General features: G+C 74.3%; 25 protein-coding genes, 2 tRNA genes and 4 pseudogenes (2 of these 31 running past the window's edge). 9 read left to right on the plus strand and 22 right to left on the minus strand.

The window, feature by feature from the left end; genetic code table 11:
* The 3 genes from AB5J73_RS46725 to AB5J73_RS46735 form a co-directional block, all read right to left on the minus strand.
* A protein-coding gene (locus tag AB5J73_RS46725; protein ID WP_370966448.1) for an SAM-dependent methyltransferase crosses the window boundary here: on the minus strand, window positions 1–4 show its 5' end (the start). 836 nt of this gene lie to the left of the window's left edge; the window shows 4 of its 840 coding nt (coding positions 1–4); the start codon lies at window positions 2–4; its stop codon lies beyond the left edge, outside the window.
* Between the two features lie 138 nt (window positions 5–142).
* Window positions 143–1,240 carry a hypothetical protein gene (locus AB5J73_RS46730; protein WP_370966450.1) on the minus strand — a complete coding sequence of 366 codons (1,098 nt, stop codon included), beginning with the start codon at window positions 1,238–1,240 and terminating at the stop codon, window positions 143–145.
* 170 nt (window positions 1,241–1,410) lie between these two features.
* Complete coding sequence (locus tag AB5J73_RS46735) at window positions 1,411–1,839, minus strand: helix-turn-helix domain-containing protein (RefSeq protein ID WP_370966452.1); 429 nt, start codon at window positions 1,837–1,839, stop codon at window positions 1,411–1,413.
* Between the two features lie 151 nt (window positions 1,840–1,990).
* On the opposite strand from AB5J73_RS46735, the gene AB5J73_RS46740 reads away from it, so the two are divergent.
* A complete protein-coding gene (locus AB5J73_RS46740; RefSeq protein ID WP_370966454.1) occupies window positions 1,991–2,401 on the plus strand; it encodes a hypothetical protein in 411 nt (136 codons plus the stop codon).
* A gap of 60 nt (window positions 2,402–2,461) precedes the next feature.
* On the opposite strand, the gene AB5J73_RS46745 is transcribed toward AB5J73_RS46740, so the two are convergent.
* The 3 genes from AB5J73_RS46745 to AB5J73_RS46755 form a co-directional block, all read right to left on the minus strand.
* The gene (locus AB5J73_RS46745; RefSeq protein WP_370966456.1) at window positions 2,462–2,626 is read right to left on the minus strand and encodes a hypothetical protein; all 165 of its coding nucleotides are present in this window, start codon (window positions 2,624–2,626) and stop codon (window positions 2,462–2,464) included.
* A 125-nt stretch (window positions 2,627–2,751) separates the two neighbouring features.
* Window positions 2,752–3,294 carry a type 1 glutamine amidotransferase domain-containing protein gene (locus tag AB5J73_RS46750; RefSeq protein WP_370966458.1) on the minus strand — a complete coding sequence of 181 codons (543 nt, stop codon included), beginning with the start codon at window positions 3,292–3,294 and terminating at the stop codon, window positions 2,752–2,754.
* A gap of 82 nt (window positions 3,295–3,376) precedes the next feature.
* Window positions 3,377–4,993, minus strand: a complete 1,617-nt coding sequence (locus AB5J73_RS46755) for a SpoIIE family protein phosphatase (protein ID WP_370966460.1) — start codon at window positions 4,991–4,993, stop codon at window positions 3,377–3,379.
* Between the two features lie 138 nt (window positions 4,994–5,131).
* Between AB5J73_RS46755 and AB5J73_RS46760 the strand changes: the two genes are divergently transcribed.
* Complete coding sequence (locus AB5J73_RS46760) at window positions 5,132–9,817, plus strand: HAMP domain-containing protein (protein ID WP_370973554.1); 4,686 nt, start codon at window positions 5,132–5,134, stop codon at window positions 9,815–9,817.
* Here AB5J73_RS46760 and AB5J73_RS46765 read toward each other — a convergent pair.
* Window positions 9,769–9,842, minus strand: a tRNA-Gly gene (locus AB5J73_RS46765). The genes AB5J73_RS46760 and AB5J73_RS46765 overlap by 49 nt on opposite strands.
* A gap of 79 nt (window positions 9,843–9,921) precedes the next feature.
* On the opposite strand from AB5J73_RS46765, the gene AB5J73_RS46770 reads away from it, so the two are divergent.
* Window positions 9,922–9,998, plus strand: a tRNA-Pro gene (locus AB5J73_RS46770).
* Between the two features lie 31 nt (window positions 9,999–10,029).
* Here AB5J73_RS46770 and AB5J73_RS46775 read toward each other — a convergent pair.
* The gene (locus AB5J73_RS46775) at window positions 10,030–10,587 is read right to left on the minus strand and encodes a response regulator transcription factor (protein WP_370966462.1); all 558 of its coding nucleotides are present in this window, start codon (window positions 10,585–10,587) and stop codon (window positions 10,030–10,032) included.
* Window positions 10,588–10,755: 168 nt separating this feature from the next.
* On the opposite strand from AB5J73_RS46775, the gene AB5J73_RS46780 reads away from it, so the two are divergent.
* The 5 genes from AB5J73_RS46780 to AB5J73_RS46800 are packed head-to-tail and all read left to right on the plus strand — an operon-like array spanning window position 10,756 to window position 15,817.
* Window positions 10,756–11,556, plus strand: a complete 801-nt coding sequence (locus AB5J73_RS46780; protein WP_370966464.1) for a hypothetical protein — start codon at window positions 10,756–10,758, stop codon at window positions 11,554–11,556.
* Complete coding sequence (locus AB5J73_RS46785) at window positions 11,540–12,865, plus strand: hypothetical protein (protein ID WP_370966466.1); 1,326 nt, start codon at window positions 11,540–11,542, stop codon at window positions 12,863–12,865. Before AB5J73_RS46780 ends, AB5J73_RS46785 begins: the two co-directional genes overlap by 17 nt.
* The gene (locus AB5J73_RS46790; protein ID WP_370966468.1) at window positions 12,862–13,317 is read left to right on the plus strand and encodes a hypothetical protein; all 456 of its coding nucleotides are present in this window, start codon (window positions 12,862–12,864) and stop codon (window positions 13,315–13,317) included. Before AB5J73_RS46785 ends, AB5J73_RS46790 begins: the two co-directional genes overlap by 4 nt.
* Window positions 13,314–14,609, plus strand: coding sequence for a hypothetical protein (locus tag AB5J73_RS46795; RefSeq protein ID WP_370966469.1), 1,296 nt, complete (start codon window positions 13,314–13,316; stop codon window positions 14,607–14,609). Before AB5J73_RS46790 ends, AB5J73_RS46795 begins: the two co-directional genes overlap by 4 nt.
* A 23-nt stretch (window positions 14,610–14,632) precedes the next feature.
* A complete protein-coding gene (locus AB5J73_RS46800) occupies window positions 14,633–15,817 on the plus strand; it encodes a hypothetical protein (RefSeq protein WP_370966471.1) in 1,185 nt (394 codons plus the stop codon).
* Window positions 15,818–15,884: 67 nt separating this feature from the next.
* Here the strand turns inward: AB5J73_RS46800 and AB5J73_RS46805 are convergent, their stop codons facing one another.
* On the minus strand, window positions 15,885–16,664 hold the full coding sequence (locus tag AB5J73_RS46805; protein ID WP_370966473.1) for a haloalkane dehalogenase: 780 nt from the start codon (window positions 16,662–16,664) through the stop codon (window positions 15,885–15,887).
* Window positions 16,661–17,440: an NAD(P)H-binding protein gene (locus AB5J73_RS46810; RefSeq protein ID WP_370966475.1), complete on the minus strand. Its 780-nt coding sequence runs from the start codon at window positions 17,438–17,440 to the stop codon at window positions 16,661–16,663. Before AB5J73_RS46810 ends, AB5J73_RS46805 begins: the two co-directional genes overlap by 4 nt.
* 67 nt (window positions 17,441–17,507) lie before the next feature.
* Here AB5J73_RS46810 and AB5J73_RS46815 point away from each other — a divergent pair, with 67 nt between their 5' ends.
* Window positions 17,508–17,873, plus strand: coding sequence for a winged helix-turn-helix transcriptional regulator (locus tag AB5J73_RS46815; RefSeq protein WP_370966477.1), 366 nt, complete (start codon window positions 17,508–17,510; stop codon window positions 17,871–17,873).
* Between the two features lie 36 nt (window positions 17,874–17,909).
* On the opposite strand, the gene AB5J73_RS46820 is transcribed toward AB5J73_RS46815, so the two are convergent.
* The 12 genes and pseudogenes from AB5J73_RS46820 to AB5J73_RS46875 form a co-directional block, all read right to left on the minus strand.
* Complete coding sequence (locus AB5J73_RS46820) at window positions 17,910–19,472, minus strand: carbohydrate-binding protein (protein ID WP_370966479.1); 1,563 nt, start codon at window positions 19,470–19,472, stop codon at window positions 17,910–17,912.
* 710 nt (window positions 19,473–20,182) lie between these two features.
* Window positions 20,183–28,102 (minus strand): annotated as a pseudogene (locus AB5J73_RS46825) (SDR family NAD(P)-dependent oxidoreductase); the annotation flags it as partial.
* Window positions 28,103–28,135: 33 nt separating this feature from the next.
* Window positions 28,136–39,805 carry a type I polyketide synthase gene (locus tag AB5J73_RS46830; RefSeq protein ID WP_370973556.1) on the minus strand — a complete coding sequence of 3,890 codons (11,670 nt, stop codon included), beginning with the start codon at window positions 39,803–39,805 and terminating at the stop codon, window positions 28,136–28,138.
* Window positions 39,806–39,934: 129 nt separating this feature from the next.
* Window positions 39,935–43,189 (minus strand): annotated as a pseudogene (locus AB5J73_RS46835) (type I polyketide synthase); the annotation flags it as partial.
* Window positions 43,190–43,260: 71 nt separating this feature from the next.
* Window positions 43,261–52,443 carry a type I polyketide synthase gene (locus AB5J73_RS46840; RefSeq protein ID WP_370973558.1) on the minus strand — a complete coding sequence of 3,061 codons (9,183 nt, stop codon included), beginning with the start codon at window positions 52,441–52,443 and terminating at the stop codon, window positions 43,261–43,263.
* A gap of 29 nt (window positions 52,444–52,472) precedes the next feature.
* Window positions 52,473–57,446 (minus strand): SDR family NAD(P)-dependent oxidoreductase, encoded by a 4,974-nt coding sequence (locus AB5J73_RS46845; protein ID WP_370966481.1) that lies wholly within the window; start codon window positions 57,444–57,446, stop codon window positions 52,473–52,475.
* 305 nt (window positions 57,447–57,751) lie between these two features.
* Window positions 57,752–67,681: pseudogene (locus AB5J73_RS46850) on the minus strand (type I polyketide synthase); the annotation flags it as partial.
* Window positions 67,682–67,693: 12 nt separating this feature from the next.
* Window positions 67,694–80,506, minus strand: coding sequence for an SDR family NAD(P)-dependent oxidoreductase (locus tag AB5J73_RS46855; protein ID WP_370966483.1), 12,813 nt, complete (start codon window positions 80,504–80,506; stop codon window positions 67,694–67,696).
* Window positions 80,507–80,655: 149 nt separating this feature from the next.
* A pseudogene (locus AB5J73_RS46860) lies at window positions 80,656–82,161 on the minus strand (type I polyketide synthase); the annotation flags it as partial.
* A gap of 215 nt (window positions 82,162–82,376) precedes the next feature.
* Complete coding sequence (locus AB5J73_RS46865) at window positions 82,377–91,547, minus strand: type I polyketide synthase (RefSeq protein ID WP_370966485.1); 9,171 nt, start codon at window positions 91,545–91,547, stop codon at window positions 82,377–82,379.
* Complete coding sequence (locus AB5J73_RS46870) at window positions 91,544–106,327, minus strand: type I polyketide synthase (protein ID WP_370966487.1); 14,784 nt, start codon at window positions 106,325–106,327, stop codon at window positions 91,544–91,546. Before AB5J73_RS46870 ends, AB5J73_RS46865 begins: the two co-directional genes overlap by 4 nt.
* Window positions 106,328–106,348: 21 nt before the next feature.
* Window positions 106,349–115,343 carry the end of a type I polyketide synthase gene (locus AB5J73_RS46875; protein ID WP_370966489.1) on the minus strand. It continues 10,415 nt past the right edge of the window, so the window shows 8,995 of its 19,410 coding nt (coding positions 10,416–19,410); its start codon lies beyond the right edge, outside the window; it ends in the stop codon at window positions 106,349–106,351.

Raw genomic sequence — 115,343 nt, forward strand, 5'->3', positions numbered from 1 at the left:
TCATCGGCTGATCTCCCACTCTGCACGCGGCGGACGGCACCCTGTGCGGGCTTCGCTCACCGTGTCCGGCAACGGACAGTGCTCAGCCTACGACATGGGGTGCACCAAGTGAACCAGGCCGAAGGGCCTTGGCTGCCAGGGACTATTGCCCGAAACGCAGCTCGCGCCAGGACATTCCGCCGTCCGTGGTGCGGTACACGGCGGAACCGCCTGCGGCATCCGGCTGACCGTCCACGACGACCCCGGTGCCGCGGCCGGGGAAGTCGAGATCGGCCAGCCCGAGCCCTCGTTCGGACAGCGCCGTCGTCGTCCACGTGCGACCGCCGTCGGCCGTGCGGTGCAGGAACCCGGTGCCACCGCCCACCGCCGCGACCGTGACGGACGTCGGCGAAGCGGCGCCGAACCCCTGCGTGATCCCGGTGTACGGCGCCGCGTCGCTCCCGCTGAACACGCCGCCGAGCTGCGGGGCGTGCCGCAGCCGCCGTTCGGTCGAGCCGGGCTGCGGCGACCCGGGGCTGCTGCTGCACAACGCCACGACCTGCCGTTCCCGCACGTTGGCGAGCGAGGCGACCAACCCGGCCGGGCACGGCGGATCGGCCCGGGTGAAGCGGACGCCGTCGCGGGAGGTCCAGTACTCCTCGGTGCCGTAGTCCGCGCCGAGCGCGACCTGCACACCGCCGCCGACGGAGAGATCGCCGTAGGTGAGGGAGCCGGTGACCGCGAACCCGGGCACCGGGGCCAGCACCGGCGACCCGGCGGCCGCGGAGTACAGCCGCGTCGAGCCGCGGCCCTCGCCGTAGCTGGTGAGCACCGCGAACACGCGACCGCCCGTTTCGGCGATCTTCGAGAGGTAGTACGGCTCGCGCGCGCCGATCAGCCCGACCGGGTGCCAGGTCGCACCGCCGTCCCGGGTCGTGCGCACGTGCACGCCATCGCTGACGTACGCGACGCGGTCGCTGACCCACGTCAGCGCGACGTGGTTGTGGTTGTCCGGCAACGGGACCGGAGGCGCACCCAGCCGCCGCCAGTGCGCACCGCCGTCCGTCGTGCCGAGCAGCGCCGGGCACCACGTCTTCGCGCACGGTGCATAGCCGAGGACGTAGCCGGTGTCCGGCCCGGTCCAGCTCGTCGACGCGGGCCGGAATCCCGCTGGTACCGAGGTTTCCGCCGACGCGGGGAGCACGGACACGGCCAGGAGGGCGAGGACGGACGCCAGCAGCGCCGGGATTCTCATGATCACGTGGACGTCCCGCGCGGGACCGGGTTGCCCGCCCCGGCCGGGATTCCGTCGCGCGGCCCAGCGGGCGCCGGGCCGCCTGGTCCCCCACCGAGGCGGGGAGCCGGTGCGCGACCGCGACCCGCAACCCCGGCGCAACGCACCAGGCAGCGGCCGGCACCCGGCGCCGCAGGTCACGTCAGGTTCTCGGCCACCGAAGCCACCCAGCGCAGCAGGTCGGCGCCCGCGGCGAGGTCGCCGAGCACGATGATCTTCATCGTGGCGCGCTCCTTGTCGTAGATGGTCTCCACGCGCAGGGGCCGCTCAGCGCCGTCCCGCGGGCCGTTGACCGAGGCCACGACCATGGTCGAGATCCGGTCCGCCCCGGCCCGGTCGACGCCGCCGAGCTCGACGACACCCGACAGCTCCGCCGTCCGCGCCACCGCGGCCCGCTCGGTGACCGGGAGCCCGGTGAAGGCCTCGAGGTCCTCGGCGGTGATCCGGTACTGCTTGCCGATCCGGACCGCCTTCAGCCGCCCGTCCCGCACGTAGTTGCGGACCGTCCGGACGTGCAGGCCGAGCTTCGCGGCGACCTGTTCGACGGAGAAGACGTCCTGCGCCATAACCCTCCTCATGTTCCGAAAAAGACCCTATCATCTCAACGTTTTCGGAAGTTTGAGGAACTCGCGGTTCGCTCACCCGGGTGACGGGTATTCCCGGTTGCCACCGTACGCCCAGATCCGTCCACATCGGACAGTCGAAAGGACGGCGACGATGCCGTATCCCCCGCCCCAGGAGCCGTACGAACCGCGCTACGAACCGGCCGCGACGGAAGAAGTCGTGGAGCGGACCCACCCGCGCATCCGGGTCGTCCGCACGATCAACGCCCTGATCCACCTCGTCTGCGCGGTGTTCGCGCTGGTCCTGGCCGTGCACATCGTGCTGGTCATCGGCGAGGCGAACTCGGCGAACGGCTTCGCGCACCTGATCAGCGAGTGGTCGTCCGGCGTCTCACTGGGCCTGCGCAACCTGTTCACGCCGGACTCGGAGAAGCTCGCGACGTTCCTCAACGACGGCCTCGCGGCGGTGATCTGGCTGGTCATCGGGGCGATCCTGACCGACGTGATCGCGCGCATCGGCGTTCCCGGTCCGCGGCGGGTCTGGTACCGGCGCAGCTACCGCTGACCCGGCCGCGCGAAAAGGCCTCCCCGGCCGCAGCCGGGGAGGCCTTCTTCACGTTCGTGGTCAGCCCTGCGGCTGTTCGGCCACCGGCGGCACCGGCTCCGGTTCGTGCTCCGGCCGGGCCTGGTCGGCGGGTTCGGCGCCGCGGGGTACCGGAACGCCCACGGGGGCGATCGCGTCGAAGTGCTCGCGGCACCAGCGGCCGTAGCGCCTTGCCTGCACCGTCATCGCGTCCACCTCCTCTCGCCGGGCGATCCTCGTCACACCCTCAGCGTCCTCCGCCCGGGTGCCGAATGCCAACAAATTTAAGCGGGACTTAACACGCACGTCCGGGTGAACGTCTACAAAGGACCTCAGCCCGCGAACGAGCGCACGACCTCGCGGCAGAACGCCGGGAGGTCGTCCGGGTTCCGGCTGGAAACCAGGCCGTTGTCGACCACTACCTCTTGGTCGAGCACGGTGGCGCCGGCGTTACGCAGGTCGGTGCGGATGCTCGGGTACGACGTCAGCCGCCGCCCTCGTACGACATCCGCTTCGACGAGCGTCCACGGACCGTGGCAGATCACCCCGACCGGCTTGCCCGCCCGGACGAAGTCGCCCACGAACCGGACCGCGTCCGGGTCGATTCGGAGGTTGTCCGGGTTCATCGTGCCGCCGGGCAGCAGCAGCGCGTCGAAGTCGCCGACTCCGACGTCGGCCACCTTGCGGTCGACCGGGAAGCGGTCGCCCTTGTCGATGTCGCCGTTCATCGCCTGGATCTCGCCGGTGTCGAGGGATACCAGCTCGACCGTCGCGCCTTCGTCGAGGACGGCCTGGCGCGGCTGCTCGAGTTCGACCTGTTCGACGCCGTCCGCGGCCAGGATCGCGACGCGGCGCCCGTTCAGTGCGTTCGCCATGAGACTCCTGTCATCGGGATCGATGCCCGGAGAATTACCCCATCCGCGGGCGGTCAAACCCCGGTCTACAAAGGACAGGAGATCACTCGGGGCACTCCACCGCGAGCACCGCGATGTCGTCGTGGGCCGAACTTCCGAGCCAATCGCGGACGGCCTGCCGCAGCCGCCGCACCACCTCGCGGGCCGGCTCGCCCGCCGCGGCCGTGAGCACCGCGCGCAGGCGGTCGTCGCCGAAGAGCTCCGTCTGGTCGTGGCGGTTGCGGGCCTCGGTGATGCCGTCGGTGTAGAGCAGGCACATGTCGCCGCGCTCGAGCCGCACCCCGGCCTCGGCGAACCGGGCCTGCGGCGAGATGCCGACCAGCGTGCCCGGGACGGTGACCTCCTCGACCACGCCCGACCGGCGCACGATCAGCGGCGCCGGGTGCCCGCCGGAGGCCAGCGTCAGGTCGACGCCGCCGTCCGACGGCTGGGCCGTGCCGAGCACGAGCGTGGCGAAACGGCTGCTGCCGCCGGCGATGAGCAGCTCGTTGAGCAGCCGCAGCAGCGTGCGGCCGTCGCGTTCGACCATGGCCAGCGCGGTCAGCGCGTGCCGGACCCGGCCGGTCAGCGCCGCGGCCTCCGGCCCCTTGCCGCAGACGTCGCCGAGCACCAGGAACGCGCTGCCGTCGTCGTGCGGGAGGACGTCGTAGAAGTCGCCGCCGACCGCGAGCACCCCGCCCGCCGGCTCGTACCAGGTCTCGAACCGGGTGCCCTCGAGCTCGGGCGGGTCGATCGGCCGCAGCGTCGTTTCCAGGCCGCGGGTGGCCTCCTCCTGGCGGGCGTAGCGCTGGGCGTTGGCCAGCGCCGTCCCGGCCGCCTTGGCGAACTCGACCACCGCACGCGTCTGCTCCGCGCCGAACTCGGGGTCGGCGCGCCGGCCCAGCAGCAGGGCGCCGGTGACGCCGGAGCCCGCGCCCGGCCCGAGCGAGACCACCGAGACCTCGGCGTGCCCGGCGAACCGGTCGGCGACGACCGACGGGAGCGTCGCCACCTCCGGCGCGGGCACGGGCGCGAGCTGGGGGCGGCCGGTGGCGCCGAACGTCGCCGCCAGCACCGGCGCGACCTGGGCCGGGACCCGCCGGATGCGGCCGTGGCCCTGCGCCGCCGGGCCTTCGCAGCTCCACCACTCCCACCGGCCGCGGGTGGTCGGGAGCAGCACGAAGACGGTCTCGGCCAGCGCGGACGCGGCCAGCTCGGCGATCACCCGCGCGGTGCCGTGGCGCCCGCGCGCACCGGCCAGCCGGGGCCCGGCCTCGGCCAGGAAGTCGCCGACGTGCCGCTGCGGGACCTCCTCCGCGGGGACGGTCCAGGCGTGCCAGCCGCCCGGGAGGGCCCGGATGCGGGCCGGACGCCGGTGACCTGCCGCCTCGACGTGACCCACCGTCGGGTTCGCGGGGATCCGGGTGGCGGAGCCCCCGGCCAGGGACGAAGCCGCCGGTGCCGCCGTCTCGGCGGCCGGGTGCAGCCGCGGCTCGGCGCCGCCGGTCAGCGTGCGCGCCGCCGGGTTCGCCCAGCGCACCGACCCTTCGGCGTCCTGGAGGAACACCGCGTCGCGCACGTCTTCGAGGACGGCCCGCCCGAAGGCGTCGAAGCCCGGCGGCCCGTCCTCACCGGTGATCGGCGGCAGGGCCGCCGACGCCGGGGCCGGACGTGACACCATGCACGGACCTCCTGCCTCCGGACTGCTGTCGCACGGCTACCGCGTGGTGGGCGGACTGGCTCGAAGTGTAGGGCGAATCATGGCACGCTGGGTCGACGACCATGGCTGGCGCATGCGTGGTGGAGAGGGTCGGCACACATGACAACGGAATCCCAGAGCGAAGCGGCCGCGCTGGAACGGCTGCTCGTGGCGGTCCGGGATCTCGGGGACGGCAACTTCCGCCGGCGGCTCGTCCCGCACGGCGACGGCATCTCGGCGCAGCTCGCGGTGGCGTTCAACGACATCGCCGAGCGCAACCAGCGGCTGGTCAGCGAGCTGCTGCGGGTGCGGACCGCGGTCGGCCAGGAAGGCAGGCTGCTCGAACGCCTGGAGGGCGAGGTCGGCCCCGGCGGCTGGAGCACCGCCGTCGACGCCGTCAACGGCCTGGTCGAGGACCTCACCCGGCCGGCGATCGAGCTCGAGCGCGTGCTCGGCGGCGTCGCCGACGGTGACCTGTCCCAGCCGATGACCCTCACGCTGGACGGCCGCCCGCTGCAGGGCGCGTACGCCACGCTGGCCAAGACGGTCAACGGCCTCATCGCGCAGCTGTCCCGCTTCGCCGCCGAAGTGACGAGGCTCTCCCGCGAGATCGCGGGTGAGGGACGTCTCGGTGGCCAGGCGGTCGTCCCGGGCGTGTCCGGCACCTGGCGCGACCTGACCGACTCGGTCAACTTCATGGCCGACAACCTCACCGAGCAGGTCCGCAACATCGCCCAGGTCACCACCGCCGTCGCGCGCGGCGACCTGACCCAGAAGATCAACGTCGACGCCCGCGGCGAGATCCTCGAGCTCAAGAACACCATCAACACCATGGTCGACCAGCTCTCGTCGTTCGCCGACGAGGTCACCCGCGTCTCCCGCGAGGTCGGCTCGGACGGCAAGCTCGGCGGCCAGGCCCAGGTGGCGGGCGTCGCCGGGACGTGGCGCGACCTCACCGACTCGGTCAACCAGATGGCCGACAACCTGACCGACCAGGTCCGCGGGATTTCCCAGGTGGCGACCGCGGTGGCCAACGGCGACCTGACGAAGAAGATCGACGTCGACGCCCGCGGCGAGATCCTGCAGCTGAAGAACACGCTGAACACGATGGTCGACCAGCTCTCGGCGTTCGCCGGCGAAGTCACCCGCGTGGCGCGCGAAGTCGGTTCCGAGGGCAAGCTCGGCGGCCAGGCCGAGGTGGCGGGCGCGGCCGGGACGTGGCGCAGCCTCACCGACTCGGTCAACGGGATGGCCGACAACCTCACCGACCAGGTCCGCAACATCTCGCACGTGACCACGGCCGTGGCGAAGGGCGACCTGACCCAGAAGATCACCGTCGACGCGCGCGGTGAGATCCTCGAGCTCAAGACGACCATGAACACGATGGTCGACCAGCTGTCCGCCTTCGCCGACGAAGTCACCCGAGTCGCCCGCGAAGTGGGTACCGAAGGACAGCTGGGCGGGCAGGCGCAGGTCCCGGGGGTCGCCGGCACCTGGCGCGACCTCACCGGCTCGGTGAACTTCATGGCGAACAACCTGACCACCCAGGTGCGCAACATCGCCCAGGTCGCCACCGCCGTCGCGCGCGGCGACCTGACCCAGAAGATCGCGGTCGACGCCCGGGGCGAGATCCTCGAACTCAAGACCACGCTCAACACGATGGTCGACCAGCTCTCGGCGTTCGCGGACGAAGTCACCCGCGTCGCCCGCGAAGTCGGCACCGAAGGCAAGCTCGGCGGCCAGGCCACCGTGCCCGGCGTCGCGGGGACCTGGAAGGACCTCACCGACAACGTCAACTTCATGGCGAACAACCTGACCGACCAGGTCCGGAACATCGCCACGGTGACGTCGGCGGTCGCGAAGGGCGATCTGACGCAGAAGATCACCGTCGACGCGCGCGGCGAGATCCTCGAACTCAAGACCACGCTGAACACGATGGTCGACCAGTTGTCCGCCTTCGCCGACGAAGTCACCCGGGTGGCGCGCGAAGTCGGCACCGAAGGCATCCTCGGCGGCCAGGCCACCGTGCGCGGTGTCGCCGGGACCTGGAAGGACCTCACCGACAACGTCAACGTCATGGCGACCAACCTGACCGACCAGGTGCGCAGCATCGCCACGGTCGCGACCGGCGTGGCCAACGGCGACCTGTCGAAGAAGATCTCGATCGTCGCCCAGGGCGAGGTCGCGGCGCTGGCCGAGACGCTGAACGGGATGGTCGAGACGCTGCGCGCGTTCGCCGACGAAGTCACCCGCGTCTCCCGCGAGGTCGGCACCGAAGGCATCCTCGGCGGTCAGGCGCGGGTGCCCGGCGTGGCCGGCACCTGGAAGGACCTGACCGAGAACGTCAACTTCATGGCGCACAACCTGACCAGCCAGGTGCGCAACATCTCGCAGGTGACCACCGCGGTCGCGAAGGGCGACCTGACGAAGAAGATCGACGTCGACGCCCGCGGCGAGATCCTGGAACTCAAGACCACGATGAACACGATGGTCGACCAGCTCTCGGCGTTCGCCTCCGAGGTGACGCGCGTGGCGCGCGAGGTCGGCACCGAGGGCAAGCTGGGCGGCCAGGCCGAGGTCGACGGCGTGTCCGGCACCTGGCAGCGGCTCACCGAGAGCGTCAACCAGCTGGCCGGCAACCTGACCACGCAGGTCCGCGCGATCGCGCAGGTGGCGACCGCGGTGACGGCCGGCGACCTGACCCGGCACATCACGGTCGACGCGTCCGGTGAGGTCGCGGACCTCAAGGACAACATCAACCAGATGATCGCGAACCTCAAGGAGACGACGAGGACCAACCGCGAGCAGGACTGGCTGAAGACGAACCTCGCGCAGCTGTCGGGGCGGATGCAGGGGCACCGCGACCTGGCGTCGGTCGCGGCGCTGATCCTGTCCGAGCTGGCCCCGCTGGTCCGGGCCCAGCAGGGCGCGTTCTTCCTGGCCCGCGACGACGACCGCGACGGCACGGTGCTGGAGTGCATCGCGGCCTACGGGCTCGCGCAGTCCCGCGCCGGCCTGCGGTTCGGGATGGGCGAGTCGCTGATCGGCCAGGCCGCGGTCGACCAGCGCACGATCCTGGTCCACAACGCACCGCCGGAGTACGCGCTGATCTCGTCCGGCCTCGGCTCGGCGGCGCCGGTGAACCTGATCGTGCTGCCGGTGCTGTTCCAGGGCGAGGTGCTCGGCGTGCTGGAACTGGCGTCGGTCAACGAGTTCAGCACGGTCCACCAGGACCTGCTGGAGCAGCTGCGGCACACCATCGGCGTCAACGTGAACACGATCCTGTCGAACTCGCGCACGGAAGCGCTGCTCACCGAGTCGCAGCGGCTGGCGCAGGAGCTGCGGGCGCGCTCGGAGCAGCTGCAGGCCCAGCAGGGCGAGCTGCGGCGGTCCAACACGGAGCTGGCCGAGAAGGCGGCGCTGCTGGCCCAGCAGAACCGCGACATCGAGGTCAAGAACAGCGAGATCGAGCAGGCGCGCCAGGAACTGGAGGAGCGCGCCGGGCAGCTGACGGTGGCGTCGCAGTACAAGACCGAGTTCATGGCGAACATGTCGCACGAGCTGCGGACGCCGTTGAACAGCGCGTTGATCCTGGCGAAGCTGCTGTCGGAGAACCCCGAAGGGAACCTGACGGAGAAGCAGATCCAGTTCGCGAAGACGATCTACGCGGCGGGCTCGGACCTGCAGCAGCTGATCAACGACATCCTGGACCTGGCCAAGGTCGAGGCGGGCCGGCTGGACATGCAGATGTCCGACATCACGCTGCCGGAGCTGGTGGACTACGTCGAGTCCCTGTGCCGCCCGCTGACCGCGGACAAGGGCCTGGAGTTCGCCGTCCACATCGACCCGCCGGTGCCGGGCAGCGTCCACACGGACGAGCACCGCCTCCAGCAGATCCTGCGGAACCTGCTCTCGAACGCGGCGAAGTTCACCGACGAGGGCGGCGTCCGCCTCCACATCCGCGCGGCCGACCCGGCGGAGGTGGAGCAGGAGGCGCTGCGGAACGCGCCGGGCATCATCGCGTTCGCGGTCGAGGACACCGGGATCGGGATCCCGGAGGAGAAGCTGGCGGTCATCTTCGAGGCGTTCCGCCAGGCGGACGGCACGACGAGCCGCAAGTACGGCGGCACGGGCCTCGGCCTGAACATCAGCCAGCAGCTGACCGAGCTCCTGGGCGGCGAGCTGCGCGTGGTGAGCGAACCGGGAGTGGGTTCGACGTTCACCCTGTACCTCCCGGTGGCGGCGGCCAACCTGGTCGACCCGGCGGTGACGGCGCTGTCCTCGCCGAGGCTCCCGCCGGTCCCGAGCACGGTCCTGGTGGCCGCCCCGGACGTCACCCCGAAGCGCTTCCACGGCGAGAAGGTCCTGATCGTCGACGACGACCTGCGGAACGTGTTCGCCCTGGCCGCGGTCCTGGAGCAGGCGGGCCTGGAGGTCATCTACGCCGAGACGGGCGTCGACGGCATCCGAGCCCTGGAGCGCAACGAGGACACGGCACTGGTCCTGATGGACGTCATGATGCCCGAGCTGGACGGCAACGCAACGATCGCGGCGATCCGCGCGGAGGCGGCCAACGCGGACCTGCCGGTGATCGCGGTGACCGCGAAGGCAACGGCGGAGGACCGGGCCCGAACGCTGGCCAGCGGGGCGGACGACTACATCACGAAGCCGGTGGACACGGACAAGCTCCTGGACGTGATCGCGGCTTCCCTGGAGGCAGACGCCGCTTCGGCTCGCGACGCCGCCTCTTACGAGAGTGGAGCGGGTGACGGGAATCGAACCCGCGTAGCTAGTTTGGAAGACTAGGGCTCTACCATTGAGCTACACCCGCGTGCCCCCGGAGGTACCCGGGTGCGTGGCCAGCTTAGCGTGACGCGCTAGGCTGATCGCACACCCCCCTGGGGGTGTGCCGGGATGTGGCGCAGCTTGGTAGCGCATCCGCTTTGGGAGCGGAGGGTCGCAGGTTCAAATCCTGTCATCCCGACCAGATGTTCGAGGCTTCGCTTCGCGGACGCCTCCTACCCTTCCCCCACCCCGGGGGCCGAGTCCCCGCGCCTGCTCAGGTGCGATCCGAGTCGTCTTCGGTAGCGGAACCCGCAGTGCCGCAATCGCGGGCAGCGGCGATGGTGACGGCCCGCCTCAGACCGCGTCGAAGCCGCCGGGTGCGTCCTGGCCCGACAGGGCCGCCACCATCGCCGCGCGGTGCCCACTCCGAGTTTCGTGAAGATCCGCCGCATGTGGGCCGAAACTGTGTACAGGCTGATGTCGAGCACCCGGGCGATCGCGCGGTTCGTGCAGCCCTGCGCCACCATCCGGGCGACCTCGTGCTCCCGGGGGCTCAGCAGGTCGTGCGCCGCCGGCACCACCGGCACGAGCAGGCAGCGGACACCCATCTCCGTCACGTCCAGCAGCGGCCTCCGCCCCGCCGAGTCCGGGTCCGCCAGTTCGGCGGCCCGCCTGACCAACGCTCTCGCCAGGCCTCGGACGGTCTCGTCGTCCCCCACCGCCGGCCTCCTGGCCTCGCGGTGCCGCACCGGCGTGTGCATGGCTGCCACGGCCGACAAACTCGTCGTCATCGACGTTCCCCCCGCTCCTCCGCTCCAAGCAAACCCGGAAAACGGCTGCCGCGCATCGTCGATTCGTGTGACAACGACCGACTAGCCGGATCGGGCCCGCCACGGACGTGCGACTACTCGTCCCGGCCCGGACAGCGTGCACTGGGTGCTCGACGAGAGGGGAACGCAATGAGCCGTCGTTACCCGGCCGTGGATGGCGAGCTGGAAGACGAACTGATCCGGGAGGTGGAGGCGGAGCTCGAAGACGAACTGGAGACCGGCCTCGGCGAGTTGGAGAGCGAGTTCGAAGACGAAGGCGGATACGGCGAGCTGGCCGGGGAGCTGGAAGACGAGCTCGAGTACGAGGACGAAGACGAGTACGAAGAGGAGTACGAGGCGGAAGCCGAGTTCGAAGCGGTCGTCCGCGAGCTGGAGGCGGAGTTCGAGCTCGAGGACGAGGGCTTCAGCAATCCCGCCCGGCGCGTCTACTCCGATGCGGAAATGCTGGCGCAGCTGGCTTTCCAGGCCGAAAACGCGGAGAGCGAGCAGGAAGCCGAAGCTTTTCTCGCCGCGCTCGCGCCGCTCGCGTTCCAGGCGGCGAAGTGGGCTCTGCCGAAGATCGTCAAGCACGGCCCCCAGCTCATCCGCGGCGCGGTCAACCTCGGCAAGAAATTGTGGCGCAACCCGGCCACGCGGCACGCCGTCCGCCACGTGCCGCGGATCCTCGGCCAGACCGCGCGCGACGTCGGCCGCCGTTACGCCGACGGCCGCCCCATCAACGCACGCTACGTCAGCCGGCGGCTGGTCGGTCACGCCGTGGATGCCGCGAGCGGACCGCACCGCGGCCACAGCCACGGCCGCGGCGGCCACAGCCAAGGCCACCGGCCGCGCCCGCAGCAGCCGCGACGCCGGCAGCACACCGCTCGGCGGGCCCGGGCGCGCGCCGGCTCCGGACGGCGCAAGGCGTGCGGCCGTGCACACCGCCGTTGAGCCACGCCCCGTCCGAACCGGCGCCGCGGCCGTGCCCACCGGGTTCCGGCGAGCACGGCCGACGGCCGGGGAAAGCCTGGCGGGGTGGGCGCGGACCCAGGTCACCAACGCGCGCCGGCACACCGCTGCACTGCGGCCGTTCCGGTGGGAGGAGTTCGGCGACCCGGCGACCGGGCCGAGCCGGGCGCACCTGGTCGCGGTCAACCGGATGATGACGACGCTGCGCGGGCCGCTGCGCACTTCGGTGCAGGCAGTCGACCGGGCCGCCGCCGAGCCGGTCGACCCGGCGGAGCTACTGCGCGCCAAGTCGCGGGCGCACCACTGGGTGCGCGCGACCGAGCAGATCTGGAACTTCTACCTCGACCTGTTCAACCAGCGGCAGACCGCGTTCGCGCCGTGGCTGGTCGCCTGCGACCGGATCGCGCTGGACTGCTACCAGTACGCCTACCTCGGTCTCGGGCGCTGGCGGCCGATCCCGACGCCGCCGCCGTTCTGCTACCTGCGGCACGGAGGCGGCCCGGCGACGTCACGGCGCGGGATTCCGTTGCGGCGGCTGGGAAACCGGCTGAACCCGTTTCCGCTGATCCAGCTGCCGTACCACCGGCTGGTGAACCCCTGGACGCTCGGCGCGGTGCTGCACGAGGTCAGCCACAACCTGCAGAACGACCTCGGGCTGGCTCGGGCGATCCCCCTGCGGCTGGCGACCCGGCTCACCGAAGCGGGCGTGCCGGCCGAGGTGGTGGCGGTTTGGGTCCGCTGGAACCGTGAGACGTTCGCGGACTTGGCCGCGGTGTCGTTGGGCGGCCCGGCGGTGGTCGGTTCACTCATCGACGTCATCGGCCGGACCAGCCTGGAAACCCTGGGCTTCTCGCCCCGCGCCGTGCACCCGGTGCCGTACCTGCGGGCGAAGCTCTCGATCGAGCTGTTGCGGCGCATGGGTTTCCGCCGGCACGCGGACTCCTACGCCGAGCTGTGGCGACGGCTCTACCCGGGCGCAAAGCTGTTCGGAGCTCCGGACGCGCTGCAGGCCACGGCCGCCACAGCGATCCCGGCGGTGGTGGACGCGATGTGCTTCACGTCGTACCCGTCGCTCGGAAACCGGCCACTGGCCGCGGTACTGCGGTTCGAGCCCAAGGAGCAGGCGATGATCGAAGAAGCCGCCGAACGCCTCGCCGACGGCGTCTCGCCCGGCGTGGTGCCGGAACGGTTCCTCATCGGCGCGGTCCGGTTCGCGCTCGACCGGCGGATGGCGCCACCCCGGCGGCTGGTCGGGTTCTTCATGGAGGAGCTCGGAAGGAAGTCACGATGACATTCCGCGCCGAATTCGCCGGCCTGCGGGCAAAAGTCGCCCTGCTGGCCGACGCCTGGCACGGTCTCGAACTGGCGGTGTGCGAGGACCGCCCGCCGGGCGACGGGCTCGCCGTGGCCGACCACCTCGGCGACGTCGCCACCGAGGGCACCGCCGAACTCCTCGCGGCGGCGCGGACACCCGCCACCGCCGAGGGCCTGTACACCACGGCCACCGCGCTGTTGTGGATCCGCCGCCGGATCGACGACGAGTACCGGTCCCCCGCCACGGTGACCGCGTTGCTGCGCGGCGCCCGGGAGCGGGAGGCCGAATGGCGCGGGTGGGTGAAGGGCGTCAGGCGTGGCGCCGACCGTTGCGTCGACGCGTTGCGGGACGCGGAAGACGCGATGCTGCGGTGCTGGCGAGAAGCAGTGGAACTGGCCGTACTCGACGGATGTGGGGCAGACCGATGAACACCGAACAAGACCGCGGCGCGCAGCTGCCGCAGGCGCAGGAGGTCGACACGGCGTACCCGTCGTCGGTCCGGCCGTATCCCTCGTCGCCCCCGGCGGGCAAGCTGGCCGAGCAAGCGATCAGTGACGTCCTCGGCTGGAAGTGGCGCGACGGCGACACGAAGGGCTTCGTCGCCGCGCTGACCGGCAGCTTCGGGCTGTCCGAGGTCGGGGGGCGCACCCAGGCGAAGTGGACCCCGCGCGGTTACGCGATCCAGGCCGACCTGGGCGCGGTCACCGGCGGTCAGGCGTCCCTGGCGGCCCGCGCCCGCAGCGCGGCGAAAGACGCGCTCGCGTTGCTCGACGCCCTCCGTCCACTGCGGACGAACGCGGATCCCGACAACGCCGAAGGTCTGCGGGCCCTCGTCCGGCACGACCTCGAGCAGATCCGCCAAGAACTGGAGAGCCCGCTCATCCGCGTACCCCGCGTCGATCAGCTCTTCGCGCTGCTGCTCGGGCAGACCGGGCCGTCGAGCGCACCGGATGGCACGGAAGCGGACACCGTGCGCGGCCACATCGGCCGGCTGCGCGACGAGTTCGGCCTGACTTCACGCGAGGTCAACACGATCGAAGAGGAGCGCATCCAGACCTCCTTCATCACGCTGGTGGACTGGGTGGTGTCGCTGCACCGCGGCTGGCTGGACTCCCGCAGCCGGATCGACCCGTTCTCGCAGCCCGCGACCGGGCAGCCGTACTTCGGCCCGGCCGTGGTCGCGCTGTCCCAGCTGCTGGCGGCCACGGCGGCGCAGGTCGACGAAGTCGTCGCGATGCTGCAGTCGGTGTTCATCCAGCAGGAAGACCTGGAGGTGCTGCGGATCCCCGACACCGACGGCGGCACGATGTCGCTGGGCGGCCTGCTGCGCTGGGTCCACGACTTCGCCGCCGTCGAGGGCAGCCAGCTCATCGAGTCGGCGGGCAAGGAGGGCGTCGGGTCGGCGTTTCTGCAGGTCGCGACCCAGCTGCAGCGCCTCGTCGCGAAACTGCCGCGGTCGTGCCCGAACGGCGACAACCGCGACGTGCCCGGCAATTTCCGCGCCACGCTGCCGCCCGGCTTCTTCAGCAGCCGGGTGCAACGCGCCATCGACGAGCTCGACGACCACCTGCTGGAGGTCGTGCGGATCGCCACGCCGATCGGGGTCCCGGGGCCGTCGCCCGCCACCGGATCGCGCGAGCGGAACGACGCCGAGCAGGCCGAACCGCCCGAGGCGGAGACGTCGAAGGCCCAGCAGCCGCGCAAGCGGCCCGGCCAGTAACCGAACCGCAGGGGAGGGACACCATGGGAACCGAAAAGGAATACCGGGAACTGTTCGACCGCGTCGCGGCGCTGCGCGGGCAGGTGGCCGGCAAGCTGGCGAACGAGCTGGGCAGCGACCCGAAGCTCGGCGACGCCGTCCTCAAGCAGCTCGACGACATGCTCACCGCGGTCGAGACCGAGCAGCGCACCCGGCCCGGCCCGGCCGACGGTGGCATCGCGTCGCTGGTCGGGCTCGGCGACGCGAGCGCACCCGACCTCGGGCAGACCAGCATGCCGCCCGGCGTCGACGCCTACGACGAAACCGTCGCATCGGAGCGCGTCATCGCCGTCGGCGACCTGTACTACCTCTACCAGCACGAGCGGATCGGGGTGTTCCGCGTCGTGCAGAAGCTGCAGGAGCTGTTCCAGCGGGGCGCGATCCGGCTCTCGGACGGACCGGGCGCGTTCGGGCTCTACCGCTTCGACCGGCGCGACGTGCTGCGCTACACCAAGCGGGACCGGGTCAGCGCTTACCGGCGGGTGCTCGGCTACGGCCGGGGACCGGGCTCGGCGAACGCGCGGCCCAACACGGACTTCCACCAGCTGTTCACGCAGTTCGGCAACCAGGTCGCGCTGTTCTGGCGGGACAAGCGGATTTCCGACGTCCTCCGGGAACGGGCCTACGACCCGAGCTTCGGCAGCGTCGCCGTCGTGCGGCGCAGCGGGCTGGATCTGCGGAACAACCTGAAGTTCACCTCGTACGGCCACCTGAACGTGCTGCGCGTCGAGGTGATGCAGTTGCTGACCGAGGCGTTCCGGATCCTGGGCGCGGAAGACGTCCTCGACCTGTTCGGCGCGACGAACGCGTGGGACACCGTCGACGAGGTGCTCATCCGCTACTTCGACGAACGGCTCGTCTCCTCGCCGCGGCAGCGGATGGCCGTCACCGGGCGGCAGGTGCTGCGCTGGCTCGCCGCCCCGCACATCCTGGAGACGACCCGCTCGGAGTTCGAGGCACTGCTGCTGGAGATCGCCGAGCCGGCCGAGGAGTGGATCACGTCCGCGCAGTCACTGCGGCTGGCGGAGCGGACGAGCACGCCGGGCGTGCTGCCGATCGACCGGCAGCACCCGGCCGGGGTCGCGGCGACCGGGTCCGCCCAGCGTCCGGTGACGCCGCGTCGCAACGGCCACCGGCCGGGGGTGGTGGCCCTCGCCCGGCGGAACTGACCGTGTCCGACGGTCCGCCACTGCGGCGGGGCCGGAGCCCGGCCCGCTGCGCACGGCCTCGGGTCCGCTACAACCGGGTCAGCCACTCGGTCACGGTCTCGGCGATCAGGCCCGGCTGGTCCTCCGGTGTGTGGTGGCCCGCCACCACCGGGTGGTGGGCCACCGCCATCGCCGCGAAGTTCACCGACATCCAGTCGATCATCGGCGGGGTCAGCATCGTGTCCGGGCCCGGGTCGAACGTGATCAGCAGCTTCGGGACGTCCGGGGAAGCCGCCAGCCAGCCGTCGAACGCCTCGATGCGGGACACCACCTCGGGCGGCTCGCCACCCAAAGGCATCGAACGGGCCCACCGCAGCAACGGGATCCGCGACTCCGGTGTCGGGTACATGGCTTCGTACTCCGGTGGGAGCGCCTTCAGAAACATCTCGATCATCGGATCGCCTGCCCCGGGTGTCTTGAGCGCGCGGAACACCTCTCTTCCCGCCTGCGGGAACTCCTCCCACGTCATCGGCTTCAAGACCGCTTCCGTGAACACCAAGCCGCGGACCCGCGACGGGTGTCGTGCTGCCCAGTCCGCCGCCAGCGCGCCGCCCCAGTCGTGACCGACCAGGACCACGTCTTCCAACGACAGATCGTCGAACCACTCGGCCAAGTAGCGCGCGTGGTCGGCGAACGAGTAGTCGATCGGCGGCCGCGGTGAGGCGCCCATGCCGATCAGGTCCGGGGCCAGCCTGCGCTCCGGCACCGCCGAAACCACGTTGCGCCACAGGTGCGATGACGTCGGGTTGCCGTGCAGGAACACCACCGGCATGCCGGTGCCGACGTCTACATAGGACAACTGGCTCACTTGAACGCCACCGCGTTGCGGGCGGCCCACTCCGCGAAGGAACGAGGTGGGCGGCCCAGCACCTGCGAGACGTCCTGGCTCACCCGCTGCTCCGCCGGCGACGGCGCACCCAGGATGTCCAGCGTCGCTGCCGCCACCTCGGGCGGCATGACGGCCGCGAACGAAGAAAAGGCTTCCTCGCGCGTCTGCGGGACGAACCGCACCGGCTCCCCCAGCGCCTCGCCGATCGCCGCCGCTTGGTCGCGAGGAGAAATCGGGGCCGGGCCCGTCAGTTCGTACGTCCGGCCCGCGTGCGAGGCGTCCACAAGGGCCGCCGCGGCCACCGCCGCGATGTCCGCCGGGTCGATCACCGGCAAGCCGACGTCACCGAAGGGGGCCGCCACTTCCCGCGCGACCCGAACGCTTTCCGCCCACTGCAACGCGTTCGACGCGAAACCGCCGGGCCGCAGGATCGTCCACTCCGGACCTGCCGCCCGTACCGCGTCTTCGAAGAAGGCAGGGTGGCGGCCCGTTCCGACGCCCTGCGACGACAGCAGCACCACCCGCGCCCCGCCGACCTGGTCCAGCACCCGCTCCAACGGCCCACGGAAACCCGGCGGCAGCAGCAGGAACACCGCCGACGCCCCGGCGAAAGCCGGCCGCAACGATGCCGCGTCCGACAAGTCGGCTCGATCCGGCCCGCCGCGGGACACCGCCCGCACCTCTTCACCCGCCGCCGTCAGCGCCTCCACCAACGGCCGTCCGACATTGCCCGTAGCTCCGGTGACAACGATCATGCGAGCGACGCTACCTTCGCCGGTATAGTAGGTACCTAGAGGAAAGTAATGGCTGGAGGCCCGAAAAGTGACCAGGACCACACCCGAGCTGGCCTGCCCGATCGCGCCGGTGGTGGACATCGTGTTCAGCCGGTGGACCACGCCGATCCTGTGGGCGCTCAACGAGTTCGGCCGGCAGCGGTTCGTCGAGCTCGAGCGCCGCATCGCCACCATCACGCCGAAGGTGCTCACCCAGCGGCTGCGCCAGCTCGAGCGCGACGGCCTGGTCGTGCGCACCTACCACGCCGAGGTGCCACCGCGGGTGGAGTACGAGATCAGCGAGCTGGGCCGCAGCCTGGGTCCGCTGTTCGCCAGCCTCGCCGAGTGGTCGCCCAACCTCGACGAAGTGGCAAAGGCCCGCGCGGCCTACGATTCCCGCAGCTCGGCAAGGTAGGCCGCGGCCACTGTTCTCGTACGCCACCCGGAACGGCTATCGCGAAACGTCCAGGTAGTCCAGGTTCGCCGGGCCGTCCGCGGTCGTCGCGGTGAGCCGCACGGTGTGCGCGCCCGCCGCCAGGGTCACCGGACGGGCCACCGTGCTCCACGTCGTCCAGGCGCCGGTCGGCGGGAACGGGACACCCGTGGCCACCACCGTGCCGTCGACCGCGACGTCCACCGGGCGCGCCGCCGTCGTGCCGTTCGCGTAGCCGAACGTGAGCGCCGACGCCGGACCGGCCACCTGCCATTCGACGTAGCTGCCGACGGCGTTGGCGCCGTTCGCGAAACCGGTCCCCGAGAAGCCCGCGTGGTTCGCGTCCACCGTGCCGCCCGCCGAAAGGGTCGCGGACTCGGCTTCGTAGCGGGAACCCTGGGAAGACAAGCGGTACAGCACCGTCGCGTGCGAAGGCACCGAAGCGCTGATCGTGCCCGTGGTGCTCCGGACCGCCTTGCTCCACAAGTCTTTCAGCGTGTAGGAAGACGCGCTGCCGATGCCGGTCGCGGACGCGGTCGTGCCGATCGTCGCCGTCGCGGCGGTTTCGTTGGACAGCGCCACCGCGCGGTCGCCGTTGGCGAGCACCTTGCTGTAGACGACGAGTCCGCCGTTCGCGCTCAGCACCGTCGCCTGCTTGCCCAGCGGGTCCTGGTCGAGCGCGATCACGTCGGTGTTCTTGAGGATCGCGAAGCTGTCGTCGGACACCTTCCGCAGGTCGCTGCCGATGAGCAGGGGCGCCGCCATCATCGCCCACAGGCTGAAGTGCGTGCGGTACTCCGCCGCGGTCATGCCGCCGTTGCCGACCTCCAGCATGTCCGGGTCGTTCCAGTGGCCGGGGCCGGCGTACTGGGCGAGCCCGCGGTTGGTCTGCGCCTTGCCGATCATGCTCGACCACTTGTCGGAGATGTCACCGGTGGTGCGCCACAGGTTCCCGACCGGCGCCGCCCACGTCCACGGCTTGTTCTGGCCCCACTCGCAGATCGAATAGGCGATGGGCCGGCCGGACTTCGCGAGCGCGTCCCGCATCGCCTTGTACCGCTGCTGCGCGTCGACGCCCTGGTTGTTGCAGTTGTCGTACTTCAGGTAGTCGACGCCCCAGGACGCGAAGAGGTTCGCGTCCTGCTGCTCGTGCCCCAGCGCGCCGGGGAAGCCGGCGGTGTTGCACGTCTTCGTCCCCGCGCTGGTGTAGATGCCGAACTTCAGGCCCTTGGCGTGCACGTAGTCGGCGAGCGCCTTGATGCCACCGGGAAAGCGCGCGGGATCGGGGACGAGGTCACCCGCGGAGTTGCGCGAGGGCAGCGCCCAGCAGTCGTCGATGTTGACGTAGGTGTAGCCGGCGTCCTTGAGCCCCTTGCTGACGAAGATGTCCGCGATGCCCTTGATCATCGCTTCGGTGAATTCGGCGCGGCACTGCGTCGAGTTCCAGTTGTTGAAGCCCATCGGCGGCGTCCGCAGCAGCCCGTTTTCGAGGGCCGACGCCGGGGGCGAGCCCAGGACGAAACCGCTTGCCGCGATCGCGAGCGCGGCAGCCGCGCTCGCGATGCGCCGGAGTGAGGACATGCGTGCTCCCGGAGGTGAGTAGGGCGACCTCCGGTTAGTAAAGGATCCTTCCAATCAAGGCGTCAAGACGCGATGCATCAAACATCAGATATGACGCCACATTTTCCCGGTCACCGGCACGCCACGGCCAGCTCCTCCACCAGCCAGGCGTGCAGCTGCCGGGCCGCGTCGGCCACGTCCTCCCCCGTCTTCAGGGTCAGGACCGGCACCCGCGGCTCGGCGACCGCCGTGCCGAACAACCGCAGGTAGGCGCCGACGGTTGTGAGCTCGGCGTCCGTGACGGTCTCCGGGAGCTCGTCGAACTCGATTTCCGCGGGGTCGGCGAGCACGGCGCCGGTCGCCCCGGCCGCGTCCGCCACGGCGGCCGCGAGCAGAGCACCCGAGCCGGACCCGAGCACGACGAACGGCTCGCCGGCCGCCTGCTCGCGGATCGCCTCGGCCGCCGTCGCGACCAGCGTGCCCAGGTCGGCGGGCGCGGGTGTCTCGCCGTCGAACCCGGGCGCGGGCAGCAGCCACGCCTCGCGGACGCCGTCGAACCGCGCAGTCACCTCTTCGCACCACTGCGTCGAGCCGGTGAGCGTGCCGAACGCGAACAGCAGTGGCCGGGAGCCGCCCGTCGTCACGCGGCGCGGACGCGGGGTCCACGGGGCCGGCGGCAGGAACTGCGACGCCGCGCCGAGGAACGTCCGGAACTCCGCCGTGCGGCCGGTTTCCCGGGCCGTCCGGAACAGGGCACCCAGTGAGCCGCTCGTGTCCGGTGCCGCCAGTGACACGTTGGCCAGGAGGTGCTCGGTCAGTTCGGCGACCGTCGGGTAGTCCCAGACGAGCGCGGCGGGCAGCTCGAGCCCGGTCGCCGCGCTGATCCGGTTGCGCAGCTCGACGACACCGAGGGAGGTGAACCCCAGCTCGGCGAACGCGGACTCCGGCTCGACCGCGTCGACGGTCGGGTGCCCGAGCGTCGCCGCGACCTCCGCCCGGACCCACGCGAGGAGCCACGCGGCGCGCTCGGCGGCCGGGAGCTCCGCCAGGCGCCCGGTGATCGGCTCGACCGCCGGCGCGTCGCTCGCTTCGGGCGCCACCGTCTCCGACAGCACCACGTCGAGCCAGTACCGGGTGCGCTGGAACGCGTAGGTGGGCAGGTCGACGCGGGTGGCGCCGGGGAAGAACGGCGCCCAGCCGACGTCGGCACCGTGGACGTGAACAGTGCTCAACGCCGTGAGCAGTGCTCTCTCTTCAGAGCGGTCTCGCCGCAACGCCGGGACGGCGACGCGGTCCCCGCCGAGGGTTTCCTTGGTCATCCCGCTGAGCACGCCGTCGGGACCCAGCTCCAGGAGCGTCGTCACGCCTTCGGTTTCGAGGGTGCGCACGGCGTCGGCGAAGCGGACTGCTTCGCGGACGTGCCGGACCCAGTAGTCGGCGGTGAACGGTTCGGCGAGAGCACCGCTCACATTCGAGATCACCGGTATCGTCGCAGAGCGGTAGTCCAGAGACTCCGCGACCGCGCGGAACTCCTCCAGCATCGGATCCATCAACGGCGAATGGAACGCATGGCTCACCGTCAGGCGCTTGGTTTTCGGGAACTGCGCCGCGATCGCCAGCACCTCGGCTTCCTCGCCGGAGATGACCACCGACTCCGGGCCGTTGACCGCGGCGATCGACACGCCGTCGGTGAGGGTGATGGCCGACTCGGGGGCGGCGATGGAGACCATTGCGCCGCCAGTGGGGAGGGCCTGCATCAGGGAGGCACGGGCAGCGACCAGGCGGCAGGCGTCCTCCAGCGACAGGACCCCGGCGACGTGGGCGGCCGAGATCTCGCCGATCGAATGACCCGCTACGAAGTCCGGGCGGATGCCGAACGACTCCACCAGGCGGAAGAGAGCAACCTCTACTGCGAAGAGTGCGGGCTGGGTGAACTCTGTGCGGTCGAGCAGCTCGGCGTCGGTGAACGCGTTGCGAAGCGAAGGGGTGAAGTGGGTGAGGACCTCGTCGAAAGCGGCGGCGTAGACCGGGAAGCGAGCGTAGAGCTCCTGCCCCATCCCGACCCGCTGCGCGCCCTGGCCGGTGAACAACGCCGCGAGCCGGCCGGGGCGTTCGCGGCCGGTGACGACGTTCGAGGCGGACCGCCCGTCGGACAGCGCCGCCAGACCGGCCGAAAGCTCCTCGGACGTCGTGCCCTGAACCACGGCCCGGTGCGCGAACCGGCTCCGCGAGGAGGCCAGGGACAGCCCGACGTCGGCCGGGTGTCCGTCGACGCCGAGCAACTGGGCGGCTTGGGCCCGCAGCGCGGCTTCGCTCCGTCCGGACAACACCCACGGCAGCACGCCGGTCTCGCCGCGTTCCGGGGTGACCGGCTGCGAGACCGGAGCTTGTTCGAGGATCGCGTGCGCGTTGGTGCCGCTGACGCCGAACGACGACACCCCGGCCCGCCGCGGCCGGTCGGCCGTCCATTCGCGGGCTTCCGTCAGCAGCTCCACCGCACCGGCCGTCCAGTCCACGTGGGACGACGGGGTGTCCACGTGCAGGGTGGGCGGCAGGACGCCGTGCCGCATCGCCATGATCATCTTGATCACGCCGCCGACCCCCGCGGCGGCTTGGGTGTGGCCGATGTTGGACTTCAGCGAGCCGAGCCAGAGCGGCGTCGAGCGGTCCTGGCCGTAGGTCGCCAGGATGGCCTGCGCCTCGATCGGGTCGCCGAGCGTGGTGCCGGTGCCGTGGCCTTCCACGACGTCCACTTCGGACGGCTGCAGTCCGGCCCCGGCCAGTGCGGCGCGGATGACCCGCTGCTGCGACGGGCCGTTCGGGGCGGTCAGGCCGTTCGACGCGCCGTCGGAGTTCACCGCCGTGCCGCGGACCACCGCGAGCACCGGGTGGCCGAGCCGCCGGGCGTCGGAAAGGCGTTCCACGGCGAGGATCCCCGCGCCTTCACCCCAGCCGGTGCCGTCGGCGGCGTCGGCGAAGGACTTGCACCGGCCGTCGGCCGCGAGCCCGCGCTGACGGCTGAAGTCGATGAACACGCCCGGCGTCGAAAGCACCGTGACGCCGCCGGCCAGCGCGAGGTCGCACTCCCCCTGCCGCAGCGACTGGCACGCCAGGTGCAGCGCCACCAGTGACGACGAACACGCCGTGTCCACGGTGAGGGCCGGGCCTTCCAGGCCGAGCGCGTACGCGATCCGGCCGGACACCACGCTCGCCGAGCTGCCGGTGCCGAGGAAGCCGTCGACGCCCTCGGGGACGGCGAGCGGCCGGGACGCGTAGTCCGAATACATCACGCCGGTGAACACGCCGGTCCGGCTGCCGCGCAACGACTCCGGGTCGATGCCCGCGCGTTCGAGCGCTTCCCACGAGGTCTCCAGCAGGAGCCGCTGCTGCGGATCCATCGCGAGCGCCTCGCGGGGCGAGATGCCGAAGAAGCCCGCGTCGAAGTCGGCGGCGTCGTAGAGGAACGCGCCTTCCTTGGCGTAGCTGGTGCCGGGGTGGTCGGGGTCGGGGTCGTACAGCGCGTCGAGGTCCCAGCCGCGGTCGTCCGGCAGGCCCGCGACGGCGTCGCGGCCCGCGGCGACCAGGTCCCACAGGTCTTCGGGGCCGCGGACACCGCCCGGGTAGCGGCAGCCGATGCCGACGACGACGATCGGGTCGCCGGCCACCCGGCGCTCGCGCACCACGACCTGCGACGACTCGCCGGAAACCCGTTCGACGACGTACTTGGTGAGCGCCTGCGGGTTCGGGTGGTCGAAGACGAGCGTCGCCGGCAGCCTCAGGCCGGTCTCGGCGGCGAGGCGGTTGCGCAGTTCCAGCGCGGTCAGCGAGTCGAACCCGAGTTCCTTGAACGCCCGCGCGGGCTCGACCGCGGCCGCCGAGGCGTACCCGAGCACGCCCGCGACCAGGCCGCGGACGAGTTCGAGGACCTGGCGGTTCCGGTCGTCCGCGCCGAGCCCGGCGAGCCGGTCGGCGAACGACGACTTCGTGGCCGCGGCCGCCGCCTGACGGCGCACCGGCGGCAACAGGCCGTGGAGCAGCGCGGGCGTCACCGGCTGACGGCGCAGGGCGGCGAGTTCCAGCCGGACCGGCGCGAGCACCGCTCGGTCCGCGGCGACCGCCCGGTCGAACAGCGCCAGCCCGAAAGCGCTGTCCAGCGGGGTCATGCCCGCACCGGCCATGCGGTGCAGGTCGCCCTCGGCGAGGTGCCCGGTCATCGAGCTGGCCTCGGCCCAGAGTCCCCACGCCAGTGCGACCGCGGGCAGGCCCTGCGCACGACGGTGCTGGGCGAGCGCGTCGAGGTAGGCGTTCGCGGCCGCGTAGTTGGCCTGGCCCGCACCGCCCATGGTGGCGGCGAAGGAGGAGAACAAGACGAAGGCGGACAGCCCCGAAGTGAGTTCGTGGAGGTTGAGGGCCGCGTCGGCCTTGGGCCGCAGCACCGCGTCCAGGCGTTCCGGCGTAAGGGATTCCACGACGCCGTCGTCGAGGACGCCGGCCGCGTGCACGACCGCCGAAACGCGGTGCTCGGCCAGGACCGCCGCCAGCTGCGCGCGATCGGCGACGTCGCAGGCGATCGCGGTCGCGGTGGCCCCGAGTCCGGCCAGTTCGGCGACGAGTTCCGGGAGGGGACCTTGACGGGACAGCAGGAGCAGCTCCCGGACGCCGTGGTCGGTGACGAGGTGCCGGGCGACCAGGCCGCCGAGCAGACCGGACGCGCCGGTGATCAGCACCGCGTCGTCGCCCCACTCGGGCGTGGTGTCCGAAGTGGACGCCCGGGCCAGCCGCGGGACGTGCCACTTCCCCGCGCGCAAGGCGAGCTGGGGTTCTCCGACGGGCAGTTCCGCCGGGACCTCGCCGGCGTCGAGCAGCACGAACCGGCCGGGGTTCTCGGCCTGGGCCGAGCGCACCAGGCCGGTGACGGCCGCGGCGGCGAGGTCGGGCACGTCTTCGCCGTCGACCGAGACCGCGCCCGAGGTCGCGATGACCAGGAGTTCCTCGGCGGCGAGCGATTCCTGGAGTCGCGTGAGGACCGCCGCGGTCGTGTCCCGCACCGAGCCGTCCGGGACGCGGAATACGGTGAACTCGCCGGTCAGCTCGGTGCCGGTGAGTTCGGGCCAGGTGACTTCGAAGAGCGCGTCGCGGGTGGGTTCGGCCTTGGCGGGCGTGCGCAGTGTCAGCGAGCGGACCGTCCCGACCGGGGCGCCGGTTTCGTCGGCGAGGGCCAGCGCGACGGCGTCGCCGGGCACCGGCGTCAACGTCACGCGCAGCACGGTCGCGCCGGACGCGGTCAGCGAGACACCGCTCCAGGCGAACGGGAGCTTCGGCCCGTCGCCCACCGCGGACAACGCGCCGAAACCCGCGGCGTGCAGGGCGGAGTCGAGCAACGCCGGGTGCAGGCCGAACCGGGCCGCCTCGGCGCGCAGGGCCTCGGGCAACTCGACCTCGGCGAAGACTTCGCTCCCCCGGGTCCACACGGCACGCAGGCCGCGGAACGCCGGGCCGTAGTCGACGCCGGTCGCCGCCATGGCCGGGTAGAACCCCTCGATTTCGGCCCGCTCCGCCCCCGCCGGTGGCCACTCCGAGGCGTCACTTTCACGTGAAAGTGACGCCTCGATCAGGAGGCCGGTGGCGTGGCGGGTCCACGGGGTGAACTCGTCCGGGCGGGAGAAGATGGCGAGTTCGCCGTCCTCGCGCACCGAAACCTGGAGGTGCACCCCGCCCGTGGCCGGCAGCACCAGTGGGGTTTCGAGGGTGAGTTCGTCGAGGGTGCGGCGGCCGACCTGGTCGCCGGCGCGGATCGCGAGTTCGACGAACGCCGTGCCCGGCAACAGGACTTCGCCGCCGACGCGGTGGTCGGCCAGCCACGGCAGGCTGTGCACCGAGAGTTTCCCGGTGAGCACCGCGCCGCCCGAATCCGCGAGCCCGACGACGGCGCCCAGCAGCGGGTGTTCCGCCGCGGTCAGCCCGAGGCCGCCCGCGTCGCCGACCGCGACCAGCCGCGGCCAGTAGCGCTCGTGCTGGAACGCGTACGTGGGCAGTTCGGTGCGCCGCGCGCCGGGGAAGGCGTCGTCCCAGCGGACGTCGACGCCGTGCACCCAGGCCTCGGCCACCGACGTGTGGAACCGGGCGAGGCCGCCTTCCCCGCGACGCAGGGTCCCGAAGGCGCCGTCGCCGATCGCCATGGTCAGCACGGGATGCGGCGAGGCCTCGACGAACGTCCGGAAGCCCTGGCCCGTCAGCGCCGTCACGGCGGTGTCGAGCCGGACCGGGCGGCGGAGGTTGGTGTACCAGTACTCGGCGTCCAGCTCGGTGCCGTCGAGCCAGTCACCGGTGACCGTCGAGAAGAAGCCGGTCGTGGCCTTCGCCGGCCGGACCGGGGCCAGGACTTCGAGCAGGCGCTCGCGGATCCGTTCCACCTGCGGGGAATGCGAGGCGTAGTCCACCGGGATCCGCTTCGCGCGGACGTCGTCGGCGGCGCAGGCGGCCATCAGTTCGTCGAGCGCAGCCGGCTCGCCGGAGACGACGACCGCGGCGGGACCGTTGATCGCCGCGACGGACAGCCGCTCGCCCCACGGCGTGATCCGGGCGGCCACCGCGTCGGCGGATTCGGCGACCGAGACCATGCCGCCCTGCCCCGCCAGCTCCAGGATCGCCTGGCTGCGCAACGCGACCACGCGCGCACCGTCCTCGAGGGACAGTGCGCCCGAGACGACCGCGGCGGCGATCTCACCCTGTGAGTGCCCGACGACCGCGGCCGGCTCGACACCGTACGAGCGCCAGAGCTCCGCCAGCGACACCATCACGGCGAACAGCGCGGGCTGCACGACGTCGACGCGCTCCAGCATCGCGGCGTCGCGGACGGCTTCAGTCAGGGACCAGTCCACAAAGGATGACAACGCCGTCGCGCACTCGGCCATCCGGGCGGCGAACACCGGCGAACCGGCCAGGAGGTCGACGGCCATCCCCGCCCACTGGGAACCCTGGCCGGGGAACACCATCGCGACCTTGCCCGCGACGGCCGTCCCCTTGACGACACTCGGTGCGGGGAGGTCCTCGGCCAGCGCGGCGAGTCCGGCGGCCAGGCCGTCGCGGTCACCGACGACCACCGCGCGGTGGTCGAACGCGGACCGGGTCGTGGCCAGCGAAAGCCCGAGGTCGCCGACCGGCCCGGTGACGCCGGCGAGCGCGGCGGCCTGGGCGCGGAGCGCTTCGGCCGACCGGGCCGAGAGCACCCAGGGCACGACCTGCCCCGGCTCGTCGGCGCCGGTGGCCGGCCGGTCCTCGGCCGGCGCCTCCTCCAGGATCGTGTGGACGTTCGTGCCGCTCATGCCGAACGCGGACACCGCGGCCCGGCGCGGCCGGTCCGACGGCCACTCGCGGCGCTCGGTGAGCACCTCGACCGCGCCGGCCGACCAGTCGACACGGGACGACAGCTCGTGGACGTGCAGGGTCCGCGGGAGAACGCCGTGACGCAGGGCCATGACCATCTTGATGACCCCGGCGACACCCGCCGCGGCCTGGGTGTGGCCGATGTTGGACTTCACCGAGCCGAGCCACAGCGGCGCTTCCCGGTCCTGGCCGTAGGTCGCCAGCAGCGCCTGGGCTTCGATCGGGTCGCCCAGGGTCGTGCCGGTGCCGTGCGCTTCGACCGCGTCGACGTCCGAAGTGGACAGACCGGCGTCGGCCAGCGCGGCCCGGATGACCCGCTGCTGCGACGGGCCGTTCGGCGCGGTCAAACCGTTCGACGCGCCATCGGAGTTCACCGCCGAACCGCGCACGATCGCCAGCACCGGGTGGCCGTGGCGGCGGGCGTCGGAAAGCCGTTCCACCACGACCATGCCGCTGCCCTCGCCCCACGAGGTGCCGTCGGCGGCTTCGGCGAACGCCTTGCAGCGGCCGTCCGCGGCGAGCCCGCGCAGCCGGCTGAACGCGATGAACGAGCCCGGGGTCGGCAGCACGGTCACGCCGCCGGCGAGCGCGAGGTCGCACTCGCCCTGCCGCAGCGCCTGCACCGCCAGGTGCAGCGCGACCAGCGACGACGAGCACGCCGTGTCGACGGTGAGCGTCGGCCCCTCCAGCCCGAACGCGTACGCGACCCGTCCGGAAAGGACACTCGCCGCGTTGCTCGTGGCGAGGTGGCCTTCGAGGGCCTCGGCGGCGCTGAGCATGAGGGTGCCGTAGTCCTGGCCGTTGGAGCCGACGAAGACGCCCGTCCGGCTGCCCTTCAGCGACGGCGGCCGGATGCCCGCGTGCTCGAAGGCCTCCCACGACGTCTCGAGCAGCAGCCGCTGCTGCGGGTCCATCGCCAGCGCCTCACGCGGCGAGATGCCGAAGAAGCCCGCGTCGAAGTCGGCGACGCCGTCGAGGAAGCCGCCTTCCCGGACGTACGACGTCCCGGGCGCCTCGGGGTCCGGGTCGTACAGCGAACCCAGCTCCCAGCCGCGGTCCTCGGGGAACCCGGAGATCGCGTCGCGCCCGCCGTCGACCAGGTCCCACAGCTGCGCCGGGGTCCGGACGCCGCCGGGGAACCGGCAGCCGAGGCCGACGATCGCGATCGGTTCGTGCGTCTGCGCTTCCTGGAGCCGCCGGCGGGTGTCCTGAAGATCGGCCGTGACCCGCTTGAGGAAGTAGCGGAGCTTTTCCTCGTTGTCCATCGTCGTTCACTCCATGCAGTAGCGGGCGCCGGATCAGGAGATGCCGAACTCTTTGCCGAGGAGGTCGAACATCTCCTCGTCGCTGGCGGTGTCGAGGCTCGGGGCGGCGGCTTCGCCCGCCCACCCGACCGTGAGCAGCCGCAGCTGCTCGGCGACCCGGGCCCGGTCGGCTTCGCCCAGGCTCGCGCCGAGCCGGCCGAGCTCGTCGAGCAGCCCGTCGACCCCGCGCGGCGCGGGCTCGTCGCCCACCAGTTCCGCGGTCAGGTGCCGGGCCAGCGCGGCCGGCGACGGGTAGTCGAAGATCAGCGTCGCCGGCAAGCTCAGCCCGGTGACGCGGTCGAGGCGGTTGCGGAGCTCGACCGCGGTCAGCGACGTGAAGCCGGTCTCGCTGAACGCCCGGTCCGGCGCCACGTCCGCCGCCCGGCCGTGGCCGAGCACCGCCGCGACGTGCTCGCGGACGACGTCGAGGACCAGTTCGCCCGCATCGGCCGGGGACAGCCCGGTCAGCCGGTCCGAGAGTCCGGTGTGGACTTCGGCGACCGGGGCCACCGGGGCCAGTTCGGTGTAGAGCGGCCGCGGACGGGCCGCGAGCTGCCCCGGCAGGTAGGTGTCCCAGTCGATGTCGGCGACGACCTGCGAGCGCGTGATCCGGCCGAGCGCGGCCGCGGCCTCCGCCGGCGGCAGCGGGGTGACCCCGGCGCGCCGCATGCGGTCGGCGTTTTCGGCGGCCATCCCGTCGCCCGCCCACGGGCCCCACGCGACGGAGACGGCCGCGCGGCCCGTCGCGCGACGGCGCTGGGCGAGCGCGTCCAGCTCGGCGTTGGCGGCCGCGTAGTTCGCCTGCCCGGCGGCGCCGACCGCGCCGGCGAGCGAGGAGAACAGCACGAAGGCGTCGAGGTCGCCGGTCAGCTCGTCGAGGACCCGGGCGCCGGTCACCTTGGCGTGCAGGACCTCGGCGAACCGGTCGCCGGTGAGGGTGTCGACGACGCCGTCGTCGAGGACGCCGGCCGCGTGCACCACCGCCGAGACGGGGTGTTCGGCCAGCAGCGCCGCGACCGCGTCCCGGTCGGCGATGTCGCAGGCGACGACCGTCATGCGCTCGTCCGGTGCCTCGCCACCGCGGCGGCTCGCGAGCACGACGTGCTCGGCACCGTGACCGAGGAGCCAGCCGGCCACGTGCCCGCCGAGGGCGCCGGTCCCGCCGGTGACGAGCACGGTGCCCGACGGCGTCCACTGTGGACCGCTGCCGGTGTCGCGGACGAGCCGGCGCGCGAAGACCCCGGCGGACCGCACGGCGACTTCGTCCTCGCCGCCGGCCGCGAGCACCGCGCACAGCCGCTCGCCGTCCTCGGGCGTGACGGTCTCCGGCAGGTCCACCAGGCCGCCCCAGCGGTTCGGGTGTTCCACCGCGACCGTGCGGCCGAAGCCCCAGAACTGGGCCTGGGCCGGGTCCGCGACCGGCTCGCGGTCCGTCGTGGCGACCGCACCGCGGGTGGCGCACCACAGCGGCGCGGTGACGCCCGCGTCGCCGAGGCCCTGCACCAGCGCGAGGGTCTGCGGGAGCCCGCCCGCCACGGCCGAGCCCGGCGCGCCGGCCGCGAAGGCCAGCAGCGACAGCGCACCGGCCGGCGCCGAGCCTTCTTCCGCAAGCTTGGCCTCGACCAGCTTGGCGACGGTGACGCGGTCGGCGTCCTCGGGGACCCGGACGACCAGCGGCCGCGCCCCCGACGTCGCGAAGGCACCCGCCACCGCCGTCACCGCGCCGGGGTCGTCGAGGGTTTCCGGCAGGACGAACAGCCAGTCGCCCGAGACGGCGGCCCCGGTTTCGGGCAGCTTGCGCCAGACGACGCGGTAGCGCCAGGAGTCGGCCGGCGAGTCCACCCGGGACTCCCGCCGCCAGCCGGACAACGCCGGGAGCGCGGTGCCGATCGCGGCGCGCTGGTCGCCGTCGAGGCCGAGCAGCGACCCGAGCGAATCCAGGTCTTCGCCCTCGACGGCCCGCCAGAACTCGGCGTCCACTCCGGACACCGCGGCCGCGGGTGCGGGCTCGGGCCAGAAGCGCTGCCGCTGGAACGGGTAGGTCGGCAGGTCGACCGCGGCCGCCGGCGGGTAGAACGCGGCCCAGTCGACGTCCACGCCGTGGACGTGAACAGTGCTCAACGCCGTGAGCAGTGCTCTCTCTTCAGAGCGGTCTCGTCGTAGAGCACTGATCGCGGTTCCGTCGACCATCGCGCTGAGCACGCCGTCCGGGCCCAGCTCCAGGAACGTCGTCACGCCCTCGGCTTTGAGGGTCGCAATACCGTCGGCGAAGCGGACCGCCTCGCGCACGTGGCGGACCCAGTAGTCGGCGGTGAACGGCTCGGCGAGAGCACCGCTCACATTCGAGATCACCGGTATCGTCGCAGAGCGGTGATCCAGCGACTCGGCGACCGCGCGGAACTCGTCCAGCATCGGGTCCATCAGGGGTGAGTGGAAGGCGTGGCTGACGGTCAGGCGCTTGGTCTTCGGGAACTGCGCGGCGATCGCCAGCACGGCAGCTTCCTCGCCGGAGATGACCACCGACTCCGGCCCGTTGACCGCGGCGATCGACACGCCTTCGGTGAGGGTGATGGCCGACTCGGGGGCCGCGATCGAGACCATCGCACCGCCGGACGGGAGCGCCTGCATGAGTGAGGCGCGCGCGGCGACCAGACGGCAGGCGTCCGCCAGCGACAGGACCCCGGCGACGTGGGCGGCCGAGATCTCGCCGATCGAGTGGCCGGCGACGAAGTCCGGGCGCACGCCCCACGCCGTCACGAGGCGGTGGAGCGCGACCTCGACCGCGAACAGCGCGGGCTGGGTGTAGCCGGTCCGGTCGAGGCGGTCGCCGCCGTCGAAGACGATGTCGCGCAGGGACGCGTCGAGCAGGCCGTCGAACTCGGCGCACACGGCGTCGAACGCGTCGGCGTACACCGGGAACCGGTCGTACAGCTCGCGGCCCATCCCGGCGCGCTGCGCGCCCTGGCCGGTGAACAGCACGGCCAGGCGCCCGCCGGGCACCGGGGTGCCGCGGACGGCGTTGTCCAGGTCCGCCAGCCCGGCGAGGAGTTCGCCGGTGCCGTCGCCGAGCACGACGGCCCGGTGTTCGAGGGCCGCGCGGCCGGTCGCCAGGGTGCGGCCGACCCCGTCCGCGGGAACGTCGCCGGTGACGGCCAAGCGGAGGCGGCGGGCCTGGTCCTGCAGGGCCTGCTCGTTGCGAGCGGACAGCGGCCAGAGCGTGAGTCCACTCCGGACGGTGGCCGCCGGCTCGGGTTCCCCGGCTTCGAGGACCAGGTGGGCGTTGGTGCCGCTGACGCCGAACGCCGACACCCCGGCGCGGCGGGCGCGGCCGGTCTCCGGCCACGGCGTCGGCTCGGTGAGGAGCTCGACGGCACCCGCGGTCCAGTCCACATGGGACGAAGGCGCGTCGACGTGCAGGGTCCGCGGGAGGACCCCGTGATGCATGGCCAGCACCATCTTGATCACCCCGGCGATGCCCGCGGCGGCCTGGGTGTGGCCGATGTTGGACTTCACCGAGCCCAGCCACAGCGGCGTTTCGCGCTCCTGCCCGTAGGTCGCCAGCAAGGCCTGGGCTTCGATCGGGTCACCCAAGGTGGTTCCGGTGCCGTGCGCCTCGACCGCGTCGACATCCGAAGTGGACAGACCGGCGTCGGCCAGCGCGGCCCGGATGACCCGCTGCTGCGACGGACCGTTCGGCGCGGTCAAACCGTTCGAGGCTCCGTCGGAGTTCACGGCTGAGCCGCGCACGATCGCGAGGACCCGGTGGCCGTTCCGGCGCGCGTCGGACAGCCGCTCCAAGAGCACCAGACCGGCGCCTTCGCCCCAGCCGGTGCCGTCCGCCGCCTCGGCGAAGGCCTTGCAGCGGCCGTCCGAAGCGAGGCCGCGCTGGCGGCTGAACTCGACGAAGGTGGCCGGGGTGGACATCACGGTCGCGCCGCCGGCGAGGGCCAGGTCGCATTCGCCGCGGCGCAGGGCCTGGGCGGCGAGGTGGATGGCGACCAGCGAAGACGAGCACGCCGTGTCGACGGTGAGGGCCGGGCCCTCGAGCCCGAACGCGTAGGCCAGCCGCCCGGACACGACCGCGGCCGCGTTGCCGGTGCCGATGAACCCGCCGACCTCCTCGCCCGCCGCGCCGAGCAAGCCGGCGTAGTCCTGGCCGTTGGTGCCGGCGAACACGCCGGTGCGGCTGCCGCGCAGCGACTGCGGGTCGAGCCCGGCGCGTTCGAAGACCTCCCACGTGATCTCGAGCAGCAGGCGCTGCTGCGGGTCCATGGCGAGGGCTTCGCGCGGCGAGATCCCGAAGAAGGCCGCGTCGAATTCCGCCGCCGCGTCGAGGAAACCGCCGTCGCGGACGTAGCTGTGGCCGCTCTTGCCGTGTTCCGGGTCGTAGAGCGCGCCGAGGTCCCAGCCGCGGTCCTCGGGCAGGCCGGTCATCGCGTCGACGCCGTCCGCGACGAGCCGCCACAGGTCTTCCGGCGTGGCGACCGAACCGGGGAACCGGCAGCCCATGGCGACGAGCGCGATCGGTTCGTCGGTGCGGGCGGGCGCCGGGCCGGTCTCGACCGGTTCCGGCAGCCGGCCGAGGAGTTCGCGGTGCAGGTGCCGGGCCAGCGCGGCCGGCGTCGGGTGGTCGAAGACGAGGGTCGCGGGCAGGCTCAGCCCGGTCGCCGCGTCGAGGCGGTTGCGCAGCTCGACCGCGGTCAGCGAGGTGAACCCGCTTTCGGAGAACGCGCGCCCGGCGTCGACCGCGGTGGCGTCGGGGTAGCCCAGGACGGCCGCGACGTGCGTGCGGGTCAGGTCGAGGACCTTCCGGCCGCCGTCCTCTTCGGACAGTCCGGCGAGCAGGCCCACCGGTTCTCCGGGCGCCGCCGGGGTCTCGGCGGTTTCGGCGAACCCGGTGAACAGCGGCCGGGGCCGGACGGCCCGCAGCGCCGGGAGGTAGACGTCCCAGTCGAGGTCGGCCACCACCGCCACCGGCGCGTCCCCGCCGGCCTCGGCGGCGAGGGCGTCGAGGGCGAGGCCGGGTTCCAGGGCAGCGACCCCCGCGGCACGCAGCCGGCGCCGCGCTTCGGCGTCCCCGGCGGCCATCCCGTCGCCCGCCCACGGGCCCCACGCGATCGAGACGGCGGGCAGGCCGGCGGCCCGCCGCTGCTGCGCGAGCGCGTCGAGGTGGGCGTTGGCCGCGGCGTAGCTGCCCTGGCCCGCCGCGCCGAACGCGCCGGCCATGGAGGAGAACAGGACGAAGGCGTCGAGGTCCGCGGTGAGCGCGGCCAGGTTCTCGGCGGCGGTCGCCTTCGCGCGCAGGACGGTGTCGAACCGCTCCGGCGTGAGGGACTCGATGACGCCGTCGTCGAGGACGCCGGCGGTGTGCACCACCGCGCGGACGTCATCGGGGATCGCGGCGGCCAAGGCGTCGCGGTCGGCGGCGTCGCAGGCGACGATCGAGACCTCGCAGCCGAGCGCGGTCAGTTCGCTTTCCAGTTCCGCGGCTCCGGGCGCGGCCGGTCCGCGGCGGCTGAGCAGCACCAGCCGCTCGGCGCCGCCGGCGGCCAGCCGCCGGGCGACCTGGGCGCCGAGCGCGCCCGTGCCGCCGGTGACCAGCACCGTTCCCCGCGGCTGCCAGGCTTCGCCCGCCGTCGCGGCGCGCCGTTCCAGCCGTCGCGCGAAGATCCCGGACGGGCGCAGCGCGACCTCGTCCTCGGTACCGGCGAGCACGGCGGCGAGCCGTTCGCGGCCCCGGTCGTCCAGCTCGGCGGGGAGGTCGATCAGGCCGCCCCAGCGCTGGGGGTGTTCCATGGCCGCCGTCCGGCCGAGGCCCCAGACCTGGGCCTGGACCGGCGCTTCGACGTGGTCGGCGCGCACGGCCGCGACCGCGCCCCGGGTGAGGCACCACAGCCGGCCGCCCGTGCCGAGGTCGCCGAGGACCTGCAGCAGTGTGGCCGTGCCCGCCGCGATCCCGGTGCCGGCGAGGGCCAGCAGGGAAAGCACCCCGTCCACTTCGGCATCGCCCAGGGCCCCGCGCACCCGCTCGGCGAACTCCGCGCGAGGGAGCAGCGGGTCGATCCGCACCGGGGTGATCCGGCCGCCGCGCTCGATGATCGCTTGCGCGACCCCGGCCACGACCCCGGCCTCCCCTGACTCGGGAACGACCAGCAGCCAGTTCCCGGCCGGCGCGGCGGCGTCCGGCGTGACCGGCCGCCAGGCGATGGCGTACCGCCACGAATCCACAGTGGACTCCTGGCGCCGCCGGCGGTACCAGGCCGACAGGGCCGGGGTCACCGCCGCGGCGACGTCGTCGTCCAGCGCCAGCTCGGTGGCGAGCTCGCCGCTCGCGACGACATCCCAGAACCCCGAGTCACCGCCGGCCGCGGCACCGGGCGCGGTGCCGGGCTCGCCGGCGAGCCAGTAGCGCCGGTGCCGGAACGCGTAGGTGGGCAGATCAACGCGGCGGCCACCGGGGAAGAACGACGTCCAGTCGACGTCGACACCGTGGACGTGAACAGTGCTCAACGCCGTGAGCAGTGCTCTCTCTTCAGAGCGGTCTCGTCGTAGAGCACTGATCGCGGTTCCGTCGACCATCGCGCTGAGGACGCCGTCCGGGCCCAGCTCCAGGAACACGCCCACCCCGGCGGCCTTGAGCGTCGACACGCCGTCGGCGAAGCGGACCGTCTCCCGCACGTGCCGGACCCAGTAGTCCGCGGTGAACGGCTCCGCGAGAGCACCGCTCACATTCGAGATCACCGGTATCGTCGCAGAGCGGTAGTCCAGGGACGCGGCGACCGCGCGGAACTCCTCCAGCATCGGGTCCATCAGCGGCGAGTGGAACGCGTGGCTGACGGCGAGGCGCTTGGTTTTCGGGAACTGCGCCGCGATCGCCAGGACCGCGGTCTCGTCGCCGGAGATGACCACCGACTCCGGGCCGTTGACCGCGGCGATCGACACGCCTTCGGTGAGGGTGATGGCCGACTCGGGGGCCGCGATCGAGACCATCGCCCCGCCCGCGGGCAGGGCCTGCATCAGGGAGGCGCGCGCGGCGACGAGGCGGCAGGCGTCCTCGAGGGACAGAACTCCGGCGACATGGGCGGCCGAGATCTCGCCGATCGAGTGACCCGCTACGAAGTCCGGGCGGATGCCGAAGGACTCGACCAGGCGGTAGAGGGCCACTTCGACGGCGAAGAGGGCGGGCTGGGTGAACTCGGTGCGGTCCAGCAGTTCGGCGTCGGTGAGGGCGTCGCGGAGGCGGGGATCGAAGTGGGTGAGGATCTCGTCGAAATCCGTGGCGTAGGCCGGGAAGCGGGCGTAGAGCTCCTGGCCCATCCCGACCCGCTGCGCGCCCTGGCCGGTGAACAGCACCGCCAAGCGCCCGTCCGGGCGGGCGATGCCGGTGACCGGCGGGTTTTCCAGTGCCGCCAGGAGTTCCGCGCGGTCGCGGCCGAACACCACGGCGCGGTGGTCGAGTGCGGCGCGGGAACGAGCCAGCGAATGGCCGACGTCGACCGGCGAAAGCTCCGGCCGCGCCTCGACGTGCGTGCGGAGGCGGTCGGCCTGCGCGGTCAGCGCGTCGGCGTCGCGGGCGGAGAGCAGCCACGGGACCACGCCGGGCTCGGGCTGGGCGACGGGGGCGGCGGGGGCGGCGGCCGGGGCCTGCTCGATGATCGTGTGGGCGTTGGTGCCCGAGATGCCGAACGACGAGATCCCGGCGCGGCGCGGGTGGCCGGTTTCGGGCCAGCGCCGTCCTTCGATGAGCAGCTCGACCGCGCCGGACTCCCAGTCGATGCGCGACGACGGCGCGTCCACGTGGAGGGTGCGCGGCAGGACGCCGTGCCGCAGCGCCATGACGACCTTGATCACGCCCGCGACCCCCGCGGCGGCCTGCGTGTGCCCGATGTTCGACTTGAGCGAGCCGAGCCACAGCGGCTCTTCGCGGTCCTGCCCGTAGGTCGCGAGGAGGGCCTGCGCCTCGATCGGGTCGCCGAGCGTGGTGCCCGTGCCGTGCGCTTCGACCATGTCCACTTCGGACGGTGCCAGCCCGGCCCCGGCCAGCGCGGCGCGGATGACCCGTTGCTGCGAGGGACCGTTGGGTGCGGTCAGGCCGTTGGACGCGCCGTCGGAGTTCACCGCGGAACCCCTTACCACGGCGAGGACTTCGTGCCCGTTGCGGCGGGCGTCGGACAGGCGCTCCAGCAGCACCAGGCCCGCACCCTCGCCCCAGCCCGTGCCGTCGGCGGACTCGGCGAACGCCTTGCAGCGACTGTCGGAGGACAGCCCGCCCTGGCGGTCGAACTCGACGAACATGCCCGGCTGCGCCATCACCGCGACCCCGCCCGCGAGCGCGAGGTCGCACTCGCCGCGGCGCAGGGCCTGGACCGCCCAGTGCAGGGCGACCAGGGACGACGAGCACGCGGTGTCGACCGAGACGGCGGGGCCTTCGAAGCCGAAGGTGTAGGAGACGCGGCCGGAGACGACGCTGGTCGCGTTGCCGGTCAGCAGGTGCCCCTCCACGCCGGCGGCGACCTCGGCCACGCCGCTGCCGTAGGCCTGGTGCGCGGCGCCGACGAACACGCCGGTGCTGCTGCCGCGCAGCGAGCGCGGGTCGATCCCGGCGCGTTCCAGTGCTTCCCACGAGATTTCCAGCAGGAGCCGCTGCTGCGGGTCCATGGCGAGGGCTTCGTGCGGCGAGATGCCGAAGAACTCGGCGTCGAACCCGCCCGCGTCGTGCACGAACCCGCCCTCGGCGGCGTCCAGGGCGGCGAGGTCCCAGCCGCGGTCGGCGGGCAGCGCCGTGAGCGCGTCGCGGCCGGTCTCGACCAGGTGCCACAGCTCTTCCGGCGAGGTCACTTCGCCCGGGTAGCGGCAGCTCATCGCGACGATGGCGATCGGGTCGTCGTCGGTCACCGTCGTGACCACCGCCGGCGTGCTGGTGCCGGCGTCGCCGCCCAGTTCCGCCTGCAGCAGCGCGGCCAGCGCCTGGGGGTTCGGGTGGTCGAAGGTGATCGTCGCCGGGAGCCGGAGGCCGGTCACCGCGGTGAGCCGGTTGCGCAGCTCGACGGCGGTCAGCGAGTCGAAACCGAGGTCCTTGAACGCCTTCGCGGGCTCGACGGCTTCGGCGCCGTCGTGCCCGAGGACGGCGGCGACGTGCGTCCGGACGAGGTCGAGCAGGAACCGGCGGACGTCGTCCGCGCTGAGCCCGGTCAGCTTCGCGGCCAGCCCTTCGGCGCCCGGCACGGGACCGGCCGCGCGGCGCGTGCGCACGCGGACGAGGCTGTGCCACAACGCCGGCAGGTGCTCGGCCTGGGCCCGCAGTGCGCCGAGGTCGACGCGCACCGGGACGACACAACCGGTGCCGGCCACCTGGGCCGCGTCGAACAGGGCGAGGGCTTCGCCGGTGCCGAGCGCGCCGATGCCCGAACGCGCGATCCGGGAGAGGTCTTCGTCGTCGAGGGTGCCGGTCATGCCGCTGGCTTCGGCCCACTGGCCCCAGGCGAGCGAGACACCGGGCAGGCCCTGCGCGCGGCGCCGGGTGGCGAGCGCGTCGAGGGCGGCGTTGGCGGCCGCGTAGTTGGCCTGGCCCGCCGCGCCGGCGACCCCGGCCAGCGAGGAGTACAGGGCGAACCACGCGAGATCGCGGTCGCGGGTCAGCTCGTGCAGGTTCAGCGCGGCGTCGACCTTGGGTCCCACGACCGCGTCGAGCCGCTCGGGGGTGAGGGACTCGACGACGCCGTCGTCGAGGACGCCCGCGGTGTGCACGACACCGGTCAGGCGCACCGGGTCCAGCAGTGCGGCGAGGGCGGCGCGGTCGGTGACGTCGCAGCTCTCGACGCGCACGTCCGCGCCGAGTGCGGTGAGCTCGGCGACCAGTTCGGCCGCGCCCGGGGCGGCGGCGCCGCGGCGGCTGGTCAGCAGCAGGTGCCGGACGCCGTGGGTGGTCACGAGGTGGCGGGCCAGCAGGCCGCCGAGGGTGCCGGTGCCGCCGGTGACGAGCACCGTGCCGTCGGGGTCCGGGGCGGCGGGGACGGTGAGGACGTTCTTCCCGACGTGCTTGGCCTGGCTGATGAACCGGAACGCGTCCGGCGCGCGGACGACGTCCCACGCCTTGACGGGCAAGGGGGTCAGCGCTCGGTTTCCGAACAGCGTCAGCAGGTCCCGGAGGATTTCCTGGATGCGGTCCGGGCCGGGGTCGCCGAGGTCGAACGGGAGGTAGGCGACGCCGTCGCGGGCGGCCGGGTCGCGCAGGTCGGTCTTGCCCATTTCGAGGAACCGGCCGCCGCGCGGGAGCAGGTCGAACGAAGCGTCCACAAAGGACCCGGTGAGCGAGTTGAGGACGACGTCCACGCCGCGGCCCCCGGTGGCGGCCAGGAACCGTGGCGAGAACTCGAGATCGCGCGAGGACGCGATGTTCGTGACGCCGAGCGCGCGGACGGCGTCGTGCTTGGCGGGGCTCGCCGTGGCGAACACTTCGGCGTTCTTCGCGCGGGCGAGCTGGACCGCGGCCATGCCGACCCCGCCGGCCGCGGCGTGGACGAGCACGGACTGGCCGGCTTCGAGCCCGCCGAGGTCGAACAGGGCGTAGTAGGCCGTGACGAACGCGACCGGCACGGAGGCGGCCTCGGCGAAGGTCCAGCCCTCCGGCACCGGCACGAGCAGCCGGGCGTCGGTCACGGCGGCCGGGCCGAACGCGCCGGTGAACAGGCCCATGACGCGATCGCCGGGCGCGAGCCCGGTGACGTCCGGCGCGACTTCGGTGACGACGCCGGCGGCTTCGGAACCGAGGACGGCCGCCGGGTCCGGGTACATGCCGAGCGCGATCAGGACGTCGCGGAAGTTGATCCCGGCGGCGCGGACGGCGACCCGGACCTCGCCCTGGCCGAGTTCCGGCTCGGGTTCCGGGGTGAGGCTGAGGCCGTCGAGGGTGCCGCCGGTGGTGGTGAGCCGCCACGACTCGCCCGGGACGGTCAGGGCACCGCTGTGGGCGCGGACCAGCCGGGGCGCGGTGAACTTGCCTTCGCGGACGGCGAGCTGGGGTTCGGCCGCCGGCAGGGTGGTGAGGTCGGGGTGTTCGGTGCCGTCGAGGTCGAGGAGCTGGAACCGGCCGGGGTGCTCGGACTGGGCCGAGCGCACCAGGCCCTGGACGGCGGCCGCGGCGGGGTCGGTGCCGGCGTCGCGGGTCACCACGACCAGCCTGCCCGGCCGGTCGGCGGCCAGCCACTCCTGCACCAGTGCCAGTGCCCGGTGGGTGGCTCGCGAGGTCGTGACCGGCTCGTTCTTGACGTTCTCGGCGAGCACGGTGGCGAAGACGAGGGGTGCGTCGGTGTCCATATCGGACACTTCGGGGAAGCCGAGGCCGAAGGTGTCCGGGCCGAGGACGACCGCGTCGGTTGCCGGGCCCGCCGGGACCGCGGTCCAGTCGAGCCGGAAGAGGGAGCCGTTCTGGGCCGGGACCGTGGGATTGGCGATCGGGCGCAGGACCAGGGAATCCACCGATGCGACGGCGCCGCCGGACTGGTCGTGCACGGTGACGGCGACGGCGTTGTCGCCGGCCGGGGACAGGCGGACGCGCAGGGCCGTCGCACCGGAGGCGTGCAGGGCGACGCCGCTCCAGGAGAACGGCATGCCGCCGGTGCCCGTCGCCGGGGTGGCCGGCGAGGTGGCGACACCCGACGGCACTCTATCCGCGCCGGTCGCCGGGGTGGCCGAGGGGGTGGCGAGGCCAGACGGCACGCCATCCACGCCCGCCGCCGGCGTGGCCGGCGAGGTGGCGACACCCGACGCCACGCCACCCGCGCCCGCCGCCGGGGTGGCCGAGGGGGCGGCGAGGCCGAGCGGGTGCAGGGCCGCGTCCAGCAGGGCCGGGTGCAGGCCGAAGGCGGCCGCGTCGGGTTGGAACTCCTCGGGCAGCGTCACCTCGGCGAACGTGTCCTCGCCGCGGCGCCACACCGACTGCAGGCCGTGGAACGCCGCGCCGTAGGTGAAGCCGAGGGCGGCCAGACCGTCGTAGAGGCCGTCGGTCGGTACGCGCTCGGCGCCCGGCGGCGGCCACTCCGTAAGCTCCGCGGCCGGCGGGGCGCCGGTCGCGAGGAGGCCGCTCGCGTGCCGGGTCCAGGTGTCGGTGTCCTGGCCGGGGGTGGCGCCGTCGTCCGGGCGGGAGTGCAGGGTGAGTTCGCGGCGGCCGGCGCCGTCGGCCGGGCCGACGAACACCTGGATCGCGACACCGCCGCGGCCGGGCAGGACGAGCGGGGCTTCGAGGGTCAGCTCGTCGACGAGGTCGCAGCCCACCTGGTCGCCGGCGCGGACGGCCAGTTCCAGCAGCGCCGTGCCCGGGACGAGGACCGCGCCGCCGAGCGCGTGCCCGGCGAGCCACGGCTGAGTTTCGAGCGACAGCCGGCCGGTGAAGACGACGCCGTCGTGGCCCGCCAGGCTGACCGCGGCGCCGAGCAGCGGGTGGTCCAGACCGCCCATGCCGAGCGAGCCGGCGTCGCCGTGCACCACGCCGCCGCGCGGCCAGAAGCGTTCTCGCTGGAAGGCGTACCCGGGCAAGTCGACGCGGCGGCCGCCCGGGTAGAACTCAGCCCAGTCGACGTCGACACCGTGGACGTGAACAGTGCTCAACGCCGTGAGCAGCGCTCTCTCTTCAGAGCGGTCTCGTCGTAGAGCACTGATCGCGGTTCCGTCGACCATCGCACTGAGGACGCCGTCCGGGCCCAGCTCCAGGAAGATGCGCGCACCTTCGGCTTCGAGCGTGGCAACCCCGTCGGCAAAACGAACCGCCTCCCGCACGTGCCGCACCCAGTAGTCCGCCGTGAACGGCTCCGCGAGAGCACCGCTCACATTCGAGATCACCGGTATCGTCGCAGAGCGGTGATCCAGAGACTCCGCGACCGCGCGGAACTCCTCCAGCATCGGATCCATCAACGGCGAATGGAACGCATGGCTCACCTTGAGGCGCTTGGTCTTGGGGAACTGCGCGGCGATCGCCAGGACCGCGGTCTCGTCGCCGGAGATGACCACCGACTCCGGGCCGTTGACTGCAGCGATGGAGACGCCGTCGGTGAGGGTGATGGCCGACTCGGGGGCCGCGATCGAGACCATCGCCCCGCCCGTGGGGAGGGCTTGCATCAGGGAGGCGCGGGCGGCGACCAGGCGGCAGGCGTCCGCCAGGGACAAGACCCCGGCGACGTGCGCGGCGGAGATCTCGCCGATGGAGTGACCCGCTACGAAGTCTGGGCGGATGCCGAGAGACTCCACCAGGCGGAAGAGAGCTACCTCGACGGCGAACAGCGCCGGCTGGGTGAACTCCGTGCGGTCGAGCAGCTCTGCGTCGGTGAAGGCATCGCGGAGAGCCGGATCGAAGTGGGTGAGGACCTCGTCGAAGGCGGCGGCGTAGACCGGGAAGCGGGTGTAGAGCTCCTGGCCCATGCCGACCCGCTGCGCGCCCTGGCCGGCGAAGAGGACCGCGAGCAGCGCGTCCGGGTCCGCCGTTCCGGTGACGGCGTCCTCGATGTGCTCCAGACCGGCCCGCAGCTCCTCGCGATCCGCGCCGAGCACCACCGCGCGGCGGGCGAGGCCGGCGCGGGTGACCGCCAGGGAGTAGCCGCCGTCGACCGGGTCGGGGTCGGCCGCCAGCAAGCGCTCCGCCTGCTCGCGCAGTGCCGCGTCGCTCGCCCCGGAGATGACCCACGGGAGCAGGCCGGCGGCGGGGGCCGGGGGTTCGAGGGGCTCGGCCGCGGGCGCTTCCTCGACGATGACGTGCACGTTCGTGCCGCTCACGCCGAACGCGGACACCCCCGCGCGCCGCGGCGACTCGCCGGCCGGCCACGGACGTGCCTCGGTCAGCAGCTCCACCGCGCCCGCCGACCAGTCCACTTCGGACGAAGGGGCGTCGACGTGCAGCGTGCGGGGCAGCACCTCGTGCCGCAGCGCCATGACCATCTTGATGACGCCCGCGATGCCGGACGCCGACTGCGTGTGCCCGATGTTCGACTTCAGCGCGCCGAGCCACAGCGGGCGGTCCGCGGGGCGGTCCTGGCCGTAGGTGGCCAGCAGGGCCTGCGCCTCGATCGGGTCGCCCAGCGCGGTTCCGGTGCCGTGCGCTTCGACCGCGTCGACGTCCGAAGTGGACAGACCGGCGTTCGCGAGTGCCTGGCGGATGACCCGTTGCTGGGACGGGCCGTTCGGGGCGGTCAGCCCGTTGGACGCGCCGTCGGAGTTCACCGCGGAGCCGCGGATGACGCCGAGGATCCGGTGCCCGTTGCGGCGGGCGTCGGACAGCTTTTCGAGCAGGACCATGCCGACGCCTTCGCCCCAGCCGGTGCCGTCGGCGGCGTCGGCGAAGGACTTGCAGCGGCCGTCCGAGGCCAATCCTCGCTGGCGGCTGAACTCGGCGAACGCCAGCGGGCTCACCATCACGGTGACGCCGCCCGCCAGCGCGAGCCCACACTCGTCCTGCCGCAGCGCCTGGCACGCCCAGTGCAAGGCGACCAGCGACGACGAACAGGCAGTGTCCACAGTGACCGATGGGCCTTCCAGCCCGAAGGTGTAGGACAGCCGCCCGGACATGACACTCGGCGCTTCACCGGTCAGCAGGTAGCCCTCGGAACCGGCGGCCGCCTGCAGCGTGCTGCTGTAGCCGGACGCGTTGGCGCCGATGAAGACGCCGGTCCGGCTGCCGCGCAACGAAAACGGGTCGAGCCGGCCCCGCTCCAGGAGTTCCCAGGACGTCTCCAGCAGCAGGCGCTGCTGGGGGTCCATGGCCAGCGCCTCGCGCGGGGAGATGCCGAACAGGCCGGGGTCGAACCGGGCCGCGTCGGGGACGAACCCGCCTTCGACCGCGCGGGCGCCCTCGTCGCCGTACATGCGCTCGACGTCCCAGCCGCGGTCCTCCGGGAAGCCCGACATCGCGTCGGTGCCGGTCGCGACGAGGTCCCACAGGTCATCGGGCGTGGCGACCCCGCCCGGGTACCGGCAGGCCAGGGAGATGATGGCGATCGGCTCCTGCTCGGCCGCCTCCGCCGCCTGCAGCCGCTGCCTGGTCTGGTGCAGGTCGGCCGTCACGCGCTTGAGGTACTCGAGGAGCTTGTCCTGCTCTGACATCGCCAACCTCATCCGTTCGTCCAGTCAGGGCGTCAGTGCGCCGGCGGCGGGGAAATTCCGAGTTCGTTGTCGATGAAGGCGAAGACCTCGTCGGCCGACGCGTCGGCCAGCTGCGCCTTCTGCGGCGCGGGTTCCGCGCTCCAGCGGTTCAGCAGGGACTTCAGCCGCATCTCGACGCGCAGCCGGAGGTTCTCGTCGGTTTCGAGGTCCCCCAGCGACGCCTCCAGCTGGTCCAGCGCGCCGAACGCCGACTCGCCGGGCGTGCCGCCGGGGGCGATCTCGGCCGCCAGGAAGCGGGCCAGCGCCACGGGGGTCGGGTGGTCGAAGACGGCGGTGGCCGCCAGCCGCAGGCCGGTGACCTCCCGCAGCCGGTTGCGCACCTCGACCGCGGTCACCGAGTCGAACCCCAGGTCGCGGAACGGCCGGGTGCTGCCGATGGCGTCGGCGCCGCGGTGGCCGAGGACGACCGCGGCCTCGGTGCGGACCAGGTCGAGCACGGCCCGGTCGCGTTCGGCCGCCGGCAGCCCGGCCAGCCGCTCGCGCCAGCCGGCCGCGGCGCCTTCGTCGTAGCGGGCCTGCTCGGCTTCCAGGCGGTCCAGGACCTGCCGGACCGCGGGCAGGTCCTCGATCAGGGGGCGGCGCCGCGACGCCGTGAAGGCCGGCACGAACCGCTCCCAGTCGACGTCGGCCACGGCGAGGAAGGTCTCGTCGCGGTCGAGCGCGCCCTGCATGGCCGCCACCGCGCGCTCGGGCGCCATCGGCCGCAGGCCGCGGCGGCGCAGCTGCTGCTCGCCTTCGTCCTGCGCCATGCCGCCGCCGGCCCACAGGCCCCAGGCCACCGAAGTCGCCTTGACGCCGCGGGCGCGGCGCTGTTCGGCGAGCGCGTCCAGGTAGGCGTTCGCGGCGGCGTAGGCACCCTGGCCCGCGCTGCCCCAGACGCCGGAGTTGGAGGAGAACAGCACGAACGCTTCGAGGTCGTCGCCGAGCAGCTCGTCGAGGTGCGCGGCGCCCGCGACCTTGGCCGCGAGGACGTCTTCGAACTCGTGCAGCCCGGTTTCGGCCAGCGTGCTCGACTGCGGCAGCCCGGCGGCGTGCACGACGGCCGTCGGCGCGTGCTCCAGCCCGGCCAGCAGCTCCTCGACGGCCTTCCGCTCGGCGACGTCGCAGGCGGCGATGGTCACCGCGCAGCCGAGTCCCCGCAGTTCTTCGGCCAGCTCGGTGGCGCCGGGCGCGGCTTCGCCCCGGCGGCTGGTGAGCACGAGGTGCTCGGCGCCGGACCGGCCCAGCCAGCGGGCGACGTGCGCGCCCAGCGAACCGGTGCCGCCGGTGACGAGCACGGTGCCGCGCGGCCGCCACGGCTCCCCGGCGGGCGCGGGCCGGGCGGGCCGCAGCCGGCGGGCGAGGATGCCCGGCGTGCGGATCGCGAGCTGGTCTTCCCCGCCGGGCTCGGCCAGCACGCCGGCCAGCCGGTCGGCGGTGCGGTCGTCCACAGTGGCCGGCAGGTCGACCAGGCCGCCCCAAAGTCCGGGGTACTCCAGGCCGATCACCCGGCCGAGGCCCCACAGCTGCGCGGGGACGCTCGACGCCGGGGCGTCACCGGCGCCGGTCGCCACCGCACCGCGCGTGATGATCCACAGTGGAGCGTCGATCCCGGCTTCGGCCAGCGCCGGAGCCAACGCGGCCGTGGCGGCGACCCCGGACGCGATCAGCGGATGACCGGGCACCGGCGTTTCGTCCGAGCCCAGCAACGAAATCACACCGGCGTACTCGCCCGGCGGAAGGTCGTCCGCCGTGGCGGTGACGACCTCGGCGCCACGGGTGGCGAGCGCGTCGAGCACCGAGGCTGCGAAGACTCCAGCGGGCGCGAGGGCCAGCCAGCGCCCGGAAAGCAGCGGCAGGCCCGGTTCGGCGACCGGCGCCCAGCCCACCTCCAGGCACCACGAGTCCACAGTGGATTCTTCGGTGCGGCGGGTGCGCCAGCGCGACAACGCGGGCAGCACAGCGTCCAAAGCCGTGCGGTCGACGCCGAGCACACCGGCCAGGTCGTCGGTTTCCTCGAGCGCCGTCCAGAGCCCGTCGTCGGCCGGGGCCGCCGGGGCCGGGTCGAGCCAATACCGCTGGTGGTCGAAGGCGTACGTCGGCAGCGGGACCAGCCGGGCGCCGTCGCCGAACGCCGGCGTCCAGTCGACGTCGACGCCGTGCACCCACGCCTCCGCGAACGACGTGTACAGGCGGTCGAGGCCGCCTTCACCGCGACGCAATGTACCCGTGACGACGGCTTCGTCCACAGTGTCCTGGACGCTCATCGTGAGCACCGGGTGCGAGCTGCATTCGATGAAGGTGCCGTAGCCGTCTTCGGCCAGCAGCCGGGTGGTCGTGTCGAACAGCACCGGGTTGCGCAGGTTGGTGTACCAGTAGCCGCCGTCGAGGCCGGCCGTGTCGAGGGGGCCGGCGGTCACCGTGGAGTAGAAGGCGATGTCGGACGAGCGCGGCGAAACCGGCGCGAGCAGCTCGCGCAGCTCGGCTTCGATCTCTTCGACCTGGGCCGAGTGCGAGGCGTAGTCGACCGGGATCCGCTTGGCGCGCACGCCGTCGGCTTCGCAGGAGCGGATCAGCTCGTCGAGGGCGTCCGGCGCGCCGGAGACCACCACCGCGGCCGGGCCGTTCACCGCCGCGACCGACAGCCCCTCGGTCAGGCGAGCTTCGACGGTCTCGCGGGAGGCGGCCACCGAGACCATGCCCCCGCGCCCGGCCAGTGCCAGGATCGCCTTGCTGCGCAACGCGACCACGCGGGCGGCGTCCGCCAAAGACAGCGCACCGGCGACCGCGGCCGCGGCGATCTCGCCTTGGGAGTGGCCGATGACGGCGTCGGGCCGGACCCCGTGGGCGCGCCAGGCTTCGGCCAGCGAAACCATCACGGCGAACAGCGCGGGCTGCACGACGTCGACCCGCTGCAGCAGGGCTTCGTCACCGAGGGCGTCGGGCAGCGACCAGTCGACGAACGGCGCCAGCGCGCGTTCGCAGTCCCGCATGCGGGCCGCGAACGCCGGCGACGTGTCCATCAGGTCCAAAGCCATCCCCACCCACTGCGAGCCCTGCCCGGGAAAGACGAAGGCGACCTTGCCCCCGTGGCGGGCGCTGCCCCGCACCAGGCCGGGAACGGCCCGGCCGTGGGCGAGCGCGCCCAGGGCGTCGTGGCCGCTGCGCTCATCGGCGGCCACGAGCACCGCCCGTTGTTCGAACGTAGACCGGGAATTCGCGAGGGAGTACCCCACATCTGCGGCCCGGACCCCCTGTGCGGCCCCTACGCGCGCCCGCAGGCGGCGAGCCTGCCCGGCCAGGGAACCGGGGGTCTTCGCGGACAGCACCCAGGGCACCGGGCCGGTCGCGGCGGGCCCGGACGGCTCCGCCGCGACCGGCTCCGGTGCGGCTTCGAGGACCGCGTGGGCGTTGGTGCCGCTCATCCCGAACGACGACACCGCGGCCCGGCGCGGGCGGCCGGTCTCCGGCCACGGCAGGTTTTCGCCGAGCAGCCGGACGTTGCCCGCCGTCCAATCCACATGGGACGACGGCGTGCCGGCGTGCAGCGTGGCGGGCAGCACGCCGTGGCGCAGGGACAGGACCATCTTGATGATCCCGGCGACACCGGAGGCGGCCTGGCTGTGGCCGATGTTCGACTTCACCGAGCCGAGCCACAGGGGGTGCTCGCGGTCCCGGCCGTAGGTGGCCAGGAGGGCCTGCGCCTCGATCGGGTCGCCGAGGGTGGTGCCGGTGCCGTGGGCCTCGACGGCGTCGACGTCGTCGAAGGTCAGCCGGGCGTTGGCCACGGCCTGGCGGATGACCTGCTGCTGGGCGGGGCCGTTGGGGGCGGTGAGGCCGTTGGAGGCACCGTCCTGGTTGACCGCCGAGCCGCGGATCACGGCGAGGACCTCGTGGCCGTTGCGCTGGGCGTCGGCGAGCCGTTCGACCAGCACGACGCCGACACCCTCGGCCATGCCCATGCCGTCGGCGTCGTCGGAGAAGGCCTTGCAGCGGCCGTCGGACGCGAGCGCGCGCTGGCGGCTGAAGGCGACGAACGACGCCGGGGTCGACATCAGCGCCACCCCGCCGGCCAGCGCCATCGTGCATTCGCCGTTGCGCAGCGACTGGCAGGCCAGGTGCAGCGCGACCAGCGACGACGAGCACGCCGTGTCGACGGTGACCGCCGGGCCGGTGAGCCCGAAGGTGTAGGAGATCCGGCCCGAGACGACGCTGGCCGCGCCGCCGGTGAGCAGGTGGCCCGCCGAGCTGTCCGGCTGGGCGAGCCCGATGCCGTAGTCGGCGTAGTTGGTGCCGACGAACACGCCGGTGGCGCTCCCCCGCAGGCTCTCCGGGTCGACGCCGGCGCGTTCCATCGCTTCCCAGGTCGTCTCCAGCAGGAGCCGCTGCTGGGGGTCCATGGTGAGCGCTTCGCGCGGGGAGATGCCGAAGAAGCCCGGGTCGAAGTCGCCCGCGTCGTGCAGGAAGCCGCCGTGGCGGGTGTAGCTGGTGCCCTCGTGGTCGGGGTCGGGGTCGAACAGCGCGCCGGTGTCCCAGCCGCGGTTGGCCGGGAACCCGGTGATGGCGTCGCCGCCCGCCGTGATCAGCTCCCAGAGGTCCTCGGGGCTGGTGATGCCGCCGGGGTAGCGGCAGCTCATCGCGACGATCGCGATCGGCTGGTCGTCGGCGACCGCGACGACGGTCTCGGTGACCGCGGTCGTGGCGCCGAAGAGGCCGTCGAGCAGGAACGCGGTGATCCGCTCGGCCGTCGGGTGGTCGAAGGCGAGGGTGGCGGGCAGGCTTTGGCCGGTCTCGGCGGCCAGGCGGTTGCGCAGCTCGACCGCGGTGAGCGAGTCGAAGCCGAGTTCCCGCAGGGCCACGCCGGGGGCGACGGCGTCCGGGCCGTCGTGGCCGAGCACCGCGGCCGCGGTGGCGCGGACCAGCTCCAGGACCGTCCGGGTGCGGTCGGCCGGGGACTGTCCGGCCAGGCGTTCGCGCAGGCCACCGGTGGCGGCCGGGGCCGGGGTTCCGGTGGTCAGCGCACGGCGCACCTCCGGCAGCTCGTCCAGCAGGGGGCGGGGCCGCAGGGCGGTGAACACCGGCGCGAAGCGCGTCCAGTCGACGTCGGCGAGCGCGAGGAACGTCTCGTCGTCGGCCAGCACCTGGCGCAGCCCGGCGAAGGCGAGGTCGGGGTCGAGGAACGGCAGGCCCTGGCGCAGCAGCCGGCTCGCGTCGAAGTCCTGGTTCTCCTTGGCGGTGTCCCAGGGGTTGACGGCGTTCCAGACGCCCCAGGCCAGCGAAGTGGCCCGGAGGCCGCGGGCGCGGCGGCGCTCGGCGAGGGCGTCGAGGTGGGCGTTGGCTGCGGCGTAGGCGGCGTGGTCGCCGCTGCCCCAGACGCCGGCGATCGAGGAGAACAGCACGAACGCGTCGAGGTCGCGGTCGAAGACGGCGTCGAGGTTCTCGGCACCGAGGACCTTCGCACGCGCGACGGCGGCGAACTCGGCGACATCGGTGGCGTCGATCGAGGCCAGCTCGATGAGCGCGGCGGCGTGGATCACCGCGCGGATGTCGTAGCGGTCGGCGAGGGCCTGGACGTCGGCCCGGTCGGCGACGTCGCAGGCGGCGAAGGTGACGGGGATGTCCAGCGCGGCGGTCAGCTCGGCCGCACCGGGCGCCTGGTCGCCGCGGCGGCTGGCCAGGACGACGTGCTCGGCGCCGGCGCTCTCCAGCCAGCGGGCGATCCGCGGGCCGAGGGCGCCGGTGCCGCCGGTGACGAGCACGGTGCCGCGCAGCGACCACGTGCTGGGCGCGGTCTTCGGCGCGGCCGCGCGGACCAGGCGGCGGCTGAGGACCCCCGAGGACCGGACGGCGAACTGGTCTTCGTCGCCGCCGGTGGCGAGGATCGCGGCGAGTCGGGCGGCGCCGCGCTCGTCGAGGTCGGCGGGCAGGTCGACCAGACCGCCCCAGCGGCCCGGGTGTTCGAGGCCGATGACGCGGCCGAGGCCCCAGATCTGGGCCTGCGCGGGAGACGGCGAGTCCGTGGCGGCGGCGCCCGCGGTCAGCAGCCACAGCGGCGCGGTGATCTCCGCGTCGCCGAGGGCCTGGGCGAGCAGCAGCGTGCCCGCGACGCCGGACGGCAGCTCGGGGAATTCCGGGTGCGGCCGTTCGTCGAAGCCCAGCAGGGAAACCACGCCCGCCGGGTCCGGTTCGGCTTCGCGCAGGCGCGCGGCCAGGCTCTCGCGGTCGCCGGTCACCTCGACCGGCACGATCTCGGCGCCGAGTCCGTCCACGATGGACGTGTCCTGGCCCGGCGCGACCACGGCGAGCCAGCGGCCGGAAAGCGTCCCCGCGGGCTCCGGCGCGGGGCGCCAGCGGACGTCGTACCGCCAGGAGTCCACAGTGGACTTGTCGTGGGCGGCGCGGCGCCACTCGCTCAGCGCGGGCAGCAGTTCGCTCAGCGGGATCTCGGTGTCGACGCCGAGGGTGTCGGCGAGGGCCTGGAGGTCGCGGCTGTCGACGACCTCCCAGAACCCGGAGTCCTCCGTGGCGGCCACGACGGGCGTGCCGGGCTTCAGCCAGTAGTGCCGGTGCTGGAAGGCGTAGGTGGGCAGGTCGACGCGGGCCGCGCCGGCGAAGTACGGCGTCCAGTCGACCTTGACGCCGCGTACGTGCGCTTCGGCGACCGAAAGCGTGAAGCGGGCCAGGCCGCCTTCGCCACGCCGCAAGGAGCCGAGCGCGACGACGTCGTCCCCGATCGCCATGGTCAGCACCGGGTGCGGCGACGCCTCCACGAACGTCCCGAACCCCTCGCGCTTGAGCTGCTCGACCGCGATGTCCAGCCGGACGGTGCCGCGCAGGTTGGTGTACCAGTACTCGGCGTCGAGGGCGGTGCCGTCGATCCACTCGCCGGTCACGGTGGAGAAGAACGCCGTCTCCCCCGGCTGCGGGGTGATCGGGCGCAGGACGTCCAGGAGTTCGCCGCGCAGCTGCTCCACCTGGACGGAGTGGGACGCGTAGTCCACCGGGATCCGGCGCGTGCGCACATCTTCGCAGGCGGCCATGAACTCTTCCAGGGCCTGCGGTTCACCGGAGACGACGGTCGCGGCGGGGCCGTTCACCGCGGCGATCGAGATGCGCTCACCCCAAGGCTGAGCGAGTTCCTCGGTCCGCTCACGCGAGGCGGCCACGGACACCATCCCGCCCGCGCCCGCCAGCGCGAGGATCGCCTTGCTGCGCAACGCCACCACCCGCGCACCGTCCTCGAGCGACAGCGCGCCGGACACCACGGCCGCGGCGATCTCCCCTTGCGAGTGGCCGATCACGGCGTCCGGGCGGACGCCGTGGGCCGCCCACAGCGCGGCGAGGGACACCATCACCGCGAACAGCGCGGGCTGCACGACGTCGACGCGGTCCAGGTCGATTTCGCCGTCCAGCAGGGAGAAGCCGGTGTGCGGTTCGAGGGCTCGCGCGCACTCCGTGAACCGGGCGGCGAAGACCTCGGAAGTGGCGAGGAGTTCCGTCGCCATCCCGGCCCACTGGGCGCCCTGGCCCGGGAAGACCATCGCGACCTTGCCGGCGCTCCCGGCCGTACCCGTGACGACGTTCGGGGCCGGGGCGCCGTCGGCCAGCGCGCGAACCCCGGCGAGCAGGCGCTCCCGGTCCTCGCCGACCACGACGGCCCGGTGCGCGAACGCGGAGCGGGCCGTCGCCAGCGAGAACGCGACTCCGGCGGGGTCGGCGTCTACAGTGGACAGCCGGGCCGCCTGCTCCCGCAGCGCCTCGGCCGACTTGGCCGACAGCACCCACGGCAGCACCCCGGCGGCGGGCTCCGCGGCCGGGGGCTCGTCGGCGGACTCCTCCAGGATGATGTGCGCGTTGGTGCCCGAAATCCCGAACGACGACACCGCGCCCCGGCGCGGCCGGTCGGCGGTCCAGTCCCGGCCTTCCTGGAGCAGCTCGACCGCACCCTCGGTCCAGTCGATCTTCGTCGACGGCGTCCCGGCGTGCAGGGTCGGCGGCATCCGGTGGTTGCGCAGCGCCATGACGAGCTTGATGATGCCGCTGACACCGGCCGCGGCCTGCGTGTGGCCGATGTTGGACTTGACCGAACCGAGCCACAGCGGAGCCGGGCGGTCCTGGCCGTAGGTGGCCAGCAGGGCCTGCGCCTCGATCGGGTCGCCCAGCGCCGTGCCGGTGCCGTGCGCCTCCACCAGGTCGACGTCCACAGTGGACAACCGGGCGTCGGCGAGCGCGTCCCGGATCACGCGCTGCTGGGACGGGCCGTTCGGGGCGGACAGGCCGCTGCTGGCGCCGTCCTGGTTCACCGCCGAGCCGCGGACGACGGCCAGCACCGGGTGGCCGTGGCGGCGCGCGTCGGAGAGCCGCTCGACCAGCAGCATGCCGGCGCCCTCGCCCCAGCCGGTGCCGTCGGCGCCCTCGGCGAACGCCTTGCAGCGCCCGTTGCCGGACAGGCCGCCCTGGCGCTGCATCTCGGTGAACATGCCGGGGTTGACCATCACCGCGGCGCCGCCGGCGAGCGCGAAGTCGGATTCCCCGCGCCGCAGCGACTGCACGGCCAGGTGCAGCGCGACCAGCGACGACGAACAGGCCGTGTCGACGGTGACGGACGGGCCTTCGAGGCCGAGGGTGTAGGAGATCCGGCCGGACAGGACGCTGGTCGCGGTGCCGGTCATCAGGTGCCCCGCGACCGCTTCGGCGTCCTCCCCCGCCCCGGTGGCGTACCCCTGGTGCGCGGCGCCGACGAACACCGCGGACCGGCTGCCGCGCAAGGTCTCCGGCACGATCCCGGCGCGTTCCAGTGCCTCCCACGACGTCTCCAGCAGCAGGCGCTGCTGCGGGTCCATCGCGAGGGCTTCCCGCGGGGAGATGCCGAAGAAGCCGGCGTCGAACAGGCCCGCGTCGTGCACGAACCCGCCCTCGGCGGCGAAACCGGCGTCGTGGGCGTCGGGCCAGCCGCGATCGGCGGGGAACCCGGACATCGCGTCGCGGCCGCTGTCCACCAGCTGCCACAGGTCCTCGGGCGAGCGGACGCCGCCCGGGAACCGGCAGGCCATCCCGACGATCGCGATCGGCTCGAAGCCGGCGTCCTCCACCTCCTGGATGCGCTTGCGGGCGCGCCGGAGGTCCGCGGTCACCTTCTTCAGGTACTCCCGGAGCTTCGCGTCGTTGTCCATCAGGCCCCATCCCGTCGGTGCGTGGCGTCCATTCAGGACAGCCCGAGCTCGTTGTCGATCAGGTCGAAGATCTCGTCGTCGGTGGCGGTGTCGAGCCCGTCGCCGGCCTCCTCCTCCGCCTGCGTGGCGCGGCGCCGGGCCAGCAGCGTCTCCAGGCGCGCGGTGATCCGCCTGCTGTCGCCGGCGCCTTCGAGCACGCGCTCGAGCCGGTCCAGCTCGGCCAGGACCGCCGTGTCCGCGTCCGCGTCCGCCGCTTCGGGCGCGAGCCCGGCCAGCAGGTGCGCCGCCAGGTCGGCGGGCGACGGGTGGTCGAAGATCAGCGTGGCCGGCAGCCGCAGCCCGGTCTCGGCGGTGAGCCGGTTGCGCAGTTCCACCGCGGTCAGCGAGTCGAAGCCGAGGTCCAGGAAGCCGCGGCTGCCGTCGACTTCGGCCGTCGAGCCGTGGCCCAGCACGGTGGCGACGTGCCCGCGCACGACGTCGAGCAGGAACTCGCCGCGCTCGGCCGCGGGCACCGCACCGAGCCGCTGGGCGAACGGCGGACCGGCGGGATCGCCGTCCGACACCGCTTCGGCGGTCCGGCGGGCCGGGGCCCGCACCAGCGCCGCGAACAGCGGCGGCAAGCCGGCCTGCGCGCCGAGCGCGGCCGTGTCGAGCTGCAGCGGCAGCAGTACCGGCTCCGGCCGCGCGGCGGCGACGTCGAACAGGTCGAGGCCGCTTTCCGCGGTGAACGGGACGAACGCGGACCGCTCCAGCTTCGCGCGGTCGGCGTCGCCCAGCCCGCCGAGCATGCCGTCGGTGGCCCAGGGACCCCACGCCAGCGAACCGGCGGGCAGGCCCCGCGCCGAGCGGTACTGCGCGAGCGCGTCGAGGAACGCGTTGGCCGCGGCGTAGTTGCCCTGGCCCGGGCTGCCCAGCGTGGCCGCCGCCGAGGAGAACAGCACGAACGCCGCCAGGCCGAGGTCCCGCGTGAGCTCGTGCAGGTTCAGCGCGGCGTCCACCTTGGGCCGCAGCACCGCGTTCAGCCGCTCGGGGGTCAGCGACGCGACGACGCCGTCGTCGAGGACGCCGGCCGCGTGCACCACCCCGGTGAGCGGCCGCTCCGGCGGGATCGCGCCGAGCACCGCGGCCAGCTCGCGCCGGTCGGCGGCGTCGCCCGCGACGATCCGGACGTTCGCGCCCAGTTCCCGCAGGTCGGCGGCGAGTTCGGCGGCGCCGGGCGCGTCCGGCCCGCGCCGGCTCAGCAGCAGCAGGTCGCGGACGCCGTGCCCGGTGACCAGCCGCCGGGCGAGCAGGCCACCCAGCGCGCCGGTGCCGCCGGTGATCAGCACCGTGCCGGGGCCGAAGCACGACGGCATGGTGAGTACGACCTTGCCGACGTGCTTGGCCTGGCTGACGAACCGGAACGCCTCGGGCGCGCGCCGCACGTCCCAGGTCCGCACCGGCAGCGGGGTCAGCGCGCCGGCTTCGAACAGCGCGATGACTTCGGTGAACAGCTCGCGGATGCGGTCCGGCCCGGCTTCGACGAGGTCGAACGCCTGGTAGGCCACGCCCGGGTGGGCGGCGGCGACGTCGCCCGCGTCGCGGACGTCGGCCTTGCCCATCTCCAGGAACCGCCCGCCGCGCGGCATCAGCGCGAAGGAGGCGTCGACGAACTCCTGGGTCAGCGCGTTGAGGACGACGTCGACGCCCCGGCCGCCGCTGGCCTCGCGGAACAGCTCCGCGAACCCGGTCGTGCGCGACGACGCCAGGTGCGCGTCGTCGAGCCCGGACGCGCGCAGGACGTCCCACTTGCCGGGGCTCGCGGTGGCGAAGACCTCGGCGCCGAGGTGGCGGGCCAGCTGGATGGCGGCCATGCCGACGCCGCCGGCGCCCGCGTGGATCAGCACGGACTCCCCCGCCCGCAGCCCGGCGAGGTCGACGAGCCCGTAGTACGCGGTCAGGAAGACGATGGGGACCGACGCCGCTTCGCTGAACGACCAGCCCTCGGGCATCTTCGCCAGCATCCGCTGGTCCGCGACCGACCGCGGGCCGAACGAACCGGGGAAGAAACCCATCACCTTGTCGCCGGGCTTCAGGCCCCCGACGCCTTCGCCGCATTCGAGCACGACGCCGGCGCCTTCGATGCCCATGATCGGCTCGCCCGGGTACATGCCGAGACCGATGAGGACGTCGCGGAAGTTCATGCCGGCGGCGCGGATGGCCACCCGGACGTGACCCGGTTCGAGCGTCTCGGGCAGCGGGTTCGGGATCAGCGCGAGGTTTTCGAGCGTGCCGGGGCCGGTGGTGTCGAGCCGCCAGTTGCCTTCGGCGGGCACGCGCAGCAGGTCGCCGGAGCCGGCGCGCACCAGCCGCGCGGCCAGCGCCCGGCCGTCGCGCAGGGCGAGCTGCGGTTCCCCGGAGGCGACCGCGCCCAGCAACGCCGCCGAGCGCGGGTCTTCGTCGTCGAGGTCGACCAGCACGAGCCGGCCGGGGTTCTCGAACTGAGCCGACCGCAGCAGGCCCCACACGGGCGCGGCGGTGAGGTCGGGCACGCGGTCGCCGTCGACCGCGCCGACCGCGCCGCGGGTGACCAGCACCAGCCGCGCGGTGCTGAACCGTTCGTCGGCCAGCCAGGCGCGGACCAGGTCCAGCGCGAAACCGGCCCGGTCCTTCGGCTGCGGCGAGTGCCGGATCGCGGAGAACACGAACTGCGGTTCCTCGCCGGTTTCCGCCGTGCTGCGGCCGAGGTCCGCGAGGTCCACATAGGACTCAACGGTGCCCGCCGAGCCGAGCCCGGCGACCAGGCCGAGCGGGTCCGGGCCGATGACGGCGTACCGGCCGCCGGCCGCTTCGGGCACCGGGATCGGCGTCCACTCGACGTGGAACAGGGCGTCGCCGCCGTCCGGGCCGCGCAGCTGCTCGGCCGAAACCGGGCGCAGCACCAGTGCGGCCACCGACGCGACCGGCGCCCCGGTGGCGTCGGCGACGTCGACCGCGACCGCGTCCCCGGCACCCGGGCGCAGCCGGACCCGCAGCGCGGCGGCGCCGGTGGCGTGCAGGGTGACCCCGGTCCACGCGAAGGGCAGCCGTGGCCCGGTTTCGCCGTCGCGGAGCCCGAGAGCGTGCAAGGCGGCGTCGAGCAGCGCCGGGTGCAGGCCGAACGCGCCCGCCTGCTGCGGCTCCGGCAGGGCGACCTCGGCGTAGATCTCTTCGCCGGCCCGCCAAGCCGCGCGCAGGCCGCGGAACGCCGGGCCGTAGCCGAAGCCGGACGCCGCGAGCGTGTCGTAGAAGCCGGTCACGTCAACGGGTTCCGCGCCGGCGGGCGGCCACTCGGCCAGCGCCGCGGGGTCCGCCGCGGCCGCCGGCGCCAGCACCCCGGCGGCGTGCGCGGTCCACTCGTCCCGGCCCTCCGGGCGGGAGTGGATGGTCAGCTCGCGGCGGCCGTCGGCGTCGGGGCCGCCCACCGCGACCTGGATCGCGACGGCGTCCTGCTCGCGCAGCACGAGCGGGGCGGCGAGGGTCAGCTCTTCGAGCGCCGGGCAGCCGGCCTGGTCGCCCGCCCGCACCGCGAGCTCGACGAACGCGGTGCCGGGCAGCAGCACCGTGCCGAGGACGGCGTGATCGGCCAGCCACGGCTGCGCGGCCAGGGACAGCCGTCCGGTGAGGACGACGCCGTCGCCGCCGGCCAGCGGCAGGGTCGCCGCCAGCAGCGGGTGGGCTGCGTCGGTCAGCCCGGCCGCGCCCACGTCCCCCGCCGCCGTGGCGGAGACTTCCGGCCAGAAACGCCGGTGCTGGAAGGCGTACGTCGGCAGCGGGACGCGGCGGGCGCCGGCGACCGCGGCCGAGAGGTCGGCCGGAACGCCGCGGACCCACAGCCCGGCGAGCGCGGTGGCGTACGTGCGTTCCTCCGGCCGGTCGCGGCGCAGCAGCGGCACCGCCACGACGTCTTCGCCGAGGCAGTCCGCGGCCATGGCGCTGAGCACGGCGTCCGGGCCCGCTTCGAGGAACGTCCGGACGCCCTGGCCGGCCAGGGTCGCGACGGCGTCGGCGAACCGCACCGACGCCCGGACCTGGCGCACCCAGTAGTCCGGAGTGGACAGTTCGGGACCGGCGAGCTCGCCGGTCACCGTGGACACCACGGTCCGCTCGGCCGGGTGGTAGGTCAGCCGGTTCGCGACCGCGGCGAAGTCGTCGAGCATCGCGTCCATCCGCGGGGAGTGGAACGCGTGGCTCACCTTGAGCCGCTTGGTCCGCACCCCGGCGGCCGCGAACCCGGCGGCCAGCTCCAGCACGACGTCCTCGTCGCCGGAGACGACGACCGAGCCCGGCCCGTTGACGGCCGCGATGCCCGCCCGGCCGCCGGTCTTGGCCACCTCCGCGGCCACGGCGTCTTCGCCGGCCCGCAGCGAAACCATCGCCCCGCCGTCCGGCAGCGCGTCCATCAGGCGGCCGCGGGCGGCGACCAGCTCGGCGGCGTCGGCCAGCGACAGGACCCCGGCGACGTGCGCGGCGACCAGCTCGCCGATCGAATGGCCGGCGAGGTAGTCCGCGCGCACGCCCCAGCTTTCGGCGAGCCGGTGCAGCGCCAGCTCGACGGCGAACAGCGCGGTCTGGGTGTAGGCGGTCCGGTCCAGCAGCGCGGCCTGTTCGGTGCCGGGCTCGGCGAAGACGAGGTCCCGGATCGAGTGCTCCAGGTGCGGGTCGAGGTGCGCGCAGGCCTCGTCGAAGGCGTCCGCGTAGCCGCTGAACCGGGCGTAGAGCTCCCGGCCCATGCCGGCGCGCTGCGCACCTTGCCCGGTGAACAGCACCGCGAGCGGACCGGTGGCCGCCTCCCCCGAGATCACCTCGGGCGCCGGCGTGCCCCCGGCGAGCGCGGCGAGCCCGGCTCGGAAGTCCGCGGCCGTGGTGCCGAGCACGACGGCCCGGTGGTCCAGCGCGGCGCGGCCGGTGGCCAGGGAGAACCCGATGTCGGCCGGCGTTCCGTCCACTTCGGACAGCCGCGCGGCCTGTGCGCGCAGTGCGGCCACCGAACGACCGGAGACCGGCCACAGCACCAGCCCGGAGCGCCCCAATGTGGCGTTGGGTGCGTCTGACGCACCGAACGCCACATTGGGGCGCTCGGGGCCTGCTCGATGATCGTGTGCGCGTTGGTCCCGGAGATGCCGAACGACGAGACCCCGGCCCGCCGCGGCCGGTCGGTGGTCCACTCGCGGGCTTCGGTGAGCAGCTCGACCGCTCCCGCCGACCAGTCCACGTGGGACGACGGCGTGTCGACGTGCAGCGACTTCGGCAGCAGCCCGTGCCGCATCGCCATGACCATCTTGATGATGCCCGCGGCGCCCGCGGCGGCCTGCGTGTGGCCGATGTTCGACTTGATCGAGCCGAGCCACAGCGGCGTTTCCCGGTCCTGGCCGTAGGTCGCCAGCACCGCCTGCGCCTCGATCGGATCACCGAGGGTCGTGCCGGTGCCGTGCGCCTCGACGACGTCCACATCGGACGGCGCCAGGCCCGCGTTCGCCAGTGCCGCGCGGATCACGCGTTGCTGCGACGGGCCGTTCGGCGCGGTCAGGCCGTTCGAAGCGCCGTCGGAGTTGACCGCCGAGCCCCGGACGAGCGCCAGGACTTCGTGGCCGTTGCGGCGGGCGTCGGAAAGCCGTTCCAGCAGCAGCAACCCGGCGCCTTCGGCCCAGCCGGTGCCGTCCGCCGCCTCGGCGAACGGCTTGCACCGGCCGTCCGGCGCCAGCCCGCGCTGCCGGCTGAACTCGACGAACGCGCCCGGGGTCGACATCACCGTGACACCACCGGCGACGGCCATCGTGGACTCGCCCTGCCGCAGCGACTGGCAGGCCAGGTGCAGCGCGACCAGCGACGACGAGCACGCGGTGTCGACCGCGACCGACGGCCCTTCCAGGCCGAAGGTGTAGGAGACGCGCCCGGCGATGACGCTCGTGGTGTTGCCGGTCAGCAGGTGGCCCTCGACGCCGGACGCCGAGCCGAGCATGGTGACGTAGTCCTGGCCGTTGGTGCCGGCGAACACGCCGGTCTTGGTGCCGCGCAGCGAATGCGGGTCGATGCCCGCGCGCTCGAACAGCTCCCACGCCGTCTCGAGCAGGAGCCGCTGCTGCGGGTCCATGGCGAGGGCCTCGCGCGGCGAGATCCCGAAGAACGCGGCGTCGAACTGGCCGACGCCGTCGAGGAACCCGCCGTCGCGGGCGTAGCTGCGGCCGCTCTTGCCCGGGTCCGGGTCGTAGAGCGCGCCGAGGTCCCAGCCGCGGTCGTCGGGGAACCCGGAAATGCCGTCCCCGCCGTCGCCGACCAGCCGCCAGAGGTCTTCGGGCGAGCGGACCCCGCCCGGGTAGCGGCAGCTCATCGCGACGATCGCGATCGGGTCGTCGGCGACCTCGGCCACGGTCGCGGGCGCGCCCGGTTCCGGTGCGCCGGCGCCGAAGATCTCGCCGAGCAGGCGGTCGGTCAGGTCCGCCGGGGTCGGGTGGTCGAACACCAGCGTCGAGGGCAGCGCGAGGCCGGTGTCGGCGGCCAGGCCGTTGCGCAGCTCGACCGCGGTGAGCGAGTCGAAGCCCAGGTCCTTGAAGGGCCGGACCGGCTCGATCGCCTCGGCGCCGTCGTGCCCGAGGACCGCCGCGGCGCGGGCGCGGACGACGTCGAGGAGCACCCGGCGCCGTTCGGACGTGGGCAGCCCGGCGAGCCGGGTGGCCAGCTCGGCGGTGCCGCGGGCCGTGGCTCCGCCTTCGGTCACGGCGAACTCGGGCAGCTCGGCCATCAGCGGCCGCGGGCGGGCGGCCGCGTACGACGGCGCGAAGCGGGCCCAGTCGACGTCGGCGACGACGACGGTGGTCTCGTCCAGTTCGACGGCCTGCAGGAGCGCGCGCAGCCCCAGGTCCGGGTCCATCGGCCGGAGCCCGCGCCGGCGGAGCAGCTCGTCGCCCTCTTCGGACGCGCCCATGCCGGCACCCGCCCACGGGCCCCAGGCGATCGCCGTCCCGGCGAGCCCCGCGGCGCGGCGGCGTTCGGCGAGCGCGTCGAGGTGCGCGTTGGCCGCCGCGTACGCACCCTGGTGGCCGCTGCCCCAGACGCCGGCGATGGACGAGAACAGCACGAAGGCGTCGACGTCGGCGCCGAGCAGCTCGTCGAGGTGGACGGCGCCGTCGACCTTGGCGCGGACGACCTCCGCGAAGTCCGTTGTGGACGATTCGGCGATCGGCGTGAACCGGCCGTAGCCCGCGGCGTGGAAGACCGCGTTCACCGACCGTCCTTCGAGGACGCCGGCCAGCGCGGCGCGGTCGGCGACGTCGCAGGCGATGATCTCCGCCTCCGCGCCGAGGTCGCGCAGCTGCGTCGCGAGTCCGGCCGCGCCGGGTGCGTCCGGTCCGCGGCGGCTGAGCAGGAGGAGGTGCCGGGCGCCCTGCGCGGCGAGCTTCCGCGCGAGCGCGCTGCCCAGTGCCCCGGTGCCGCCGGTGATCAGGGTGGTTCCCGACGGGGTCCAGCCGGCGGATTCGGTGCCGGCCGGGGCGCGGACGAGCCGGGGTACGAACGCGCCGGACGCCCGCAGCGCGACCTGGTCCTCGGTCGTGCCCGCGGCGAGGAGACCCGCGAGCCGGGCGTGGCCGCGGTCGTCGAGGGTGGCCGGCAGGTCCAGGAGGCCGACGTCGCGGCCGGTGAGTTCCAGCGCGGCGACCCGGCCGAGGCCCCAGACCTGCGCCAGCGCGGGGTCGGGTGCGGCGTCGGAACGCGCGGTGCGCACGGCTTCGGTGGTGACGCACCAGAGCGGGCCGGGCAGGTCGGCCTGGAACACCGAGAGGGCTTCGTCGAGGTTCGCGGGGAAGGCGAGGACTCCGGCGGCGCCGGCCACTTCAGGCAGCCGTTCGAAGGGCAGGGTGACGACGTCCGCGCCCCGCTCGGCGAGGCCCTCGGCGATCCCGGCGTGCTCCGTCCCGAGGATCACCCAGGTGCCGGACAGCCGTCCGGCGGCGATCGGGTGCGGCCGCCAGGTGACGCGGTAGCGCCACGATTCGAGGGTGCTCGCCTCGCGGTGGCGGGTGCGCCAGGCCTGGAGCGCGGGCTGGATGGCGTCGGCGAGGTCTTCGTCGACGGCGAGGTCCCGGGCCAGGTCCCCGTTTTCGACGGCGGCCCAGAACTCGGCGTCGGCGTCGGTGGCGGCCGGTGGGCGAGCGGGTTCGAGCCAGTAGCGCTGGTGCTCGAAGGGGTACGTCGGCAGCGCGACGGCCCGGCCCGCGGAGCCCGCGTAGAGGCTCTCCCAGTCCAGGTCGACGCCGTTGACGTGCAGCCGGGCCAGCGCGGTGAACAGGGTCCGTTCCTCGTCGCGGTCCCGACGCAGCGCGGGGATCGCGGTGCCCGGAACCATCCCGCTGAGCACGCCGTCGGGCCCCAGCTCCAGGAACACGCCCACCCCGGCGGCTTCCAGCGTCGAGATGCCGTCGGCGAACCGGACCGCCTCCCGCACGTGCCGGACCCAGTAGTCCGCCGTGAACGGCTCCGCGAGAGCACCGCTCACATTCGAGATCACCGGTATCGTCGCAGAGCGGTGCTCCAGGGACTCGGCGACCGAGCGGAACTCCTCCAGCATCGGATCCATCAACGGCGAATGGAACGCGTGGCTCACCTTGAGGCGCTTGGTCTTGGGGAACTGCGCGGCGATCGCCAGCACCTCGGCCTCATCGCCGGAGATGACGACCGACTCCGGGCCGTTGACTGCAGCGATGGAGACGCCGTCGGTGAGGGTGATGGCCGACTCGGGGGCGGCGATGGAGACCATCGCCCCGCCGGCCGGGAGGGCCTGCATGAGGGAAGCGCGCGCAGCGACCAGGCGGCAGGCGTCCTCGAGAGACAGAACCCCGGCGACGTGGGCCGCCGAGATTTCGCCGATCGAGTGCCCCGCCACGAAGTCCGGGCGGACACCGAACGACTCCACCAGCCGGAACAACGCCACCTCGATCGCGAAGAGGGCGGGCTGGGTGAACTCGGTGCGGTCCAGGCGCTCGGCGTCGTCGAAGGCTTCGCGCACTTCGGGCGTGAAGTGGGCGAGGACGGCGTCGAACGCTTCGGCGTAGACGGGGAAGCGGGCGTGAAGAGCGCGGCCCATACCGACCCGCTGCGCGCCTTGGCCGGTGAACAGCACCGCCAGCAGGGCGTCCCGGTCGGCCGTGCCGGTGACCACGGCGGCGTCGGTGCCACCGTCGGCGAGGACGCCGAGCGCGCGGTCGACGTCGTCGCCGGACGCGACGAGCACCGCGCGGTGGTCGTGCGTGCCGCGCGTGAAAGCCAGGGAGTACGCGAGATCCCGCGGTGCCGCGTCGAGCCCCCGGAGCCGGGAAGCCTGCGCCCGCAACGCCGTCGCACTCCGGGCCGACAGCGGGACGAGCGGCGGCGTCGCGTCCGGGCCCGCCTGCGGGAGCACCACAGCGTCGGCCTGTTCCAGGACGACGTGCGCGTTGGTCCCGCTCACCCCGAACGCCGAGACCGCGGCCCGGCGCGGCCCCTCGGAAGCCCAGTCGCGCTGCTCGGTGAGCAGCTCGACCGACCCGGCCGTCCAGTCCACTTGGGACGACGGCGTGTCGACGTGCAGCGTCCGCGGCAGGACGCCGTGCCGCATGGCGAGGACCATCTTGATCACGCCCGCCACACCCGACGCCGACTGGGTGTGGCCGATGTTCGACTTCAGCGACCCCAGCCACAGCGGCCGGTCCCGGTCGCGGCCGTAGGTCGCCAGCAGGGCCTGCGCCTCGATCGGGTCGCCGAGCCGGGTCCCCGTGCCGTGCGCCTCGACCGCGTCGACGTCCGAAGTGGACAGACCGGCGTTCGCCAGCGCGGCCCGGATCACCCGCTGCTGCGAAGGACCGTTCGGAGCGCTCAAGCCGTTGGACGCGCCGTCCTGGTTGACCGCCGAACCGCGCACCACGGCGAGGACCGGGTGACCGTTGCGCCGGGCGTCCGACAGCCGCTCCAGCAGGACCAGGCCGACGCCTTCGCCCCAGCCGGTCCCGTCCGCCGCGTCCGCGAAGGACTTGCAGCGGCCGTCCTCGGCGAGCCCGCGCTGCCGGCTGAACTCGACGAACGCCGCCGGGTGCGCCATCACCGTGACCCCGCCGGCCAGCGCCATCGAGCACTCGCCCTGCCGCAGCGCCTGCACGGCCAGGTGCAGCGCCACCAGCGACGACGAGCACGCCGTGTCGACGGTGACCGCCGGTCCCTCCAGGCCGAACGTGTAGGACAGGCGGCCCGACACGACCGCCGGGGCGCTGCCGGTCAGCAGGTAGCCCTCGGAGCCGCCGGACTCGTCGCGCGCGCCGACGCCGTAGCCGGACGAAGTCGCGCCGACGAACACGCCGGTTCCGCTGCCCCGCAACGAATCCGGGTCGATGCCCGCCCGCTCGAACACCTCCCACGACGTCTCGAGCAGGACGCGCTGCTGCGGGTCCATGGCGAGGGCCTCGCGCGGCGAGATGCCGAAGAACCCGGCGTCGAACTCCGCGGCCGTGGTCATGAACCCGCCCTCGCGGGTGTAGCTGGTGCCGAGCTTCGCCGGGTCCGGGTCGTACAGCGCGGTCAGGTCCCAGCCGCGGTCGGCCGGGAACGGCCCGACGCCGTCCGCGCCCTCGGCGATCAGCCGCCACAGGTCCTCGGGCGACTGGACGTCCCCCGGGTAGCGGCAGCCCATGGCCACGATCGCGATCGGCTCGTCCGACGCGGCGGCGGTGACCGGGCCCGCGGCGACGGCCACGGTCCCCGACACCTCGCCCAGGAGGTGCTCGGCCAGTGCGCGCGGGTGCGGGTGGTCGAAAACGACGGTGGCCGGGAGGCGGACACCGGTCACCGCCGTCAGCCGGTTGCGGAGTTCGACCGCCGTCAGGGAGTCGAAGCCCAGCTCGCGGAACGCGCGGTCGGCGGCGACGGCGGCGCCGGAGTCGTGGCCGAGCACGGCGGCGGCCTGGGCGCGCACGAGCTCGAGGACGTGGTGGGCGGCCTCTCGCGGGCCGAGGCTCCGCACCGCTTCGGCGAGCCCGGAACCGACCTCGGTGACGACCTCCTCGGCGGCAAGGTGGTCGCGGACCTCCGGGAGGTCTTCGATGAGCGGGCGGCGGCGGGCGGCGGTGAACCCGTCGGCGAACCGCGGCCAGTCCATGTCGGCGACGGCGACGAAGGTGTCGTCGGCGTCGAGGGCGTGCTGCAGCGCGGCGATCGCCAGCTTCGGGTTCATTTCCCGCAGCCCGCGGCGGCGCAGGTGCTCCTTCGCCTCGGCGCTGCCCGCCATGCCGTCGCCGGCCCAGGAACCCCAGGCCACCGAGGTGGCGGTCCGGCCGGCCGCGCGGCGGCGGGCGGCGAGCGCGTCGAGGTGGGCGTTCGCGGCGGCGTAGGCGCCTTGGCCCGCGCTGCCCCAGACACCGGCGTTGGAGGAGAAGAGGACGAACGCGTCGAGGTCGTCGCCGAGCAGTTCGTCGAGGTGATCGGCACCGGCGGCCTTGGCCGCGAGCACCTCGGCGAACTCTTCGGGGCTGGTGTCGGCGACGGTGCCCGCCTGCGGCAGGCCCGCGGTGTGCACGACCGCGCGCACCTCGAGCCCGCCGACCAGGTCGGCCACGGCGTCGCGGTCAGCGAGGTCGCAAGCCGCGAAGGTGACTTCGGCGCCCAGGGCGGTCAGCTCCGCTTCGAGCGCGGCGGCGCCCGGGGCGTCCGCCCCGCGGCGGCTGACCAGCACCAGGTGCGCGGCACCGGCCCCGGCCAGCCAGCGGGCGACGTGCCCGCCGAGCGCGCCGGTCCCGCCGGTGACGAGGACGGTTCCCTCGGGCCGCCAGTTCCGGGCCGGTTCGCCGCCCGGTGCGTGCGCGAGCCGGCGCGCGAAGACGCCGGACGCCCGCACGGCGACCTGGTCTTCCTGGTCGAGCCCGGCGAGGACGGCGGCCAGCCGGCGAGCGGCCCGGCGGTCGAGGGCGGCGGGCAGGTCGACGAGCCCGCCCCAGCGTTCGGGGTGTTCGAGCCCGACGACCCGGCCCAGCGCCCAGATCTGGGCGGGATCCGCGGCGGGCGCGTCGTCGCCGGGCAGGGCGGCGACGGCGTTCCTAGTCAGCAGCCACAGGGGTGCGGTGCTCCCGGCGAGGGCTTGCGCCAGGAGGAGGGTGCGGGGTGCGTCCGGGAGCAGGGAGACGACGCCGGCGACGTCGGTGAGATCGCCGGCGGCCGCGAGCAGGTTCGGCTCGGCACCGGTGGCGCTGGGGCCGGTCGTCCCGGCGGTGGGATCGCCTGCTGCCTCGACCACCTCCGGCTCGGCGCCGGCGGCCGCGAGGGCGTTCGTCACCTCGGCGGTGTCCGTGCCGGGGGCGGCGACCACGAGCCAGCGGCCGGGCAGCGTCGCGGCTTCCGGCTCCGCGAGGGGCTTCCACTCGACGCGGTAACGCCAGGAGTCCACGGTGGACTTCTCGTGCCGGAGCCGACGCCACCGGGCGAGGGCGGGCAGCAGCTCGGCGAACGACGTCTCGGAGCCGACGCCGATCAGGTCGGTCAGCGCACCGACGTCCTGGCCCTCGACGGCGGTCCAGAACCGGGCGTCCGCGGGGTCGCCGGCGACGGGCTTGGCCGGCGCGTCGAGCCAGTACCGCTTGCGCTGGAAGGCGTACGTCGGCAGGTTCACGATCCGGGCCTCGGGGAACGCCGGGGTCCAATCGACGGCAACCCCGTTGACGTGCGCCTCGGCCAGCGCGGCGTGGAACCGGGTGAGCCCGCCGTCGTCGCGCCGCAGGCTTCCCAGTGCGACGACGTCGTCGCCCAGCGCCATGGTCAGCACCGGGTGCGGCGACGCCTCGATGAACGAGGTGAAGCCCTCGCTCTTCAGCCGCTCGACGGCCGTGTCGAGCCGCACGGTGCCGCGCAGGTTCCGGTACCAGTACTCGGCGTCGAGAGCGCCGTCGGCCCACTCGCCGGTCACCGTCGACAGGAAGGCGGTCTCGCCCCGCCGCGGGGTGATCGGGGCCAGGACCTCGAGGAGCTCGTCGCGCAGCTGCTCGACCTGCGCCGAGTGCGACGCGTAGTCCACCGGCACCCGCTTCGCGCGGATACCGTCGGCTTCGCAGGATTCGATCAGCTCGGCCAAGGCATCGGGGGCACCGGAGACCACCACCGCGGCCGGGCCGTTCACCGCCGCGATCGACAGGCCGTCCGTCAGCCGCGCCTCCACCTCGGCGAGCGGCGCCGCGACCGACACCATTCCGCCACGCCCCGCCAACGCGAGAATCGCCTTGCTGCGCAAGGTCACCACGCGAGCACCGTCCTCGAGGGACAGCGCACCCGACACCACGGCGGCCGCGATCTCCCCTTGTGAGTGCCCCACCACCGCGTCCGGAACGACGCCGTACGAGCGCCACAGCTCCGCCAGCGACACCATCACCGCGAACAACGCGGGCTGGACCACATCGACCCGGGCCAGCGCCGAAGCATCGGCCAGCACGTCGCGGAGCGACCAGTCCACAAAGGACTCCAACGCGGAACCGCACTCGGCCAGCCGCGCCGCGAACACCGGCGACGACTCCGCCAGCTCCAGCGCCATCCCGGCCCACTGCGAACCCTGCCCGGGGAACACGAGCGCGACCTTGCCGCGGGTCGTCGCTTCTCCCGTCACCACCGCGGGACTCGGGTCCCCGGCCGCGAGGGCGGCGAGCCCGCCCGTTCCGATCACCACCGCTCGGTGGCCGAGCAGGGCCCGCGACCGCACCAGCGAGTACCCGATGTCGGCCGGGTCGCCGTCGTGCTCCAGCAGTGCGGAAGCCTGTTCCCGCAACGCTTCCGCCGAACCCGCCGACAGCACCCACGGCACCGGCCCCGAGACGGCCCGCGAAGGCGGTTCCGGTTCCTCCGGCGCCTGCTCCAGGATCACGTGCGCGTTGGTCCCGCTGACGCCGAACGACGAGACGCCGATCCGGCGCGGCTGCCCGGTCTCCGGCCACGGCGTCGCCTCGGTGAGCAGCCGGACCTCGCCGGCGTTCCAGTCCACTTGGGACGACGGCGCGTCGATGTGCAGCGACTTCGGCAGCACGCCCCGCCGCATGGCCTGGACGGACTTGATGATCCCGGCGACCCCGGCGGCGGCCTGCGTGTGCCCGAGGTTGGACTTCACCGAACCGAGCAGCAGCGGCCGGTCGGCGGCGCGGCCGCGGCCGTAGGTGGCCAGCAGCGCCTGCGCCTCGATCGGGTCGCCCAGCGTGGTGCCGGTGCCGTGCGCTTCGACCGCGTCGACCTGCTCGGCGGACAGCTGGGCGCGGTCGAGCGCGGCCCGGATGACCCGCTGCTGCGACGGCCCGTTCGGCGCGGTCAGGCCGCTGCTGGCACCGTCCTGGTTGACCGCGGAGCCGCGGACGACGGCGAGCACCGGGTGCCCGTTGCGGCGCGCGTCGGAAAGCCGCTCGACCAGCAGCATGCCCACGCCTTCACCCCAGCCGGTGCCGTCGGCGGCGTCGGCGAAGGGCTTGCAGCGGCCGTCGGCGGCGAGCCCGCGCTGGCGGCTGAACGCGGTGAACGTGCCCGGCGTGGCCATCACCGTGACACCGCCGGCCAATGCCAGGGAGCAGTCGCCGAGCCGGACCGCCTGGCAGGCCAGGTGCAGCGCGACGAGCGACGACGAGCACGCCGTGTCGATCGTGACCGCGGGGCCTTCCAGGCCGAGGGTGTAGGCGATCCGGCCGGAGGCGACGCTGCCCGCGCTGCCGTTGCCGAGGTAGGCCTCGAACTCCGCGAACACCTCGGGCGCGAGCAGCAGCCGGGCCGCGTAGTCCTGGTACATCACACCCGCGTAGACGCCGACCTTCTCGCCGCGCACGGAGGTCGGGTCGATGCCCGCCCGCTCCAGCACCTCCCACGACACTTCCAGGAGCAGCCGCTGCTGCGGGTCCATGGCGAGCGCTTCCCGCGGGGAAATCCCGAAGAAGCCCGCGTCGAAGTCGGCCGCGTCGGCGAGGAAAGCGCCTTCCCGGGTGTAGCTGGTGCCCGCGCTGCCGGGGTCCTCGTCGTAGAGCGCTTCGAGGTCCCAGCCGCGGTCGGCCGGGAACGCCCCGACCGCGTCCTCACCCGCGGCCAGCAGGTCCCACAGCTGTTCGGGGGTGCGGACGCCGCCGGGGAAGCGGCAGCTCATGCCGACGATGGCGACCGGCTCCTGCGCGCGGTCCTCGTTCTCCTTCAGCCGCCGCCGCGCCTCGCGCAGATCGGCCGTGGCCCGCTTGAGGTAGTCCAGGAGCTTCTGTTCGTTCGACATTCAGGACATCCCCAGTTCGTCGTCGAGGAGGTCGAAGATCTCCTCGGCGGTGGCGTCGGCCAGTTCCGTGCCGGGCTCGTCCCGGCGGTCGTCGGTCGCGGTCCAGCGGGCCAGCAGCCCGCGCAGGCGCTCGGTGATCAGGTCGCGCTCGCCCGCGCCGGGTTCGGTCGCGGCGAGCACCGCGGCCAGCCGGTCGAGTTCCGCGTGCACGGGCAGCGCGGCTTTCGCCCCGCCCGCGGGCAGTTCGGCGCACAGGTGCTTGGTGAGCGCGTCCGGGTTCGGGTAGTCGAAGATCAACGTCGCGGGCAGCCGCAGCCCGGTCACCGCGTTGAGCCGGTTGCGCAGCTCCAGCGCGGTGAGCGAGTCGAAGCCGAGGTCGAGGAACCCGCGCCCGGCCTCGACGGCGTTGCCCGACGCGTAGCCGAGCACGGCCGCCACCTGGGCGCGCACCACCTCGTCGACCACGCGGAGCTGCTCGGCTTCCGGCAGGCCCGCCAGCCGTTCGGCCAGCCCCGGCCCGGCCGGGACGCCGTCGCGCACGGCCCGCCGCGAAGAGGTTCGGACCAGCCCGCGCAGCAGCGCCGGAACTTCGGCCCGGGCCCGCCAGGCGGCGAGGTCCAGCGCGACCGGCATCAGCAGCGGCTCGCCCGTGCTCACGGCGAGGTCGAACAGCCGCAGCGCGCGGTCGGTCGGCAGCGCGCGGACGCCGGACCGGCCCAGCCGCGACACGTCGTCGTCGCCGAGGTGTGCGGTCAGGCCGCTGCGGGCCTCCCACAGGCCCCACGCGAGCGAAGTCGCGGGCAAGCCCTTCCCCCGCCGGTGCTGGGCGAGGGCGTCGAGGTAGGCGTTGGCCGCGGAGTAGCCGGCCTGGCCCGCGCCGCCCATCGTCGTCGCGAAGGAGGAGAAGAGGACGAACGCGTCGAGGTCCAGGTGCGCGGTCAGCTCGTGCAGGTGCCGGGCGGCCACGGCCTTGGGCCGCAGCACGGTGTCGAGCCGCTCCGGCGTCAGCGCTTCGAGGACGCCGTCGTCCAGCGCACCGGCGGCGTGCACCACCGCGGTCAGCGGGTGCTCGGCGGGGATGGTCGCGAGCGCGCTTTCGAGGGCGGCGCGGTCGGCGACGTCGCAGGCGAGCACGGTCACCGACGCGCCGGCCAGCTCTTCGGCGGCGGCCGGTGCGCTGCGGCTGAGCAGCAGCAGGTGCCGGACGCCGTGGACGGTCACCAGGTGCCGGGCGAGCAGGCCGCCGAGCACGCCGCTCGCGCCGGTGACGAGGACGGTCCCGTCCGGGTTCCAGGTGTGCTCCTCCGGCGGCGGGGTCGCCCGCGCCAGCCGTGGCACGTGGAATTCGCCGCCGCGCAGGGCCAGCTGCGGCTCGCCGGACGCGGCGGCCACGCCGGCCCAGGTGGCGGGGTTCTCCGCGGTGTCGACGTCCAGCAGGACGAACCGGCCGGGGTGCTCCGACTGCGCGGAGCGGACCAGGCCCCAGACGGCGGCCGCTTCGGGATCGGCGGGTGCCTCCCCCACGGCCGACTCGGTGACCAGCACCAGCCGCGTGTCCGGCTCGCCGTCCAGGAAGTCCTGCAGGGTCGCGAGAACTTCCGCGGTCACGTCGCCACGGCATTCGGTGTAGGCCACCGGGCCGGGCTCCCCGAGCGGGACGGCCGGGGCGGCGGGCTCGGTGTCCACGCGCTGCCAGGCCAGGGTGAACAGGGAGTCGGTGCCGTGGTCCGCGGCGGCGGCCAGCTGCCCGGCCGAAATCGGCCGCATGACCAGGGATTCCGCCTCGGCGACCGGGGCGCCGCTCTCGTCGGCGACGGCGACCGAGACGCCGTCGGCGCCGAGCGCACCGAGCCGGACGCGCAGGGTGGTCGCCCCGGTCGCGTACAGCCGGACGCCGGTCCACGCGAACGGCAGCCGGGCGCCGGCCTGGGCGCTGGTCAGGCCGATCGGGTGCAGGGCCGCGTCGAGCAGGGCCGGGTGCAGGCCGTAGCGGGCCGCTTCGGCGCGCTGCTCGTCGGGCAGCGCGACCTCGGCGTAGAGGTCGTCGCCGTGCCGCCAGGCCGCGCGCAGGCCCTGGAACGCCGGGCCGTAGCGGTAGCCGTGGCCGGCGAGGGTGTCGTAGTGGCCGTCGACCGGCAGGGGTTCCGCGCCGGCCGGCGGCCACGCGGTGAGGGTCGTGCCCGGCTCGGCGCCGGCCGCGAGGACGCCTTCGGCGTGCTGGGTCCAGTCGGCGTCGTCGTTCGGTCGCGAGTGGACGGTCACCGTGCGGCGGCCGTGCTCGTCGGCGGCTTCGACCCGGGCCTGGACGGCGACGCCGCCGCGGCGAGGCAGGACCAGCGGTGCCTGCAGGGTCAGCTCTTCGACGGTGGCGCAGCCGACCTGGTCGCCGGCCCGCACGGCGAGCTCGACGAACGCGGTGCCCGGCAGCAGCACGGTGTCGCCGACCGCGTGGTCGGCGAGCCACGGGTGGGTGCTCGGCGAAAGCCGGCCGGTGAGCAGGGTGGCGCCGGTGCCCGCGACGGTCACGGCCGCCCCGAGCAGCGGGTGCCCGGCGTCGGTGAGGCCGAGCCCGCCGGCGTCGCCCGCGGTCACGGCGGTCCACTGTGGCCAGTACCGGTCCTGCTGGAAGGGGTAGGTGGGCAGGTCGGTGAGCCGGGCGCCGGGGAACGCCGGGGTCCAGTCGACCCGCACGCCGGTGACGTGCGCTTCGGCGAGGGCGGTGTAGAAGCGGGTCAGGCCGCCGTCGTCCCGCCTCAGCGAGCCCAGCGCGACGACGTCGTCGCCGAGCGCCATGGTGAGCACCGGGTGCGGCGAGGCTTCGATGAACGTGCCGAAGCCTTCGCTCTTGAGCTGCTCGACCGCGGTGTCCAGCCGGACCGGGTTTCGCAGGTTCCGGTACCAGTACCCGGCGTCGGCGTCTTCGTTCCACTCGCCCGTCACCGTCGAGAGGAAGGCGATCTCCCCGCGGCGGGGGGTGATCGGCGCCAGCACGTCGAGGAGTTCGTCCCGCAACTGTTCGACCTGCGCCGAATGCGACGCGTAGTCCACCGGCACCCGCTTGGCGCGGACGCCGTCGGCCGCGCAGGACGCGATCAGCTCGGCCAAGGCATCGGGCGCACCGGACACCACCACCGCGGCCGGGCCGTTGACCGCCGCGATCGACAGGCCCTCGGTCAACCGCTCCTCGACGGCTTCCCGGCTCGACGCGACGGAGACCATCCCGCCACGACCGGCGAGGGCGAGGATCGCCCTGCTGCGCAACGCGACCACCCGGGCACCGTCCTCAAGGGACAGCGCACCCGCGACCACGGCGGCGGCGATCTCGCCCTGCGAGTGCCCCACCACCGCGTCCGGCACCACACCGAACGACCGCCACAGCTCGGCCAGGGACACCATCACCGCGAACAACGCGGGCTGGACGACGTCGACCCGGGTCAGCGCCTCCGCGTCGGCCAGCACGTCACGCAGCCGCCAGTCCACAAAGGAGTCCAGGGCGGCAGCGCACTCGTCGAGGCGAGCCGCGAACACCGGCGACGACTCGGCCAGTTCGAGCGCCATCCCCGGCCACTGCGAGCCCTGGCCCGGGAAGACCAGGGCCACCTTGCCGGGCGTTCCGGCGATCCCGGTGACCGCGGTCGCCGCGGGAGTGCCCGCCGCGACCGCGGTCAGCGCGCCGGCGCCGAGCACCACCGCGCGGTGCGGGAACCGCGAACGAGCGGTCGCCAGGGAGAACCCGATGTCCGCCGGGTCGCCGTCGATCGAGGCGAGGGCGGCGGCCTGGTCACGCAACGCGGCTTCGGTGCGGCCGGCCAGCACCCACGGCACCGGGCCGGAGACCGGCGCGCGCTCCTCGGCGACGACGTCCGGCGCCTGCTCCAGGATCGTGTGCGCGTTGGTGCCCGAGATGCCGAACGACGAAACACCCGCCCGCCGGGGCCGGCCGGAAGCCCATTCCCGGGACTCCGTCAGCAGCTCGACCGCACCGGACGTCCAGTCCACATGGGACGAAGGCGCGTCCACGTGCAACGTCTGCGGCAGCACGCCGGTGCGCATCGCCATGACCATCTTGATGATCCCGGCGACCCCCGCGGCGGCCTGCGTGTGCCCGAGGTTCGACTTCACCGAACCCAGCCACAGCGGCTCGTCGCGGTCCTGGCCGTAGGTCGCGAGCAGGGCCTGCGCCTCGATCGGGTCGCCGAGGGTCGTGCCGGTGCCGTGCGCTTCCACGGCGTCCACTTCGGACGGGGCGAGTCCCGCGTCCGCGAGGGCCGCGCGGATGACCCGCTGCTGCGAAGGACCGTTCGGGGCGGTCAAGCCGTTCGACGCGCCGTCGGAGTTCACCGCCGAACCGCGCACCACGGCCAGCACCCGGCGGCCTTCGCGCCGGGCGTCCGACAGCCGCTGCACCAGCAGCATGCCCGCGCCCTCGGAGAACCCGGCGCCGTCGGCGGCCTCGGCGAACGCCTTGCTGCGGCCGTCGGCGGCGAGGCCGCGCTGGAGGCTGAAGTCGACGAACATGCCCGGGGTCGCCATCACCGTCGCGCCGCCGGCCAGTGCCATCGAGCACTCGCCGCGCCGCAGCGCCTGCACCGCCAGGTGCAACGCCACCAGCGACGACGAACACGCCGTGTCCACCGTGAGCGAGGGACCTTCCAGCCCGAACACGTACGACAGGCGCCCGGAGACGACGCTGGCGGCGTTGCCGACGCCCGCGTGGCCTTCCAGCTGTTCGGTCGAACGCTCCAGCAGCGCCGGGTAGTCCTGGCCGTTGGTGCCGGCGAACACGCCGATCCGTTCGCCCCGCACGGAAAGCGGGTCGAGCCCGGCGCGTTCGAAGGCCTCCCAGGACGTCTGCAGCAGCAGCCGCTGCTGCGGGTCCATGGCGAGGGCTTCCCGCGGCGAGATGCCGAAGAAGCCGGGGTCGAACCGCGTGGTGTCGGCGAGGAAACCGCCTTCGCGGGCGTAGCTCTTGCCACTGGCGCCGGGTTCGGGGTCGTAGATCTCTTCGAGGTCCCAGCCGCGGTCGTCGGGGAACGGCGTGATGCCGTCGCCGCCCGCCGCGACCAGTCGCCAGAGGTCTTCGGGCGAGCGGACGTCACCGGGGAACCGGCAGCCGATGCCGACGATCGCGATCGGTTCGTCGGCGGCGATCCTCGCGGTGGCTTCGGCGGCCGTCTCCCGGCTGCCGAGCAGTTCGCCGAGGTAGCCGGCGAGGACGGTGACCGTCGGGTGGTCGAACACGAGGGTCGCGGGCAGCCGCAGCCCGGTCGCGGTGGCGAGCCGGGTGCGGAGCTCGACCGCCGTCAGCGAGTCGAAGCCGAGTTCGGAGAAGGCGCGTTCGACGTCGACCCCGGCCGGGCTCGCGTGCCCGAGCACGGCGGCGGCCTGCGCGCGGACCAGGTCGGTCAGCACGCGGTGGGCTTCGGCCGGGTCCAAGCCGGCGAGCCGCGCCGCGAACCCGGAGGTCCGGACCGGCGTTTCTTCGGCGGCTGCCGGAATCTCGGCGAGCAGCGGCCGCGGCCCGGCGGCGGCGAACGCGGGGGCGAACCGCGCCCATTCGACGTCGGCGATGACGACGGTCGTGTCGTCGTGGTCGAGGGCCCGGCCGAGCGCGGTCAGCGCCAGCTCGGGATCGAGCGGCGGCACGCCCTCGGCGACCAGGCGGGCCCGGTCGACGCCTTCGTCGGCGTCCCAGACGCCCCAAGCGATCGAGGTCGCCTTCGCCCCGCGGGCCCGGCGCTTCTCGGCGAGCGCGTCGAGGTGCGCGTTGGCCGCCGCGTAGGCACCGTGGGCGCCACTGCCGACGACCGCGGCGATGGACGAGAACAGCACGAACGCGTCGAGGTCGCCGGGCAGGAGCGCGTCGAGGTGGTCGGCCGCGCCGGCCTTCACGCGGCAGGCGCGCTCCAGCAGCTCCGGTCCGGTCTCGGCGAGCGGGGCCAGGTCGGTGACGGCGGCGGTGTGGAACACCGACCGGACCGGCCCGTGGGCTTCGAGCACCGCGGCCAGCTGGTCGCGGTCGGCGACGTCGCAGTACGCCTCGACCACTTCGGCGCCGCGCAGGGTCTCCACGCCGGGCAGTGCGGCCGCGGCGAGCACGATCTTGGTGGCACCCCGCGTGATCAGCCAGCGCGCGAGCCGGACGGCCGCGTACCCGTCGGCGTCGGTGACGAGCACCGTGCCCTCGGGCCGCCAGCGGTTCGCCGGCTCGCCGGTCCCGGCGTGGACCAGCCGCCGCGCGAACACCCCGGAAGCGCGCAGCGCCACCTGGTCTTCGCCGGTGGTCCCGGCCAGCACGGCGGCCAGCCGGGCGCCGGTGGTCTCGTCGACGGTCGGCGGCAGGTCGACCAGGCCACCCCAGCGGGTGGGGTGTTCGAGCCCGGCGATCCGGCCGAGGCCCCACACCTGGGCCTGCGCGGGGTCGGGAACGTCGTCCGGCCCGGTCGCCACGGCCCCTTCGGTGAGGAGCCACAGCGGCGCGTCGGCGCGGGTCAGCTCGAGGGCGGTCGCGGCGTCGGGCCGGAGGGCCACCACGCCGGTCAGGTTCTCGTCGTCCTCGACGATTTCCGCGCCGTGGGCGGCGAGGAGGTCACGGACGTCGTCGCCGTCGCCGACTACTCGCCAGCGGCCGGTGAGGCGGGCCGGCGACGTCGTGACGGGACGCCAGGCGATGCGGTAGCGCCAGGAGTCCGTGGTGGTCTCGTCGTGGCGGCGGCTGCGCCACCTGGCCAGCGCGGGCAGGACGGCGTCGAGCGGGGCGTCCTCGGCGAGGTCGAGGACACCCGCGAACGCCGGGACGTCCTGGTCGCCGACGACCTCCCAGAACCGCTGGTCCGCGGGGTCGGCGTGGACCGGCTCGGCTTCGGGGACGTCGAGCCAGTACCGCTCGCGCTGGAAGGCGTAGGTCGGCAGGTCGGCGGGGACCGCGTCGGGGAAGGCCGGGGTCCAGTCGACCCGGACCCCGTTGACGTGCGCTTCGGCGAGCGCGGTGTGGAACCGGTTCAGGCCGCCGTCGTCGCGGCGGAGGCTTCCCAGCGCGACGACGTCTTCGCCGAGCGCCATCGTCAGGACGGGGTGCGGCGAGGCCTCGACGAAGGTGCCGAATCCCTCGCTCTTCAGCCGTTCCACCGCGGTGTCGAGGCGGACGGTGCCGCGCAGGTTGGTGTACCAGTACTCCGCGTCGAGACTCGTCCCGTCGATCCACTCGCCCGTGACCGTGGAGATGAAGGCCGTCTCGCCCGCGCGCGGGGTGATCGGGGCCAGCACCTCGAGGAGTTCGTCGCGCAGCTGCTCGACCTGCGGCGAGTGGGACGCGTAGTCCACCGGGACCCGCTTGACCCGGATGTCGTCCGCGCGGCAGGCGGCCATGAACTCGTCGAGAGCCCGCGGCACACCGGAAACCACCACCGCCGCGGGACCGTTCACCGCCGCGACCGAGACGCCGTCGATCAGCCGTGCCTCGACGGCTTCCCGGCCCGCCGCGACGGAGACCATCCCGCCGCCACCGGCCAGTGCCAGGATTGCCTTGCTGCGCAACGCCACCACCCGGGCACCGTCCTCAAGGGACAGCGCACCCGAAACCACGGCGGCGGCGATCTCACCCTGCGAATGACCGACCACCGCGTCCGGCACCACGCCGAACGAGCGCCACAGCTCCGCCAGCGACACCATCACCGCGAACAACGCGGGCTGCACCACATCGACCCGGGCCAGCGCCTCCGCGTCGGCCAGCACGTCCCGCAGCTGCCAGTCCACAAAGGACTCCAGCGCGGCGCCGCAGCCGTCCAGGCGGGCGGCGAACACCGGCGAGGACTCAGCGAGTTCGAGAGCCATCCCGGCCCACTGCGCACCCTGGCCCGGGAAGACCAGCGCCACCTTGCCCGGCGTACCGGCCTCCCCCACGACCACGTTCGCGGCGGGTGCACCCTCCGCGAGCGCCGCGAGGCCCCCGGCGAGGTCGGCACCGACCACGACCGCCCGGTGCCGGAACAGCGACCGCGCCGACACCAGCGCGGCCCCGACCGGCGCGGCCGGCAGATCTCCCCGGCCGAGCAGCGCGGCGGCCTGCGCCCGCAGCGCCCCCGCCGTCCGCCCGGAGAGCACCCACGGAACCACCGGCCCCAAGCGCCCCAATGTGGCGTTCGGTGCGTCCAGCGCACCCAATGTGGCGTTCGGTGCGTTGGACGCAACCAACGCCACATTGGGGTGCTCCGGGGCCTCCAAGATCGCGTGGGCGTTCGTGCCGCTCACCCCGAACGACGACACCGCCGCGCGCAGCGGCCGGTCGGCGGTCCACTCGCGGGGCTCCGTCAGCAGTTCCACCGACCCGGCCGTCCAGTCCACGTGGGACGAAGGCGCGTCGACGTGCAGGGTCCGCGGCAGCACGCCGTGCCGCATCGCCATCACCATCTTGATGACGCCGCCGACCCCCGCGGCGGCCTGCGTGTGGCCGATGTTCGACTTGAGCGAGCCCAGCCACAGCGGCGCCGGGCGGTCCTGGCCGTACGTCTCCAGCAGCGCCTGCGCCTCGATCGGGTCACCGAGGGTGGTGCCGGTACCGTGCGCTTCGACCGCGTCCACATCGGACGTCGTCAGGCCGGCGTTCGCCAGCGCCTGGCGGATCACCCGCTGCTGGGCCGGGCCGTTGGGCGCGGTGAGGCCGTTGGACGCGCCGTCCTGGTTGACGGCCGAGCCGCGGACGACCGCGAGCACGGGGTGGCCGTTGCGCCGGGCGTCCGAAAGCCGCTCCACCAGCAGCAGACCCGCGCCTTCGCCCCAGCCGGTGCCGTCGGCGGCGTCGGCGAAGGACTTGCAGCGCCCGTCCGCCGCGAGGCCGCGCTGGCGGCTGAACTCGACGAACAGCGCGGGCGTCGACAGGACGGCGACCCCACCGGCCAGCGCCAGGTCGCATTCGCCCTGGCGCAGCGACTGGCACGCCAGGTGCAGCGCCACCAGGGACGACGAGCAGGCCGTGTCCACGGTGATCGCCGGGCCTTCGAGGCCGAACGCGTACGCGATCCGGCCCGAGGCGACGCTGCCGGCGCTGCCGTTGCCGAGGTAGCCCTCGTAACCTTCCAGTCCACTTCGGACGTTCGACAGCCGCGTCGCGTAGTCCTGGTACATCACGCCGGCGAACACGCCGGTCCGGCTGCCGCGCACCGAGTCCGGCACGATGCCGGCGCGCTCGAACGCCTCCCACGCGATCTCCAGCAGCAGCCGCTGCTGCGGGTCGGTGGCGGTCGCCTCACGCGGGGACATGCCGAAGAACTCGGCGTCGAAGTCGGCGGCGTCGTAGAGGAACCCGCCTTCGCGGGCGTAGGACGTGCCGCCGTGCGCGGGGTCGTCGTCGAAGAGGTCGGCGACCGGCCAGCCGCGGTCCGCGGGGAACACCGAAACGGCGTCGCGGCCCTCGGCGACGAGCTGCCAGAGGTCGTCCGGGGAGGCGACCCCGCCGGGGTAGCGGCAGCTCATCGCGACGATCGCGATCGGCTCGTCGGCGCCGGCCGTGCGCGTGACCGCGGTGCGGTTCGTCCGCCCGGCGAGGTGGGCGGCGAGCACCGCCGGGGTCGGGTGGTCGAACACCAGGGTCGCGGGCAGCCGCAGGCCGGTGGCCGCGGCGAGGCGGTTGCGGAGGTCGACCGCGGTCAGCGAGTCGAACCCGAGGTCCTTGAACGCCCGGCCCGGGTCGACCGCCTGCGCCGACGCGTGCCCGAGCACCGCCGCCACGTGCGTGCGGACCAGCTCGACCAGGCTTTCCTCGGTGAGTTCCACCAGTGCGTGGCCGCCGGCCGCGGCGGTCCGTCGCACCGGCGGGAAGAGCCCGCGGAACAGCGGGGAGACGGTGCCGTCGGCGGCCTGACGGCGCAGCGCGGCGGCGTCGAGCGCGATCGGGACCAGCGCGGCCGGGCCCGCGACGACGGCGCGGTCGAACAACGCGAGGCCGTGCGCGGTCTCGAGCGGGCGCACGCCGGAGCGGCCGAGCCGGTCCCGCGCGCGGTCGTCGAGGTGCCCGGTCATGCCGCTGGCCTCGGCCCACAGGCCCCAGGCGAGCGAGACGGCGGGCCGCCCGGCCGCGCGGCGCCGCTGGGCGAGGGCGTCGAGGTAGGCGTTGGCGGCGGCGTAGTTGCCCTGCCCGCTGCCGCCGGTGGTGCCCGCGGCGGCGGAGAAGAGCACGAACGCGGCGAGGTCGCCGGTCAGCTCGTCGAGGTTGCGGGCGGCGACGGCCTTCGGGCGCAGGACCGCGTCCAGCCGGTCCGGGGTCAGGGCCTCGACGACGCCGTCGTCGAGGACACCGGCGGCGTGCACGACGGCGGAAACCCGGTGTGAGGCAAGCACTTCGGCCAGCCGGTCGCGGTCCGCCGCGTCACAGGCGGCGAAGACGGCTTCGGTGCCCGCGGCGGCGAGGTCGGCGGCGAGGTCGGCGGCGCCGGGCGCCTCGGCACCGCGGCGGCTGAGCAGCACCAGCCGCCGGACGCCGTGCTCCCGGGCGAGGTGCCGGGCGACGAACCCGCCGAGCACGCCCGAAGCGCCGGTCACCAGCACGTCGCCGTCGCCCCAGTCCGGCGTCTCGCCGGTGGCGGCGGCGCGGGCGAGCCGGGGTACGAACACGCGGCCGTCGCGGACGGCGGCCTGCGGCTCGGGCGGGACGATCGGGTGGTCCGGGTCGTCGGTGTCGAGCAGCGCGAACCGGCCCGGGTGCTCCGACTGCGCCGAGCGCACCAGGCCCCACGCGGCGGCGAGGTCCGGATCGGGCGCTTCACCGTCGCGGACCGCGACCGCGCCGCCGGTGACGAACACGAGGACTTCGGCGCGCTCGGTGGTGAGCCAGTCCTGGACGCGGCCGAGCACGTGGTGGACCGGCGCACCGGTGAGGGGCTCGAAGACGGCGTCGGTGCCGGCGGCTTCCGCGGTTTCGGTCCAGTCCACGACGTACAGGTCGTCGGCGGACCGGTCGAGGCCACCGGCGGGCAGCGGGCGGAAGGCCAGCGACTCGGCCGACGCGACCGGGGCTCCGGCCGGGTCGGCGACCTCGACCGTGATCTCGTCGGTGCCGAGCCGGGTCAGCCGGACGCGGAGCGCGGCGGCCCCGGTGGCGTGCAGGGCGAACCGCGTCCAGGCGAACGGGAGCCGAGCCTGTCCGTCCCCTGTGGACATCAGGGCGAGCGGGTGCAAGGCGCTGTCCAGCAGGGCCGGGTGGAGGCCGAACCGGGCCGTGTCCGGCGTGCCGGGCAGTTCGACCTCGGCGAAGATCTCGTCACCGCGGCGCCACGCCGACCGCAGGCCTTGGAACGTGGGTCCGTAGCCGTAGCCCGCTGCCGCGCGAAGGCCGTCGTAGAACCCGTCGAGGTCGATCCTGGCCGCGCCCTCGGGCGGCCAGGAGTCCAGGGTGAACCCGGCTTCGGGGGCGCCGGGGGCGAGGACGCCGGCGGCGTGCCGGGTCCAGGGGTCGTCCTCGTCGCGCCGCGAGTGCACCTCGACGGCGCGCCGGCCGGTCTCGTCGGCCGCGCCGACCCAGACCTGCAGCGCGCGGGTGTCGCGCTCGCCCAGGGTGAGCGGGCTTTCGAGGGTGAGCTCCTCGACCGTGCCGCAGCCGGCGCGGTCGCCTGCCTGCACGGCGAGTTCGACGAAAGCGGTGCCGGGCAGCAGGATCGTGCCGTGCACGGCGTGGTCGGCGAGCCACGGCTGGGCCTGCGGGGAGACGCGGCCGGTGAGGACGAGACCGTCGCCGGCGGCCAGCGCCACGGCGGCGCCGAGCAGCGGGTGCCCGGTGGCGCTGAGGCCGAGGGCGCCCGCGTCGCCGGGGTCGGCGACGACGTCGGGCCAGAAGCGTTCGCGCTGGAAGGCGTAGGTCGGGAGGTCGGTCGTGCGGGCACCGGCGAAGGCCGGGGTCCAGTCGACGTCGACGCCGCGGACGTGTGCTTCGGCGAGTGCGGCGTGGAAGCGGGTCAGGCCACCGTCGTCACGCCTGAGCGAGCCCAGCGCGATGACGTCTTCGCCGAGCGCCATGGTCAGCACCGGGTGCGGCGAGGCTTCGATGAACGTGCCGAAACCCTCGCTCTTGAGCCGCGCCACCGCGGTGTCCAGGCGAACGGTGCTGCGCAGGTTGGTGTACCAGTACTCGGCGTCGACCCGCTCGTTCCACTCCCCCGTCACCGTCGAGATGAACGCGATCCCACCTTCGCGAGGGCTGATCGGGGCCAGGACCGCTCGCAGCTCTTCGCGGAGTTGCTCCACCTGCGGCGAGTGCGAGGCGTAGTCCACCGGGACCCGCTTGGCGCGGATGTCGTCCGCGCGGCAGGCCGCCATGAACTCGTCCAGGGCGTCCGGCACACCGGAGACCACGACGGCCGCCGGGCCGTTGACGGCGGCGACCGAAACACCCTCGATCAGCCGCTGTTCCACGGTTTCGAGGGCGGCGGCGACGGAAACCATGCCGCCACCACCGGCCAGCGCCAGGATCGCCCTGCTGCGCAACGCGACCACGCGAGCACCGTCCTCAAGGGACAGCGCACCCGCGACCACGGCGGCGGCGATCTCGCCCTGCGAGTGCCCCACCACCGCGTCCGGCACCACACCGAACGACCGCCACAGCTCGGCCAGGGACACCATCACCGCGAACAACGCGGGCTGGACGACGTCGACCCGGGTCAGCGCCTCCGCGTCGGCCAGCACGTCACGCAGCCGCCAGTCCACAAAGGACTCCAGGGCCGTCCCGCAGTCGTCGAGGCGGGCGGCGAACACCGGCGAGGACTCGGCGAGTTCGAGGGCCATCCCGGCCCACTGCGAACCCTGCCCGGGGAAGACCAGCGCCACCTTGCCCGGCGCACCGGCTTCCCCGGTGACGACGTTCGCCGCGGGAGCGCCCGCCGCGAGCGCGGCGAGACCCCGGCGAGGTCGCCGACGACGACCGCGCGGTGCGGGAACGCCGTACGGGTCGTGACCAGGGACAGCCCGGTGTCGGCCGGGCCGGTGTGGTCGTGCGCCGCCAGCGCGGCGGCCTGCGCCCGCAACGCCTCGGCCGTCCGCGCGGACAGGACCCACGGCACCGGCCCGGTCGCGGCCGCGGCTTCGGGCTCCTCGGCGTCCGGGGCGGCTTCGAGGATCGCGTGCGCGTTGGTGCCGCTCATCCCGAAGGCGGACACGCCCGCGCGGCGCGGCTCGCCGGTCTCCGGCCACGGCCGGGCCTCGGCGAGCAGCCGGACGCCGCCGGAGGCCCAGTCGACGTGCGAGGTCGGGGCGTCGACGTGCAGCGTCCGCGGGAGGACGCCGTTCCGCATCGCCATGACCATCTTGATCACGCCGGCGACACCCGCGGCGCCCTGCGTGTGGCCGACGTTCGACTTCAGCGAGCCGAGGTACAGCGGGTCGTCGCCGGTGCGGGCGCGGCCGTAGGTGGCCAGCAGGGCCTGCGCCTCGATCGGGTCGCCGAGGGTGGTGCCGGTGCCGTGCGCCTCGACCGCGTCGACCTGCTTCGCCGACAGCCGCGCGCTCGCCAGCGCCTCGGTGATCACGCGTTCCTGCGCGGGACCGTTGGGCGCGGTCAGGCCATTGGAGGCGCCGTCCTGGTTGATCGCCGAGCCGCGGACGACCGCGAGGACGGGGTGGCCGTTGCGCCGCGCGTCCGACAGGCGCTCCAGCACCAGCATGCCGGCGCCCTCGCCCCAGCCGGTGCCGTCGGCGGCCTCGGCGAAGGACTTGCAGCGGCCGTCGGCGGCCAGGCCGCGCTGGCGGCTGAACGCGACGAACGCCGCCGGGGTGGACAGCACGGTCACCCCGCCGGCGAGGGCGAGCGAGCACTCGCGGCGGCGGAGGGCGTGGCACGCCCAGTGCAGCGCGACGAGCGAAGACGAGCACGCGGTGTCGACCGTGACGGCGGCACCGGCGAGGCCGAGGAAGTAGGCGAGCCGCCCGGAGACGACGGCGGTGGCGGTGCCGGTCAGCAGGTGCCCTTCGACGCCGTCCCCGGCGCCGCGCATGAGGTTCGCGTAGTCCTGGCCGGTGTTGCCGACGAAGACGCCGGTCTCCGAGCCGGCCAGCGAAGCCGGGTCGATGCGCGCGCGTTCGATCGCCTCCCAGGTCGTCTCCAGCAGCAGCCGCTGCTGGGCGTCCATGGCGAGGGCCTCGCGCGGGGAGATGCCGAAGAACCCGGCGTCGAAGTCGGCGACGTCGTGCAGGAACCCGCCGGACGCGGTGTGCGAGGTGCCGGGCCGGTCGGGGTCGGGGTCGCGGAGCGCGTCGAGGTCCCAGCCGCGGTTCTCCGGGAAGCCGGTGACGGCGTCGGTGCCCGCGGCGACCAGGTCCCACAGGTCCTGCGGCGACCGGACGCCCCCGGGCAGCCGGCACCCCATGCCGACGATCGCGATCGGCTCCTGCTCGGCGTCCTCGACCGCCTGCAGCCGCTGGCGCGTCTGGTGCAGGTTGGTCGTGACCCACCTGAGGTGCTCGCGCAGCGTCTCCTCGTCGGCCATGTCAGTGCCACCAGCCTTTTCTCCAGCGAACTGCGGAACCCCGGCTCGGCCGCACCGCCGAAAGCGGCACCGGGCCCGCGCCGAAGTGGCATCAATCTGCAGGCTATGGGACCTTTTTTGGGCCTACAACCCCTAATGATCCCCCTTAAAGGGGCCCCTACACAGGGAAAACCCGCCCCCTTGCCGGGGGCGGGTTTTCGTTCAAAAAATTGCTTCTACAATTTCCCGAGGTCATTGTTGATGAATTCGAGCAGTGCGTCGTCGTCGGCGAATTCGAGGCCACCGGCCGGTGCCGGGACGGCCGCCGGTTCGGCGTACCGGCTCAGCAGGGCCTGCAGCCGCACGGTGAGTTCGCCGCGCGTCAGCCGGTCGGGTTCGCCGCCGGCCAGCGCCGTCTCCAGCCGCTCGAGCTCGGCCAGCACGCTCGGGGTCCCGTCCCCCAGCTCGGCCCGCAGGTGCTCGGCGAGCGCGGTCGCGTTGGGGTGGTTGAACACGAGCGTGGCGGGCAGGTCGAGGCCGGTCTCCGCGGCGAGCCTGCCCCGCAGCTCGACGGCGGTGAGCGAGTCGAACCCGAGTTCGGTGAAGGCCCGCTTGGGGTCGACGGCGGCGGTCGTGGCGTGGCCGAGGACGTGCGCGGCCTCGGTCCGGATCAGGCCGACCAGTTCGGCGAGCTGGTCGGCCGGGGCGAGCCCGGCGAGCTTCGTCCGGAAGGCGTCCCCCTGGCCGGCGACGGCTTGCGGCTCGTCGACCCGCGCTTCGGGCAGCTCGTCGAGCAGGCGGCTCGGGCGCGTGGCGGTGAAGGCCGGGGCGAACTTCGCCCAGTCGACGTCCGCGACGACGACGTTCTCGTCCCCGGCCCGCCGCAGCGCGGCGATCGCTTTCTCCGGCGCGAGGGTCGCCAAGCCGCGCCGCCGGAGGTGCTCCTGCGCGGCCGGGTCGGCGGCCATCCCGCCCTCGGCCCACGGCCCCCAGGCGACGGAGGTGGCCACCCGGTTTCGCGCCCGGCGCCGGCTCGCGAGAGCGTCGAGTTCGGCGTTCGCGGCGGCGTAGGCGGTCTGGCCGCCACTGCCCCAGACACCGGCGATGGACGAGAAGAGGACGAAGGCGTCGAGGTCGTCGCCGAGCAGTTCGTCGAGGTGGCGGGCCCCGGCGACCTTGGCTTCCCGGATCCGGTGGAAGTCGTCGTCACCGAGGTCGGCGAAGGCCGTGGCCTGACTGGCCCCGGCGGCGTGCACGACGGCGGTGATCTTCGGGAGCTGCCCGAGGACGCGGGCCAGGTCGTCGCGGTTGCCGACGTCGCAGGCCAGGACACTCGCTTCGGCACCGGCGGCACGCAGCTCGTCGGCGAGGGCGCCGGCGCCCGGCGCTTCCGGGCCACTGCGGCTGAGGAGGACGAGGTGTCCGGCGCCGGAGCGGGCGGCCCAGCGGGCCACGGTCGCGCCGAGGGCGCCGGTGCCGCCGGTGATGAGGACGGTGCCGCTGGGTGTCCACGACGGCGCGGGGTTCGGGAGCGGCGCACGGGCGAGGCGGCGCGCGAAGACGCCGGTGGGGCGGAGGGCGAGCTGGTCCTCGCCGCTGAGGGCGCTGGAGGACCCGGCCACCTGCTGACCCGCGGCGCGCGGGCCGGCGACCGCACCCGAGGACCCGGCCACCCCCAGGCCACCGGAGGCATGCGAACCGGCGGCACCAGCGGACGGGGTCACCGGCTGATCGGCGACGTGCGGGCGAGCGACCGCACCCGAGGCTGCGGCCACACCCTGGCCATCGGAGGCATGCGAGCCGGCGGCACCAGCGGACGGCGCCACCGGCCGACCGGCGGCGCGCGGGCCGGCGACCGCACCCGAGGCTCCGGCCACCCTCTGGCCGCCGGGGGCATGCGAGCCGGCGGCACCAGCGAGCGGGCCGGCGACCGCACCCGAGGCTCCGGCCACCCTCTGGCCGCCGGTCGCGGGCAGGCTGGTGGGGTGGCCCATGATGATTCCCCACAGGCGGGCGACCTGGTGCTCGTCGGGGACCTCCGGCACGTCGATCAGGCCGCCCCAGCGGTCCGGGGTCTCCAGCGCCAGTGCGCGGCCGAAGCCCCAGAGGGCGGCCAGGCCGGGGTCGGCCGGACGGTCGTCGCCCGGTAGCTCCGCCGCGCCGAGGGTCACGCACCACAACGGCGTCGCCGCGTCGGACCTGGCCAGTTTCATGGCCGTGCCGAGGGCGTCGTCGCCCGGTGCCGCGATCAGGATCACCCCGTCGGGCGAGCCGAGTCCTTCCGGCTCGACGACCGGGATGCCCAGTGCGTCCGCCCAGCGCCGGGCCGCGCCGGGGGCGGCCACCGCCACCTGCCGTCCCGGGGTTGCCGGGGTGGGCTCCGCGGCCGGGACCCACGTCACCCGGTAGCGCCAGGAGTCCGTCACCGCGGTTTCGGTCCGGTCCCGGCGCCAGGAAGCCAGTGCCGGCAACACCTTCGCCACGTCGGGCTCCGGCACCCCGGTGCCTGCCGACAGACCGGCCACGTCCGCGCGCTCGACCGCCGCCCAGAACTGCGCGTCGACCTCGCCGCCGACCGGGCGCGGGGCCGGGGCGGGCCAGAACCGTTCGCGCTGGAAAGCGTACGTGGGCAAGGGAATCCGGTGGCCCGGCAGCTCCGTCCAGTCCACCGGCACCCCGGCGGTGTGCAGCCCGGCCAATGCGGCGAAGAACGTCCGTTCTTCCTCGCGGTCCCGCCGCAGCGCCGGAATCGCCTTGCCGGGGACCATCGAACTCAGCACCCCGTCCGGCCCCAGCTCCAAGAACACCCCGACACCGGCGGCTTCCAACGTCGAGACACCGTCGGCGAACCGGACCGCCTCCCGCACGTGCCGCACCCAGTAATCCGCCGTGAACGGCTCCGCGAGAGCACCGCTCACATTCGAGATCACCGGTATCGTCGCAGAGCGGTGATCCAGAGACTCCGCGACCGCGCGGAACTCCTCCAGCATCGGATCCATCAACGGCGAATGGAACGCATGGCTGACGGTGAGGCGCTTGGTCTTCGGGAACTGCGCCGCGATCGCCAGCACCTCGGCCTCGTCGCCGGAGATGACCACCGACTCCGGGCCGTTGACCGCGGCTATCGACACGCCTTCAGTGAGGGTGACGGCCGACTCGGGAGCGGCAATCGAAACCATCGCCCCACCCGGCGGCAGGGCCTGCATCAGGGAAGCGCGCGCGGCGACGAGGCGGCAGGCGTCCTCGAGCGAGAGGACGCCCGCGACGTGGGCCGCCGAGATTTCGCCGATCGAGTGCCCCGCCACGAAGTCCGGGCGGATGCCGAACGACTCGACCAGGCGGAACAACGCCACCTCGACCGCGAACAACGCCGGCTGCGTGAACTCCGTCCGGTTCAGCAACTCAGCATCGTCGAAAGCCGAGCGCAGGCCAGGGAAGTGCCCACACACCTCGTCGAAAGCCGCGGCGTACACCGGGAACCGCCCGTAAAGCCCCCAGCCCATCCCGGCCCGCTGCGCCCCCTGACCGGTGAAGAGAACAGCGAGCGGGCCCGAGCCGGCATCCCCGCGCACCACAGAAGGATCCGACGCACCGTCCGCCAACGCGGTGAGCCCGCGAACCAGCTCACCGTCCTCCGAAGCGAGCACGACCGCCCGCCGGGACAGAGCCGCCCGGCCCGTCGCCAAGGAGAAGGCCAAGTCCGGCAGCGCACCGCGTTCGGCGGCGAGCAACCGGCGGGCCTGCGCACGCACGCCCTCCTCGGTCTGCGCGGACAGGAGCACCGGCAGCACCCCGACCGGCGCCGTGTCGTGGACGACCGCCTCCTCGGGCGCCTGCTCGAGGATCGTGTGCGCGTTCGTCCCCGAGATCCCGAACGACGAAACACCCGCCCGCCGGGGCCGGTCCGACGGCCACTTCCGCGGCTCGGTCAGCAGTTCCACCGCGCCGGACGTCCAGTCCACATGGGACGAAGGCGCGTCCACGTGCAACGTCTGCGGCAGCACGCCGGTGCGCATCGCCATGACCATCTTGATGATCCCGGCGACCCCCGCGGCGGCCTGCGTGTGGCCCAGGTTCGACTTCACCGAACCCAGCCACAGCGGCTCGTCGCGGTCCTGGCCGTAGGTCGCCAGCAACGCCTGCGCCTCGATCGGGTCACCCAGCTTCGTCCCGGTGCCGTGCGCTTCGACGGCGTCCACTTCGGACGGTGAGAGCCCGGCATCCGCGAGAGCGGCGCGGATGACCCTTTGCTGCGAAGGGCCGTTCGGCGCGGTCAGGCCGTTCGACGCGCCATCGGAGTTCACCGCCGAACCCCGCACCACGGCCAGGATCTCGTGCCCCCGTCGGCGTGCGTCCGACAGGCGTTCCACCAGCAGCAGGCCGACACCCTCGCCCCAGCCCGTGCCGTCCGCGCCGTCGGCGAACGCCTTGATGCCGCCGTCCGGGGCCAAGCCGCCCTGCCGGTCGAACTCCACGAACGCGCCCGGGGTCGACATCACCGTGACGCCACCGGCGATGGCGAGATCGCATTCGCCCGCCCGCAGCGCCTGCCGGGCCCAGTGCACCGCCACCAGCGACGACGAGCAGGCCGTGTCCACGGTGACCGCCGGGCCCTCCAGGCCGAACGAGTACGCGATCCGGCCGGAGACGACCGCCGCCGCGTTGCCCGTGCCGACGTAGCCGGCGACCTCGTCACCCGCGTCGGTCAGCAGGGCCGGGTAGTCCTGGCCGTTGGTGCCGGCGAAGACGCCGATCCGTTCGCCGCGCAACGAACGCGGGTCGAGGCCGGCGCGTTCGAACAGCTCCCACGACGTTTCCAGCAGCAGCCGCTGCTGCGGGTCCATGGCCAGCGCCTCGCGGGGCGAGATGCCGAAGAGGCCGGCGTCGAAGTCCGCGGCCCCGCCGAGGAACCCGCCCGGCCGGACGGCGGCGAGGTCGCCCGGCCAGCCGCGGTCGGCGGGCGGGGCGGACAACGCGTCGGCGCCGCGCGCGACGAGGTCCCAGAGGTCTTCCGGCGACCGGACTTCGCCCGGGAACCGGCACGCCATCGCCACGATCGCGATCGGCTCGTCGTCGCCTGCGGGGCCGGCCGCCGGCGTGCCCGGGCCGGGAGCCGACCCGGCGAGCAGGCCGTGCAGGTGCCGGGCGAGGGTGGCCGGGTCGGGGTGGTCGTAGGTCAGCGTGGCGGGCAGGTCGAGCCCGGTGGCGGTGCGCAGCCGGTTGCGGAGTTCGACCGCCGACAACGACGTGAACCCGAGGTCGCTGAACGCCCGGTCGCGGTCGACCGCAGCGGCCGAAGCGTGCCCGAGCACCGCGGCGACGTGCTCGCGGACGAGGCCCAGCACACCGGCGGCGGTGAATTCGAGGACGGCGGGCGGCTCGGCGGGCGGCGCCAGCTCGGCGAGCAGCGGGCTCGGCCGGGCCGCGGTGAACGCCGGGCCGAACACCGGCCAGTCGACGTCGGCGATCGCCAGCGTCGTGTCCCCGGCGGCCAGTGCCCCGCCGAGCGCGGTGAGCGCGAGGTCCGGGTCGAGCGGGCGGAGGCCCGCCGCGCCGAGCCGGGCGGTGACGCCGTCGTCCGCCATCCCGCCGCCGGCCCACGGTCCCCACGCCACGGCGAGTGCGGGCCGGCCCGCGGCGCGGCGCGTCTCGGCCAGCGCGTCGAGCCGGGCGTTGGCCGCGGCGTACCCGGCCTGCCCGGCCGCGCCGAGGGTACCGGCGAGCCCGGAGAACAGCACGAAGGCGTCGAGGCCGTGGGTCAGCTCGTCGAGGTGGAGCGCGCCGTCGACCTTGGCCGCCTCGACCCGCGCGAGGCGCTCCGGGGTCAGCGTGTCGAGGACGCCGTCGTCGAGCACGCCCGCGGTGTGCACCACTCCGCGCAGGTCCGGGATCCGCGCGAGGAGCGCGGCCACGGCGTCCCGGTCGGCGACGTCGCAGGCTTCGACGGCCGTCGGGGTGCCGGCCGCGGTCAGCTCGGCGGCGAGTTCGGTCGCGCCGGGCGCGTCGGGGCCGCGCCGCGACGTCAGGACGAGCCGCTCGGCGCCGTTCGCCGCCGCCCACCGGGCGACCCGGGCACCGAGCGCGCCGGTACCGCCGGTGACGAGGACCGTGCCCCGCCAGCGCCAGTTCGGCGCGCCGCCGGCCGGGGCGGGCACGAGCCGCCGCCCGAAGACGCCGGACGCGCGCACGGACACCTGGTCTTCGCCGCCGCCGAGCACGGCGAGGAGCCGTCCGGCGGCGCGTTCGTCCAGCTCGGCGGGGAGTTCGACGAGACCGCCCCAGCGCTCGGGCACCTCCAGCGCGGCGCTGCGGCCGAGGCCCCAGATGCCGGCCTGGTCCGGTGTCGCGCGGGTCAGGCACCACAGCGGCGCGGCGATCCCCGCGTCACCGAGCGCCTGGAGGAGGACCGTGGTCGAGGCGACGTCGCCGCCGGTGGCGAGCACCCCGGTCCAGTCGTGACCGGCTTCGCGCAGCCGGTCGGCCAACGCCGCGCGGGACTCCCCCGCCGTGGCGAGCGGCAGGACGCCGGTGAGCAGGGTGCCCAGCCGGGCGGCGGTTTCGTCGCCCGCCGGGGCGACCAGCAGCCACTGCCCCGGCGTACCGGCGGCGGGGGTGATCGGCGTCCAGTCGGCGCGGTACCGCCAGCCCGCGATCGTGCGGTCCCGGCGGCTGCGGTGCCGCCAGGCGGACAGCGCCGGTCGCACGGCTTCCGCGAGGTCCTGGTCGAGGCCGAGCGCGTCGGCGAGGTCGTCGGTGTCCGCGCTCTCGACCGCCGCCCAGAAGGCTTGGTCCTCTGTGGACAGTTCGGCAGTATCGGTGAGCCAGTAGTGCTGCCGCTGGAACGCGTAGGTCGGCAGTTCGGCGTGCGCTTCGGCGGGCAGGAACGATGTCCAGTCGACGTCGACGCCGTGGACGTGAACAGTGCTCAACGCCGTGAGCAGTGCTCTCTCTTCAGAGCGGTCTCGTCGTAGAGCACTGATCGCGATTCCGTCGACCATCGCACTGAGGACACCGTCGGGCCCCAGCTCCAGGAACACGCCCACCCCGGCGGCTTCCAGCGTCGAGATGCCGTCGGCGAACCGGACCGCCTCCCGCACGTGCCGGACCCAGTAGTCCGCCGTGAACGGCTCCGCGAGAGCACCGCTCACATTCGAGATCACCGGTATCGTCGCAGAGCGGTGATCCAGAGACTCCGCGACCGCGCGGAACTCCTCCAGCATCGGATCCATCAACGGCGAATGGAACGCGTGGCTCACCTTGAGGCGCTTGGTCTTGGGGAACTGCGCCGCGATCGCCAGGACCGCGGTCTCGTCGCCGGAGATGACCACCGACTCCGGGCCGTTGACCGCGGCGATGGAGACACCCTCGGTGAGGGTGATCTCAGACTCGGGGGCCGCGATCGAGACCATCGCCCCGCCCGTGGGGAGGGCTTGCATCAGGGAGGCACGGGCGGCGACCAGGCGGCAGGCGTCTTCGAGGGACAGGACTCCGGCGACGTGGGCGGCGGAGATCTCGCCGATCGAGTGCCCGGCAACGAAATCCGGGCGGATGCCGAACGATTCGACCAAGCGGAAGAGAGCAACCTCTACTGCGAAGAGTGCGGGCTGGGTGAACTCTGTGCGGTCGAGCAGCTCTGCGTCGGTGAAGGCATCGCGGAGAGCCGGATCGAAGTGGGTGAGAACCGCGTCGAAAGCCGTGGCGTAGACCGGGAAGCGGGCGTAGAGCTCCTGCCCCATCCCGACCCGCTGCGCGCCCTGGCCCGTGAACAGCACCGCCAGTCCGCCCGGCACGACACTGCCGTGCACCAGGTTCGGGGCGCTCCCGCCGGCCGCGAGGGCTTCGAGCCCGGTCCGCATCTCGGCCGCCGAAGCACCGATCACCACGGCCCGGTCCTCGAACGCCGTGCGGCCGGTCAGCAGTGCCGCTCCCACGTCCGGCAGGGCGGCGTCCGTCAACGGCACCAGCGCCGAAGCCTGTGCGCGCAGGGCGTCCGAGCCGCGGGCCGAGACCAGCCACGGGACCGGGCCGGTCACCGCGGTCGAGGTCGGCTCGGCGGGTTCCACCCCTTCGAGGATCACGTGGGCGTTCGTGCCCGAGATCCCGAACGACGACACCGCGGCCCGGCGCGGCCGGTCGGACGGCCACTCGCGGGCCGAGGTGAGCAGTTCCACCGCGCCCGCGGACCAGTCCACTTGGGACGACGGCTCGCCGGCGTGCAGCGTGCGCGGCAGCACGCCGTGCCGCATCGCCTGCACCATCTTGATCACGCCCGCGACGCCGGACGCCGACTGCGTGTGGCCGATGTTCGACTTCACCGAACCCAGCCACAGCGGGGTTTCCCGCTCCTGGCCGTAGGTTTCGAGCAGCGCCTGCGCTTCGATCGGGTCGCCGAGCGAGGTTCCCGTGCCGTGCGCTTCGACGACGTCGATGTCCGATGTGGACAGCCGCGCGGCCGCGAGGGCGGCGGTGATGACCCGGCGCTGGGAGGGGCCATTGGGGGCGGTGAGGCCGTTGGACGCGCCGTCGGAGTTCACCGCCGAGCCGCGCAGGACCGCCAGTACCGGGTGCCCGAGGCGCCGCGCGTCCGACAGCCGCTCGACCAGCAGCAGGCCGACGCCCTCGGCCCAGCCGGTGCCGTCGGCGGCGTCGGCGAACGCCTTGCAGCGCCCGTCGGCCGCGAGGCCGCCCTGCCGGTCGAACTCGGCGAACGTGCCCGGGGTGGCCATCACGGTGACGCCGCCGGCGATCGCCAGGGTGCACTCCCCGCGCCGCAGTGCCTGGGCGGCGAGGTGCAGGGCGACCAGCGACGACGAGCACGCCGAGTCGATCGTGACCGACGGTCCCTCCAGCCCGAGGTGGTAGGACAGCCGCCCGGACAGCACGCTGCCCGCGGTGCCGGTGAGCAGGTAGCCGGCGACGTCTTCGTCCCCGCCGGAGCCGGTGCCGTAGCCGGACGCGGCCCCGCCCACGAACACGCCGGTGCTGCTGCGCTTCACCGACTTCGGCGTGATCCCGGCCCGTTCCAGCAGCTCCCACGACGTCTCCAGCAGCAGCCGCTGCTGCGGGTCCATGGCGAGGGCCTCGCGGGGCGAGATGCCGAAGAACGCCGGGTCGAACTCGGCGGCGCCGTAGAGGAACCCGCCCTGGAACGACCCGGCGGGCCAGCCGCGGTCGGCCGGGAAGCCGCCGATCGCGTCGGTGCCGCTTTCGACCAGCTGCCACAGGTCCTCGGGCGAGCCGACGCCGCCGGGGTAGCGGCAGCTCATGGCCACGATCGCGATGGGCTCCCGGTCCCGGGCCTCGACGTCGGCGAGCCGGTCGCGGGTGTCCTTCAGATCGGCCGTGACGAACTTGAGGTAGTCACGGAGTTTCTGCTCGTTGGCCATGGCCGCCCCACTGTCTTTCACGAGGTCCGGAAGGTGCTGTCGATGAAGTCGAAGAGCTCGTCGTCGCTGGCGTCGCCGAGGTCGGTGCCGGCCCGGTCACCGTCCAGCTCGCTCCAGCGCGCGAGGAAGCCCTTCAGGCGCGCGGTGATCTCGCCGCGCGCGGAGATCCCGGCCAGGTCCGTCTCGGTGACGGTCTCGAACGCGGCTTCGAGCCGGTCGAGCTCGTCGAGCAACCGGATCCGGTCCGGCTCGGCCGGGCCGCCCAGCCGCCGGTCGAGCTCCTCGGCCAGGTCGGCCGCGGTCGGGTGGTCGAAGGCCAGCGACGCCGGCAGGCTCAGCCCGGTCCCCGCGGCGAGCCGGTTGCGCAGCTCGACCGCCATCAGCGAGTCGAAACCGAGCTCCTTGAACGCGCGCTCGGGCCCGATCGCCTGCGCCGTGTGCCCGAGCACGCCCGCGACCTGGTCCAGGACCAGCGTGAGCAGCGCCTTCGGCCGGTCCGCGGCCGGCATCGAAGCGAACCCGCTCTCCTCGGGCTCGGCTTCGGTCAGCGCGGCCCGCACCGCCGGGAGGTCGGCCAGGACCGGCCGGGGCCGGGCCGCGGTGAACACCGGCGCGAACCGGGCCCAGTCGACGTCGGCGACGACGACGGCGGTGTCGTCGGCCGCGAGCGCCCGGCGGAAGGCCGTGACGCCGAGCGCCGGGTCCATCGGCGGGAGGCCGCGCCCGCGCAGCATTCGCACCGCGCCGTCGTCGGCCGCCATCCCGGACTCGGCCCACGGGCCCCAGGCGATCGCGGTCGCGGTGAGCCCGCGGCCACGGCGTTCCTCGGCGAGCGCGTCCAGGAACGCGTTCGCCGCGCCGTAAACCGCCTGCTCGCCGCTGCCCCACACGCCGGAGATCGAGGAGAACAGGACGAACGCGTCCAGGTCGCGGTCGCGGGTCAGCTCGTCGAGGTGCCGGGCGCCGGCCACCTTCCCGGCCAGCACCGCGGTCACCTCGTCGGGCGTGATCGCGGTGAGCGGGCCGTTCTGGCCGGTGCCGGCGGCGTGCACCACCGCGGTCAGCGGCAGATCCGCCGGGATCGCCGCGACGACCTTCGCGAGGGCGTCCCGGTCGGCCGCGTCGCAGGCGGCGAGGGTGACGCGGACGCCGAGGGCGGACAGCTCCGAGGCCAGCTCGGCCGCGCCCGGCGCCTGGGCGCCGCGACGGCCGGTCAGCACGAGGTGCTCGGCGCCGGAAGCGGCCAGTTCGCGGGCGACCGCCGCGCCGAGCGCGCCGGTGCCGCCGGTGACCAGCACCGTGCCGCGCGGCCGCCAGTCCCGCGTCGCCCCGGCCGGGGCGGGGGCGAGCCGCCGGGCGAAGACGCCGTCCGGACGGATGGCGACCTCGTCCTCGGTGCCGTCGGCCAGCACGGCCGCGAGCCGGGCCCCGGCCGCCGCGTCGAGCGTCTCGGGCAGGTCGGCGAGGCCGCCCCAGCCGGACGGCAGCTCCAGGGCCGCGATCCGGCCGAAGCCCCAGGTCGTCGCCTGGCCGGGCCGGGTCACGTCCTTGACCGCGCCCCGGGTGAGGCACCACAGGCGGGCCGGGACGCCGGAGTCGGCGAAGGCCTGGGTGAGCACCAGGTTGGCGGCGAGCCCGGCCTCGGCGTCGCCGTCGACGGCCAGCAGCGACACGACTCCTTCGACGCCGGCGTGGTCGCGCAGCAGCGTCGTCAGCGCGGCCCGGTCGAGGCGACCGGAGTCGACCACGGGCTCGGCGCCGTGCGCGGCCAGCGCCTGCGCCACCTCGCCGGCGAGGTCGTCCGCGCCGAGGACGAGCCAGCGGCCGGTCAGCCGTCCGGTGGTCTCGGCCAGCGGACGCCAGGTGACGCGGTAGCGCCAGGCGTCCACAGTGGACGACGAGCGCCAGCGGCCGAGCGCCGCCATGGCGTGGTCGTCCAGTCCGAGGTCGCCCGCGTCGACCGCGGCCCAGAAACCCCGGTCGCCTTCGGCCGGCGGCGCGGGCTCGAGCCAGAACCGCGACCGCTGGAAGGCGTAGGTCGGCAGCGCGGTCCGCCGGGCGCCGGCGAGCAGGGCTCGGGCGTCGAGCGGGAAGCCGGCGACCCGGAGCCGGGCGAACGCCGTGACCAGGGCGCGCGGCTCGTCCTCGCCGTCCCGCAGCGTCGGTACCGCAGGGAGATCGGTGCTCTCGGCCGCCATCGCGGACAGCACGCCGTCGGGGCCGAGCTCGAGGAACGTGCTCGCGCCCTGCTCGGCGAGCGTCGTCACCGCGTCGGCGAAGCGGACGGCTTCACGCACGTGCCGCACCCAGTACTCCGCGGTGTACGGCTCGGCGAGAGCACCGCTCACATTCGAGATCACCGGAATCTCCGCCGGGTGGTACGTCAAGGTCTCGGCCACCGCGCGGAACTCGGCCAGCATCGGGTCCATCAGCGGCGAGTGGAAGGCGTGGCTGACGCGCAGCCGCTTGGTCTTCACCCCGCGCCCCGCGAACTCCGCGGCGAGCGCGAGCACCGCGGTTTCCTCGCCCGAGAGCACGGTGCTGTGAGGACCGTTGACCGCCGCGATGCCGACGCCGTCGCCCGGCAGCTCGGCCCGGACGTCGGCCTCGGGAGCGCCGATCGCGACCATCGCGCCGCCCTCGGGCAGCGCCTGCATCAGGCTCGCGCGGGCGGAGACCAGCGCGCACGCGTCGGGCAGCGACAGCACGCCGGCGACGTGCGCGGCGGCCAGCTCGCCGATCGAGTGCCCGGCCACGAAGTCCGGCCGGACGCCCCAGGACTCGACGAGCCGGAACAGCGCGACTTCGAGGGCGAAGATCGCGGGTTGCGCGTAGCCGGTGCGGTCGAGCAGATCCGTGTCGATGACCTCGTGCAGCGGCAGGTCGGTGTCCAGCAGTGCGGAGATTTCGTCGAAGGCTTCCGCGAAGACCGGGAACCGCGCGTACAGCTCGCGGCCCATCCCGGCCCGCTGCGCGCCCTGGCCGGTGAAGAGCACCGCCAGCCGGCCCGGGTTCCCGCTGCCGGTGAGCGCGCCGAGGTCGCCGCCGGCGATCGCGGCCAGCCCGGCGAGCAGCTCGGCGCCGGTCTCCCCGACGACGGCAGCACGGTGCCCGAGGTCGGCGCGGGTGGTGGCCAGGCTCAGCGCGACGTCGGCGGGCACGTCCTCGCCGAGGAACTCGTGCAGCCGGGCGGCTTGCGCCCGCAGCGCCGCCGGGCTCTTGGCCGACAGCACCCACGGCACCGGCCCGGAAACCGGCTCGCGCTCCTCGACCTCGACGGGCGGTGCCTGCTCCAGGATGGTGTGCGCGTTGGTGCCCGAGATGCCGAACGACGACACCCCGGCCCGCCGGGGCCGGTCGGAAGTCCATGCGCGCGACTCGGTCAGCAGCTCGACCGCACCCGCCGTCCAGTCCACATGGGACGAAGGCGCGTCGACGTGCAACGTCCGCGGCAGCACGCCGTGGCGCATCGCCTGCACCATCTTGATGACGCCCGCGACCCCCGCGGCGGCCTGGGTGTGACCCAGGTTGGACTTCACCGAGCCGAGGTACAACGGCGTCGAGCGGTCCTGGCCGTAGGTCGCCAGCAGCGCCTGGGCTTCGATCGGGTCACCGAGCTTCGTCCCGGTGCCGTGCGCCTCCACCGCGTCCACTTCGGACGGAGCAAGGCCGGCGTCCGCGAGGGCCGCCTTGATCACCCGCTGCTGCGAGGGACCGTTCGGCGCCGTCAAGCCGTTCGACGCGCCGTCCGAGTTCACCGCCGAACCCCGCACCACGGCGAGGACTTCGTGGCCGTTGCGGCGCGCGTCCGACAGCCGTTCCACCAGCAGCAGGCCGACGCCTTCGGCCATGCTGGTGCCGTCCGCGCCCTCGGCGAACGCCTTGACCCGGCCGTCTTCGGCCAAGCCGCGCTGCTGGCTGAAGGCGAGCAGGACGCCGGGGGCGGGCATGACCGTCACGCCGCCGGCGAGCGCCAGATCGCATTCGCCGCGCCGCAGCGCCTGCACCGCCAGGTGCAACGCCACCAGCGACGACGAACACGCCGTGTCCACCGTCAGCGACGGGCCTTCCAAGCCGAACACGTACGACAGCCGGCCCGACGCCACCGACGACGTCCCGCCGGTCATCAGGTGCCCTTCGAGGCCGTCGGTCGCCGCGCCCGCGCCGTAGCCGGAGGTGGCGGCGCCGACGAACACGCCGGTCCGGCTGCCCCGGGCCGACGCCGGGTCGATGCCGGCGCGTTCGAACGCCTCCCAGGTCGCTTCGAGCAGGAGCCGCTGCTGCGGGTCCATGGTGAGCGCCTCGCGCGGCGCGATCTCGAACAGTTCCGGGTCGAAGCGGTCGGCGTCCGGCACGAAACCGCCGTTGCGCGTGTAGATCCGGCCCGGCGTGCCGGGTTCCGGGTGGTAGAGCCCGTCGAGGTCCCAGCCGCGGTCGGCGGGGAACGGCGTGATCGCGTCGGCGCCCCCGGCCACCAGGGACCACAGGTCTTCGGGCGAGGCGACGGAACCCGGGTAGCGGCAGCTCATCGCGACGATGACGATCGGGTCGTCCCCGCTCGGCCCGGCGTGGACCTCGGCGGCCGGTTCGACGGCGCCGCCGAAGAGCTCGGTCCGCAGCAGCGCCACGAGCGCCGCCGGGGCCGGGTGGTCGAACACCAGCGTCGCCGGCAGCCGCAGGCCGGTCGCGGCGCCGAGGCGGTTGCGCAGCTCGACGGCGGTCAGGGAGTCGAAGCCGAGTTCGGCGAACGAGCGGCCGGGCTCGATCTCGTCGGCGGTGTCGTGCCCGAGCACCGCGGCGACGTGGTCGCGGACCAGCTCCAGGAGCCGCCGGTCGCGCTCGGCGGCGGGCAGCACCCGCAGCCGGGCGGCCAGCCCGCCGTCGCCGGTGGTGGCCGCGGTGGCGGCCCGGCGGGTGGCGCGGACGAGCCCGCGCAGCAGCGGCGGCACCGGACCGTTCGCCGCCGAAAGGTCGAGCCGGGCCGGGATCGCGAGGGTTTCGCCGCGGGCGACGGCCGCGTCGAACAGCGCCAGTCCTTCGGTGTCGGACAGCCCGGTCATGCCGCCCCGCGACATGCGCGCCAGGTCCGCGGCGCCGAGGTGCCCGGTCATCCCGCTCGCCTCCGCCCACAGGCCCCAGGCCAGGGAGACGCCCGGCAGGCCGAGGGCCCGGCGGTGCGCGGCCAGTGCGTCGAGCGCGGTGTTGGCGGCGGCGTAGTTGCCCTGCCCGGCCGTGCCGAACACGCCGGCGGCGGCCGAGAAGAGCACGAACAGCGCCAGGTCCTGGCCGCGGGTCAGCTCGTGCAGGTTGACGGCGGCGTCGACCTTGGGCCGCAGCACGTCCGCGAGCCGCGCCGCGTCGAGGCCGGTGAGCAGGCCGTCGGCGAGGACACCCGCGGTGTGCACGACCCCGGTCAGCGTGCGGCCGGCCAGCAGCTCGGCCAAGGCGTCGCGGTCGGCGGCGTCGCACGCGGCGACGGTCACCTCGGCGCCCAGCGCGGTCAGGTCGGCCGCCAGCTCGGCGGCGCCCGGCGCGGCCGGGCCGCGGCGGCTGACCAGCAGCAGCCGCCGGACGCCGTGCGCGGTCACCAGGTGCCGCGCGATCCGCGCGCCGAGCGTGCCGGTGCCGCCGGTGACGAGCACGGTGCCGGCCGGGTCGAGCGGGCGCGGCAGGGTGACGACGTTCTTGCCGACGTGCCGGGCCTGGCTGATGAACCGGAACGCCTCCGGCACCTGCCGCACGTCCCAGGTCCGCCGCGGCAGCGGGGTGAGCGCACCGGCTTCGAACAGCCCGGCGAGTTCGCGCAGGATCTCCCGCAGGCGCTCGGGTCCGGCTTCGATGAGGTCGAACGCCCGGTAGACGACGCCCTCGTGGGTACGGGCCACTTCGTCGGCGTCGCGGACGTCGGCCTTGCCCATCTCGACGAACCGGCCGCCGCGCGGCAGCAGCCGCAGGGAAGCGTCGACGAACTCGCCCGCGAGGGCGTCGAGCACGACGTCGACCCCGCGCCCACCGGTCGCCGCGCGGAAGTGGTCCTCGAAGGACAGTGCGCGGGAGTCTCCGATGTGGACGGTGTCGAGGCCCAGTTCCCTGAGTACGTCGTGCTTCCCGGTGCTCGCGGTGGCGAACACCTCGGCGCCGTGGTGCCGGGCGAGCTGGACGGCGGCCATGCCGACGCCGCCGGCCGCCGCGTGCACGAGCACCGACTGGCCCGCGCGCAGGCCGCCGAGGTCGAACAGCCCGTAGTAGGCGGTGGCGAAGGCGACGGGCACCGACGCGGCTTCGGCGAAGCTCCACCCGGCCGGCATCGGGGTGACCAGGCGGTGGTCGGTCACGGCGACCGGGCCGAGCGCACCGGTGAACAGCCCGGTCACGCGGTCGCCGGCGGCGAGCCCGCGCACCCGGTCCCCCGTCTCGAGGACGACACCGGCGGCCTCGCCGCCCATCAGCGCCTGCCCCGGGTACATCCCGAGGGTGATCAGAACGTCGCGGAAGTTCAGCCCGGCCGCGCGGACTTCGACGCGGATCTCGTCGGGCCCGAGCTCGGCCCCGGCTTCCGGTGCCGGGAGCGTCGCGAGGCCGTCGAGGGTGCCGGTGCCGGTCGTGCCGACGCGCCAGTGCTCGTCCCCCGGCAGCGTCAGTTCGGCGGCCGGGCGGGCCAGCCGCGCGGCGAGCAGGGTTCCCGCGCGGGCGGCGAGCTGCGGTTCGCCGGACGCCAGCGCGGTGCCGATGGCGGCCGTGGCGTCGGACCGGTCGTCGAGGTCCAGGAGCACGAACCGGCCGGGGTTCTCCGACTGGGCCGAGCGGATCAGCCCCCAGGCCGGGGCCTGGGCCAGGCCGGGCACCGGGTCGCCGGGCAGCGCGGCGAGGGCGCCGGTGGTGAGCACGACCAGCCGGGCGGCGGCGAACCGCTCGTCCGCCAGCCACTCCTGCGCGGTCGCGAGGACGTGCGCGGCGACGGCGTGCGGGCCGGTGCCGGCGACCGGCAGCACCACGGCGTCCGGTACCTCGGCGAGGTCGCCGAGGGCACCCGAAAGCCAGGTGAACCCGGGCACCTCACCGGTCGCGGTCACCGGTGCCCACTCGGTGCGGAAGAGCGCGTCCGGTACGTCGTCCACTGTGGACGCGACCTGGAACGCCAGCGAGCCGATGCCGGCGACCGGGTGGCCGGCCGGGTCGGTGGCCAGGACCGACACCGCGTTCGGTCCCGCCTGGCTCAGCCGGACCCGCAGGGCGGTGGCCCCGGCCGCGAACACGCTGACGTCGGTGAAGGCGAACGGGAGCCGAGCCTGGCCGTCGTCGGGGAAGAACGCGCCGAGCCCGAGCGCGTGCAGGGCGGCGTCGAGCAGGGCGGGGTGCACGGCGAACGCGTCGGTAGCGGGCAGCTCGACCTCGGCGAACACCGCACCGTCGAGCCGCCAGGCGGCGCGCAGGCCGCGGAAGGCGGGCCCGTAGTGGTAGCCGGCCTCGGCGAGGGCGGTGTAGTGGCGCTCGACGTCGAGGGCTTCCGCGCCGGCGGGCGGCCACTCGGCCAGCGTCCCGGGTTCCGGCGCGCCGGGGGCCAGGACGCCTTGGGCGTGCCGGGTCCAGCGCGCGCCGGGGCGGTCCGGGCGCGAGCTGATGGTCAGGCCGCGGCGGCCGTCCTCGCCCGGTGCCTCGACGACGACCTGGAGCTGGACGCCGCCGGTGGCGGGCACGGCGAGCGGCGCGCCGAGGGTGAGCTCTTCGACGGTGCCGCAGCCGGTGTGGTCGCCCGCGTGGACGGCGAGCTCGGCGAACGCGGTGCCGGGCAGGAGGGCGGTGCCGAGGACTTCGTGGTCGCCGAGCCACGGGTGCGTCTGCCGGGACAGCCGTCCGGTGAGGACGAGCCGGTCCTCCTCGGCGAGGGTGACCGCGGCGCCCAGCAGCGGGTGCTCGACGGCACCGAGGCCGAGCCCGGCGGCGTCGCCGGTGCGGGTGGCCGGGCGGGGCCAGTACTGCTTGCGCTGGAAGGCGTACGTCGGGAGGTCGACGACCCGGGCGGCCGGGAAGGCCGGCGTCCAGTCGACGGCGACGCCGTGGACGTGGGCTTCGGCGACCGCGGTGTGGAAGCGGGTCAGGCCACCGTCGTCGCGGCGGAGGCTTCCCAGCGCGACGACGTCTTCCCCGAGCGCCATGGTCAGCACCGGGTGCGGCGACGCCTCGATGAACGTGCCGAACCCTTCGCTCTTCAGCCGCTCGATCGCGGTGTCCAGGCGGACCGTGCTGCGCAGGTTCGTGTACCAGTACTCGGCGTCGACCCGCTCGTTCCACTGCCCCGTCACCGTCGAGAGGAACGCGATCGTGCCTTCGCGGGGCGTGATCGGGGCGAGGACCGCTCGCAGCTCTTCGCGGAGTTGCTCGACCTGCGCCGAGTGGGAGGCGTAGTCCACCGGGACGCGCTTGGCGCGGATGCCGTCGGCTTCGCAGGACGCGATCAGCTCCTCGAGGGCCCGGGGTTCGCCGGAGACCACGACCGCGGCGGGGCCGTTGACCGCGGCGATCGAGAGGCCGCCGGTCAGCCGTCCTTCGACGGTTTCGCGGCCGGCGGCCACCGAGACCATGCCGCCCCGCCCGGCGAGGGCGAGGATCGCCTTGCTGCGCAGCGCGACCACCCGCGCACCGTCCTCGAGGGACAGTGCGCCGGACACCACGGCCGCGGCGATCTCCCCCTGCGAGTGGCCGACCACCGCGTCCGGGACCACCCCGAACGAACGCCACAGCTCCGCGAGGGAGACCATCACCGCGAACAGCGCGGGCTGGACCACGTCGACCCGGGTCAGGGCTTCGACGTCGTCGAGGACCTCTCGCAGCGACCAGTCCGCGAAGGGGCTCAGGGCGGCCGCGCATTCGTCGAGGCAAGCGGCGAACACCGGGGCGGCGCTCGCGAGTTCGAGGGCCATCCCGGCCCACTGGGAACCCTGGCCCGGGAACACCAGCGCGACCTTGCCGGGCGCGTCGGCCACCCCGGTGACGACGTCCGCCGCCGGGGTGCCCTCCGCCAGCGCGGCCAAGCCGGCCGGGAGGTCGCCGACCACGACCGCGCGGTGCGGGAGCCGGGCCCGGGTGGTCGCCAGGGAGAACCCGATGTCGGCCGGCGCACCGGCCACCCCGAGCAGCGCCCGCGCTTGACCGCGCAGGGCGTCGGCCGAGCGGGCGGAAAGCACCCACGGGACCGGTTCCGTCGCGGGGCTCGGCGCGGTTTCGGGCTGGGGAACGGCTTCCAGGACGGTGTGCGCGTTGGTGCCGCTCATGCCGAACGACGACACCGCCGCCCGCAGCGGCCGGTCGGCCGTCCACTCGCGCGATTCCGTCAGCAGCTCGACCGCACCGGCCGTCCAGTCCACATGGGACGAAGGCGCGTCGACGTGCAGCGTCCGCGGCAGCACGCCGTGCCGCATCGCCATGACCATCTTGATCACGCCGGCGACACCGGCCGCCGCCTGGGTGTGGCCGATGTTGGACTTCACCGAACCCAGGTACAGCGGCGTCGAGCGGTCCTGGCCGTACGTCGTTAGCAGCGCCTGGGCTTCGATCGGGTCACCGAGCGTGGTTCCGGTGCCGTGCGCTTCGACCGCGTCGACGTCCGAAGTGGACAGACCGGCGTCGGCCAGCGCGGCACGGATGACCCGCTGCTGGGCCGGGCCGTTGGGGGCGGTGAGGCCGTTGGAAGCGCCGTCCTGGTTGACCGCCGAGCCGCGGACCACGGCCAGTACCCGGTGACCGTTGCGCTCGGCGTCCGACAGCCGCTCGAGCAGCACCAGGCCCGCGCCTTCGCCCCAGGCCGTGCCGTCCGCGGCCTCGGCGAACGCCTTGCAGCGGCCGTCCGCGGCGAGCCCGCGCTGGCGGCTGAACTCGACGAACGTGCCCGGCGTGGCCATCACGGTCACGCCGCCCGCCAGCGCCATCGAGCACTCGCCCAGGCGCAGCGACTGGACGGCCAGGTGCAGCGCGACCAGCGAAGACGAGCACGCCGTGTCGACCGAGACCGCCGGACCCTCCAGCCCAAAGGTGTAGGCCAGGCGGCCCGAGGCGACGCTCGCCGCGTTGCCGGTGGCGATGTGCCCTTCGAGGGCGTCGGCCGAGCCGAGGAGCAGCGTCGTGTAGTCGTGGCTGTTGGTGCCGGCGAACACACCGGTCCGGCTGCCCCGGACCGAAGCCGGGTCGATGCCCGCGCGCTCGAACGCTTCCCACGTGAGCTCCAGCAGGAGGCGCTGCTGCGGGTCCATCGCGAGGGCCTCGCGCGGCGAGATGCCGAAGAAGCCGGCGTCGAAGCCGCCCGCGGCGTCGAGGAACGCGCCCTCGGTGACGCTCACCGAGCCGAGCCGCGAGGGGTCGGCGTCGTACAGGTTCTCCAGGTCCCAGCCGCGGTCGGCCGGGAAGCCGGAGACCGCGTCCGCGCCGCCGGACACCAGGCGCCACAGGTCTTCCGGCGACGCGATCCCGCCCGCGTACCGGCAGCTCATCGCGACGATGGCGATCGGCTCGTCGGCGGCCGCGGCCACCGTCGTGGTGGTTTCGGCGGCGGCGTCGCCCAGGACGCCGGCCCGCAGGTGGGCGGCCAGCGCGGCCGGGGTCGGCCAGTCGTAGACGAGCGTCGCGGGCAGCGCGAGCCCCGTCTCCGCGCGCAGGGCGTCCCGCAGCTCGATCGCGGTCAGCGAGTCGAAGCCGATCTCCTGGAAGGCGCGGTCCGGCGCGACGGCGGCCGCGCTCGCGTGCCCGAGCACCGCGGCGGCCTGGTCCCGGACGAGCTGCAGCAGCACCTCGTCGGCGACCGCCGGGGACAGCCCGCGCAGCCGGGCGACGAGACCTCCGGTCGCGGGGGCGCCCGGCTCGGGGACGGCGCCGGGGATCCCGGTCAGCAGCGGGCTCGGCCGCCGCGAGGTGAAGGCGGCGGCGAACCGCGGCCAGTCGACGTCGGCGAAGGTGACGGTCGTGTCCCCGCCCGCGGCGCGCAGCAGCGCGGTCACGGCCACTCCCGGCTCCAGCGCGCGCAGCCCGCGGCGGAGCAGGTAGTCCTCGGCGTCGTTGTCGGCGGCCATCCCGCCGTCGGCCCACGGGCCCCAGGCCACGGCCGTGGCGGCGAGACCGCGGGCGCGGCGGCCTTCGGCGAGCGCGTCGAGGAAAGCGTTCGCGGCGCCGTAGAGCGCCTGCTGCCCGCTGCCCCACACCCCGGCGATCGAGGAGAACAGGACGAACGCGTCGAGGTCGGCGTCGGCCAGGAGCTCGTCGAGGTGACGGGCGCCGGCCGCCTTGGCGGCCCACAGTTCGGCGACCGCCGAGCCGTCCACTTCGGACAGCGGCGCGGACCGGACGACCCCCGCGGTGTGCACGACGGCGGTGAGCCCGGGGCTGACGCGCTCGATCAGCTCGGCGAGGAACTCCCGGTCGGCGACGTCGCCAGCCGCGAACGTCACCCGCACGTCCAGTTCGTCGGCCAGTTCGGCCGCGCCGGGGGCGTCGGCCCCGCGGCGGGAGACCAGCACCAGGTGGTCGGCGCCGTCCCGGGCGAGGCGGCGGGCGACGTGCGCGCCCAGCGCGCCGGTCCCGCCGGTGACGAGCACCGTGCCGCGCGGGGTCCACGCGGGGGCCGCGACCGGCTCGGCGGGTGCCAGCCGCCGCCCGAAGTCGCCCTCGGCGCGGAGGGCGATCTGGTCTTCGGCACCGTTCAGCCGGGCGAAGAACCGTGCCGCGGTGCCGGAGTCCACTTCGGACGGCAGGTCGAGCAGGCCGCCCCAGCGATCGGGCAGTTCGAGCGCGGCGGCGCGGCCGAGACCCCAGACGGCGGCCTGGCCGGGATCCGGCGCCGGGTCGGTTCCGGTGGCGCGAACGGCCCCGGAGGTGACGCACCACAGCGGGGCGCCGACCCCGGCGTCGGCGAGTTCACGCAGGAGGTCGACGGTCCGCTCGAGCCCGGCGCCGCTGAACACGACGACCGGCTCGGCGTCGCCGAGGGTGCCGTCGAACGGGATGACCCGGCCGTTCCAGCTTTCGAGGACGGCTGCCAGCTGCGGGGACGGGTCGACGACCAGGCAGTCGCCCTGGGGTGCGGCGGCTTCGGCGGGGTCCAGTGCGGTCCAGGTGACGCGGTACCGGCACGCGTCCGCGGCCGTGGCCTCGTCACGGCGTTGCCGCACGGCGGCCAGTGCGGGCCGCAGGGTGTCCTCGGGCAGGCCGAGTTCGGCGGCGAGCGCCGAGACGTCCACGTCGGCCTGCGGGGCGGGGGTGGGCCAGAACCGTTCCCGCTGGAACGGGTAGGTGGGCAGGTCGATCCGCGGGCCGGCGGGCAGGTAGGCGGCCCAGTCGACGGCGCCGCCGTGCACCCACACCCCGGCGAGGGCGGTCACGAGCGTCCGCTCCTCGTCGCGGTCACGCCGCAGCGCGGGGAAGGACGAACCCGGCACCATCGCGCTGAGCACCCCGTCCGGCCCCAGCTCCAGGAAGACCCGCACGCCCTCGGCTTCCAGCGCGGCCACCCCGTCGGCGAACCGGACGGCCTCCCGCACGTGCCGCACCCAGTAGTCCGCCGTGAACGACTCGGCGAGAGCACCGCTCACATTCGAGATCACCGGTATCGTCGCAGAGCGGTAGGTCAAAGCTTCGGCGACCGCACGGAACTCGCCGAGCATGGGATCCATCAGCGGCGAGTGGAACGCGTGGCTCACCGTGAGGCGCTTGGTTTTCGGGAACTGCGCGGCGATCGCCAGCACCTCGGCCTCATCGCCCGAAATGACCACCGACTCCGGACCGTTCACCGCCGCGATCGACACACCCTCGGTCAGCACGATCTCCGACTCGGGGGCCGCGATCGAGACCATCGCACCGCCCGAGGGCAGGGCCTGCATCAGCGACGCCCGCGCGGAAACCAGACGGCACGCGTCCTCAAGCGACAGCACACCGGCGACATGGGCGGCGGAGATTTCGCCAATGGAGTGCCCGGCAACGAAATCCGGACGGACACCGAACGACTCCACCAACCGGAACAACGCCACCTCGACCGCGAACAACGCCGGCTGCGTGAACTCCGTACGGTTCAGCAACTCAGCATCGTCGAAAGCCGAGCGCAGGTCAGGGAAGTGCCCACACACCTCGTCGAAAGCCGCGGCGTACACCGGGAACCGCGCGTACAGTTCGCTGCCCATCCCGATCCGCTGCGCGCCCTGACCGGTGAACAGCACCGCCAGCCGGGCACCCTCACGGACTTCGCCAGTGATCAGGTTCGGTTCGAGGACGACCGCCCGGTGCTCGAACGCCGTCCGGGTGGTGGCCAGCGCGCGGGCGATGTCCACCGGGTCGGCCGGCACCTCGGCGAGCCGGGAGACCTGCGCCTGCACCGCTTCCGGTGTCTTCGCCGACAGCACGAACGGCGTCAGCGTGCCGACCGGCGGCTCCGCCGGCACCGGCTCGGCGGGCGGGACGGCTTCGAGGATCGTGTGCGCGTTCGTGCCGCTGACCCCGAACGACGACACCGCGGCCCGCCGCGGCCGGTCACCCGAAGGCCACTCGCGGGCCTCGGTCAGCAGCTCGACCGCACCCGCCGACCAGTCCACATGGGACGAAGGCGCGTCCACGTGCAGCGTCCGCGGCAGCACCCCGTGCCGCATCGCCATGACCATCTTGATGATCCCCGCGACCCCGGCCGCGGCCTGGGTGTGCCCGATGTTCGACTTCACCGAGCCGAGCCACAACGGCGTCGAGCGGTCCTGCCCGTAGGTGGCCAGGAGCGCCTGGGCTTCGATCGGGTCGCCGAGGGTCGTCCCGGTGCCGTGCGCCTCGACGACGTCGATGTCCGAAGTGGACAGCCGGGCGCTGTCGAGCGCCGCGCGGATCACCCGCTGCTGGGACGGGCCGTTCGGCGCGGTCAGGCCGTTGGACGCGCCGTCGGAGTTGACCGCCGAACCCCGCACCAGCGCCAGGACTTCGTGGCCGTGGCGCCGCGCGTCCGAGAGGCGCTCCACGAGGAGCATCCCGACGCCTTCGCCCCAGCCGGTGCCGTCGGCCGCCTCGGCGAACGCCTTGACGCGGCCGTCCGGCGCGAGCCCGCGCTGCTTGCTGAACTCGACGAACGTGCCCGGTGTCGCCATCACGGTCGCGCCGCCGGCCAGTGCCAGGTCGCATTCGCCCTGCCGCAGGGCCTGCACGGCGAGGTGCAGCGCGACCAGCGACGACGAGCACGCCGTGTCGACGGTCAGCGAAGTGCCCTCGAACCCGAACAGGTACGACAGCCGCCCGGAGACGACGCTCGCCGCGTTGCCGGTGCCGAGGTAGCCCTCGACGTCCTCGGCCGACGAGCGCAGCAGCGTCAGGTAGTCCTGGCCGTTGGAGCCGACGAAGACCCCGGTCCGGCTGCCCCGGACCGAAGCGGGGTCGATGCCGGCCCGTTCGAAGGCCTCCCACGACGTCTCCAGCAGGAGCCGCTGCTGGGGGTCCATGGCGAGCGCCTCGCGCGGCGAGATCCCGAAGAACCCGGCGTCGAAGAGGTCGGCGTCGTGCAGGAAAGCGCCTTCACGCGCGTACGTCGTCCCCGGGCGGCCTTCGTCGAACAGCGTCGCGGTGTCCCAGCCGCGGTTGGCGGGGAACGCCGTGACGGCGTCACCACCGCGGGCCACCAGGTCCCACAGCCCTTCCGGCGAGCGCACGCCGCCGGGGAACCGGCAGGCCATCGCGACGATGGCGACCGGCTCGGTCGCCGCCTCGACGAGCTGCCGGTTCTGCCGCCGCAGCCGCTCGGCCTCCTTGACGGAGGCGCGCAGCGCGTCGAGCACCTTCTCGGGCGTGGCCATGGTTTCAGCTCCAGGGGTGGGTCATCGGGAATCGGTACCGTCCAGCGCCAGCCGCACCAGCGCTTCGGCGTCCAAGTCGTCCAGGTCGTCGCCGGCGTCGGTGGCGTCTTCGAGCCCGGCCAGCTCCAGCAGCGCCGACATCAGGCCGGCGTCGCGGAACTTGGCCAGCGGCACGGTGGCCAGCGCCGCCCGGATCCGGGCTTCTTCGGGGTCGGTCGCGGCGCCGGGCCGCAGGACTTCGAGGAGGTGCGCGGCCAGCGCGGCCGGCGTCGGGTGGTCGAAGACGACCGTCGCGGGCAGCGCCACACCGGCCGCCGCCGCGAGGCGGTTGCGGAACTCCACCGAGGTCAGGGAGTCGAAGCCCAGCTCGGTGAACGGCCGGGCCGCCGGGACGGCGTCGGCACCGCGGTGCCCCAGCGCGACCGCCGCTTCGGTGCGGACCAGGGTCAGCAGCGTCCGCTCGGCCTCCGCCGGGTCCAGCTCGGCCAGTTCGTCCTGCAGGGCTCCGTCGGCCACCGGCTCGGTTTCCACTGCTCGCCGCGCGTCCGGCACCCCGAGCAGCAGGGCGCTCGGCCGGGCTGAGGTGAACGCGGGCACGAACCGGTCCCAGTCGACGTCGGCCAGGGTCAGCGCGGTCTCGTCCCGCCCGACCGCGCCGGCGAGCGCGCGGACCGCGAGGGCGGGCCGCAGGGTCCGCAGGCCCCGGCGCCGCAGGTAGTCCTCGGCGTCGTGGTCGGCCGCCATGCCGCCGTCGGCCCACGGGCCCCAGGCGAGCGCGGTCGCGGTCCGGCCCGCGGCCCGGCGGCGGCGGGCGAGCGCGTCGAGGTGGGCGTTGGCAGCGCCGTAGGCGGACTGGCCGCCGCTGCCCCAGACCCCCGCGATCGACGAGAACAGCACGAAGGCGTCCAGTTCGGCGTCGCCGAGCAGGGCGTCGAGGTTCTCGGCGCCGGCGACCTTGGCGGTCAGGATGCCCGCGAAGGGCCCGAGGTCCGCGTCTTCCAGCGGGGTCGCTCCCCCGGTGCCGGCCGCGTGGACGACGGCGGTGAGGTCGGCGCGGATGCCGTCGAGCACTTCGGCGAGCGCGGCGCGGTCGGCGACGTCGCACGCCGCGATCGTCGCCTCGGCACCCAGCGCGGTCAGCTCGGCGAGGAGGTCTTCCGCGCCCGGCGCCCGCCTGCCGCGGCGGCTGGTGAGGACGATCCGGTCCGCGCCGGCGGTCGCGAGCCAGCGGGCGACGTGGGCGCCGAGCGCGCCCGTGCCGCCGGTGACGAGCACCGTGCCGCGCGGCTGCCACGGCCGTCCGGCGGGGGCGCCGGTGACCGGGACGAGCCGCCGGACGAGCCGCCCTTCCCGCAGCGCGACCTGGTCTTCGGCCGGGTCGGCCAGTGCCTGGACGAGCAGTTCCCCGGTCCGGTCGTCGAATTCGGCGGGCAGGTCGACCAAGCCGCCCCAGGCGGCCGGGCGGTCGAGGGCGGCGCTGCGGCCGAGGCCCCAGACCTGGGCCTGGACGGCGTCGGGGGCCGCGTCGGCGGGCCCGGTCGCGACGGCATCGCGAGTGAGTGTCCACACCGGAATGTCGTTGACCGCGCGGAGGAGGGCGAGGGTCGCCGCCACCCCCGCCGGGACGACGTCGGTTCCCGGCGTAAGCGCCAGCAGGGACAGGACGGCGTCGGCTTCCACTTCGGCCAGATCGGCTTCGGTGGGGTCGTCGAGCCGGGTGACCGCGACGCCGTGCGCGGTGAGCGCCGCGGCGATCCGGTCGCCGAGCGCGGTTTCCGCGGCCGGGACGGCCAGCAGCCAGGTGCCCCGCGGCGCCGCACCGGTTTCCCGGGCCGGTTCCCAGGTGACCCGGTAGCGCCACGAGTCCACAACGGACTCTTCGTCGCGCTGGCGTCGCCAAGTCGACAACGCGGGCAGCAGCGCGGTCAACGACTCGCGCTGGTCCTCGTCGATCGCCAGCGCGCCGGCCAGCTCGCCGATGTCCGCGCGTTCGACCGCCGACCAGAACGCGGAGTCCGCCGCGGGTGCGGGGGCGGCCGGCTCGAGCCAGAAGTGCTCGTGCCGGAAGGCGTAGGTCGGCAAGGCCACGCGCCCGGCGGGCCCGAAGACCGCCGAGAGGTCCGCGGCCGCGCCGTGCGCGAACAGCGTCGACAGCGCGGTCAGCGCCGCCGCTTCCTCCGGCCGGTCGCGCCGCAGCGACGGCACGACCACGACGTCCCCGGTCACGGTGTCGCGGGCCATCGAGCTGAGCACGCCGTCCGGGCCCAGCTCCAGGAAGAAGCGGGCACCTTCGGCTTCGAGCGTCGCAATGCCGTCGGCGAACCGGACGGCTTCCCGCACGTGCTCCACCCAGTAGTCCGCGGTGAACGGCTCCGCGAGAGCACCGCTCACATTCGAGATCACCGGTATCTCCGCCGGGTGGTAGGTGACCTTGTCAGCCGCCGCGCGGAACTCGTCGAGCATCGGGTCGAGGTGCGGCGAGTGGAAGGCGTGGCTGACGCTGAGCCGCTTGGTCCGCACGCCGCGGCCCGCGAACTCCGCGGCGAGGGCGAGGACTTCGGGCTCGTCGCCGGAGACGACGACCGAGGCCGGGCCGTTGATGGCCGCGATCGACACCCGGTCGCCCAGCAGCGGCCGCACCTCGGCCTCCGGCGCGGCGATCGACACCATCGCGCCGCCCTTAGGCAGCGCCTGCATCAGCGCGGCACGGGCCGAGACGAGCAGGCACGCGTCTTCGAGGGAGAACACGCCGGCGACGTGCGCGGCGGCCAGCTCGCCGATCGAGTGCCCGGCGACGAACGCCGGCCGGACGCCCCACGACTCGAAGAGCCGGTACAGCGCCACTTCGACGGCGAACAGCGCCGGCTGGGTGAAGCCGGTCTCGTCCAGGCCCGGCGCGTCGCCGAAGACGACGTCCCGCACCGGCACGGTGAACTCGGCGCAGATCCGGTCGAACGCCGCCGCGAAGACCGGGTACCGGTCGTACAGCTCGCGGCCCATGCCGGCCCGCTGCGCGCCCTGGCCGGTGAACAGCACGGCGAGCTTGCCGGGCGACGCCGTGCCGCGGACCACGCCGGGTGCCGCTTCTCCGGCGGCCAGCGCGTGCAATCCGGAAAGCAGGTCCTCGCGGCTGCCGCCGAGCACGACCGCGCGGTCGTCGAAGCGGGTGCGGGCGAGCAGGGCGCCGGCGACCGCCACCGGAGAAGCGTCGGCGACCGCCGCCGCCAGCTTGCGGGCCTGGGCCCGCAACGCCGGTTCGCCCTTCGCCGACAGCGCCCAGGCGACCACCGGCGGCTCCGGCGCCGGGAGCGGCGCGGGTGCCGGGTCTTCGGGCAGTTCCAGGATGGCGTGGGCGTTGGTGCCGGAGATGCCGAACGCCGAGACCCCGGCCCGGCGCGGGTGCCCGGTGGCCGGCCACGCCCGCTGCTCGGTGAGCAGCTCGACCGCGCCGGCGTCCCAGTCCACCCGGGACGAAGGCGCGTCGACGTGCAGGGTCTTCGGGAGCACGCCGTGGCGCATGGCCATGACCATCTTGATCACCCCGGCCACGCCCGCGGCCGACTGCGTGTGCCCGAGGTTCGACTTCAGCGAGCCCAGCCACAGCGGTTCTTCGCGGTCCTGGCCGTAGGTCGCCAGCACCGCCTGCGCCTCGATCGGGTCGCCGAGGGTCGTGCCGGTGCCGTGCGCTTCCACCGCGTCGACGTCCGAAGTGGACAGACCGGCGCTCGCCAGCGCCGCGCGGATCACGCGCTGTTGCGAGGGTCCGTTCGGCGCGGTCAGGCCGTTCGAGGCGCCGTCGGAGTTGACGGCCGAACCGCGCAGGATCGCGAGGACTTCGTGGCCGTTGCGCCGGGCGTCCGACAGCCGCTCCAGGACGACCATGCCGGCGCCTTCGCTCCAGCCGGTGCCGTCGGCCGAGTCCGAGAAGGCCTTGCACCGGCCGTCCGGGGACAGGCCCCGCTGCCGGCTGAACTCGACGAAGATGTCCGGCGTGCCGAGGATCGCGACACCACCGGCCAGCGCGAGGTCGCATTCGCCCTGGCGGAGGGCCTGACCGGCCAGGTGCAGCGCGACCAGCGACGACGAGCACGCGGTGTCCACGGTGACCGCCGAGCCCTCCAGGCCCAGGTGGTAGGCGACCCGCCCGGACAGCACGCTGCCCGCGTTGCCGGTCATCAGGTGCCCTTCGACGCCGTCCGCGGCGGACGTGGAACCGGCGGCGTAGCCCGAGTGCGCGGCGCCGACGAACACGCCAGTGTTGCTGCCGCGCAACGTGCCCGGCTCGATCCCGGCCCGCTCGAAGGCTTCCCACGAGACCTCCAGCAGCAGCCGCTGCTGCGGGTCCATCGCGAGCGCCTCACGCGGCGAGATCCCGAAGAAGGCCGCGTCGAACTGCGCGGCGCCGGGCAGGAACCCGCCGCCCGAGGCGTAGAACGTGCCCGGGTGCGCCGGGTCCGGGTGATACAGCTCGTCGACCGGCCAGCCGCGGTCGGCCGGGAACCCGCCGATGGCGTCGCGGCCCTCGGCGACCAGCCGCCACAGTGCGTCGGCCGAATCGACGTCGCCGGGGAAGCGGCAGCTCATCGCCACGATCGCGACCGGGTCGTCCACCCGGCTCCGCGCCCGGCCGACCGGGGCCGCCACGGGTGCCGCGCCGGCCAGTTCGCCGTGCAGGTACCCGGCCAGCACCTCGGGGCTCGGGTAGTCGAAGACGAGCGTCGCGGGCAGCGTGCGACCGGTCGCGGTGGCGAGCCGGTTGCGCAGCTCGACCGCGGTGAGCGAGTCGAACCCGCTGTCCTTGAACGCCTTCGCGGGGTCGATGGCGTCGGGGCTCGCGTGCCCCAGCACCGCCGCGACGTGCTTGCGGACGAGGTCCAGCAGCTTGCTCGTGGCTTCCTCGGGGGCCAGGCCGGCCAGCCGCGCGGCCCAGCCGTCGTCGGCGACGGCGGCCCGCGCGCTGCGGCGGACCGGGGTGCGCACGAGCCCGCGCCACAGCGGGGCGAGGTCGTCCGCGGTGCGCAGCGCGGCCAGGTCCACGCGCATCGGCACGGCGACCGGCCGGCCGAGCCCGATCGCGGCGTCCATCGCGGCGAGTGCGTCCTCTGTGGACAGCGGCCGGATGCCGGCGCGCTCGATGCGGCCGCGGTCGCGGGCACCCAGCTTGCCGGTCATCGCGCTGCTGAGCGCCCACTGGCCCCAGGCGAGGGAAACCGCGGGCAGGCCCTGGGAACGCCGCCGGGCGGCCAGCGCGTCGAGGGCGCTGTTCGCCGCGGCGTACCCGCTTTGCCCGGCCGCGCCGACGATCCCGGCGACCGAGGAGAACAGGACGAACCAGGCCAGGTCGTGGTCCCGGGTAAGCCTGTCGAGCGCCTCCGCACCGTCCACTTTGGCGCGGAGCACGGCGGAAACCCGTGCCGGTGTCTGCGCTTCGAGCACGCCGTCGTCCAGTACGCCGGCGGCGTGCACCACCCCGATCAGCGGCTGCCCGGCGGGGATCGCCCGCAGCACGTCCGCCACGAAACCGGGCTCGGCCACGTCGCCGGCGGCCACGACCGCCTCGACGCCGAGCGCGGTCAGTTCGTCGATGAGCCCGGCGGCACCGGGCGCGGCCGCGCCCCGCCTGCCGACGAGCACCAGCCGCTCGACGCCGGGGCGCCGGGCGAGGTGCCGGGCGACGGCGGCGCCGAGCGTGCCGGTGCCGCCGGTGACGAGCACGGTGCCTGCCGGTTCGGGCCGCGGCAGCGTGAGCACGTTCTTGCCGACGTGCTTGGCCTGGCTGACGAACCGGAAGGCGTCGGCGGCGCGGCCGAGGTCCCAGGCGCGCACCGGCAACGGCGTCAGCTCGCCGCGGCCGAACGCGGCCAGCAGGTCGGCGAGGATGGCGGCGATCCGGTCCGCACCGGGGTCGCCGAGGTCGAAGGTGTGGTAGCCGGCGCCCTCGCGGACGTCGGTCTTGCCCAGTTCCACGAACTGCCCGCCGGGCTTGAGCAGCGCCAGCGAGGCGTCGGTGAACGCGCCGGTCAGCGAGTTCAGGACGACGTCGACGCCGCCGCGGAACTTCTCGCGGAAGTCCAGGGTGCGCGAGCTGGCCAGGTGGGCGTCGTCGAGGCCGAACGAGCGCAGCACGGCGTGCTTGCCTTCACTCGCCGTCGCGAACACTTCGGCGCCCTTCCACCGGGCCAGCTGCACCGCGGCCATCCCGACGCCGCCGGCCGCCGCGTGCACGAGCACGGACTGGCCGGGTTCGAGGCCGCCGAGGTCGAACAGGCCGTAGTAGGCGGTGACGAACGCGACCGGGACGGTCGCCGCCTCGGCAAACGTCCACCCGGCCGGGACCGCGGCCAGCCGGCGCGCGTCGGCGGTGGCTCGCGGCGCGAAGGCGTCGTCGATCAGGCCGAACACGCGGTCCCCGACGGCGAGGTTCCGAACCCCGTCGCCGGTCTCGACGACCACCCCGGCGGCTTCGGAACCGAGGCGGGCCCCGGGATCCGGGTACATGCCGAGGGAGATGAGCACGTCGCGGAAGTTCAGCCCGGCGGCGCGGACCTCGATCCGGACCTCGCCCGCGCCCAGCGGCGCTTCGGTCGTTCCGGTCAGCGCCAGGCTGTCGGTCGTGCCGCCGCCGGTGGTGACGAGCTGCCAGGAGTCGCTCGCAGGCGTCAGCGGCACGCCGGTCGCGCGGACCAGCCGCGGCGCCGACGCGGTGCCTTCGCGCAGGACCAGCTGCGGCTCGCCGAAGGTGTCCACAGTGGACAGGAGTGCTTCGGACCGCGGGTCGTCGTCGACGTCCACCAGGAGGAAGCGGCCCGGGTGTTCCGACTGCGCGGACCGCACCAGCCCGGCCGCCGCGGCCGCGGCGAGGTCACCGTCGGCCGCGCCGCGGGTGACGACGACGAGCCGGCCCGGCCGCTCTTCGGCGAGCCAGGTCTGCAGGCGCTCCAGGACCCGGCCGGCGGTCTCGTGCACGTCACCGTCGGGCACCCGGGCGAACCCGAGTTCCTCGCGCGGGGCCCCGGGTTCGGCGGTGACCTCGGTCCGGACCTGCTCGAAGAGCGTGTCCGGGACGGTGGCCGCGGCGGGGGCGACCGCGCGCAGCAGCAGCGAGCCGACGCTCACCACCGGGGCGCCGGTGGCGTCCCACGCGGTGAGCGCGACGGCGTTCTCCCCCGCCGGCGACAACCGGACCCGCAGCTCGGTGGCACCGGCGGCGTGCACGGCGGCCCGGGTGAAGGAGAACGGGACCCGGGCCGAGCCGTCGTCGGGCGTGACGATGCCGAGGCCGAGCGGGTGCAGCGCGGCGTCGAGCAGGGCCGGGTGCACCGCGAACCCGGCGGCGTCGAACGGTTCCGGCAGCGTCACTTCGGCGTAGACGTCGGTGCCGTCCCGCCAGACGCGGGTGAGGCCGCCGAAGGCTTCTCCGTAGGCGAAGCCCATCGCGGCCAGCCTGGGGTACAACCCGGCGATGTCGACCGCTTCGGCCCCCGCCGGCGGCCATTCGTCCGCACTTTCACGTGAAAGTGCGGACGAGCTGACGCTGCCGGTGGCGTGCTGGGTCCAGTCGGCGCCGGCGCTCCGCGAGTGCACCGCGATCGGGCGGCGCCCGGCGGTGTCGGCCGGGCCGGCCGACACCTGGACGGTGACCGCGCCGCGGGCGGGCAGCACCAGCGGGGCGGCGAAGGTCAGCTCGTCGACGACGGCGCAGCCGACCTGGTCACCGGCCTGGACGACGAGTTCGAGCAGCGCGGTGCCGGGGACGAGCACGGTGCCCGACAGCGCGTGCCCGGCCAGCCAGGGGTGCGTCTCCAGCGAGAGGCGTCCACTGAGGACGGTGCCTTCGTCGCCGGCGAGGTCGACGGCCGCGCCGAGCAGAGGGTGTTCGAGCGCGCCGACGCCGACGGCCCCGAGGTCGCCCCGGGCCGCTCCGGCGCGCGGCCAGTAGCGCTCGCGCTGGAACGGGTAGGTCGGCAGGTCGACGCGGCGGCCGCCGGGGAAGAACGCGGCCCAGTCGACGTCGACTCCGTGAACGTGAGCGGTGCTCAAAGCCGTGAGCAGTGCTCTCTCTTCAGCGCGGTCTCGTCGTAGCGCACTGATCGCGGTTCCGTCGACCATCGCGCTGAGCACGCCGTCCGGGCCCAGCTCCAGGAACACACCGACGCCTGCGGCTTGCAGCGTGGAGATGCCGTCGGCGAACCGGACGGCCTCGCGGACGTGGCGGACCCAGTAGTCCGCCGTGAACGGCTCGGCGAGAGCACCGCTCACATTCGAGATCACTGGTATCTCGGCGGGGTGGTAGGTGAGGGACTCGGCGACGGCGCGGAACCCGTCGAGCATGGGGTCCATCAGCGGCGAGTGGAACGCGTGGCTGACGGTGAGGCGCTTGGTCTTCGGGAACTGCGCCGCAATCGCCAGGACCGCGGCCTCGTCGCCGGAGATGACGACCGACTCGGGGCCGTTGACCGCGGCGATCGAGACGCCCTCGGTCAGCACGATGGCCGACTCGGGGGCCGCGATCGAGACCATCGCCCCGCCCGCGGGCAGGGCCTGCATCAGGGAAGCGCGCGCCGAGACCAGACGGCAGGCGTCCGCCAGGGACAGCACCCCGGCGACGTGCGCGGCGGAGATCTCGCCGATCGAGTGCCCGGCCACGAAATCCGGGCGGACGCCGAACGACTCCACCAGGCGGAACAGGGCCACCTCGACGGCGAACAGCGCCGGCTGGGTGAACTCGGTGCGGTTCAGCAGCTCGGCGTCGGCGAGGGCGTCGCGCAGGGCCGGGGTGAAGTGGGCGAGGACGGCGTCGAACGCGGCGGCGTAGACCGGGAACCGGGTGTAGAGCTCCTGGCCCATCCCGACGCGCTGGGCGCCTTGGCCGGTGAACAGCACCGCCAGCAGGGCGTCCGGGTCGGCCGTGCCGGTGACGATGTCGTCGCCCAGCCGCACCGCGCGGTGGCCGAGGCGGGCTCGGGTGGTGGCCAGTGAGAAACCGAGGTCGACCGGGTTCGCGTCCGGCAGGCCA

It is taken from the genome of Amycolatopsis sp. cg9, assembly GCF_041346945.1.
Classification (GTDB): Bacteria; Actinomycetota; Actinomycetes; order Mycobacteriales; family Pseudonocardiaceae; genus Amycolatopsis.

What these genes read in the sequence shown, in the direction of transcription:
- AB5J73_RS46735 (WP_370966452.1), bottom strand. Translation starts at nt 1,839, where the DNA reads ATGGCGCAGGACGTCTTCTCCGTCGAACAGGTCGCCGCGAAGCTCGGC.
- AB5J73_RS46740 (WP_370966454.1), top strand. Translation starts at nt 1,991, where the DNA reads ATGCCGTATCCCCCGCCCCAGGAGCCGTACGAACCGCGCTACGAACCG.
- AB5J73_RS46745 (WP_370966456.1), bottom strand. Translation starts at nt 2,626, where the DNA reads ATGACGGTGCAGGCAAGGCGCTACGGCCGCTGGTGCCGCGAGCACTTC.
- AB5J73_RS46750 (WP_370966458.1), bottom strand. Translation starts at nt 3,294, where the DNA reads ATGGCGAACGCACTGAACGGGCGCCGCGTCGCGATCCTGGCCGCGGAC.
- AB5J73_RS46755 (WP_370966460.1), bottom strand. Translation starts at nt 4,993, where the DNA reads ATGGTGTCACGTCCGGCCCCGGCGTCGGCGGCCCTGCCGCCGATCACC.
- AB5J73_RS46760 (WP_370973554.1), top strand. Translation starts at nt 5,132, where the DNA reads ATGACAACGGAATCCCAGAGCGAAGCGGCCGCGCTGGAACGGCTGCTC.
- AB5J73_RS46775 (WP_370966462.1), bottom strand. Translation starts at nt 10,587, where the DNA reads ATGACGACGAGTTTGTCGGCCGTGGCAGCCATGCACACGCCGGTGCGG.
- AB5J73_RS46780 (WP_370966464.1), top strand. Translation starts at nt 10,756, where the DNA reads ATGAGCCGTCGTTACCCGGCCGTGGATGGCGAGCTGGAAGACGAACTG.
- AB5J73_RS46790 (WP_370966468.1), top strand. Translation starts at nt 12,862, where the DNA reads ATGACATTCCGCGCCGAATTCGCCGGCCTGCGGGCAAAAGTCGCCCTG.
- AB5J73_RS46795 (WP_370966469.1), top strand. Translation starts at nt 13,314, where the DNA reads ATGAACACCGAACAAGACCGCGGCGCGCAGCTGCCGCAGGCGCAGGAG.
- AB5J73_RS46800 (WP_370966471.1), top strand. Translation starts at nt 14,633, where the DNA reads ATGGGAACCGAAAAGGAATACCGGGAACTGTTCGACCGCGTCGCGGCG.
- AB5J73_RS46810 (WP_370966475.1), bottom strand. Translation starts at nt 17,440, where the DNA reads ATGATCGTTGTCACCGGAGCTACGGGCAATGTCGGACGGCCGTTGGTG.
- AB5J73_RS46820 (WP_370966479.1), bottom strand. Translation starts at nt 19,472, where the DNA reads ATGTCCTCACTCCGGCGCATCGCGAGCGCGGCTGCCGCGCTCGCGATC.
- AB5J73_RS46870 (WP_370966487.1), bottom strand. Translation starts at nt 106,327, where the DNA reads ATGGCCACGCCCGAGAAGGTGCTCGACGCGCTGCGCGCCTCCGTCAAG.